The following is a 111283-nucleotide window of genomic DNA, read 5'->3' as shown; positions in this document are numbered from 1 at the left end:
ACGCCGAGCAGGTTGCCGTGCCGCCCGTCGCCCGCGCAGAAGACCCTGAGCACATCTAGATCGTTCACGCGGGAATTGAAACACGGTTCAGATCTGGACGGCGCGCCGCCTGCGTGCGAGGAAGACCGCGCCGGCGCCGGCCGCGACGGCCGCGCCGGAGGTGGCGAGCAGGGCTCCGGCCGGGAGTTCGGCACCGGTGCTGGCGAGGTTCCCGCCGACGCTGCCGGCTGCGGCCCCGGTACCGCCCGTGCCGCCGGTGTTCGGGGTGGGGCCGCCCGTCGGGAGGGTGACGCCCTTGTCCACCGCCACGGAGAGGGTGAGCGGGTCGACCGCGTCTCCGGCCTTGTACAGGGAGCCGGTGGTGTCGTTGGCGAAGGAGGCGGCGCCCTCGGCGGTGAACGCTGCCGGAACCGCGTTCAGCGCCAGTACGCCGTCCTTGGTCTTGTGGTCCGTCTTCGACAGGTCGAGCGTGGCGAACGGGACGTCCGTCTTGCTGCCGGAGGCGTTCTTGACGTCCACGTAGAGGGTGCCGGTCTTGCCGGCCGCGGCGACGCGCGGGTTGGCGAAGGTCATGTCGATGCCGTGGGCCGCGTACCGGAAGCGGAGGCTCCCCTCGAAGGAGGCGTTCAGGGTCTGCTTCTTCGCGTCGAGTTCGCCCTTGCCGAGGGCGAAGTCGAAGAGGTCGCCGTTCTTGGCGGCGCCGCCGGCCGGGGTGATCGAGCCCGCGCCCAGGACGTACTTGCGGAAGGACTCCTTCACGCCCCACGTCAGCTTGGCACCGAGGATCTTCCGCGGGCCGTCGGCCGGGGCCGTGGGCGTTGCGGAGGGCGTCGCCGGCTTCGTCGGGGTCGGGGAGGGGGCCGCCGGCTTCGTGGGCGTCGGGGAGGGGCTGGGCGGGGCGGGCTTCTCGAACTCCAGCTTCGCGGTGAGCGGGTCGCCGGCCTTGTTCTCGTACGAGGCCGAACCGAGCGCGTCCGCGGCCTCCTTGGTGAGGGTGGTCGCGAGGCCGTCCATCGACCGGCCGGCGAAGGCCACCGCGGCCAGCGGCACGTCCTGGGCCGTGGCGCCGCCCTTGGTGACGTCCGCGGTGAGCTTCTTGGTGCCGATGTCGATGCGGAAGTCCGAGAGCCTGACCTCGAAGCCGTGACCGGCCGGCGGGGCGGGCGAGGAGAAGGTGACGCTGCCCTTGAAGGCGGCCTTCACGACGTGTCCGGCGGCCGGCTCGTACTGGCCGGTCGGCTCGCCGAAGCGCAGGCTGCCGTCCTCGTTCTGCCGGGCGCCGTCCGCCACGGTGATGGTGCCCTTGGCCATGCCGGTCACGTAGGCGCGGTAGCCGGCGAGCACACCCCAGTCGAGGGTGCCGCCGACGATCTTCACAGGGCCGGTCGGGGGTCCGTCCGCCGCGGTGGCGGGCAGGACGAAGGCGGTGGAGCCGAGCGCGGCGGCGGTGGCGACGGCGGCCGCGAGGGCGAGCGGACGGCGGTGGGACGAGGACATTGCGGGGGCCTCCTGAAAGGCGACGGGGGGTGGCTGGGGGGGGTGAGGCGTGAGGGCTGTCGGGGCGGGCGCGCGGTCAGGGCTTGGGCTGCTGCGCGGCCACGGACTCGGCGGGACCGTCCGGATCGGCCTGGGCGGGCGCGTCGGGCGCGTCTGCCTCCGTACGGCGGTTGCGGCGCAGCACGAGGTGGCCCGCGCCGCCGGCCAGGACCAGGACGGCCACCCCGAGGGCGGCGTACAACCCGGCGTTCGAGGACTCCTCCTCCTGCGCGGCGGGAGCAGCGGACGTGCCGGGGGCCGCAGGCGCGCCGGGCGAGGCCGTGGAGCCCAGGTCGGGCAGGGCCGGCAGCTTCGCGGTGGCGTCGAGCGCGACGGCGAGCGAGACGGGGTCCATCTCGGTGCCCGCCGCATACAGGGAAGAAGGGGTCATGGATGTGAAGGCCTGCGAGCCGCCTTCGGTGAGGGTGGCCGGGGCTTCGGTGAGAGTGGCCAGTGCGCCGTCGGTCTTCAGTCCCTTGGCGTCGAACTCGACGAGCGCGACGGCGTTCTTCGTCTCGCTGCCGGTGGTGACGTCGGCGGACAGGACGCCCTTTCCGTTCTCCACCGTGACGCTCAGCTTGCCGAGCTTCAGGTCCAGATGGGCGCCGGTGAAGTGGACCGTGCCCGCGAAGGCGGCGTCGAGGGTCCCCTTCCGGCCGTCGTACGCGCCCTTGCCCTGGGGGAAGCGGAACAGCGCGCCGCCGTCCTGGGCCCCCTCGGCGAGGGTCCACTTGCCCTGCCCGACGGCCCCCGTGACGTACTCGCGGAACGTGCGCCGGACGCCCCAGTCAACGGCGGCGTCGGCGAACGCGCCCTGGGCGGCCTGCGGATCCTGCGAGGGCTGCGCCGACGGGCTCGCGGCCGGTGAGGTCTCGGCGGCGGGGGCGGCCTTGACGTCGGCGGAGAGCGAGACGGGATCGAGCTGCGCGCCCGCCGGGTAGTAGCCCGCGAAGGCCTTGGCGCCCTGGTCGGTGAGGGTGGCCGGGATGCCGGTCAGGGCGATCGGGCTGCCGCCGCCCCTCATGTTGACGCCGCCGAGGCCGAGGGTGGCGAAGGGCACCTGGGTCTGTGTGGTGACCGCGCCGGTGTCCTTGGCCTTGCTGGAGACGTCCGCGTAGAGGGTGCCGCTGCCGCCGTTGATCTTGACGGTCGGGCGGCTGACGGCCAGGTCCAGTTCGTACGAGCCGTCCGGCTTCTGGTGGCCCTGGAAGACGACGCCACCGCTGAAGGCGGCCTCGAAGGCGCCGGTTTCCGGATCGTAGGAGCCGGTGGCCGAGTGGAAGCGGAACAGGCTGCCGCCGACCGTGGCGGCGCCGTTCTTCAGCTTGAAAGAGCCTTTTGCGACCGGGCCGGTGACATAACTCTGGAAAGACGACTTGATGCCCCAGTCGAGCCGGCCCCCCTGCACGGTACGGCCGGCCGCATGGGCGGCAGTGGCCGGGAGCAGGGCGCACAACAGGGCCGCCAGGGCCGACACCAGGGCGACTGCGGATGCGCGGGCGGGTCGCGAGGGCATGAATGCCCCTTCCGGGTCTGGTTAATAAGGTTAGGCTAACCTAAGCTACCTCCAGTCGGAGGGGAACCCCCGGCTCCCCGGAACCTCAGCCCGACCTCCAGCCGGACGATCAGGACGGTGCCTTCGTGCCTACGCCCGCCGCGCCAACCCCCGCCCCCCGCCGCGCCCTTGCCCTTGCGCTCACCTTCACCGCGATGGCACTGGCCGCCCTGACGGGCTGCGCGGGCACGTCCGCCACCGGACCCGGCGCCGCCGCCCGGCCGGCCGCCGCGCCGGACCGGGTGGAGCCGCTCTCCCCGGCTCCGCTGCCGGCGCTCCCGGTGACCGTGCCGTCGGCGGACGGCCGCCAGGTGACGGTCACCTCGGCGGAGCGGGTGGTCCCGCTGACGGGCAGCCTCAACGAGATCGTCCAGACCCTGGGCCTCGGCCCCCAGGTCGTCGCCCGCGACATCACGGCCACCTTCGAACAGGCCGCGCAGCTGCCGGTGGTGACACGGGGTCATGACGTCTCGGCGGAGAGCGTGCTGTCGCTGCGCCCGACGCTCGTGCTGGCCGAGACCACCTCCGGCCCGGCCGAGGCGATCCGCCAGATCCGCGACGCCGGCATCCCGTTGCTGGTCGTGGCCCCGGCCAAGTCGCTGGAGGACGTACCGGAGCGGATCGGGGCGGTGGCCGGTGCGCTGGGCGTCAAGGACGCCGGAGTGCAGCTGAACCAGCGCACCGCGGAGCGCATCGCCGCGGCCCGCAAGGGCGTCCCCGCCGATGCGGCCAGCGGGAAGAAGCCGCGGGTGGCGTTCCTGTACCTGCGCGGCACCGCCTCCGTGTACCTGATGGGCGGCGCCGACTCGGGCGCGGCCTCGCTGCTCGAAGCGGCCGGCGCCGTGGACACGGGCAAGGAGTCGGGGCTCGGCAAGGACTTCACGCCGGTCACGAGCGAGGCGCTGGCGGCCGCCGCGCCGGACGCGATCCTGGTGATGTCCAAGGGACTGGAGTCCGTGGGCGGTACGGACGGCCTGGTGAAGATCCCGGGCGTCGCGCAGACCCCGGCGGGGATGGACCGGCGGGTCGTCACCGTCGACGACGGCGTGCTTCTCAATTACGGCCCGCGCACGGACCAAGTGCTGAGATCGCTGATCTCCCAGCTGTACGGCAAGGCCTGACGTGGCCGGGCAGAAGGCGAGTGCCGCGCCGCTGTCGGGAGCCGGCCCCCTGACCCCCGCGCCTCCCACGCCGGCGGGGCTGGATCTGCCCCGGGCTGGAACGACGCCCCGTCGGACCGGTGCCTTGCTGGCCGTTGGGCTCGTCGTCCTGCTCATCGGGCTCGCCCTGGTGTCCGCCGGAGCCGGGGCGTACGGGATTCCCGTCGGGGACGTGCTCGGCTCCGTGCAGCACCGGCTGGGGCTCGGCGGAGCCGCGCTCGACCGGGTCGGCGAGAGCGTGCTGTGGAACGTACGGCTCCCCCGGGTCGTGCTCGCGCTGCTCGTCGGCGCGAGCCTGGGCTGCGCGGGGGCCCTGATGCAGGGGGTGTTCGGGAATCCGCTCGCCGAACCCGGCGTCATCGGGATCTCCGCGGGCGCCGCCGTGGGCGCGGTCGCCGCCATCGGGCTCGGGCTCGGCTTCCTCGGCAACTGGACCGTCGCAACCTGCGCGTTCGTCGCCGGGCTGGTGACCGTCGGCTCCGTCTATCTCCTCTCCCGCAACGGCGGCAGGACCGAGGTCGTCACCCTCATCCTCACGGGCATCGCCGTCAACGCCTTCGCGGGCGCCCTGATCGGCCTGTTCGTCTTCTTCGCGGACAGCGGCCAGGTCAACCAGATCACCTTCTGGCAGCTCGGCTCCCTCGCCCAGGCCACCTGGCCCAAGGTGCTCGCCGTCCTGCCCTGCGCGCTCGCCGGTCTGCTGGTCGCCCCCTGCTACGCCCGCAAGCTGGACCTGCTCTCGCTCGGCGAGCGGCCCGCCCGCCATCTCGGCGTGGACGTGGAGCGGCTGCGCCTCGCGCTCATCCTCGTCGTCGCGCTGCTCACCGCGGCGGCCGTCGCCGTGGCCGGCGTCATCACCTTCGTCGGGCTGCTCGTCCCGCACCTGCTGCGCATGGCGAACGGCCCCGGCCACCGCTTCCTGGTCCCGGGCAGCGCCCTCGCCGGCGCCGTGGTCCTGCTCGGAGGCGACCTGGCCGCCCGGACCATCGCCCGGCCCGCCGAGCTTCCGCTCGGGGTGCTGACCGCCCTGATCGGCAGCCCGTTCTTCTTCTGGCTGCTGCGTCGCACCCGCCGCAAGCAGGGGGGCTGGGCATGAGCATCCCGTTCCGGCGGCGCAGGGGACGCAGCATCCCCGCCCGGCCGTCCCCCGGCGCCGCCTTCGCCGAGGCCGTCGGCCTCGGTGTCCGGCTCGGCGAGCGCGCGGTGCTGGCCGGGATCGACCTGACCGCGCGGGCCGGCGAGGTGCTGGCACTGGTCGGCCCGAACGGCGCCGGCAAGTCCACCCTGCTGGCCGCCCTCGCGGCCGATCTGCCCGCCGCCGAGGGCCTCGTACGGATCGACGGGCGCCCGGTGGACGAGTGGGCGGCCCCGGATCTGGCCCTGCGCCGGTCCGTACTCCCCCAGTCGGCGGAGATGTCCTTCCCCTTCCCCGTCGGGGACGTCGTACGGATGGGCCGCGCGCCGTGGGCCGGCACCCCGCTCGCCGACGCCGACGAGGAGGCGGTGGCCGCCGCCATGGCCGCGACGGAGGTGGCCGGTTTCGCCGCCCGCCCGTTCTCCGCGCTCTCCGGCGGCGAACGGGCCCGGGTCGCGCTGGCCCGCGTACTGGCCCAGCAGGCCCCGCTGTTGCTGCTCGACGAGCCGACCGCGGCCCTGGACCTGCGCCACCAGGAGCTGGTGCTGCGGATCTGCCGGGAGCGGGCCGCGGCCGGGGACGCGGTGGTGGTCGTCCTGCACGACCTGGGCCTGGCCGCCGCGTACGCGGACCGGGCCGCCGTCCTGCACGAGGGGCGGATCGCGGTGGACGGGCCGCCGGCCGAGGTGTTCGGGGCCGGTCTGCTGAGCCGGGTCTACCGGCAGGCCGTCGAGGTCCTCCCGCATCCGCGTACCGGGGTTCCGCTTGTGATCCCCGTACGGAGCGCGGACCCTTCCGCCGTACGGAACGGTCACGTGGACTTGACTTCCGCTTGACCTTCCCATGGGCTGGCCCTGAAGGCGCCGTGACGGCCCCGTAGCCGGCGGTCGCAGGTGTGGCCTGAATCACTGGACGCACGGGTATGGGTCAGGTAAGCCTCGGTTAAGTTAGGTCCGCCTCACCGGCCGTCCCTCCTGATCGGGGCGGCCGTCTGCCGAACGCCAGACAGCCAGGAGCCCGCATGCGTCCCGCCCGCCTCACCGTCCTCACCGCGGTCGCCGCCGTGGCCGCGCTCACCGCAGTCACCGGCTGCGCCGAGAAGAGCGGCGCCGGCGACGGGGCCGTCAAGATCGCCGCCTCCGACAGTGCCTGCGAGGTCTCCAAGACGGAGTTCCCGGCCGGCAAGGTCACCCTCGAGGTCGAGAACAAGGGCTCCAAGGTCACCGAGGTCTACGTCCTCTTCCCGGACGACCGCATCGTCGCCGAGCGCGAGAACATCGGCCCCGGCACCAAGGCCTCCATCACCGCGGAGATCAAGGCCGGCGACTACGAGATCGCCTGCAAGCCCGGCATGAAGGGCGACGGCATCCGGCAGAAGGTCAAGGCCACGGGCAACGGCGCCGTCGAGAAGCGCAGCCCCGAGCTGGACGCCGCGGTCGCCGAGTACCGCAAGTACGTGCAGGAGCAGGCCGACCAGACCCTCCCGAAGGCGCAGGCCTTCGCGGACGCGGTCAAGGCCGGCGACGTCGAGGCCGCCAAGAAGGCGTACGCCGCGTCCCGCATCGGCTGGGAGCGCACCGAGCCGGTCGCCGAGTCCTTCGGCGACATCGACCCGAAGGTCGACGTCCGCGAGGACGGCCTGGAGGCCGGCCAGGACCCGGCGAAGGACTGGACCGGCTGGCACCGCCTGGAGAAGGCCCTGTGGGTCGACAACAAGATCGGCGACGACGAGAAGAAGCTCGCCGACACGCTGATCACCGACCTCACCGACTGGCAGAAGAAGGTCGGCCAGGCGGAGATCACCCCCACCTCGATGGCGAACGGTGCCAAGGAGCTGCTGGACGAGGTCGCCAGCGGCAAGGTCACCGGTGAGGAAGAGCGCTACAGCCACACCGACCTGGTCGACTTCAAGGCCAACGTCGAGGGCGCCCAGAAAGCGTACGAGCTGCTCAAGCCGGTCACCGCGAAGAACGACCCGGCCCTGTCCGCGGAGCTGGACAAGCAGTTCGCCGCGATGAACACGCTGCTCGACAAGTACCGCGCCGACAAGAACGGCTACGAGTTCACGTCGTACGAGACCGTCGGCCCGGACCAGCGCAAGGAGCTCTCGGACGCGGTCAGCGCCCTCGGGGAGCCGCTGTCCAAGCTTGCCGCCGCCGTCGCCAAGTAACGCGGATCAGGGGTAACGGACATGTCTGACGACACCAACACCACCGGCGCGGCCACCGGGGCCGCAGCCGGTGAGGCAACCGGCGGGCCGTCCCGCCGGGCCGTGCTCGGCTGGGGCGGTGCCGGGCTCGCGCTCGGCGCCGCGGCGGCGGGCGGTACGGTCGCCGCGCTCACCGACGCCACGGACGCCGTTCCGGCTGCGCTCAGCGGCTCCGCCGTGCCGTTCCACGGCAAGCACCAGGCCGGTATCGCCTCCGCCGTCCAGGACCGGCTGCACTTCGCCGCGTTCGACGTGAAGACGAAGGACCGTGCGGAGCTCGTCCAGCTCCTGAAGGACTGGACGCGGGCCGCCGAGCGGATGACCGCCGGACTCCCCGTCGGCGAGGGCGCGGTCGGCGGCCTGCCGCAGGCCCCGCCGGACGACACGGGCGAGGCGCTCGGCCTCAAGCCGTCCCGTCTCACCCTCACCGTCGGTTTCGGACCGGGCCTGTTCGCCAAGGACCGGTTCGGCCTGGAGGGCAGGCGCCCCGAGGCCCTGATCGACCTGGAGGCGTTCCCCGGCGACAACCTGGACCCGGCCAGGAGCGGCGGCGACCTGTGCGTGCAGGCCTGCGCCGACGACCCCCAGGTCGCCGTGCACGCCATCCGCCAGCTCGCCCGCATCGGCTTCGGCAAGACTGCGGTGCGCTGGTCCCAGCTCGGCTTCGGCAAGACCTCGTCCACCACCCCGGACGAGCAGACCCCGCGCAACATGATGGGCTTCAAGGACGGCACCCGGAACATCTCCGGCACCGACACCGCCGCCCTCGACAAGCACGTGTGGGTCGCGGACGAGGCCAAGGACGGCTCGGCGTGGATGGCCGGCGGCTCGTACCTGGTCGCCCGCCGGATCCGCATGAACATCGAGATCTGGGACCGCACTCCGCTCCAGGAGCAGGAGGACATCTTCGGCCGGGACAAGGCCGAGGGCGCGCCGGCCGGCAAGTCGAAGGAGCGCGACGAGCCGTTCCTGAAGGCGATGAAGCCGGAGGCGCACGTCCGCCTCGCGCACCCGGACACCAACAACGGCGCCACGATCCTGCGCCGCGGCTACTCGTTCACCGACGGCACGGACGGCCTGGGCCGGCTCGACGCGGGCCTGTTCTTCCTCGCCTACCAGCGGGACGTCCGCAAGGGCTTCGTCCCGATCCAGCGCAACCTGGCCAAGAGCGACGTGCTCAACGAGTACATCCAGCACGTGGGCTCGGCCGTCTTCGCCGTCCCGCCGGGCGTCCGCGACAAGGACGACTGGTGGGGCCGGGCGCTGTTCGCGTAGTTCCGGCGGCACGGAAAGGAACCGACGTGTTCAGCAACTATCTGATCGGCCTGCGCGAGGGGCTCGAGGCCAGTCTGGTCGTCTGCATCCTCATCGCGTACCTGGTGAAGACCAAGAACGAGGACAAGCTGGGGCCGCTGTGGCTCGGCGTCGGCCTCGCGGCCGCGCTCAGCCTGGCCTTCGGCGCGGGGCTCGAATTCGGCACCTCGGAGCTGACGTTCCAGGCGCAGGAGGCGATCGGCGGCAGCCTGTCGATCATCTCGGTGGGCCTCGTGACGTGGATGGTCTTCTGGATGAAGCGCACCGCGCGGCACATGAAGGCCGAGCTGCACGGCAAGCTCGACGCGGCCCTCGCGATGGGCACGGGCGCCCTGGTGACGACGGCGTTCCTGGCCGTCGGCCGGGAGGGCCTGGAGACCTCGCTGTTCGTGTGGCGGTCGGTCCACGCGGCCGGGAACGGCGCAGGTCCGCTGGTGGGCGTGCTGCTCGGGATCGGTTCGTCGATCCTGCTGGGCTGGCTGTTCTACCGCGGCGCACTGAAGATCAACCTGTCCAAGTTCTTCACCTGGACCGGCGGGATGCTGGTCGTGGTCGCCGCGGGCGTGCTCGCGTACGGGGTCCACGACCTCCAGGAGGCCGAGTTCCTGCCCGGCCTCATGAACAAGGCCTTCGACGTCACCTCGGCGGTCCCGCCGGACAGCTGGTACGGGACGCTGCTGAAGGGCACGTTCAACTTCCAGCCGGACCCGACCTGGCTCCAGGTCGCGGTGTGGGTGCTGTACCTGGTGCCGACGCTGCTCCTGTTCCTCGGGGTGCTCGGCCGTACGACGGCTGCGCCGGCTCCGGCGGAGGCGGTCTCCGCGGAGGCCGAGGCCAGCAGCTCGTGAGCATGCGGGAGGGGCCCGGATCGCGAGGATCCGGGCCCCTTCGGCATGTCGGCACCCTCGCCACGCGCGGGGCGGGGCTCAGGCGATGCGGACCCCGCTGCCGCCTACCCGGACCCGGGGGTCGCCGGCGCGGAGTTCCACCGTCAGGACTCCGGGGCGGCCCATGTCCTCGCCCTGGCGGAGGGTGAGCACCGCGTCCGCCGGGGCCAGGCCCAGCTCGCGCGCGTACGCCCCGAAGGCGGCCGCGGCGGCTCCGGTCGCCGGGTCCTCGACGACGCCGCCGACCGGGAAGGGGTCCCGTACGTCGAACAGGGCCGGGCCCGCCCGGTGCACCAGCTGGACGGTGGTCAGGTCCAGGCGGTGCATGAGCGCCTCGAGCCGGGGGAAGTCGTACGCGAGGTCCGCGAGCCGGGCCCGGGTGGCGGCGCCGAGCACGAGGTGGCGGTTTCCGGCGTAGGCGATCCGCGGCGGGAGGGCCGGGTCCAGGTCGGCCTCCGGCCAGTCCAGCGCGGCCAGCGCCTCGGCGAGGTCGGCCGGGCCGACGTCCTCGACGTGCGGTTCGACGCTGGTCAGTACGGCCCGCAGGCCGCCCTCCGCGTCCCGGGTCACCGACACCGGCACCGTGCCCGCAGGGGTCGCGAAGACCAGCTCGCCCGGCCCGATCCGCTCGCCCAGCGCGACGGCGGTGGCCACGGTGGCGTGCCCGCAGAACGGGACCTCCGCCTTCGGGCTGAAGTAGCGCACGGTGAAGGCCCGTCCGGCCTCCCCGCCGAGGCCCTCCGGCGGGGCGGTGAGGAAGGCCGTCTCGCTGTAGCCCAGCTCGGCGGCGATGGCGAGCATGTCGGCCTCGTCGAGCCCGGTCGCATCGAGCACGACGCCGGCGGGATTGCCGCCTGCCGGGTCGTCGGAGAAGGCGGTGTAACGCAGCACGTCAGTCATGATCACCCCAACTCCCGTCCCTGCGCCCGCATTCCCGTGGCTCCGGCAGGCCCGTCCGGCCGGCCGGCCCCGGCCGGCGGATCAGCCGCGCCCGATGTACGGCATCGTCGTCGCCATCACCGTCGCGAACTGCACGTTCGCCTCCAGCGGCAGCTCCGCCATGTGCAGCACCGTGCGCGCCACGTCGGCGGCGTCCATCACCGGCTCCACCGCCAGCTGCCCGTTCGCCTGGAGGATCCCGGTCTGCATCCGCTCGGTCATCTCGGTGGCCGCGTTGCCGATGTCGATCTGCCCGCAGGCGATCCGGTACGGCCGCCCGTCCAGCGAGAGCGACTTCGTCAGGCCCGTCATGGCGTGCTTGGTCGCGGTGTAGGCGACCGAGTTGGGCCGCGGCACGTGCGCGGAGATCGAGCCGTTGTTGATGATCCGGCCGCCCTGCGGGTCCTGCGCCTTCATCTGCCGGAAGGCCGCCTGCGCGCACAGGAAGGACCCGGTCAGGTTGACGTCGACCACCGAGCGCCAGGCCTCGTACGTGAGGTCCTCCAGCGGGACGCCGCCCGGGCCGAAGGTCCCGGCGTTGTTGAAGAGGAGGTCGAGGCGCCCGTAGTGCTCGCGGACCGCGGCGAACAGCGCGGCCACGTCCTCCGGATCGCTCACGTCCGCCCGTACGCACAGCACGTCCGCGCCGGCTCCGGCCGCCTTCGCCGTCTCCTCCAGCGGTTCGGTCCGGCGGCCGGCCACGGCCACCGACCAGCCGGCGGCGGCCAGGGTCAGGGCCACGGAGCGGCCGATGCCGGAGCCCGCTCCGGTGACCAGGGCGATCTTCTTCCCACTTGCGTCCATGGGGCCGCAGGGTACGTCACATGTCGCATCGCTCCACGGACGTTCCGACAGCTGAGAGCATAGGTCGGTCGGGGGTGTGAAAAGACGACGAAAAGACTGGAGTTCCGCATGCCGGAGAGAGGCCCCGCGACGGCCCCCTCGCACGAGCCGTCACCCGAGACGCCCTCCGCACCGCAGACCGCTTCCGCGCAGCAGACCGTTTCCGCACCGCAGACGATGTCCGCACCGCTCACGGCCGCCCGCCGTACCGGACTGCTCGTCACTTTCATACTCGGCGGGCTCAGCGCCCTCCCCCCGGTGTCCATGGACATGTACCTGCCGGCCCTGCCGGAGGTCACGGACGCCCTGGACAGCCCGGCCGCCACCATCCAGGTCACCCTCACCGCCTGCCTCGCCGGCATGGCGCTGGGCCAGCTCGTCATCGGCCCGATGAGCGACAAGTGGGGCCGCCGTCGGCCCCTGCTGACCGGCATGGTCGTCTACGTCCTCGCCACCGCGATCTGCGCCCTCGCCCCGACCGCCGAGCTGCTGATCGGCTTCCGGCTGCTCCAGGGCCTGGCCGGATCGGCCGCGGTCGTCATCGCCCGGGCCGTCGTACGCGACCTGTACGACGGGGTCGAGATGGCCCGGTTCTTCTCCACACTGATGCTCATATCCGGCGTGGCCCCGGTCGTCGCCCCGCTCATCGGCGGCCAGGTGCTCCGCTTCTCCGACTGGCGCGGGGTGTTCGTCGTCCTCACCGCCGTCGGCGCCCTGCTCACCCTCGTCGTCTGGCGCAGCCTCGGCGAGACCCTGCCGCCGGCACAGCGGCAGACCGGCGGCGTGGGCTCCGCACTGCGGACCATGCGCGGGCTGCTCGCCGACCGGGTCTTCGCCGGGTACACCCTGGCCGGCGGCTTCGCCTTCGCCACGCTCTTCTCGTACATCTCCGCCTCGCCCTTCGTGGTGCAGGAGATCTACGGGGCTTCGCCGCAGGCCTTCAGCCTGCTGTTCGGCCTCAACTCGGTCGGCCTGATCGCCGCCGGGCAGGTCAACGGGAAGCTGCTGGTCGGCCGGGTCCGCCTGGACAAGGTGCTGGCGGGCGGGATCGCCGTCATCACCGCCGCCTCGGTGGCGCTGCTGCTGATGGCGGCCGGGGTGTTCGGGGAGGTCGGGCTGGTCCCGATCGCCGCCGCGCTGTTCGTGCTGATGTCGGCGATGGGCGTGGTGCTGCCGAACACCAACGCGCTGGCGCTGATGCGCACCCCGCACGCGGCCGGATCGGCCTCGGCGCTGCTGGGCACCTCCTCCTTCCTGGTCGGGGCGATCGCCTCGCCGCTGGTCGGGATCGCGGGCGAGGGCACGGCGGTGCCGATGGCGGTGGTCCAGCTGGTGTGCTCGCTGCTGGCGGCCGCCTGCTTCGCCGGCATGTGCCGGCCCTGGCAGAACCGGGAGTCCGCGGTCTGAGCGCAGGGGCGGGGGCGGGAGCCCGGGCCCTCCCGACGGCGTCCGGGGTGTGCCGGGCGCCGTAAACTTCCCAGGTGAACGCCTCCGCTTCCGCCTCCGTCCCCACCACCGCCGCAACCCTCCGGTCCGCGCTGGGCGGGCTGCTCGACGGGCTCCCGCCGAAGCAGGCCACCGCCGCCGTCGAGCGGCTGATCGCCAGCTACCGCGGCCGGACCCCCACCGACGCGCCCGTCCTGCGCGACCGCTCCGACGTGGCGGCGTACGCGGCGTACCGGATGCCGGCCACCTTCGAGGCCGTACGGTCCGCCCTGGACGCGCTCGCCGAGGCCGCGCCGCAGTGGTCCCCGGCCTCCCACGTCGACGTGGGAGGCGGCACGGGCGCGGCGACCTGGGCGGTGGACGCCGTCTGGGACGGCCCGCGCGGCACCACGGTCCTGGACTGGGCGGAGCCGGCGCTGACCCTCGGCAAGGAGCTCGCGGCGTCCTCCGGCTCGGAGGTGCTGCGGGCCGCCGAGTGGCGGCGGGCCGTCATCGGATCCGGGCTGGTCCTGCCCGATGCGGACCTCGTGACGGTGTCGTACGTACTCGGCGAGCTCACGCCGGAGGCCCGCCGGGCCGTGGTCGCCGAGGCGGCCCGCGCCGGGCAGGCCGTGGTGCTGATCGAGCCGGGCACGCCCGAGGGGTACCTGCGCATCCGCGAGGCCCGCGACCAGCTGATCGGGGCCGGGCTGAAGGTCGCCGCCCCGTGCCCGCACGACGGCACCTGCCCGATCGAGGTCGGGCAGGACTGGTGCCACTTCTCGGCGCGGGTCAGCCGGTCCTCCCTGCACCGGCAGGTCAAGGGCGGGTCCCTCCCGTACGAGGACGAGAAGTTCAGCTACGTGGCCGCGACCCGCTTCCCGGTGGAGCCGGCCCCCTCCCGGATCACGCGGAGGCCGCAGATCCGGAAGGGGCTCGTCCTGCTGGACCTGTGCGGCCCGGAGAGCGAGGGCCTGACCCGGGTCAACGTGACCAAGCGCCACGGTGACCTGTACAAGGCGGCGCGGGACGCCGACTGGGGCCAGGAGTGGCCGCCGGCGGCCACCTCGTAACCAGTCCGCGGCGCTACATCCGCAGCTCCTGGGTGCAGCACTTCACGCTGCCGCCGCCCTTGAGCAGCTCGCCCAGGTCCATCGGGACCGGCTCGAAGCCCCGGTCCCGCAGGGGTGCGAACAGCCCGGTCGCCGCCTGCGGGAGCAGGACGTGCCGGCCGTCCGAGACGGCGTTCAGGCCGAGGGCCGCCGCGTCCTCGTCGCCGGCGATCAGCGCGTCCGGGAACAGCCGCCCGAGCACCGCCCGGCTGCCGGCCGAGAAGGCCGGCGGGTAGTACATGACCTCGTCGCCGTCGAGCACGCACAGCGCCGTGTCCAGGTGGTAGTACCGCGGGTCCACCAGGTCGAGGCCGATGACCGGCCGGCCGAAGAACTCCTGCGCCTCGTCGTGCGAGAGCGGGCTGGAGCGGAAGCCCCGGCCGGCCAGGATGTAGCTGGCGGTGACGGCGAAATCGCCCTCGCCCTCGTTGACATGGGCCGGCTCGTGGACGTGCTCGAAGCCGTGGGACCGGAACCAGTCCAGGTGGATCTCCGCCTCGGCGGCGCGCTCCGGGTAGGCGAACCGGGCGCCGAGCACCCGGCCGTCGACGACGAGGGCGCCGTTCGCGGCGAAGACCATGTCGGGCAGCTCGGGGTCCGGTACGAGCGTCTCGACGGTGTGGCCGAGGGAGCGGTAGCGGTCCCGGAGGTCTTCCCACTGGGCGTGTGCGAGGGGCAGGTCCACCGGTTTCGTGGGGTCCATCCACGGGTTGATGGAGTACGTGACCTTGAAGTGTGCGGGTGGGCACATCAAGTAGCGCCGGGGTGTGGCGACTCTGCGCAAAGAAGGCTCCTCACGGCTCACGAGAGATGTCGAGAGAATCGTCTCTCCTCAAGGGAAACCGCGCAGTGAACTGATTGGGTGGTTTACGGAATGACACAAAGACGAGACGTCCCGCGTTGATAATTTGTCCGAATGAACAGCAGAACGTCCGATGGCAGAGCCCCTGACCCCGCCCGCCGCAGCGACCGCTCCCGGCGGGCCATCCTCGACGCGGCGCTCGCCCTGGTCGGAGAGGTCGGCTACGACAAGCTGACCATCGAGGCCATCGCCGCCCGCGCGGGCGTCGGCAAGCAGACGATCTACCGGTGGTGGCCGTCGAAGGCGGCGGTCCTGCTGGACGCCTCGCTCGCCCTCTTCGGGGACGCGGAGACCGAGGCCGGCTGGACGGGCTTCCCGGACACCGGCGACCTCGCGGCGGACCTCAAGAAGGTGCTGCGGTTGACGGTGGACCAGTTCAACGACGAGAAGTACGACGCCCCCACCCGCGCCCTGACCGCCGCCGCCGCGACCGACCCCCGGCTGAGCGCCCGCTTCACCGAGCAGCTGCTGGAGCCGCAGCTCGCCCTGTACGAGGAACGGTTGCGCGCGGCCCGGGAGGCCGGGCAGCTCGCGGCGGACGTGGACCTGCGCCTGACGGTGGAGATGCTGGTCGGGCCGCTGACGTACCGCTGGCTGCTGCGGACGGCGCCGCTGACGCACGCTTATGCGGACGCACTGGTGGACCGGGTGCTGGGCGGGGTGGCGAAGGTCACCGAGGACTGACGGTCCGGTGTCCGGCCGGGGACAATTGGCCGAATTCCACGGCTATGTGACGGTATTCCGCCTACTCATCGGGGTACAGCCGGCACCTCTCCCCCACCCCCCGGTTGGGGAGAGCGGTCACCCGGACCGCAGGATGGTGGGACCATGTGAGGGTCTGCCGGGGAAACGGTGAGGTGAGGGGATAGATGGGGTCTGAGTCCGGCCGCGTCAAACGCGGCGAGCAGAGCAGGATTTCCCAGTGGCTGCGCCGGCGGCCCAAACCCTCCCCCGAAGATCCCGAGCGCGCACGCGAGGCCCTGCTGCTGGCCGTGGCCGCCGCGGGCCTGCCGCTCGCCCCCGCCGCCCACCCCGCCGGCTACCGGTGTTCGTGCGAGCGGATCGGCTGTCCCACGCCCGCGCGGCACCCCCTCTCCTTCGCCTGGCAGACGCAGTCGACGACCGACCGCGCGCAGATCGAACGCTGGGCGCGCAACCAGCCGCAGGCGAACTTCGTCACCGCGACGGGCATGGTCCACGACGTGCTGGACGTCCCGCTCGAGGCCGGCGCGAGCGCCCTGGCCCGCCTGCTGGCGGCGGGCGTCGAGGTCGGTCCGGTCGCGGAATCGGGCGGTACGGGCGACCAGGCCCGGATGCTCTTCTTCACGGCGACGCGCGGGACCCCCGAGGACGAGGACGAGTGGTGGCCGTGCGAGCTGGACTGCCACCCGGAGACGATGGACGAGCACCCGGGCCTGCGCTGGCACTGCCGCGGCAGCTACGTCCTGGTCCCCCCGGCCGCCCTCCCCGGTGACCTGGGGGTGACCTGGATCCGCGGCATGGAGCACCCGCTCCCGGACCCCCTGACCCTCCTGGAAACCCTGACGGACGCCTGCGCCACGTACGCGGTCGCGTCCGACCGGACCCCGTCGGCAGCCTGGCCCCTGAGCCGCTGACCCCGGCGGGCCGGACCCGGACCGGCGGGGGTCAGTGGATCTGGGTGACCACCACGTCCAGGGACCAGGCCTTGGACGGCTTGGCCGGGGGTTCGGCCTCCACCGTGTAACCCAGGTCGCGCAGCGCCGTGACCAGGTCCGCCGGGGTCGAGGGGACGGCCCCGGCCACGAGCAGCTCCCGCACCAGCCTGCCCTTCGTCGCCTTGTTGAAGTGGCTCACCACCGACCGCTTCTCCACCCCGTCCACCACCTGCGAGTGCAGTACCCGCACCGTCGCCGTCCGCCCCGCCACCTCGCCCTTGGGCTTCCACGCCGACCCGTACGCCGACGACCGCAGGTCCAGCACCAGCCCGTCCCCCGCCGCAGCCGGCATCACCGCCGCCATCGGTTCCCGCCAGTACGCCCCCAGCGCACCCAGCCCCGGCAGCTTCACGCCCATCGAGCAGCGGTACGAGGGGATCCGGTCCGTCACTCGCACCGCACCCCACAGCCCCGAGAACACCAGCAGCGACCGCTCCGCCAGCGCCCGCGCACCCGCCGGCAGGTCCGCCAGGCCCAGCGCGTCGTACAGCACGCCGGTGTAGATCTCCCCCGCCGGCCGGGCCACCGCCGACCGCAGCCCGGCGTTCTTCGCCACCTCGCCGCGCAGCCCCTCGCTCAGGCCGAGCACCTCGCGGGCCTTCAGCTCGTCCCCCGCGCACAATTCGACCAGTTCCGCCAGCACGGCCGCCCGCGCCCCGGCCAGTCCGGGCAGCGACAGCGTCTCCGGCGACAGGGGCGCGCCGGAGCCGCCGGCGGCCTTTCCCTCGGACGGCGGCAGCAGCACGAGCACGGTGGTTCTCCTTCAGTACGACACGGCGCAGGGGGTGCGGCCCCCGAGCCAGGGTAAGGCTCTCGCCGTGCCGCCCCGAGCCACCGGCCCTACGCTCGACCCATGCCACGCCGTCGTATGCACATGACCGGCCCGGACGGGGCTGCCCTGCGGGCCGCGCTGCGTGAGCTGCGGGCCGGCCTGGACGTGCCCGGGGAGTTTGCGGCCCCCGTGCTCGCCGAGGCCGAGCAGGCGGTCCGCAGTCCGCGGCTCCCGGGCCTCGACGCCACCGACGTCCCCCTGTTCACCATCGACCCGCCGGCCTCCCGCGACCTGGACCAGGCCATGCACCTGGCGAAGCGCCCGAACGGCGGCGGCTACCGCGTGCACTACGCCATCGCCGACGTCGCCGCGTTCGTCACCCCCGGCGGCGCCCTTGACGCCGAGGCCCACCGCCGCGTCACCACCCTCTACTTCCCCGACGGCAAGGTCCCCCTGCATCCGGCCGTGCTCTCCGAAGGCGCGGCCAGCCTGCTGCCCGGCCAGACCCGCCCGGCGCTGCTGTGGCGGTTCGATCTGGACTCCTCCGGCCGCGTGGAGAGCACCGAGGTCCGCCGCGCCCTGGTCCGCAGCCGGGCCAAGCTGGACTACGACGGCGTCCAGCAGGCCATCGACTCCGGGACCGCCGAGGAACCCGTCGCCCTCCTCGAGGACATCGGCCGGCTCCGCGAAACGCTGGAGCAGGAGCGCGGAGGCGTCTCGCTGAACGTGCCCGACCAGGAGATCGTCGCGCGGGACGGCTCGTACAGCCTCGCCTACCGGGCCCCGCTCCCGGCGGACGGCTGGAACGCGCAGATCTCCCTGATGACCGGCATGGCCGCCGCCGACCTCATGCTCGCCGCCGGCGCCGGCATCCTGCGCACCCTGCCCAGCGCCCCCGACGGGGCGGTCGGCCGGCTGCGGCGCACCGCCACCGCCCTGCGGATCGACTGGCCGCACCACATGCCGTACGCAGAACTCGTGCGCACCCTCGACCCGCACCTCCCCGCCCACGCCGCGTTCCTCCAGGAGTGCACGGCCCTGCTGCGCGGCGCGGGCTACACCGTCTTCACCGGCGGCGCGATCCCGGACCCCGTCCTGCACGCCGCGGTGGCGGCCCCGTACGCGCACTGCACCGCCCCGCTGCGCCGGCTCGTCGACCGGTACTCCGGCGAGCTGTGCGTGGCGGCGGTGGCGGGGGCCGAGCCCCCGCCGTGGGCGCTGTCCGCACTGGCCGCGCTCCCGCAGCGGATGGCCGACGGGAGCAAGCTGGCCAACACGGCCGAGCGGGAATGCGTGGACCTCGTCGAGGCGGCCCTGCTGAAGGACCACGTCGGCGAGACCTTCGAGGCGACCGTGATCGACGTCAAGGACCACGAACCGCAGGTGGGCACGGTCCACCTGGAGGAGCCGGCGGTGGTCGGCCGCGTCGAATCGCCGTCCGCGCACCTGCCGCTGGGCGACCGCATCCGGGTCCGGCTGACGCAGGCCGACCCGGGCCGGGCGAAGGTGCTGTTCGCCCCGGCGTGAGGGAACGCGGCGACCTGCCCGGCTCCGCCGCCGCGCTGCGCCCTCACATCGTCAACTACACCGGTTTCCGCACGGAGTTCACCGCGCCCCGGCGCCGGCTCGAGCTCCCCACCGGCCACGTGACGCTCGTCTTCCCCTTCGGCGAGGGCCTGTGGGCCGGCCGGGGCGGCCAGGAGCCGCCTGCGCGGCTGCGGCCCGCCTTCGGGGTCCTGGTCAGCGGCCCTCGTCGAGGCTCAGCCCGAGCTCGGTGAGCCGGCGCACGCGCGCCGGCAGGACGGCATCGCGCACGCCGTACGCGCGATACCCGTTGGACCTGCGTTCCGGCTCCGGAAGCAGGCCGACATGGTGGTAGTGCCGGATGGCCCGGGTGGTGACCCCGACCAGCGCGGCGATCTCTCCGGTCCGCATGCGCCCAGGAGAAACCCTGCCGCTGCGTCAAGGTCAAGCCGTGGGTGGGACAGCCGGTAACATGGTCGCCACGGCAGACGAGTCGGCCGGGCGGCCGCGTCGGGATCTCCGGATCCCGCCGAGGAACGTCCGGGCTCCACAGGGCAGGGTGGTGGCTAACGGCCACCCGGGGTGACCCGCGGGACAGTGCCACAGAAAACAGACCGCCGGGGGCTTCGGTCCTCGGTAAGGGTGAAACGGTGGTGTAAGAGACCACCAGCGCCTGGGGTGACCCAGGCGGCTAGGTAAACCCCACCCGGAGCAAGGTCAAGAGGATCCGTCCCCGGACGGGTCTGCGCGAACGCTCGAGGGCTGCTCGCCCGAGTTCGCGGGTAGACCGCACGAGGCCGGCGGCAACGCCGGTCCTAGATGGATGGCCGTCTCCCCGGCGACCGCGAGGTCACCGGGCGACAGAACCCGGCGTACAGGCCGGCTCGTCTGTCGTACCTCTCCGACCCGCGGATTCCCGGGGCCCGGGGAGGTTCTTTTTTGCCCTCACGCGTCACGCACCGGGGACTGGTACGGTAAAGCCGTACGACTCACGCATACCGGGAGGCCAGCCATGCCGATCTCGGCGAACGAAGCCCGCACACGCTTCTACCCACTGATCCGGCAGGTCAACGAGGATCACGAACCGATAGAGGTCACCTCCCGCGAGCACGGCGACGTCGTCATCATGTCCGCCGAGGACTTCCGGTCCTGGCAGGAGACGGTCTACCTCCTGCGCTCTCCTCGCAACGCGCAGATCCTCATGGAGTCCATCGCAGAACTCGACGCCGGCCACGGGCAGGCGCGTGAACTCATCGAAACGAGGGATGACGCGGAGTCCGCCGCATGAAGGTGATGTTCTCCAGGCGTGCTTGGGATCAGTACACCTCCTGGACCACGGCCGATCCGAAGATCCTCAAGAGGATCAATCGGCTGATCCAGGAGATTCAGCGAACACCGTTCGAAGGGGCCGGAAAGCCCGAACCGCTCAAGGAGAACCTCTCCGGGTGGTGGTCCCGGAGAATCACGGACGAGCACCGTCTCGTCTACCGGATCAAGGACGAGGCCGTGGAGATCGCCCAGGCCCGATACCACTACTGAGCGGCAGTGCGAAAGGCCCCCGCCCCTGGCGAATGCAAGGGGCGGGGGCCTTCCCCTCGGCTACCTCAGGTGCGAGGTGTCGTTCAGCAGGCGGACGGAGGCGTTGCCGTCGGCGTAGTAGGCCACCGCCGAGAGGGAGGCCGCGGAGAGCTCCATCCGGAACAGCGACTCCGGGGGCGCGCCCAGCGCCAGGCGGACCAGGATCTTGACCGGGGTCACGTGCGTGACCAGCAGGACCGTGCGGCCCGCGTGCGCGGCCAGCAGCCGGTCCCGGGTCGCCGAGATCCGGCGGGTGGCGGCCGTGAAGCTCTCGCCGCCGCCCGTCGGGGCCGCCTTCGGGGAGTCCAGCCAGGCCTGGAGGTCGTCCGGGAAGCGCTCCCGCACCTCGGCGAAGGTCAGGCCCTCCCAGGCGCCGAAGTCCACCTCGCGCAGGCCCTCCTCGACGGTGACCTCCAGCCCGAGGCGGTCCGCGACGGCCTGCGCGGTCTCCCGGCAGCGGCGCAGCGGGGAGCTGACGACCGTCTGGACGGTGCCGCGCGCGGCCAGCGCCCCGGCCACCGCCGAAGCCTGGCGGCGGCCGGCCGGGGACAGTTCCGGGTCGGCGCCGCCGCTGCCGGAGAAGCGCTTCTGCGGGGTGAGGGCCGTCTCGCCGTGACGCAGCAGGACGAAGGTCGCCGGGGTCCCCATGTCGGGGCCCCAGCCCGGCGTGGTGGCCGGGGCCTGGGCCGGGGGCGCCGCCGGGGCGGGAACGTGTCCCGGGGCAGGGGGGCCGGGCTCCGCGAACAGGGCGCCGGCTCCGGCCTCCTCGCGTGCCGGTGCGGTGGCCGGCGTACGGGACGCGGAGGCGAGGGCGGCCCGTACGGCCGCGGCCCCCTTCGCCGCATCCCCCGGAGGACCCGCCGGCGCGGCGGCCAGGGCGCGGGCCGCCGAGGTGTCCAGGGCCGCCGAGGACACCGACGGCTCCCACTGCTCGCCGCGCTTGCCGGCGTCCATCGCCTCGTTCGCGAGCCGGTCCGCGTGCCTGTTCCGCTCGCGCGGGATCCACTCGTACGTGACCTGCGCGCGCGGCAGGATCGTCGCCGCCTCCGCCGCGAGGGGCTTCATGTCCGGGTGCTTGATCTTCCAGCGGCCCGACATCTGCTCGACGACCAGCTTGGAGTCCATGCGCACCTGGACCACGGCGTCCGCGGCCAGTTCGCGGGCCGCCCGGAGGCCGGCGATCAGCCCCTTGTACTCGGCCACGTTGTTCGTCGCGACGCCGATGTACTCGGCGCGCTCGGCCAGGGTCTCGCCCGTCGCCGGGTCGAGGACGACCGCGCCGTAGCCGGCGGGCCCCGGGTTGCCCCGGGAACCGCCGTCCGCCTCGACGACGAACCGGACAGGCCTCGGCATCAGATGCCCGAGTCGGCCGTACGGACCAGGATGCGGCCGCAGTTCTCGTGGCGTACGACCTGGTCGCGGGCCGCGGCCTTGATCTCGTTGACCTCTGCCATGTCGAGCTCCAGGCGGCAGCCCTCGCAGCGGCGCTGGTACAGGCGGGCGGCGCCGACGCCACCCTGCTTGACGCGGATCTTCTCGTACAGGGCCATCAGGTCGGCCGGCATCGACGCCACGATGACCTCGCGGTCCTTGGTGACCTTCGCGGCCTCGGCGTCGAGGGCGCCGGTCGCCGCGTCCCGGCGGGCGGTGGCGTCCGTCAGCTTGGCCTCGAGGGCGGAGACCCGCTCGGTGAGCTCGGTGACCCGCTCCTGCGCGCCCTCCAGGCGCTCCATCACCTCGAGTACGACGTCCTCCAGGTCGGCCTGGCGCTTGGCGAGGGAGACGACCTCGCTCTGCAGGTTCGCCAGGTCGCGGGCCGAGATGCCGGCGCCGGAGTCGAGCCGCTGCTGGTCGCGGGACGCGCGCTGGCGCACCTGGTCGACGTCCTGTTCCGCCTTGGTCTGCTCGCGGGCGGCGTCGCTCGCCTGCGTCTGGGCCGCCACGAGCAGGTCGCGCTGCTGCGTCAGGTCCTTGGTCAGGGACTCGACCTCGGTGTGCTCCGGCAGCGACTTGCGCTTGTGGGCGAGCTGAGACAGCCGGACGTCCAGGGCCTGGACGTCGAGGAGTCGGATCTGGTCGGCGGGCTCGGCGTTCAGTTGGGGGCTCCAGAGATAGAAGGGGGTGTGACGGACGGCGCGTGCACCGTCCACGGGTCGGTGACCGTGCGCGAGACGTGGGTGCGCAGACCCCAGCCGTGGCGCTCGGAGATCGCGTCGAGCTGCGCGGCGGCCTGCTCGCACCAGGGCCACTCGGTGGCCCAGTGTGCGGCGTCGACGAGGGCGAGCGGGCTCTGCTCGCGGGCCTCGGACACGGGGTGGTGGCGCAGGTCGGCGGTGAGGTAGACGTCCACGCCGGCGGCGCGGACGGCCGCGAAGTTGCTGTCGCCGGAGCCGCCGCTGACGGCGACGGTGCGGACGAGCAGGTCGGGGTCGCCGGCGACGCGGATGCCCTGCGCGGTCTGCGGCAGCCGGGCGGCGGCGCGGGCGGCGAAGGCGCGCAGGGTCTCGGGGTGGTCCAGCTCGCAGATCCGGCCGAGGCCGCGGCGGCCCTCGGGGTCGCTCGGATCGGGGATCAGCGGGCCGGTGATCCGCAGGTCGAGGGCGCCGGCGAGGGCGTCGGAGACACCGGGGTCGGCGGTGTCCGCGTTGGTGTGGGCGACGTGCAGCGCGATGTCGTTCTTGATCAGCGTGTGCACGACGCGGCCCTTGAAGGTGCCGGCCTCGACGGTGGTGGTGCCGCGCAGGTAGAGGGGGTGGTGGGTGACGACCAGGTCGGCCCCCAGCTTCACCGCCTCGTCGACGATCTCCTGCACGGGGTCCACGGCGAACAGGACCCGGGAGACCTCGGCGTCGGGATCGCCGCAGACGGTTCCGACGGCGTCCCACTGCTCGGCCCGCGAAGGGGGCCAGAGAGCGTCCAGCGCGGCGATGACTTCAGAGAGACGGGGCACAGGCCAAGGCTACCGTCCGTAGGGGAGCGGCAGAGTCCCTGCGAGGTGCCGGCCGCCCGGGACTCCGTACGTCCGCTCCGTACGCGCCCGGCTCACTTGACGGGGAAGGTGCGCGGGTCGTCCAGGACCTTGTCGGCGGCGCTACGCCGGGGCCCGGGTACCAGGTCTCGTCCGGGTCCTTGAGGGTCCCTGTGCCCGCCCCCACCCCTCTGGGAGTTCCGTCATCCCAAACGCCCCGGTATCGCACAGCACAACCGCCCCCGCCATCACAGCCGAACCGCCGGGCGGCCACCCGTATGTGTGAAGCGGGGAAGGTCGTGCTGTTCGGGCCGAAGTGCGAAAACTAGCTTCCTCCCCGGAGGTGACGCACGGATGACTGTCTGTGCCATCGAGATCACGACGGCGGCCCCGTTCACCATCGCCGCGGACGGTTCGTACGCGGCCCGGCTGGCCGGGGACGGTGAGGCCCGCTACCCGGAGCGCTGGACGCTGGCCGGGCCCGAGCCGTACGCCGTGCCGCTGCCGCTCGCCCAGCCCGAGGAGGCCGACAGCCAGGTGCTGGCGCTGGCCGACGGGCGGGTGCTGATCCACCGCCGGGTCGCGCAGCGGCACGCCTTCGCCCTGCTCTACCCGACGGGCGGCGCCGCGGCCGGGCCGCGCACCGGGGAGCTCCCGCTGGGCTCGGTGGAGCCCGGGCACGAGGGCGTACGGGTGTCCCTGCTGCCCCCGTCCCCGGACGGACACGGCGCCTTCGCCCTGGCCGCCTCGGACGCGGGGACCACGGTCTGGCAGGTGGCCGGGGGCGCCTTCGGGCCGGTCGCCCGGATCCCGGGCCGGTGCTCCGGCGGCGTCTGGCTCGACCGGGGCGGCCGGATGCTGGCGCTGGACCGCGAGCTGGACGGCACCACCAAGGCCGTCGCGGTGGACCTGGGCCGCGGAGGCGAGGTGTCCCCGCTGCTCCAGATCACGGAGGGCAGCGACGACCGGCTGCTCCTGGCCGACCCCGACAGCGGGCTGCTGCTGATCCGCTCGGACGCCCCGGGCGAACCGCGCCTGGGCTGGGGGGTGCTGGGCAGCTCCCTCCCGGTGCGCTTCCCGGAGTGCCTGCGCGGGGAGCCGGGGACCCCGTTCGCGGTGCAGCCGGGCCAGGCCCTGATGCCGGAGACCTGCGGGGTCGCGCTCCGGCTGGAGGACGGCGGGATCGGCCTGTGGCGGCCCGCCGACCGGCACGTCTTCCGGCTCGGCGCGCCCGACGGCTGGCTCGGCACCGGGCTGTGGAGCCGGGAGGGCCGTCTGCACCTCCCGTACGCCACCCCCGAGGTGCCGTGCGGGATCACGAGCCTGACCCTGCCGGTGTCCCCGCCGCCTCCGGTCCGGCTGGACCCGCCGCCGACAGTGGCGCCGCGGCCCGTGCCGCTGCAGCAGGCCCCGCTGTAGCAGAGCGCCCCGGCCGGCGGCCAGGCTCGGATTCCCCGCCGCTCAGCGGCCTTCGAAAGCCAGGTCGCGGGCTGCGTCGAGCGCCGTGGCCACCGCGCCCAGCAGCACCGCGTCCTCCCCCAGGCTGCTGGGCGCCACCTTCGGCCGCAGCGGGGTGAGCGTGCGCAGCGTCTGGCGGACCGTGTGCAGCAGCAGGTCGGCGTTGCGGCCGACGCCGCCGCCGAGGACGACGAGGTCGGGGTCGAGGACGGCGGAGACCGCCGCGACGGTGTGGGCGAGGCGTTCCCCCTCGAGTTCCACCGCCCGGGCGGCGGCCGCGTCTCCCGTCCGGGCGGCGTCGAAGACGTCCTTGGCGGTGAGGGGCCCGGTCATCCCGTGGGCGCGGGCCGTCTGGACCACGGCCCCGGCCGAGACGGCGTCCTCCATGCTGTCCGCCGTGCCGTCGGCCGTGCTGTCGGCCGTGCTGTCGGCCGTGCCGTCGGTTGCGCGCTCCGGCTCGCGACGGCCCGGCCACGGCAGGAAGCCGATCTCGCCGGCCCCGCCGTGCGCCCCGGTGAACAGCCGGCCCTCGTTGACGATGCCCATGCCGAGGCCGGTTCCGATCATGATGTAGACGAAGAGCCGGCTGCCCGCACCGACGCCGTACGTGTACTCGCCGAGCGCCGCGAGGTTGGCGTCGTTCTGGACGGCGACGGGCAGGCCGAGCCCGTCGCGGATCCGGTCGAGCAGCCCCGGGCGGCTCCACCCCGGCAGTTGCCGGGCGTACCGGACCCGGCGCTCGTCTTCGTCGAAGACGCCGGGCGTGCCGACGACGGCCTGGGTGACCTTGTCCGGGTCCAGCCCGGAGTCGGCGACGAGCCCGCGGGCGGCGGACACGGCGAGGTCGGCCATGCCGTTCGCGGTGCGGGCCTGGTTGCGGACGTCGGAGCGGGCGACGACGGTGCCGTCGAGGTCGGCCAGCGCCACGCGCAGCCAGCTCCGGCCGATGTCGAGCCCGAGGGCGTGACCGGCCGTCGGATCGGGGGCGTACAGCACGGCGATCCGGCCCCGCTCGGGCGCGTGCGTACCGGCCTCCCGGACCAGGCCGGCCTGTTCGAGGGCGGCGAGCGCGCTGGAGACGGTGGGCTTGGACAGTCCCGTCTCGCGCGCGAGCTGCGCCCGCGAGGCGGCCCCGCCGGAGCGCAGCCGGTCCCACAGCAGCCGCTCGTTGGCGCTGCGCTGCCGTCGGGGGTTCCAGGGCTGCTCGGCGCCCTCGTCGCTGCTGGTCATCCGGCCATTCTCGTCCAGCCGGTTGCGCTGCGGCCGCCCTCCGGGACACGGCCGGGCGCCATCTGCCGTGCAGTTCAAGGGCGGTGACGGCTTCCCGGAATCCGCGCGCCCATGAGCCGGCGACGGTGTTCGCCGGGGCACCGTCCTGCACCGACGGGGAGGCCGTAGCGCTCCTGTCCGTCGACGACCGGCCGGAGGGGTGTCAAGGAATTCTTGACAACGCGGCGGCGTCAAGGTTTCCTTGACGCATGTCGATCTTGAACTCGAAGGCCCGGCACCGGGTCGCCTTCCCCGCCACCCCGTCCATGGCCGCCGCGCTGCCGCTCGCCGTGAGCCTGCCGGCCCTGACGGCGATGTTCGGCGACCGGCTCGGCACCGCCGCCACTGCCGCCCTGATCGTCGCGGGCCTCGCACTCATCGCCTGCACCGCCGGCCTGGCCGCCCGAGCGGCGGCCGCCGACGCCGAACGGACGCGCCGCGACGAGGAAGTCCTCGACGCCCTCGAACCCCTCGCCGGACTGCGCCGATGAACGACGAACCGCTGCTCCACCCTGCGGAGACGGACAGGATCCGGGAAGGGATCGCCGCAGCCGTTCTCGGCGCCCCCGAGGGGCTGGCCGACTCGCTGGAACACGACCCCCACGGGTACCTGCGCCTGGTGGACGCCTCGCGCGTCGGAGCAGAGGAGGCGAGCCGGCTGCTGCGCGAGGCCGTCCAGGGCGCCAGGGCCGCCGGCCACAGCTGGGACACGGTGGGCCGCGTCCTGGGGGTGAGCCGGCAGGCCGCCCAGCAGCGCTTCGCCGGCAAGGCCGTGGGCTCGGCGCCGCCGCCCGCCGAGGGACCGGACGCCCCGAAGCGCCGCACCCTCGGCGGGTTGACCGCGTTCAACGAGATGGCCGCCCTGGACGAGGCCGGCCGCGACGGCTGGCACATGGTCGGCTACGGCCCCTTCTTCCACGAGGTGGAGGCGTCCGGCCACCCCTGGGAGCACTGCCGGGTGACGCTCCCCTCCCTCGCGCGGCACCGGCGGATGGAATCGGAAGGCTGGATCCCGGTCGGCGCCGGCTGGTTCCCGTGGCGGTACTACAAGCGCCCCCTCCGCCCCTCCGCCCCGCCGGCTAGTCGCGCCTGAGGCCGAGGACCTCCACCGCGGCGAACGTCTCGTTCGCCGGGCGGGAATCGTAGTGCGGGGTGAGCAGCTCGTCCAGCTCCTCGTAGGAGAAGGCCTCCTTGCCCGTGTCGAACTTGGCGGCCACCTTCGGGCGTTCCATCACCACCACGATCCCGCCGTGCACGACGAACAGCTGCCCGTTGGCCTTCGCGGAGGCCGGCGAGGCCAGGTAGCCGACGAGCGGCGAGACGTGTTCGGGAGCCAGCGGGTCGAGCTTGCCCTCCTCCGGGACCTGGAAGCCCGCGAACACGTCCTCCGTCATCCGGGTCCGGGCGCGCGGACAGATCGCGTTGGCCGTCACCCCGTACTTGGCGAGGGCCAGGGCGGTCGAGGTCGTGAGGCCCACGATGCCGCCCTTGGCCGCCGCGTAGTTCGGCTGGCCGGCCGAGCCGCCGAGGAAGGCCTCGGAGGAGGTGTTGATGATCCGGCCGTAGACCGGTCCGCCCGCCGCCTTCGAGCGTGCGCGCCAGTGCACGGAGGCGAAGTGGGTGGTGTTGAAGTGACCCTTGAGGTGGACGCGGATGACCGAGTCCCACTCCTCCTCCGACATGGAGAAGACCATCCGGTCGCGGAGGATGCCCGCGTTGTTGACCAGGATGTCGAGCTTCCCGAAGCTGTTCACCGCCAGCTCGACCAGCTCGCGCGCCTGCCCGAAGTCGGCCACGTCGCCGAGGTGCGCCACCGCCTGCCCGCCCGCGGCGCGGATCTCGGCGGCCACCTCTTGCGCCGGGGCGGCGGAGGCCTCCCCGGAGCCGTCGCGTCCGCCCTGGCCGAAGTCGTTGACGACCACGCTCGCGCCGAGCCGTGCGAGCTCGATCGCCTCGGCCCGGCCGAGCCCGCGGCCGGCGCCGGTGACGATGGCGGACAGTCCCTCAAGTGGGAGTGACATCTGCCGGATTCCTCTCAGAGTTCGATGCAGGTGCGCAGGGCGACACCCGTACGCATCTGGTCGAGGGCGTCGTTGATCTCGGCGAGGTGCACCCGGTGGGTGATCAGGCCCGCCAGGTCCACCCGGCCGGCCCGCCACAGCGCGATGGTGCGCTCGTACGAGCGGAGCACGTCCCCGCCCCCGTACATCGACGGCAGGATCTTCTTTTCGTCGAAGAACAGCGAGAACATGTTGATCGAGTAGTTGTCGTCGAGCGCGCCCGCGCCGACCACGACGACGGAGCCGCCGCGCCGGGTCATCTCGTACGCGGTCTGCGTGGTCGCGGACTTGCCGACGACCTCGAAGACGTAGTCGAAGCCCTCGCCGCCCGTGATCCGGTTCTTGGCGTCGGCGAAGGCCTCCGGCGCGACCCCCTCCGTCGCACCGAAGCGCAGCGCCGCCTCGCGCCGCGAGGCCACCGGGTCCACGGCGATGATCTGCGCCGCGCCCTGCACCTTGGCGCCCTGGATGACGGAGATGCCGACGCCGCCGCAGCCGATGACGGCGACCGAGGACCCGGCCTCCACCTTGGCCGTGTTGACGGCCGCGCCGAGGCCGGTGGTCACGCCGCAGCCGATCAGCGCGGCGATGTCGTACGGAAGGTCGTCGGGGATCGGTACGGCGCAGGCGGCGGGCACCACCACCTCCTCGGCGAAGGTGCCGGTGCCGGCGAAGCCGAAGATGTCCCCGCCGCCCGTGCGGCGGAAGTTGGGCGTGGCCACGTTCGCGAAGGACTCCAGGCACAGGTGCCCCTGGCCGCGCTTGCAGGCGGGGCAGTGCCCGCACGGCGGCAGCCAGCAGACGAGGACCCGGTCGCCGATGGCGTGTGTGGTGACCCCGTCGCCGACGTCGACGATCTCGCCCGAGCCCTCGTGGCCGGGTATGAAGGGGGCGGGCTGCGGCAGCACGCCGCTCATCGCGGAGAGGTCCGAGTGGCACAGGCCGGTGGCCTTGATGCGGATCCTGACCTTGCCGGGGCCGAAGCCCGCGGTCTCCATGTCGTCGACGACCTCGAGCTTGTCCTGGCCTATCTCGCTCTGCAGTGCTGCGCGCACGGTGCGGCTCCTTTGTGGTCGGGCGTCGGGCGTTACGCGTGTTCGACGACGGTGTCGGCGAGGACCGGCGCGTCGTCCCGTTCGACGGCGGTCACCGAGACCCGGACCTGGCCCGGCTCCTCCCACATCCGGATCCGCAGGGTCTCGCCCGGGAAGACGATCCCGGCGAAGCGCGTGCGGTAGGCGCGGACCCGCGAGACGTCCCCGCCCAGCGCCGTGTCGACGACGGCCTTGAGGGTCATCCCGTACGAGCACAGGCCGTGCAGGATGGGCCGGTCGAAGCCGGCCAGCTTGGCGAACTCCGGGTCGGCGTGCAGGGGGTTCCAGTCGCCGGAGAGCCGGTACAGGAGCGCCTGTTCCTCGCGGATGTGCCGCTCCTCGACCCGGTCGGGCGCCCGCTCGGGCATGTCGGTCCTGACGGAGGGCCCGCGGTCGCCGCCGAACCCGCCTTCGCCCCGTACGAAGATCTGCGCGTCGCTCGTCCACAGCGGCCCGTCGGCGTCCGCGACTTCGGTGCGCAGCACGATCACGGCGGCCTTGCCCTTGTCGTAGAGGGCGGCGACCTTGGCGGAGGAGGTGGCGCTGCCCTTGACGGGGATGGGCCGGTGCAGCTCGATGGACTGGCCGCCGTGCAGGACGTTGGCGAGGTTGACCTCGATCCCGGGGGCGGCGAGGCCGCCCATCATGGCCATGCCGGCCCCGGCGACGGTGGCGAAGCTGGGGAGTACGTGGAGTCTGGACTCCAGCGTGTAGCGCAGCTCGTCCGGGTCGGTGGCAGGGATGCCTGCGCCGAGGCCGAGGTGGTAGAGCTGGATGTCCTTGTGGTCCCAGGTGAGGTTCCCCCGGCGGGGGTCTGCGGCGAGGGCCCTGGCGGCATCGATCGGCATTGAGGATGCTGCTCCTTGTTTCGGTTCCCGTTTGCTTCTGCTTGGAAGACCTCGGTGCGGTCGTCCGCACCGTCGGCCGCACCGAGGTCGTTTGCGGGACCGGCCGCCTTCTAGAACGCGTTCTAGGCCGGACCGGTGAAGGAATGTATAACGCACGCCCCAGCAGTTGGGAAGACTCCTGACTCCACGTCAGGATGACGTTCACCGGGGCGTGTTGCCGGGCCGCCGGAGGCCGGGGCCCTAGGGTGGCGGGGTGGACGAGATGCTCCGGAATTTCCGTACGGCGAGGTCGCTGCGGGTCCTGCTGGCGGAGGGTCCGGGGACGCCGGCCGGCGCGCTGGCGGTCCTGCTCGAGCTGGAGCCGGACCTCGACGTGGTCGCCCGGGTCGCGCCCGGTGCGGACGTGGGCGCGGCGGCGCTGACGGCCTGTCCGGCCGTGGCGCTGGTGGACGCGGACCGGCCGGAGGTGCTCGCGGAGGTGGCGGCGGTGTGCCGCGAGGCCCCGGAGTGCCGGGTGCTGCTGCTGGCCGGGTCGGCCCGGCCGGGCCTGGTCGAAGGGGCGCTCGCCGCGGGAGCGGCGGGGGTGGTGCTGCGGGACGACCCTCCCGGGGCGCTGGCCGACGCCGTCCGCCGCGCCGTGACGGGCGAGGCGGTCACGGACCCGACGCTGGAACCGTAGAGCGGCGGGCGGGACGGCCGTTCCCGGCCGCTGGGCGCTAAGAGCCGTCGCCTGCGCGCGAGCGGCCGAGGGCGGCGAGGAGGTCGCTCTCGCCCGGCGTGGTGAACAGCCGCTTCGGCAGCACCACGAGACACGTCCGGCGGCGCGAACGGCCCACGAACACGTGCAGCCGGGGCGTCTCGTGGTACCAGCGCACCTCGTCCCACACGATCCGCTGCGACTCCCCGCCGCGGAACACCTCGATGCCCGTACCGTCCACGACGGCCCGCTTCTGCTCGGCGGCCCGGCCCGAGCGGAAGCCCAGGGCCACCGCCAGCCGCGGCAGGACGAGCAGCACGACGAGGCCGTAGGCCACCGCCATGCCGAGGGAGACGGGGTGTACGGTCAGGCCGTCCGGGGACGGCGACACGCTCGCCGCGCCCAGGAAGACCGTGCCGAGAGCGGCCACCGCCCGCCCCCTGCGCAGCAGCCCGGCGGCCCTGGCCGCCTCGGTGTACTCGTCCCGGGTCACCTTGCCGGTGACGCTGAAGGAAGTCTCGCGCATGTCGCTCACGGGGGCGGAGCCTATCCCCGTGCCCCCCGGAGCCGCGGAACGGGTCAGCCCCGCCGCAGGAGCGTCACGACGGCCGCGCCGCCGAGGCCGATGTTGTGGGCCAGGCCGACGCGGGCTCCCGGGACCTGCCGGGGGCCGGCTTCGGCACGGAGCTGCCAGACCAGTTCCGCTGCCTGCGCGAGCCCGGTGGCGCCCAGGGGGTGGCCCTTCGAGATCAGGCCGCCCGAGGGGTTCACCACCCACCGCCCGCCGTACGTCGTCGCGCCGGACTCCACCAGCTTCCCCGCGGCGCCCTCCTCGCACATGCCCAGCGCCTCGTACGTCAGCAGCTCGTTGATCGAGAAGCAGTCGTGCAGCTCGATGACGTCCACGTCCTCGATGCCGAGTCCGCAGGACGAGAAGACCGCCCGCCCGGCCGCCGCCGTCATCGGCTTGCCCACCACGTCGATGCACGAGCCGGAGGCGAACGACTCCTCCGTGTCCGTCGTCATCGCCTGCGCGACGATCTCCACCGCCTTGTCGTGCAGGCCGTGCCGGACGACGAACCGCTCCGAGACGACCACCGCGGCCGCCGCCCCGTCCGAGGTCGGCGAGCACTGCAGTTTCGTCAGCGGCTCGTGGATCGGCTTCGCAGCGAGGATCTCCTCGACCGTGTACACGTCCTGGAACTGCGCGTTCGGGTTGTTCGCCGAGTGCCGGTGGTTCTTCGCCGCCACCGCCGCCAGCTGCGCGGCCGTGGTCCCGTACCGCTCCATGTGCTCGCGCGCCGCGTTCCCGAAGATCTGCGCGGTCGGCGGTGACATCTCGAAGCCGTGCGCCGCGGCCATGATCCCGTAGTGCCGGGCCACCGGCGAGGTCTTGAAGTCACCCCCGTCGGCCCCGCCCCCCAGCGCGCCCCGCTTCATCTTCTCGAAGCCCAGCGCCAGCACGCAGTCGCTGATCCCGCCCTCCACGAACTGCCTCGCCATCATCAGCGCCGTCGACCCCGTCGCGCAGTTGTTGTTCACGTTGTAGACCGGGACCCCGCTCAGCCCCAGCTCGTACGCGGCCCGCTGCCCGGCAGTGGAGGCCTGGAAGCAGTACCCCACCGGCACCTGCTCGACCTCCTCGTACGGGATCCCGGCGTCCGCCAGCGCCGCGGTCCCGGCCTCCTTCGCCATGTCCCAGTACTGCCAGTCCCTCGACTCCGGCTTCTCGAACTTCGTCATGCCGACGCCCACGATGTACGACTTCATGCCCGACAACTCCTAATCCCTGGGGAGGCCGAGGATGCGCTCGGCGACGACGTTGAGCTGGACCTGCGTGGTGCCCCCGGCGATGGTCAGGCAGCGGGACATGAGCATCCCGTGCACCGCCCGCTCCCCCGCCCCCTCCCGAACCGCGCCCGCCGGGCCCAGCAGTTCGAGCGCGAGTTCGGCGGTCCGCTGCTGGTGCGGGGTCTGGACGAGCTTGCGCACGGACGCACCCGCGCCCGGCTCCAGCCCCGACACCTGCTGGAGCGTGGTGCGCAGCCCGATGCAGGCCAGGGCGTGCGCCTCGGCGGCGAGCGCCCCGATCCGCGCCCGGTACGCGCCGTCGAGTTCCGCCGAGCGGGCGATCAGCGCCTCGATCCCGGTGTCGAAGGTCATCTGGTCGGCCATGTGGACCCGCTCGGTGCCGAGGGTGTTGCGGGCGACTTTCCAGCCGTCGCCGGGGGCTCCGACGAGGGCGTCCGCGGGCAGCAGGACCTCGTCGAACCAGACCTCGTTGAAGAGGGCCTCGCCGGTGATCTCCTTGAGCGGGCGCACGTCGATCCCCGGGGTGTTCTTCATGTCGACCACGAAGTAGCCGAGCCCCTTGTGCTTGGGGGCGGCCGGGTCGGTCCGGGCCAGCAGGATCCCGAAGTCGGCGCTGTGCGCGGAACTCGTCCACACCTTCTGTCCGTTGACCTTCCAGGAGCCGTCCGCCGTCCGCTCCGCCCTGGTCCGCAGCGAGGCCAGGTCCGAGCCCGCCCCCGGCTCGGAGAACAGCTGGCACCAGGTGACGTCCCCGCGCAGGGTCGCCGGCAGGTACCGCTCCCGCTGCGCGTCGGTCCCGTAGGCGAGCAGTGACGGCACGACCCAGGTGGCGATCCCGAGGTCGGCGAGCCTGACCCCGGCCGCGCGCAGTTCCTGCTGGACGACGAGCTGCTCGACGGGCCCTGCGCCGAGCCCGTGGGGCGGCGGCAGGTACGGGGCCGCGTACCCGGTGGCGGCCAGGACCCGCCGGGCGGCCGCCGGGTCGAGCCCGCGCGCGTCCTCGATGGCGGTACGGGCCTTCGCGCGGTGGGTCTCCGCCTCCGCGGGCAGTTCCAGGCGCAGCTCGCGCCGGGCTCCGGCCGCCGCGAGGCGGACGGCCCGCAGGCGGTGCCCGTCGCCGGGTCCGAGGAGCTGGCGGGCGACGACGGCCCGGCGCAGGTGCACGTGCGCGTCGTGCTCCCAGGTGAAGCCGATCCCGCCGAGGACCTGGATGCAGTCCTTGGCACAGGAGTAGGCGGCGTCGAGCGCGGTCCCGGCGGCCAGCGCGGCCACGAGCGAGCGCACCGGGGCCGGCGCGTCCATCACCTGGGCGGCGTCCCAGGCCAGGGCGCGGGCCTGTTCGAGGCGCACCAGCATGTCGGCGCACAGGTGCTTGACGCCCTGGAACTGCCCGATGGGCCGGCCGAACTGCTCGCGCACCTTGGCGTACTCGGCGGCCGTGTGCAGCGCCCAGGCGGCGGTGCCGCAGGCGTCGGCGGCGAACAGGGTGCAGGCCAGGTCCCGGACCAGGGCCGCGTCCAGGTCGAGCAGGCGCCCGGGCGGCACGCTTGCGGCGCGGGCCCGCACCTCGGCGGTGGGCCGGGTCGGGTCGGCGCTGTCGTGCGTACGGATGTCCAGTGCGGCGGCGTCCACGGCGAACCAGCACGTTCCGTGCGCGGCCTCGGCGGCGAGCAGCACGAGGTCGGCCTCCCCGGCGCCGAGCACCGGGGGTGCGTCGCCGTCGAGCAGGTACCCGCCGCCCCGGGCGGCGACGGCGGTCAGGGTCCCCGGGCCGAGGGCGACCGCGCCGACCCGTCCGTCGAGGGGTCCGGCCCCGGCCCGGTCGAGCAGTACGGACGTCAGCGCGCTCGGCAGGAACGGCCCGGGCAGCGCCGCCCGGGCGGCCTCCTCGACGACGACGGCCAGGTCGAGCAGGGTGCCGCCCTCCAGGTGCGGCTCGAGCAGTCCCTGCGCGGCCATCGCGTCCCAGTAGGCGGGCCGCGCCCCGGTCTGCGGCGGGGTGTCGAGCAGTTTGCGCACCTCCTCGGGTGGCACGGCCCGCGCCACCCAGCCCCGTACGGCCCCGGCCAGATCCCGCTGTTCCCCAGTGATTCCGATGCCCATGCGCGGCAGGCTAGAACACGTTCCATTCTGACGGAAGGTCAGAACGAGAACGTGTTCTCCCCGACGGAACCGCCCGGCTCAGCGCGGGACGGCCGCCAGCGCGGCCCGGGCGATCTCCTTCGCCTCGGCCTCGCAGGTCGCGGCGGGATGCTCCGGACCGCCGAGGGCCACCCGCACCAGGAGGTTGCCGTCGCTCACGCCCAGCGAACAGGTCTGCGCGGTCATCGGAGTCGACCAGCGCGCGCCGTCCCCCGCCCCGAGACCGGTCTCGGCCCGCCCGCTGCCCAGGTTGAACCGCGTGCGCTCCGCCCCGCTGCCCGGGACGCGGCCGCTGCGCTCCACGGACCAGCTGACGTACGCGTGCGGCGGCGGCTTCTCACCGGCGGACTCGTCGAAGGCCACCACCCAGTCACAGGCCACGTACGACTTCACGGGTGAGTCGTTGTCGCCGGCCCGGCGCATTTCCTGCTGCGGCAGCGGCAGCTTCCCGGCCGCCTCCGAGCACAACGGCACGCTCAGGTACCGGTCCGCCTCGGCCGGCGGCGGCTCCTCCAGCGCGCGCAACCCGTACGTCACCCCGGCCCCGGCCGCCACGAGGACGCCCGCGGCCAGCAGCAGGTTCCGCGGGCGCAGGCGCAGCCGCCGGCCGCGCGGCGCGTGGGCCCGCTCCGGGCGGACCGCCGCCGCGGTGGCGGTCGCGGCGTCCGGGTCCACGTCCGGGCCCCCGAGCGCGCGGGCCGCGCCGTCCGGGTCCCGGAGCAGGGCCTCGACCTCCTCCTGCTGGGCGGCGGCCATCCGCTCGACCGCGGGCGGCCACTGCGCGGCGCCGGCCGCGCCGGTCAGGCCCAGGATCTCGGCGGGGGACGGCCGGGCCGCCGGGTCCTTGGCCAGGCACCGGGTGACAAGCTCACGCAGACCCGGCGGGAGGCCGAGGAGGTCCGGTTCAGCGTGCACGACGTTGTACAAGGTCAGCACCACCGTCGCCGCCGCGAAGGGGCTGCGGCCCGTCGCGGCCAGCGCCAGGACTGACCCGAGGGAGAACACGTCGCTCGCGGGGGTCAGTTCACCGCCCTCGGCCTGCTCGGGCGACATGAACGCGGGTGAGCCGATGACCGTCCCGGCCTGGGTCAGCTCGGTGACCTCGCCGGGCCGGGCCACCCGCGCGATCCCGAAGTCGATCACCCGCACCCCGTCCCGGGCGAGCAGCACGTTGTCGGGCTTGAGGTCCCGGTGCACCAGCCCCGCCCGGTGGATCTCGGCGAGGGCCGTCGCCAGCCCGGCGGCGAGCCTGCGTACGGTCTCCTCGGGCAGCGCTCCGGCCCTCTCCACCGCGGCCCCCAGCGAGGGCCCGGTCACGAACACCGAGGCCAGCCAAGGCGCCTCCGCGTCCGCGTCGGCATCCAGGACCGCGGCCGTGAAGGCGCCGGACACCCTCCGCGAGGCGGCGACCTCCCGCCGGAACCGGACCCGGAAGCCGTCGTCGTCGGCGAGCCGGGCGTGCACCTGCTTGACGGCGACGAGCCGCCCGTCCGGTGCGGCGCCGAGCAGCACGCGGCCCATGCCGCCCCGGCCGAGCTCGGCGAGCAGCCGGTACGGTCCCGCCGTGGCCGGATCGGACTCCTTGAGCGGTCTCATCACTTCCCCACCCGTTCCACGACCGAGGCGGCGAGCTCCCGCGTGACGGCCTCACATCTGCCGGTCGGGTAGCGGGGGCCCGTCACCGAGACGTGGAGCACCATGTTGACGTCCCGTACGTACAGACGGCAGTTCGGAAACCTGTCGTCCTTGGGAGGCGGCTGCCACAGACCCTCGTCGGCGAACCCGAGGTCGATGTCACGCCGGGTCTTGCCGGGTTCGTAGAAGACCTCGAGGCGCTTCTTCGCCCGCTGGGCCCCGGTGCGCTCACCCTTCTCGGTCGAGAAGAACGTCCACTCCGCTTCGATCTCGTCACCGGTCCGGTTGGTCCAGGTGCAGCGGGCATAGCCCGAGCCGGACTCATCGACCGGCCCGAACCCGTCCGGTTGGTCGAAACCGGTCGGCACGCGCAACGTGTCCCGGACCTGTTCGCAGGACGGGGGCCTCGCCGGGTACTTGTCCTTCTTCTGCGCCAGCCCTGCCGACCGGATGTCCGATATGAAGTCGCGGTACGTCTCCCCGAGGTACGACCGCCCCACGGTCAGCCCGGCCACGGCCACGACACCCGCCACGGCAACCGCCACGATCAGCGGCCGGGGCCAGCGGCGGCGCCACAAGGGGACCGTCTCGGCAGCCGTGGCCCCGCTCACCAGCTCGGCCGTCACGGCCAGCTGCTCGTCGATCAGCCCGTTCACCGCGTCCGGCCACGGCCGCGCCGAGGGCGTCAGCTCACCGACCGCGGTCAGCAGCTCGCCCGGCGTCGGCCGCTCGGCCGGATGCTTGGCCAGGCACCGGGCGATCACGTCACGCAGCCCGGCCGGTACGTCACCCAGGTCCGGTTCGGCGTGCACGACCTCGTGCAGGATCCGCGGCACCGAGCTCCCGGCGAACGGCGCCTTGCCCGTACAGGCCATGACGAGGGTCGCACCGAGCGAGAACACGTCGGCGGCCGGGGTGAGTTCCTGCCCCAGCACCTGCTCCGGTGACATGTACGCGGGCGAGCCGATGAGCGCGCCCGCGTGCGTGATCCGGGTCTGGTCCCCCACCGCCCGCACGATGCCGAAGTCGATGACCCGTACGCCGTCCTCCGCGAGCAGCACGTTGGACGGCTTGAGGTCCCGGTGGATCAGCCCCGCGCGGTGTACGTCGGCCAGGGCGTGCGCGAGCCCTGCGGCCAGTCGGCGCACCGCCTCCTCGGGCAGCGGCCCGGCGGTCTCCACGGCCTGGCTCAGCGAGGGCCCCGGCACGAACTGCGAGGCCAGCCACGGCATCTCCGCCTCGGGATCGGCGTCGATCACGGCCGCGGTGTAGCCGCCGGCCACCCGCCGCGAGGCATCGACCTCGCGGCGGAACCGCGCTCGGAACCCCTCGTCCCCGGCCAGCTCGGCATGCACCTGCTTGACCGCGACGAACCGCCCGTCCGGCCCCACCCCCAGCACCACCCGGCCCATCCCGCCCTGGCCGAGCACAGCGACCGTCCGGAACGGCCCTATGTGCTGCTTCACTCCTAGAGGGCGCCGATGAACGCAGCGAAGGCGGCGGGGCTCACGGTGAAGGCGGGGCCTTCGGGGTTCTTGGAGTCCCGGACGGCGATCAGGCAGGGCTGCGAGGCGACCTCGATGCAATCACCGCCGGTGTCACCGCTGTACGAAGCCTTGCGCCAGGCGGCGGCGCCGAGGGGCGCACACTCGACGCACTCGCCACCCGTGTCAGCGCTATACGAGGACTTACGCCACCGCGCGCCCGTCAGCTCCTGGATGGTGTCCATAACGCTCCTCCATTACGCGGGCGATCCGTGCCGCCGAGTCCTCCACGGAGAGAGCGGCGGCCTGCAAATGATCGTAACGGAGCGAACCCTCCCTGAGAGCCCGCGGATTGGCCGTCATATGGCCCTGTACGAAGTCCTCGGTGTAGACGAGGTCCGGGTCGTCCTCGAACCGTAGAAGCGTGAACGACCCCGGCAGCCCCGCATGTGCGCCCGTCTCGAACGGCAGGATCTGCACCTGCACCCACTCCCGCCTCCGTAGGGCCAACAAGTGGGCGAGTTGGTTCCACATGACCTCCCGGCCGCCGATCTCCTGGTGCAGTACGGCCTCGCTCATGACCACCCACATCAGTGGCGGGTTCTCGCGGTCGAGTATCCGCTGCCGCTCCATCCGGGCGGCCACCTTCGCGTCGAGGTCCCCCTCGGTCCGCACGCCCAGCACGGCCCGCGCGTACTCCTCTGTCTGCAGCAGCCCGTAGACCAACTGCGCCTGGAAGGTGGAGATGTATGCAGCCCTCGCCTCCATCTCGGCGTACGCCTGGAACCAGGTCGGAAGCTGGCTCCGCAACACCAGCCCCACCAGCCGGGAGAGCGCCCCGTCCGTACCGAGCGCCACGTCCACCCTTTCCGAGAAGTCCCGGGTCGGCACCTTCCGCGCCGTCTCGATCTGCCCGATCAGCGAGGCCGTACAGAACACGATGTCCCCGAGCTGCCCCTGTTTGAGCTTGGCCTCCTCCCTCAGGCGGCGCAGCTCCGCCCCGTAGTAATCCAGCGGGGACGCGCTGGGATCGAGATCGCGGATGTTGACCATGAGGCGGTCACCCCCAAGCACACGCCTTGCGGCGTTCGTTTCAGTCCGTAGCCGAGCGTAACCACACCATCGCACTCTGGTGACGTGAATCGCGCAACTGAGCATTCAGCCACCGGACTTGGCGAGAGCTACCGCATGGGCTTCACCGTGAGTGAGCATTCCGCCCGGCACATGCGGCGCATCCTGCGGATCTACCTGGCCAGTTGGGGCCTGGCCGGGCTGACCCACGCCGCCGAGCTGGCGCTGACCGAGCTCGTCTCCAATGTCGTCCGGCACGTCCCGGGCCGGGCGTGCTCGGTGCTCATCCTGTGCGGGCCCGGCGGGGTGCGGGTCGAGGTGGCGGACGACTGCCCGAGCCCGGTGCGCGTGGCGCGCGGCGACGACGGGGGGATCGCCGACGGCGGGCGGGGGCTGCGGCTGGTCGAGGCCGTGACCGACCGCTGGGGTGCGGAGCCGACGGCCTCCGGGAAAACGGTGTGGTTCGAATGCGACGGACCCCGTACCGAACCGGCACGGGCCACATTCGGCCAAGTCCGAGAATCGCTCTAGATCCCCCCAGTACCAAATGATCCAATCTGGGGCGTTAACGCCGACCCCATTTCACTCAGGAAGGAAAGCGCCTGTGAATTGTGTGACGTACGTGGACCTGCACCGGCAAGTCTCGTTGGACATCGAGGCGGAATTGGCGACCGCCCTCTTACGCCTCGCCCCGAACTCGGGTACGGGCGCCGCCAAGAGCGCGGTGAGCAGACTCCTCCGGCATCAGAAACTGAGGCATCCCCTGTCGGTGCTCCCGATGATGGTGCACGCCATCGAGACGGGGGACCCCGAGCCGGCCGTCCCGCTGGCCGCGGTGCACGTGCTGTGGTGGACCTCGGCCTGCTACCTCGACGACCTGGCAGACGGGCACGGCACGGCCGCTTCCGACAGCCTGGGCCAGAACGAGGCGCTGCTGGCCTCGGTGCTCAGCGGGGCGGTGCTCCCGCTCCAGATCGTCCGGTCCCTCCCGGTGCCGGCGGCGGTCCAGGGGGCACTGACGGAGGAGCTCGCGACCGGCTGGGTGGTGGGCACCGGGGGGCAGCTGAGCGACATCGACGGAGATGCCGACCGTGCCACCCGGAAATCGGTGATCGAGGTCTACCGCGGGAAATCCGGCGGGCCGTTCTCGATGATCACGGCGATGGCGGCGATATTGTCGGGCGCGAGTGACGAAAGAGTAGAACTGTGGCGGGAGTTCGGCTACATATTCGGCATCCTGTGGCAGTTGTTCAACGACCAGGAAGACATCCTGTCCGGCCGCAATGAGGACCTCCTCAACGGGACGGTCACTTATCTGCTCACCTGCGCCCTCGACGACGCGCCCACACCGCGGGCCCGCGAGGACATCCTGGGCCGGAGCGCCGCCGCCCGCCGCTCGGAGCGCGCCCGCGCGGAGCTCGCCCGCATCCTGCTCGCACCGGACGTCCTCGACCGCTACGCCGCGGACCTGGACGCCTTCCGCACCGAGGCCCACGCCCTCCTCGCCACCCTCGGCGGCGACAAACGCCACCTGCCGACGATGCGGCACCTCGTGGAGTACGCGGCCGAGATGCTCCTCCAGCCGGACCTCGCCGCTCCGATGGCGGCCTCGGCGTAGGCCGCCATCCTCGGCGGATCAACGGCGCGTGGCCGCCAGCGCGGTCCGGGCAAGGTTCCTCGCGTCCTGCCTGCAGGACGGCCCGGGGTGGCGCTGGAGCGACAGCTTCACCGTGACCACCAGGTTGGCGTCGCGGACGGCGAGGGCACAGGTGGTGGTGGACCCCTCGTCCACCCAGCGGGCCTCGTCACCGAAACCGAGACCGGGCTCCCGGCTGCCGTAACTCCCTGCCGTGGCGAAGCGGCGCTGCTGCTCGTCGGCCGCGCCGTCGATCCCGGTCCCGCTGAAGAGCATCAGGTCCCACACGACCGCCTCGGACGGCGGCTCGGAGGCGCCGGTGGCGCGCCAGGTGCAGCTGGTCCGCATGGTGAAGGTGTCCCGCTCATGGTGGTCCTCGGCCACGTTCCGCCCTTCGGGCAACCGTCCCGCCATCTCGGCGCAGGTGCGGATCCCCGAGTAATAGGGCAGGGGCACGGCGTCGGCCACGGACTCGGAGGCGGAAGCGGAAGCGGAGGTGCTCGCGTTCCCCTTCCCGGCCGGCGAACCGCCCCCGCCCCCGCCCCCGCCCTCGGGCCACGCGGCCAGGGCGACGACGGCGGCCACCGTCACGGCGCCGGCCGCCCATGCCGCCCGACGCCACGGTCCCGTGCCCCCCGCCTCCGGCCGTGGACTTGTCCGTGGCCGTGGCTGATCGGGCCGCGGCCGGGCCTCCTCGGTGGCCGAACCGGACGGAACCGCAGGCCCCGGACGCCGCCCCACCTCCGCCTCCGGCAGGGGCCGTGGCTCCGGCCCCGGATGTGGGTCCGGCAACGGCAACGACTGTGGCTCCGGCGCCGGTTCCGGCTGCGGCTCGGGATCCGGCCCCAGCTTCGGCTTCGGCTTCGGCGGTTTCACGGTCGCGGGGGCCTCGCCGCCGAGCAGCCGGTCGATCTCGGCCCGCTGCGCGGTGATCAGCTCGTACACGGCGGGCGGCCACTGGCGGCCGGCCGGGGCGACGGGACCGAGCAGGCCGAGCAGCCCGGCGGCGGTCGGCCGGGCGGCCGGGTCCTTGGCCAGGCACCGCTCGACGACGGGGCGCAGCCCCGAGGGAACCCCGCTGAGGTCGGGTACGGCGTGCACCACGTCGTACAGCGTCTGGAGGGTCGAGCTCCCGGCAAAGGGACTGCTGCCCGTCGCGGCCATGACCAGCACCGACCCGAGGGAGAACACGTCGGCGGCCCGGGTCGGTTCCTTGCTCTCGGCCTGCTCCGGCGACATGAACGCGGGTGAGCCGATCACCCAGCCGGTCCGGGTCAGCCCGGTGCTGCCCTCGCCGTCCGCTGCCCGTGCGATGCCGAAGTCGACGACCCGTACGCCGTCCTCGGCGAGGAGCACGTTGTCCGGCTTGAGGTCCCGGTGGATCAGCCCGGCCCGGTGGATCTCCCCCAGCGCCGAGGCCAGCCCCGCCGCGAGACGGCGCAGGAACTGCTCGGACAGCACCCCGGCGGACTCCACCGCGGCCCCGAGCGAAGGCCCGGCGACGAACACGGAGGCGAGCCACGGTGTCGGGGCGTCCGGATCGGCGTCCATCACGGCCGCGGTGTAGGCACCGGACACCCGGCGCGAGGCGGCCACCTCGCGCCGGAACCGGGCGCGGAACCCGTCGTCGCGGGCGAAGCGGTCGTGCACCTGTTTGACGGCGACGAGCCGCCCGTCCGGCCCGGCGCCCAACAGGACGCGCCCCATCCCGCCCTCCCCGAGCACACCCAACACCCGGAACGGCCCCACGTACGCCGGATCCCCCGGCCCTGCCCGATCCATACCGACCTGCCCCTCCCCGATAGGGATGCGGATCCTACCGAGACGGCGCTCACGAAGGCAGCGCCGCACAAGGCGCCGACCCCCGCCGCCCACACGGGGACACATTGCTCCTGCCGAGCGGGGCCGGCAGCCCGGCCCTGCTCGACGCGCCGCCTCTTCGGCCTGTGGCAGACCCAGCCTTGCCGACCAACTCAGCCCCGCCGGCGCTCGAGGCGCGGGGGTCCGGGGGTCGCCCCCCGGGAAACGGAAAAAGGGCGGGCGGGGAGACGGCCCCGCGCAGCGGCCCGGCTCCCCCGGCACCGGCACCGACACCGGCACCGGCACCGGCACCGGCACCGGCACCGGCACCGGCACCACCGCGGAGGGCCCCGGCATGGTGCGCTACCAGCCGGTAGGGCACCATGGGCCGCCCAGCCCACCCGAGCAGACCCCCACCCCACCCCGGAGGAACACATGGCCACCCCCAAGCCGGAGACCCTCGCCGCCTTCGAGGCCGCCAAGGGGTTCATGCCCGTAGGCGAGGGCCTGGCCCTGTACGAGGCCGCCGCCGCAGCGGCGGCACTGGGGCTGCCCCTCCTGGAGGTCGGCACGTACTGCGGCCGCTCCACCATCCTGCTGGCCGATGCCGCCCGCGAGGCCGGGGTGGCCGCCATCACGGTCGACCACCACCGCGGCAGCGAGGAGCAGCAGCCCGGCTGGGAGTACCACGACCCGGCCGTGGTCGACCCGGAGGTCGGGCTGATGGACACCCTCCCGACCTTCCGCCGCACCCTCCACCGGGCGGGCCTCGAGGACCACGTCATCGCCGTCGTGGGCCGCTCCCCGCAGGTCGCCGCGGCCTGGGGCGGCGAGCTCGGCCTCGTCTTCATCGACGGCGGCCACACCGACGAGCACGCCACGGGCGACTACGAGGGCTGGGCCCCGCACGTCGCCGAGGGCGGCACGCTCGTCATCCACGACGTGTTCCCGGACCCGGCCGACGGCGGCCAGGCCCCGTACCGGATCTACCTGCGCGCCCTGGCCTCCGGCGCCTTCGAGGAGGTCTCGGTGACCGACTCCCTCCGCGTCCTGCGCCGCACCGCCCCGGGCATCTGAGGCCGGCCGCCGCTCGGGGCCAGATGGCAGATCCAGGCATATAAGGGGATAAGCGCACCACGCCCCCGGATGGCCCACGGTCCGCGCCGCCGGCCGGTGGCCGGTCTAGCATCGCGACGTGCCCTACGACGACAGTCCCCCATCCCCCGAGTCCGCCTCGTCGGTCAGCACGGAGCGGCGGTGGTTCGCACGCCGCTCCGGCCTCGCCGTCGGTGCCGCCGTGCTCGCCCCGACCGCCCTGGCGGGGTGGGTCCTCGTACAGGTGACGACCGGGGCGGGGGCGGACGACGCCCGCCCGCCCCGGATCGTGATGCCGGCCGCCTCCCCCACGGACGGCACGGCCGCGACCCCGAGCTCCGCCCCCGCCGAGGGCCCCGCCAAGAGCCCCGCCGCAGCCCCCGCCAAGGGCCCGCTCGCCGGCAAGACCGTGGTCATCGACCCCGGCCACAACACCGGCAACTTCAAGCACGCCTCCGAGATCGACAAGAAGGTCGACATCGGCACCAACCGCAAGGAGTGCGACACCACCGGCACCACCACCAACTCCGGCTACATGGAGGCGGAGTTCACCCTCGACGTGTCCCGCCGGCTGCGGACCGCCCTGGAGGCCAAGGGCCTGAAGGTGGTCCTCACCCACCAGGCCGACCGCCCCTTCGGCCCCTGCATCGACGAGCGCGCCCGCATCGGCAACGAGGCCGCCGCCGACGCCGTGGTCTCGGTCCACGCGGACGGGGTCTCCGAGGGCAACCGCGGTTACCACATCATCCTCCCGGCCAAGGTCAAGGGCGGTGCCGCGGACACCGCCAAGATCGTCGGCCCCTCGCGGGACCTCGGCGAGCGGATCGCCTCGAACTTCGCCCGGACCACCGGCTCCGCCCCCGCCAACTACCTGGGCGGCGGCACCGGATTGGTCGTCCGCGACGATCTCGGCGGACTCAATCTCTCGACGCAGCCCAAGGTGTTCATCGAATGCGGCAACATGCGTGACTCCAAGGACGCGGCGCTGCTGACGAGTCCGGAGTGGCGGCAGAAGGCGGCCCAGGGCATCGCGGACGGCATCGTCGGCTTCTTGGGCGGGTAGTCCCACCGGGACAGCCTGCCGCCCCGATCCTCTCGGCCGCGGGGAACCTCCGTACCATGGTCCCGCCCGCCCCGCTCCTGCACGTGCGACCGCGGCACCACGAGACGACCGAGACCGAGAAGGACACCTAAGACGTGAACATCCGCTCCCTCACTCGAGGCGACGGCGTGGTGATCGGAGCAGCGGTGCTGCTGTTCATCGCCTCGTTCCTCGATTTCTACTCCGCGACCGGCCTCGACCTGCCGAGCGTGTGGGACACCGACGTCTACCGTCTGGCGCTCCCCACCATCTTCCTGCTCGGCTTCATCGCGGCCGGCCTGATCATCGCGGCCCGCTTCCAGCCGGAGACCCGGAAGCTCGCGGGCCTGCCCCTGGCCGCGTGGGGGACGGTACTCGCGGTCGCGGCCGCCTGGTCCTCCCTCTGGTCCCTGATCACCAGCCCGAGCGGCGCCGACCTCGGCGCGGGCTGCATCATCGCCTTCCTGGCCACCCTCGCGCTGGCCGGTATGGCCGTCGCGGGCGGCAAGATCCCGGCGCTCGCCGGCCCGCTCGTGCCGGAGGCCAAGCCCGTCGCCCCCGCGCCGTACGGGGCGCAGCCCCAGCCCGGCACCGGGTACGGCTACCCGGGCGGCCAGCAGCCGCAGCCGTACGGCTCCACCCCGCAGCCGGTCCCGCCGTACGGCGGTACCCCGACCCCGACCCCGGCTCCGGCCCCGCAGGACCAGACGCCCGCCCCGGCGGGGGACTTCACCCCGTTCTGGTTCGCGGTCCCGGTGGCCCGCCCCCTCTTCCCCGAGGACGGCTCCCCCGCCCCGATCGCCGAACTCGCTCCGGGCACCTGGTACCTGGCGGTGGACCAGCGCGGCCCCGCCACGCTGATCGCCCAGACCCAGGACGGCCGCCGCGGCGTCCTGAACGACACCTCGGGCATCCAGCGCGGCTGACCCCGCACCGACGGCCGGTGCAGCGCCCCGACGGCCCCCCGCCCTTCCGGGCGGGGGGCCGTTGCCCTACAGTCACCTGACGCATCGTCAGATACAGCTGGGGCGCGGCACGCGCGGCGCCACCACGGCATCGCGGAGGGGACGCACATGCGCCTCGGACTCGCACTCGGCTACTGGGGCCGCGGCCCCGACCCGGCCCACCTCGACCTCGCCACCGAGGCCGAGAAGCTCGGCTACGACTCGGTGTGGACCGCCGAGGCCTGGGGCTCGGACGCCTTCACCCCGCTCACCTGGATCGCCGCGCACACCTCGCGGATCCGCCTCGGCACCGCCATCGCGCAGATGGCCGCCCGCTCCCCCACCGCCAGCGCCATGCACGCCCTGACCCTGGACCACCTCTCCGGCGGCCGGATGATGCTGGGCCTGGGCCTCTCCGGCCCCCAGGTGGTCGAGGGCTGGTACGGGCGCCCGTTCCCCTCGAGCCCGCTCACCGCGACCCGCGAGTACGTCGACGTCGTCCGCCAGGTGCTGCGCCGCGAGGCGCCCGTCGCCCTCGACGGCCGCTTCCACCGGCACCCGTACCGCGGGCAGGACGGCACCGGCATCGGCAAAGCGCTGAAGCCCATCACCCACCCGCTGCGCGCGGACCTGCCGCTCCTGCTGGGCGCGGAGGGGCCGAAGAACATCGCCCAGACGACCCGGATCGCGGACGGCTGGCTGCCCCTGTACTGGTCGCCGACCCGCACGGACGTGTACCGGTCCTCGCTCACCGACCTGCCCGAAGGGTTCATGATCGCCCCGATGGCCAGGGCCAAGGTCTGCGACGACGTCGCCGAGGGGCTGCTCCCGGTCAAGGCGATGCTCGGCTTCTACATCGGCGGGATGGGCCACGCGGCCCGCAACTTCCACGCCGACCTGATGGCGCGGATGGGCTACGAGGAGGAGGCCCGCCGCATCCAGGAACTGTTCCTCGCCGGGCGCCGGGAGGAGGCGGTCCTCGCCGTGCCGGACGCGTTCGCGGACGAGATCTCCCTGATCGGACCGCGCGAGCGGATCGCCGAACGCCTCGACCTGTGGCGGGCGGGCCCGGTCACCGACCTGCTCCTGACGGCCCCGGACCCGCACACCCTGCGCGTCCTGGCGGAGCTCAACGGCTAGGGGGTGTCTTTCGGTACAACTCCGATACGGAAATCGGATGTGACAGGGACTGACCGAAAGTAGATGATGATCGCCGCCGCCCGTCCTCTGCTTGAAGGAACTCCCTGTTGCGTCCCACTCGTGCGACCGCCCTGCTGACCGCGGGCCTGGTCACCTTCCTCGGGATGCCGGCCGCCGCCGCGGCCGACACCCCTTCCACGCTCTACGTGGACAACTCCTCCCTTGGCTGCTCCGATACCGGACCCGGTTCCGAGGGCACTCCGTTCTGCACGATCTCGGCGGCCACCAAGGTCGTGCAGCCCGGCCAGACCGTGCGGGTCCTCGCGTCCAAGGCGTACGACGAAGCGGTCACCGTCGACCGCTCCGGGGAGCCGGGCAAGCCGATTTCCATCGTCGCCGGACCGAACACCGGCAGCCTCGCCCGGGTCAAGGGCCTCAAGATCCAAGGCGCCTCCCATGTGGTGGTGCGCGGGCTGAGTTCCCCCGGAGGGGTCCAGGTCAGCCGTTCCACCGACATCGAGCTGGACCGGATCACCAGCTTCTCGACGACCGACCCCGCCTCCGTCGTCATCGGATGGGACAGTGCCGACGTGCGCGTGAGCAGGAGCTACCTGCTCTCCCCCGTCCGGATCGAGGGCGGCTCCCGGGGCACCGTGCTGAGCCGCAACCAGATCCGCGGCGGCATCACGGCGGCGGTCGACGCGGTCTGGGGCCCGGGCACCATCGTCACGAACAACACCCTCTACCTCAGCTGTGATGCGGCCGTCTCCTTCCGCAGCGCTTCCACCGGTTCCGGGGCCTTCAACAACCTGATCCACACCAGCACCCCCAAGTCGTGCATCAACTCCGGTCCCCGCAGCGGCATCCTGGTGGGGCAGGACTCCGTGACCGGCACCCGGGCCGACTACAACCTGCTGGCCGGCTTCCCGGCGGACGGGGTGGTCCCCTACAAGTGGGCCGAGGTCGTCCACACCACCTCGGCGGCGCTCCAGGCCGCGACCGGCCAGGGCGCGCACGACATTCTGACCCCGACGGGCTCGGACGTCGGCCCGTGGGAGCGTTCCCCCACCGTCGACTCCGGCGACCCGACGGCGCCGGGCGTCCTGCCCACCGACTACAGCGGCTATCCCACGACGGACGACCCGCGGGTGCCCAACACGGGCAAGGACGGCGGGTTCATCGACCGCGGCGCCCACGAGTCCCAGGACGAAGTACGCGGCGTCCAGCTGGAGATCGCCCAGAACTGGGCCCCGGTCGGCACCACCGTCCAGGTGAAGGCGGTGGCGGACAACAACTGGCCCGGAACGCTCACCTACCGCTACGACTTCGGGGACGGGACGGCTCCGGTCGTCACCAAGGCGGCCACCGCCGAGCACGTCTACCAGTCGCCCTGCGCGTGCACGGTCCAGGTGAAGGCGATCACCGCCGTGGGGAAGGAGGCCTTCCGCCAGCAGTCGATCAAGGTGACCCCGGCCTCGCCGCTGGCCACGGCCTTCACCGCGCAGCCGTACCTGCCGAGCGCGAGCGACCCGAACCGGCTCGTGACGCCGCTGTCCGTCGAGGTCGACCCGCAGAGCGCCACCGCCCCGTGGCCGATCGCGCGGATGGACGTGGACTACGGCGACGGCGCGAAGGACACCGGCATCACGCCGGACCCGGTCCAGCACGCCTACAAGCAGCCCGGCACGTACAAGGTGACCGTGACGCTCACGGACATCAAGGGCGCCACCTCCACCGCCGAGCGGACGGTGCAGGTCGCCTACACCCCGGCCGGCTACGTCGCGGTCCTCCCGGCCCGCGTCCTGGACACCCGTACGACCGGCGCCCCCGTCCAGGGCGGTACCGCCACCCCGATCGACGTTCCCGTCCACTACTACAGCTCCGGCCCGCACCACACGGCCGGCGCGTCCGCCGTGGTCCTGAACGTGACCGTCACCGGTGCCACCGAGGACACCCACCTCAGCGTCTGGCCCTCGGGCCAGCCCCGCCCGGTGACCTCGAACGTCAACGTCAAGGCGGGCGGCACCTCCTCCAACACCGTCACCGTGCCCGTCGGCGCCGACGGCAAGATCTCCGCGCAGCTCAACTCCGGCAAGGCCGCGCTCGTCGTGGACTACGTCGGCCACTACCAGCCGAACACCGGGCAGCGGTTCACCCCGCTCGCCCCGACCCGCGTCGTCGACACCCGCACCGCGGGCGGCGCCCTGGCCGGCGGACAGGCCCGTACGGTGAAGGTCGCGGGCGTGGGCGGGATCCCCGCCGACGCCACGGCCGTCGCCCTCAACCTCACCGGCACCGGCGCGACCGAGAACGCCCACGTCATCGCGTACGTGGACCCGACCAGGCGCCCGGCCACCTCGAACCTCAACCTCGAACCCGGCAAGGACAAGTCCAACCAGGCCATCGTGCCCGTCGGCCCGAACGGCACCATCACCCTCTACACCAACACCGGCTCCACCCACCTGGTGCTGGACGCGGTCGGCTACTACGCCCAGGACGGCAAGGCCCTCTTCACCCCCGTCGTCCCGCAGCGCCTCGCCGACACCCGCAGCACCGGGAAGCTGGCCCCCGGCGCGACGGCCACCGTCGCCGGGATACCGGCGAACGCGATCGGTGCGGCCCTGAACGTCACCGCCACCGACACCACCGGCCCCGGCTTCCTCACCGTGTACGGACACGGCGGCACGCGCCCCGAGGCCAGCAGCCTCAACACCCGTCCCGGGGAGACCGTGCCCAACCACGTCACCACCCCGGTGGCCGAAGGCCGCGTCACCGTCTGGAACAGCTACGGCGGCGGCAACCACGTGATCACCGACCTGTTCGGCTACTTCACCCAGGGCTGACCTCGCCCGCAGCGCCCGCAGCACACCGGAGCCCCGGCCACCGCGCACACCGCGGTGACCGGGGCTCCGGCGTGTCAGGAGGAGGGGGTGTCGACGTCCGGGGCGTCCTGCGGCACGGCATCCAGCAGTTCGCGCAGGTCCAGCGGCATGACGGCGATCTCGATGCTCCCGCCGCGCTCGCCGGTCCCGTACGTACAGGTCACGATCCGCGATCCGGGGTTGATGGACATGCCCTCCTTCACGGACGGCGCCCGCACCCCGGTGGCCCGGCCGGCGGACAGCGCTACGGGCTCACCGCGCCGGGGCACCCAACGGGCCCCGCCGGGGCCGGGGAACACCCGGCCCATCCGCCAGCGGCCCGCGCCGGCCGGGTGCCGGGCCATGCACGGGATCCCGTCCGGCAGCCCGGCGGCGACCCGCTGCCGGTGCCTGCGCCGGACGAGCCACCCGACGCCGGCGGCGGCGGCCGCGAGGGCCAGGAACTCGGTCATCCGCCCATTGAAGCAGGCAGCCGGAAGGGCAGAGCGGCAGGCCGGACGGGCGACGCTGCCCGTCCGGCCCGCCGCCGGGATCCGGAGGTCTATCCACCGCTGAGCTGGGAGGCGCTCGGGACCTGGTCGGTCACCGGGGCGCCCGCGCTCTTGCCGGCGTCCTTGACGCCGCCGATGACGCCCTCGAAGGAGCTGATGTCCGCATCGCCCGCATCGCCCTTGCGCAGCTTGGTGCCCAGGCCCTTGAGGGATTCGATGCCGGCCGTCAGCGGGGCCACGGCCTTCGACAGCAGCGGGTCGCCCTTGGCGTTGTTCGCCGCCGCCTTCAGCCGGTTGTACGCGAAGGCGCCCGCGAGGCCCGCCTTGATGAGCGCGAACGTACGGCCCTTGGCGCCCTTCTTGAACTTGCCCGCGCGGTACGGCTTGATGATCCACTGGTACGTCGCCCCGGCCGCGAGCCCCGCGTTGGCGACGAACCGGGTCTTGGCGAACTTCTGTTTCTCCGCGGTGGTGCTGGGCGTGGGCTCGGCGGCGAGTGCCTCGTCGGTGCCCTGCGCGGCAACCGCCTCTGCGGCGAGCACCTGCGCGGCGAGCGCCTCGTCGGCGACCGCCTGCTGCGCGGCCACGGACACGGGCACGGTCTCGCGCTGGCCCCTGCTGCCGCCGGCGTCGCTGCTGCTGCACGCGGTTCCTCCTGCGACCAGCGCCGTGGACACGAGCAGTGCCGTGACGGCGCGGCGCAGCCGGGAGGTCCTGGGCAGGGACACGCTGCGCAGGGAGCCGCCGGTTATGGACACGCCGGTTATGGACACGCTGGTTGTGGACACGCTGGGTTGGGACACGTTGGCCTCCGGGGAGTGAGGTGTCTCCCGCAGAGTCACCCGGGCCCCGGTGATCCGCCACTTGGGGGACCCGTTCGGGTTTGCTCCGCCCGGCCGGGGCAAGACGCGCAGCATGCGCACACACACCCGAGTACACGCACGCGGAGGCGTTCAGGCCGGCCGGGTCGTCGCCGCGGTGGCGGACGTGCTGGCCTTCGTGATCGCCTTGTGGATCCTGCTGTATTTCCTCGACGCCAACCGGGGCAACGGCCTCGTGGAGTTCGTCCACGACGCCGCCACCTGGCTGGCCGGCTGGTCCTACGACCTGTTCACCTTCGACCGGGAATGGGTCCAGGTGGTGGTGGGCTACGGCGTGGCGGCGGTGGCGTACCTCGTCATCGGCCACCTCGTCGCGGGCCGGCTCTACCGGCTGTGACCGCGAGTTCCCGTACGGGCAGGCCTCCGTCCGCGGTGGCCTGCCCCTTCCTTGCCCGCAGCGCGCAGTGCGGAGCGGGCAGCGCGGCCTACCGGCAGCAGTCCGGCTCGAGTCCGGACGGCAGCTCCAGCCCCCCGAACACCGCCCCGGTGGCCTCGTCGCCGCCCAGCGCGGCCACGGCCAGCAGCAGCGACCCGGCCGTCCAGGTCGTCTGCTCGACCGGCCACACCGCCTTGTCCTCGAAGACGTAGCCCGTCCAGTACATGCCGTTGTCGGCGCGCAGGTGCGTGATGGAGCGCAGGATGTCCAGCGCCCGGTCCGACTCGCCCGTCGCCCACAGGGCCAGGGCGAGCTCGCAGGACTCCCCGCCCGTCACCCACGGGTTCGGCAGGACGCAGCGCACCCCGAGGTCCGGGACGACGAACTCGTCCCAGCGCTCCTCGATCCGCGCCTTGGCGTCGGCGCCGGTGAGGGCGCCGCCCAGCACCGGGTAGTACCAGTCCATCGAGTAGCGGGACTTGTCCAGGAACCGCTCCGGGTGCCGCCGGATCGCGTGCCCGAGGGCCCCGGCCGCCAGTTCCCAGTCCGGCTGCGGCTCCTCGCGGTGTTCGGCGATCGCCAGTGCGCACCGCAGCGCCTGGTGGATCGAGGAGGAGCCGGTGAGCAGGGCGTCCTTGACGGCCGTGCCGTCGGCCTCCCGCTTCCAGCCGATCTCGCCGCCCGGCTGCTGGAGCCCGAGCACGAACTCGGTCGCCGCGTAGACGACGGGCCACATGCGGTCCAGGAACGGGTCGTCGCCGGTGGCCAGGTAGTGGTGCCAGACCCCGACGGCTATGTACGCGACGAAGTTGCTCTCCAGGCTCGCGTCCTGCGGCTCGGCGGTGTCCACCCCCTCCGGCCGGTCGGCGTACGCCGCGTACCAGGAGCCGTCGGCGTTCTGGTGCCGGGCCAGCCAGTCGTAGGCCCGCTCCGCCGCCTCGTGCTCGCCCGCCGCGTCCAGCGCCATCGCGGCCTCGGTGTGGTCCCACGGGTCGAGGTGGTGTCCGCGGAACCACGGGATGGCCCCGTCGGAACGCTGCGCGGCGAGGATGCCGGCCACCGTCCCGGCGGCCTCCTCGGCGGTCAGCACCCCGTCCAGGACCAGGCGTTCGGTGCGCCCCGGCGAGCTCACTTCGCTGCGCCGACGGGCAGGTGGGGCTTCGTCGCGTACGCCACGAAGCTCTTGCCGATGAGCGGGTTGAGCGCCTGCTCCGCGAGCCGTGTGGCCAGCGGCTTCTTCATGATGTCCCAGACCAGCAGCTTGTGGTACGCCTTCACCGGCAGCGCCTGGTCGTTGTCGACGCCGAAGGCGCACTTGAGCCACCAGTACGGGGAGTGCAGTCCGTGGGCGTGGTGCGTGCCGTAGGGCTTGAGGCCGGCGGCCTTCATCTTGCCGAGCAGCTCGTCGGCCTTGTAGATGCGGATGTGGCCGCCCTCGACCTCGTGGTACGCGTCGGAGAGCGCCCAGCAGATCTTCTCCGGGCCGTAGCGCGGCACGGTGATGGCGATGCGGCCGCCCGGCTTGAGGACGCGGACCATCTCGGCGAGCACGCCCTTGTCGTCGGGGATGTGCTCCATCACCTCGGAGATGATGACGACGTCGAAGGACTCGTCGGGGAAGGGCAGGGCCAGCGCGTCGCCCTCCATGGCGGTGGCGGTGGCGCCGGCCGGGGCTTCGCCGGCCTCCTTCATGGCGGCGAACCACTTGGCGACCTCGCGGATCTCCTCGCCGTTGCGGTCGACTGCGACCACCTGGGCGCCGCGCCGGTAGCACTCGAAGGCGTGCCGGCCGGCGCCGCAGCCCAGATCGAGCACACGGTCGCCTGCGGCGAGCGGGAACCGGGAGAAATCGACGGTCAGCACGGGGTCCTGCCTTCGCGGTCGCGGGGGTGATCGGGGGTGGTGTGGAAAAGGCGGAAGGTCACCGCGCGCGGCGGGCGCGGCCGGCTGCCTGCTCGATGGCGGCGCGGTAGTGCGCGGCGGTGCCCTCGGCGGCTCTGGCCCAGGTGAACCGGGCCAGCACCCGCTCGCGTCCGGCGGCGCCGAGGCGGGCCCGCAGCGGCGCATCGCCCAGCAGCCGGCCCAGCGCTGCGGCCAGCGCGCCCGCGTCGCCCGGCGGCACCGCGAGGCAGGTTTCGCCGTCGGGGCCCGCTACCTCGGGGATCGCGCCGCCGGTGGTGGCGACCAGCGGGGTGCCGGTGGCCATGGCCTCGGCGGCGGGCAGCGAGAAGCCCTCGTACAGCGACGGCACGCAGGCGACCTGTGCGCTGCGCACCAGGTCGACGAGCTCGGCGTCGGTGATGCCCTTGACGAAGCGGACCGCGTCCTGGAGCCCGTACGAGTCGATCGCGCGGGCGACCGGACCCTGCTCGGCGCGCTTGCCGACGACCACGAGGTGGGCGTCGGGCTGTTCGGTCCGCAGCTTGGCGAGCGCCTCGACGAGGTGGACGAGGCCCTTGAGCGGGACGTCGGCGCTGGAAGTGGTGACGATGCGCCCCGGCACCTCGGCGACGGACGCGTCGGGCGACCACAGGTCGGTGTCGGCGCCGATGTGGACGACGTGGACGCGCTCGTTGCGGACGCCCAGGTGCTCGGCGATCTCCTGCTTGGAGGATCCGGAGACGGTCAGCACGGAGGGCAGCCGGCGGGCGACGCGCCCCTGCATCCGCGTGAAGCCGTACCAGCGGCGGACGGAGAGCCGCTTCTTGCGGTCCTTGGCGGCATCGAGGTCGAGCTGCCGGTCCACGGTGATGGGGTGGTGGATGGTGGTGACCAGCGGCGCGCCGAGGTCGGCCAGCAGACCGTAGCCGAGCGTCTGGTTGTCGTGGATGACGTCGAACTCGCCCGCGCGGGCGGCGAGGTGGCGCCGGGCCCGCAGCGAGAAGGTCAGCGGCTCGGGGAATCCGCCGGTCCACATGGTGGCGACCTCGAGCGCGTCGATCCAGTCCCGGTACTCGTCGCGCTTCGGGGTGCGGAACGGGTCGGGGTGGCGGTACAGGTCGAGGCTCGGCAGCTCCGTGAGCGTGGCGCCGGTGTCGAGGACCGGGTACGGCTGCGCGCCGATGACCTCGACGGAGTGCCCCAGCCTCACGAGCTCCCGCGAGAGGTGCCGGACGTAGACGCCCTGGCCGCCGCAGAACGGGTTCCCCTTATAGGTGAGGAGTGCGATGCGCAACGGGCGGTCGCCGTCGGTGGCGGAACCCGCGAAAGGGCTCGTCACCATGGCCTCAGCGGTCACTCTCGGCCCCCTTCTCCCTGCACTTTCGCCGGAGCGTAACCGCTCGCATAATGTAGAACAAGTTTCAGACTTGATCCGTCGAAGACCATTGAATCTACCGGCCGGAAACCCCACCGTAAGAGGCGGAGCAGGTGATTCGCGCCACGGCTTCGGCGCCTGAGATGCTGGCTGTCGATCACGTGCAGATCGCGATCTGAACAGCCCGGAAGTCAGCACCGCAACGACACGGAACGCCATGGAACGGGACAGATGACAGCGGATGCGAAAGCCGTCGCCACGACGGCGTCCCCTCCCCTGACGGAGCGCCAGGAGGCGCGCCGCCGCCGGATCCTGCACGCCAGCGCCCAGCTGGCCAGCCGGGGCGGTTTCGACGCCGTCCAGATGCGGGAGGTCGCGGAGGCGGCCGGGGTCGCGCTGGGCACCCTGTACCGGTACTTCCCGTCCAAGGTGCACCTGCTCGTCGCGACGATGCAGGACCAGCTCCAGCACATGCACACGACGCTCCGCAAACGTCCCCCGGCGGGCGAGGACCCGGCGGCCCGGGTCGCGGAAACGCTGATGCGGGCCTTCCGCGCGCTGCAGCGGGAGCCGCAGCTCGCCGATGCGATGGTCCGCGCCCTGACGTTCGCGGACCGGAGCGTGAGCCCCGAGGTGGACACGGTGTCCCGGCTGACCACGGCGATCATCCTGGACGCGATGGACCTGGACGCCCCGCCGACGGCGGAGCAGCTCTCCGCCGTCCGGGTGATCGAGCACACCTGGCACTCGGCGCTGATCACCTGGCTCTCGGGCCGCGCCTCGATCGCCCAGGTCAAGATCGACATCGAGACGGTCTGCCGCCTGATCGACATGACGGCCCCGTCGGCGGCCGGCGGGGCCGCCGCGACCTCCGGTACCACCCGAAAGGCCTGATCCCGCCGTACGCATGCACGCACGCGCGCACGCACGCATGCACGCAGCGGCCCGGCGGCGGCCGGTCTCCGCCGCCTCCGGGGCCGCCGTCCGGCGCTCCTCCGGTTGTCATTCCTCCGGGGGGAACACCGCCTCGCCGGTGGCTGCCAGGGTGATCATGATGGCCTCCACCGGGCAGCCCTCCGCCGCCGTCAGGACCGGCTCGTTCGCGTCCGTCTCCGGGTCCCGGGGATGGGACTGGCGCGCCGAGTCCAGGGCGAAGCCCTCCGGCGCGTGGTTCACGCACATCCCCGAGCCGATGCAGACCCCCCGGTCCACCTCCACCGTCCAGCGGTCACCCATGGCGCTCACGCACCCGCCGCGTAGCCCGCCGGCAGGTGGATCATCTTGTGCTCCAGGTACTCTCCGAGCCCCTCGGGCCCGAACTCCCGCCCCACACCGCTGTTCTTGTAGCCGCCGAACGGCCCCAGCATGTCCAGGCTGAAGGTGTTCACGTTGAACGTGCCCGTCCGCACCTGCCGGGCGAAGCCGATGCCGTGCTCGACGTCCCCCGTCCAGACGCTGCCGCTCAGTCCGAACTCCGAATCGTTGGCGACCCGCACCGCCTCCGCCTCGTCCCCGTACGGGATCAGGCAGACGACCGGCCCGAAGATCTCCTCGCGGGCGATCCTCATCGAGTTGTCCACGTCCCCGAACAGCGTCGGCTCCACGTACCAGCCCTGCTCCAGCCCGGCCGGGCGGCCTCCGCCCGCCAGGACCTTCGCACCCTCCTCCTGGCCGATCCGGATGTAGTCCAGCGACCGCTGCTGCTGCCGCCTGGCCACCAGCGGCCCGAGCTGCGTCGCCGGGTCCAGCGGGTCGCCGACCACCAGCGCGCCCGCCGCGGCCGCGAGCGCCTCGGCGACCTCCTCGTACCGGCTGCGCGGCGCGAGCACGCGGGTCTGGGCCACGCAGGCCTGCCCGTTGTTCATCCAGGCCGCCGGGACGATCCCCGCGATGGTGGACTCGAGGTCGGCGTCCGGCAGGATCACGGCGGCGGACTTGCCGCCGAGTTCGAGCGTGACCCGGCTCAGGTTGCGGGCGGCGACCTCCATCACCCGCTTGCCGGCGGCGACCGAGCCGGTGAACGCCACCTTGTCGACGCCGGGGTGGCCGACCAGGTACTCGCTGACCTCCCGGCCGGCGGGCAGGATCGACAGCACACCCTCCGGCAGCCCGGCCTCCCGCGCGATGTCGGCGAGGATGTACGAGTCCAGCGGCGACTCGGGGGACGGCTTCAGGATCACCGTCGAGCCCGTCAGCAGCGCCGGCGCGAGCTTGGCGGCGGCCACGAACTGCGGCACGTTCCACGGTATGACGGCCGCGACCACGCCCACCGGCTCCCGGCGCACCAGGATCGGCCCGAGCACGCCCTGGCGGTGCTCCTCGTACGGGTAGGCGCGCGCGACCTGGATCGCGGCGTCGTAGACCATCATCGGGCCGAGCGCCTGAGCGAGGACGCTCCAGGAGTACGGCGAACCGTTCTGGGAGCTGATCGACCGGGCGATCTCCTCGTGCCGGACGGCGATCGCGTCCTTGATCCGGGTGACCACGGCGATCCGCTCGTCCAGGGACATGCGGGGCCAGGGGCCCTCGTCGAAGGCCCGGCGGGCGACGGCGACGGCACGGTCCACGTCCGCGCGGGAGGCGTGCGGGACACTGCCGATGACCTGCTCGGTGTGGGGGGAGACGATCTCGATCGTGTCGGTGCCCAGCGGATCCGTCCACTCCCCGCCGATGAACAGGTGTCCGTGTTCCACGAGCTCGGTCATGGCTGCTGCCTCCTGCGGCTTGGCTTTCCCGAACTGATACCAGTTCTAGTTCTAGGAGTCCACGGCCAGGACGGAACAGCCCGGAAGGTCCAGCGAAGGGTTACGGCTAGTCAGAACGGGCCGCAGATGGTCGACTTGGGCGACTACTGCAACACGTTCTCGTGAGAGTGAGCCGGGCGGCGCAGGCGCGGCCGGGCGCAGACAGGGAGCCCCCATGCCGCAGGACACCCCGCCGCAGGACACGCCGCTGACCGGACCCGGGGCCACGCCCCCCGTCACCCCGCACGTCACCGATCACGGCGGCGGCGTCCACGGCATCAAGGTGCCGATCCCCGACAACCCGCTCGGCCACACCCTCGTCCACGTCCTCGACACCGACCGCGGCCCCGTCCTCGTCGACACCGGCTGGGACGACCCCGCGTCCTGGGACACCCTCGTCTCCGGCCTCGGCGCCCTCGGCATCGCGATCGCCGACGTCCACGGCGTGGTCATCACCCACCACCACCCCGACCACCACGGCCTGTCCGGCCGGGTCCGCGAGGCCTCCGGCGCCTGGATCGCCATGCACGCCGCCGACACCGAGGTCGTCGTACGGACCCGCTCCGCCGAGCCCGCCGTCTGGTTCGACTACATGGGCGAGAAGCTGGCCACCGCCGGAGCCCCCGAGGAGCACATCGCCCCCCTGCGGGCCGCCCGTGCGAGCGGCCGCATCCGCACCCTGCCCGGCCTGTCGGCCGCCGTCCCCGACCGGGAGATCGTCCCCGGCGAGCTGCTCCCCCTCGCCGGGCGGCGGCTGCGCGCCATCTGGACCCCGGGGCACACCCCCGGCCACGTCTGCCTGCACCTGGAGGAACGACACCCGGCGAACCTCCCCGGCAACGGCCGCCTCTTCTCCGGGGACCACCTCCTGCCCGGGATCTCCCCGCACATCGGCCTCTACGAGGCCCCGGAGGACACCCGGGTCACCGACCCGCTCGGCGACTACCTCGACTCCCTCGAGCGGATCGGCCGCCTCGACCCCGCCGAGGTGCTCCCGGCCCACCAGCACGCCTTCACCGACGCCCCGGCCCGGGTCCGCGAGCTGCTGCGCCACCACGAGGAGCGGCTGACCGGGCTGTGGGAACTGCTGGCGGAGCCGCTGACCCCGTGGGGGCTGGCGGAGCGCATGGAGTGGAACAGGCCCTGGGCGCAGATCCCGTACGGCTCCCGCAACATCGCCGTCTCGGAGGCGGAGGCCCATCTGCGGCGGCTGGTGAAGCAGGGCAGGGCCGAGGCGGTCCCGGGCAGCGACCCGGTCACGTACCGCGCGCTGTGACGTCGGCCCCGCCGGCCCGCCTGCCCCGCCTGCCCCGGCAGTCCGTCGGTAAGGGGCGCTACGCCCCGACGCCACCCTTCCGGACTGCTACGGGCCGGTACAGTAACCCCGTCGTCCACCCTTCCGTACGGGAAGAAGCCGGTGCGATTCCGGCGCTGACCCGCAACCGTGACCCGCCCGGGCCCCGCCGGGCGGGAAGTCGGACCGCCCCGTACGCGAGGTGCGCGGCTCGAGCCGCCGGAGCCCCCGGCGGCCGGCACCGTCGAGGTAAACGGAGCCGGAGCCCGGTGCCTTGTGCGCGCCTGCCTCCTGCTCCCCAGCACGAGAGGCACCCGCCCCCATGAACGTCCGCCGCAGCGCCGCCGCGCTCGCCGCCTCCGCCGTGCTCTGCGTGGGCGCCGCCCCCGCAGCCCTCGCCGCGCCCTCCCCCTCCGCCCCGCCGGCCCCCGTGATCCCGTCCGGGCTGTACGGCAAGAACGACCCGACGTACGACGGCGTGTGGCGCCAGTCCTTCGCGCTGCTGGCCCAGCAGACGGTCGGCGTCAAGCCGGCCGAGGAGGCCGTTGCCTGGCTCGCCGGCCAGCAGTGCGCGAACGGCGGCTTCGCCTCCTTCCGCGCGGACGCGGGCGCCGCCTGCGACGACAAAACGATGTTCGACACGAACGCCACCGCGATGGCCGTGCAGGCGCTGAAGGCGCTGGGCGGCCAGGACGCGGCGGTGAAGAAGGGCGTGGACTGGCTGAAGTCCGTCCAGAACGAGGACGGCGGCTGGGCCTTCGTGCCCGGCACCCCCAGCGAGGGCAACTCCACCTCCCTCGTGATCAGCGCGCTGGCCGTGGCGGGAGAGAAGCCGGCCGAGGTGAAGTCGAAGGCGGGCAAGTCCGCGTACGAGGGCCTGCTCGCCTTCCAGCTGGGCTGCGCCGCCGAGCCGGCCGCCGACCGGGGCGCCTTCGGGTACCAGCCGGCCGACGGCAAGCTCCCGGCCAACGCCGACGCCACGGCCGCCGCGGTCCTGGCCGGCCTCGGCCAGGGGGCGGTCGTGGCACCTGCCGCGACGGACACCCCGGCCGTCCCGCTCGCCTGCCCGGCGGGCGCCACCGACCCGGCGGCCGCCGCCCAGGGCGCGGCCGGCCACCTGGCCGAGACGCTGAAGAAGGACGGCCACCTCACGGCCGTCACCCCCGGCGCCGACCAGCCGACCGCGGACACCGGCAACACCGCCGACGCGGTGATCGCCCTGGCCGCGGCCGGGCACAAGCAGTCGGCGGCGGGCGCGCTGGAGTGGCTGAAGGCCAACTCGGCGCAGTGGGCCCAGGGCAGCCCGGCGGCGCTCGGCACCCTGGTGCTGGCCGCACACGCGACGGGCACGGACCCGAAGTCCTTCGGCGGCACGGACCTGGTGACGGCCCTGAACGCAACGGGCCCGGCCCCGAAGACGGGCGAGTCGCCGGCGCCGAAGCCCAAGGAGGAGTCGAAGTCCTCCGACCAGAACGTGTGGTGGATCGTGGGCGCGGGCCTGGCGGCCGGCATGGGCATCGGCGTCCTCCTCAGCGGCCGCCGGAAGAAGAACCAGCTCTGATGCGCCGCCGCAGCCCGACCACCCCGCTGGCCCTCGCGTTCGGCATCGTCCTCACGCTGCTGGCGGCCTCCCCCGCGCCGGCGGCGGGCTACCGCTACTGGTCGTTCTGGGAGGGCACGGGAGGCCAGTGGCAGTACGCCACGCAGGGCCCCTCGACGGCCCGCCCGGCGGACGGATCGGCCCTGGGCTTCCGCTTCGCGGTGAGTCAGGACGCGGCGGCCGAGGCGGCGAAGCCGCGCGCTGCGGCCGACTTCGCGTCGGTCTGCGCAGCCGCTCCGGCCGTGGAGGGCCGCAAGCGGATCGCCGTGGTCGTCGACTTCGGTGTCCCGGCGGACGCCCCGGCGGGCGACGCCCCGCCGCAGGACACCCCGCGCACGGCCTGCGCCCAGGTCGCCCCGGACGCCACGGCGGCCGAGGCCCTGGCGGAGGTCTCCAAGCCGCTCCGCTACAACAGCGCGGCGCTGCTGTGCGCGGTGTCGGGCTACCCGAAGCAGGGCTGCGGTGAACAGATCGCCGACGCAGCACCCGAGCCGACGCACGCAGCGCCCAAGGACGGAGGCCCGTCGACGGGCCTCCTGGCCGGCCTGGCGGCGGTGGCCGCCCTTGCGGCGGCCGCAGTCTGGCAATCCCGCCGCCGCAACCGATGACCCCCACCCCCGCGGAGCTCCCCCACCCGGCACAGCCGCAACCCACCCCGGCCGCCACCCCGCGCCCCGCGGGGGACGACTCCACCCGAAGCCCCCACCCGGCACAGCCGGAGGCGACCGGGCGGGTGGCTCGGGCGGGGTCGCGGCCCCTGGAGGCCGGCCCTGCCGAGCATCCGCGGCCGACGGCTTCCGCCGGCGCCCGGCGCACGGCGCAGGACGGCCTCGCGGCCGCGGCCGCTGTCGGGGGTGCCCGCACGCGCAGTCCGCTCCGCTCGGGCGGTGCGGGGCGGACCCGCCGGCCCGCAGACGACGGCTCGATCCCGGCCGGGCCCGGACCCGCCGGGGCGGGCGACGCCGGGTCGTGGCCGACGTACGAGAAGAGCCGGGTCCGCCGCTTGGCCGCGCCGCAGGCCCGTCGGGGGAACGCCCTGCACGCGGGGGCGTGGTGGCTCTGGGCGCTCGGCCTCGCCACGGCCGCCTCCCGCACCACCAATCCCCTTCTCCTCGGCCTGATCGTCGGCGTGGCCGGCTACGTCGTGGCCGCGCGCCGGACCTCCGCCCCCTGGGCCCGTTCGTACACCGCCTTCCTCAAGCTCGGCGTCTTCGTCATAGGGATCCGTCTCCTGTTCTCCGTGCTGCTCGGCTCCCCGATCCCCGGCGCGCACGTCCTGCTCACCCTCCCCGAGGTGCCGCTGCCCGCGTGGGCGGCCCAGGGCATCCGCATCGGCGGCCGCGTCACCGCCGAGCAGCTCGTCTTCGCCTTCTACGACGGCGCCAAGCTGGCCGCCCTCCTCGTCTGCGTCGGCGCCGCGAACGCCCTCGCCAACCCGGCCCGGCTGCTGAAATCCCTCCCGGCCGCCCTCTACGAGGCCGGCGTCGCCGTCGTCGTCGCCATGACCTTCGCGCCGAACATGGTCGCCGACGTCGCCCGCCTGCGGACCGCCCGCCGCCTGCGCGGCCGCCCCACCGGCGGCGTCAAGGCGGTCCTCCAGATCGGCCTGCCCGTCCTGGAGGGCGCCCTCGAACGCTCCGTCGCCGTCGCCGCCTCGATGGACGCCCGCGGCTACGGCCGTACCGCGCAGGTCCCGCCCGCCGTCCGGCACACCACCAACGTCCTCACCCTCGGCGGTCTGCTCGGCATGTGCGCGGGCACGTACGGGCTGCTGGCCGCCGAGGGCGCCGGGTACGGGCTGCCGGTCCTGTTCATCGGCCTCGCCCTGGCGCTCGCGGGGCTGCGCCTCGGCGGCCGGCGCAGCATCCGGACCCGCTACCGGCCCGACCGCTGGGGGTGGCGCGCGTGGCTGGTCGCCGGGTCGGGCGCGGCCGTCGCGGCCGTCCTGATCCGCGCCGCGGCCGTCGACCCGGACGCCCTCCTCCCCGGCGTAGTCCCCTTGGTCACCCCCACGCTCCCGCTGTGGCCGGCAGCCGCGATCCTGATCGGCCTGCTCCCCGCCTTCGTGGCGCCCGTACCTCCGAAGGAGGCATCGCAGTGATCCGCTTCGAGCAGGTGTCGGTCACGTACGACGGCGCCGCGCAGCCCACCCTCCGCGATGCCGACCTGGTGATCCCGGAGGGCGAGCTCACGCTCCTGGTCGGCCCGTCGGGCGTCGGCAAGTCGACCCTCCTGGGTGCGGTCTCCGGCCTGGTCCCGCATTTCACCGGGGGCACGCTGCGGGGCCGCGTCACCGTCGCCGGCCGCGACACCCGCACCCACAGGCCGCGCGAACTCGCCGACGTCGTGGGCACGGTCGGCCAGGACCCGCTCGCGCACTTCGTGACGGACGTGGTCGAGGACGAGCTCGCCTACGGCATGGAGTCCCTGGGCCTGGCCCCGGCCGTCATGCGCCGACGGGTCGAGGAGACCCTGGACCTGCTGGGCCTGAACGAGCTGCGCGACCGCCCCATCGCCACCCTCTCCGGCGGCCAGCAGCAGCGGGTCGCGATCGGCTCGGTCCTGACCCCGCACCCGAAGGTCCTGGTCCTGGACGAGCCCACGTCGGCGCTGGACCCGGCGGCCGCCGAGGAGGTCCTGGCGGTCCTCCAGCGCCTGGTCCACGACCTGGGCACGACGGTCCTGATGGCGGAGCACCGCCTGGAGCGGGTGGTCCAGTACGCGGACCGGGTCCTCCTCCTCCCGGCCCCGGGCGCGGCGCCGGTCCTGGGCAGCCCGTCCGAGATCATGGCCGTCTCCCCGGTCCACCCTCCGGTGGTGGCCCTGGGCCGCCTGGCGAACTGGTCCCCCCTCCCCCTCTCGATCCGCGACGCCCGCCGCCGGTCCCCCTCTCTCCTCTCCCGCCTGGCCCTGGCAACCCCGGCCCCCCTGCCCCACCACTCGACCGCGGCCCAGCCGGTGTCCCCGCTCCCGCCGGGCACTCCGCCTCAACCGCCCACCTCGGCCCAGCCGGGATCCCCGGTCCCGGCGGGCACCCCGGCTCAATCGCCCACCTCGGCCCCGCAGGCACCCCCGGCTTCACCGCCCACCCCGACCCGCCCGGCATCGCCCACCCCGCACCCCTCCGCGGCCCAGCCGGGATCCCCGCTCCCGCCGGGCAACCCGGCTCCGCCGCACCATCCAGCCCCGCCGGCGTTTGAGGCGCGGGGGTCCGGGGGCGGAGCCCCCGTCACGCGGCGGAGCCGCATGACGCAGTGCAGCGGGAAGGGGCGGGGTGGGGAAGAAGCCCCGCGCAGCGGCCCCGTCCCCCGCCCCGGCCTCTTGGCGCGCCTGCTCCGCCGGAGTGAGCCTGCCCGCAGCCCCGCGACGGGGACCGGCCCCGCCACCGGTACCGGAACCGGAATCGGAACCGGCAGCGCGACCCCGACCGCGGCCGGAGCCGGCACTGGCACAGGCACAGGCACGCGAAGCGGCAGCGGCACCCCGGCGGAGCCAGTGGCCAAGGCAACCGCCCTCTCGCTCCGCCGCGGCCGCGCCGAAGTGCTCCACGGCATCGACTTCTCCGTGGCCCCCGGCGAGACCATCGCCCTCATGGGCCGCAACGGCGCCGGCAAGTCCACCCTCCTGGCCACCCTCATCGGCACGCTCGCCCCCACCACCGGCACCGTGACCGTCGCCGGCCGCACCCCCCACCGCACCGCCCCGCAGGAGATGGTCCGCCGCGTCGGCCTCGTCCCGCAGGAACCCCGCGACCTCCTCTACGCCGACACCGTGGCCGCCGAGTGCTCCGCCGCCGACGCCGACGCCGGCGCGGCCCCCGGCACCTGCCGGGACCTCGTCCGCGCCCTGCTCCCGGATGTCCCCGACGACACCCATCCCCGCGACCTCTCCGAGGGCCAGCGCCTGGCCCTGGCGCTGGCCCTCGTACTCACCGGCCGTCCCGCGCTGCTCCTGCTCGACGAGCCCACCCGCGGTCTGGACTACGCCGCCAAGGCCCGCCTGATCGAGATCCTCCGGGGCCTCGCCGCCGACGGGCACGCGATCGTCCTGGCCACCCACGACGTGGAGCTCGCCGCCGAGCTGGCCCACCGGGTGGTGATCGTGGCCGGCGGTGAGATCGTCGCGGACGGCCCGACCGCCGAGGTCGTCGTGTCGTCCCCGGCCTTCGCCCCCCAAGTGGCCAAAATCCTGGCCCCGGGCCACTGGCTCACGGTGACCCAGGTCGCGAAAGCCCTGGCCGCAGCCGAGGCCGCAGATAAGGCAGGGTCAACGGCAGCGACAGGGCCAGGGACAGAGACACAGACGCAGACACAGGCAGAGGCCGCCCCATGACCCACCCCGCCCGCCCCCTCCGCATCGGCCCCCGTGCCGCCGCCGCCCTGCTCCTCGTCACCCTCATCGGCATCGCGGCCTTCGCCTGGCCCCTCCTCGCCGACCGCCAGTCCGGCCTGGCCCACTCCCAGGACGCCCCCTGGCTCTTCGCGGCGCTGCTCCCCCTCCTCGTCGCCGTAGTCGTCGCGACCATCGCCGACCAGGGCATGGACGCCAAGGCGGTGGCCATGCTCGGCGTACTCGCCGCGGTCGGGGCCGCCCTGCGGCCGCTGGGCGCCGGCACGGCCGGCCTCGAGCCGATGTTCTTCCTGATGGTGCTCAGCGGCCGCGTCCTCGGCCCCGGCTTCGGCTTCGTCCTCGGCTCGGTCACGATGTTCGCCTCCGCCCTGCTCACGGGCGGGGTCGGGCCGTGGATGCCGTTCCAGATGCTGGCGATGGGCTGGTTCGCGCTGGGCGCCGGGCTGCTGCCCGGCGCGATGGGGGTCCCCCCTGATCGAGCGAAGCGGAGAGCCTGGGGGAGGCTCCGGGGCCGGGCGGAGCTGCTGATGCTGGCGGCGTACGGCTTCGTGGCCTCGTTCGCGTACGGCACGCTCATGAACCTGCAGGGCTGGGTGCTCCTGCAGGGCATGGGCCAGGGCATCTCGTTCCACCCGGGGGACCCGGTCGGCGCCAACCTGGCCCGCTTCCTCGCGTACTGCGCGGCGACCTCGCTCGGCTGGGACCTGGGCCGGGCCGCGCTGACCGTCGTACTGACCCTCGCGATCGGCGGCACGCTGCTGAAGGCGCTGCGGCGGGCGGTGCGGAAAGCGGCGTTCGAGGCACCCGTTTCCTTCGGTTCGGGTTGAAAGTGGCCCCGCGCACACCCCATTTCGCGTAACGAATGAACACATTCGGTGACATTCAGGCCGTTTCCCGGTGACCCGCCCCACAGGACCCACGTCACATACGGCGCGCATTAGTAGTCCCCGCAGGCCCTTCCCGCCCCCCGGAAACCGGCCCTCCACCTGCACGAACAAGGGCGAAGGCGCCCCACGCCCCGACGCCCCCGGCTGCGAGGGCGGCTAGTAATCGGGGTCGTTGCCAGAGCCTCCGGGACCTGGCTAACTGGTGTTGTCGCTACGGCGGCCGGGGCCTTCGCCCCCCGCCCGACGAACCCCTCTCCTCCGCGTGAGTGGCTCACGCATGTCCTCGGCATGCCCGCGACCGCCCTGTCCCCTTCGGAAGGTTCATCCGTGTCCAACGCTGTCATCCGCCGCATCGCCGCCTCCAAGAAGACCCTCGCCGGCTCCATCGTCGCCCTGGGCGTCGCCGGCTCCATGCTCGCCACGGTTCCCGCTCAGGCGGCCCCGACGAGCGCCAAGGCGATCGCACACCAGATGATCAAGGACCCGGCCCAGTTCGCCGCCTTCGACAAGATCATTTCCCATGAGAGCGGCTGGGACCACACCGCCACGAACGCCTCCTCGGGTGCGTACGGCCTGGCCCAGGCCCTGCCGGGCTCGAAGATGGCCTCCGCGGGTGCCGACTGGAAGACCAACCCGGCCACCCAGATCAAGTGGGGCCTGGACTACATGAACTCCCGCTACGGCAGCCCGGTCGGCGCGTGGAACTTCTGGCAGGCCAACCACTGGTACTAAGCCACCAGTGAGCGCTCGGCTGCACGAGCAGTGCGAAGGCCCCGGTGGCCGGACCTCCCCAGGTCCGGCCGCCGGGGCCTTCTGTTTCCCATCCCACAGGGTTCAGTGGACGCCGCGCCCGCTCACAGCCGCTGGATGATCGTCCCGGTCGCCAGCGCGCCGCCCGCGCACATGGTGATCAGCGCGAATTCCTTGTCGCGGCGCTCGAGCTCGTGCAGCGCGGTGGTGATCAGCCGGGCCCCGGTCGCGCCGACGGGGTGGCCGAGCGCGATGCCGCCGCCGTTGACGTTGACCTTCTCCAGGTCCTGTTCGAAGACCTGGGCCCAGCTGAGGACGACGGAGGCGAAGGCCTCGTTGATCTCGACCAGGTCGATGTCCTTGAGCGACATCCCGGCCTTGCCGAGCACGGCCCGCGTCGCGTCGATCGGCCCGTCGAGGTGGTAGTGCGGGTCGGCGCCGACCAGGGTCTGGGCGACGATCCGGGCGCGCGGCCTGAGCTTGAGCGCGCGGGCCATCTTCCGTGAGGCCCACATCACGGCGGCGGCCCCGTCGGATATCTGCGAGGAGTTCCCGGCGGTGTGCACGGCGGTCGGCATGACCGGCTTGAGCCGGGCCAGCGCCTCCATACTGGTGTCGCGCAGCCCCTCGTCGCGGTCGACCAGCCGCCACATGCCCTGCCCGGCGCGCTGCTCCTCCTCCGTCGTCGGGACCTGGACGGCGAAGGTCTCCCGCTTGAACCGCTCCTCGGCCCATGCGGTGGCGGCCCGCTCCTGGGAGAGCAGGCCGAGCCGGTCGACGTCCTCGCGGCTCAGGCCCCGGTGGCGGGCGATGCGCTCGGCGGCTTCGAACTGGTTCGGGAGGTCGACGTTCCACTCGTCCGGGAAGGGCTTGCCGGGGCCGTGCTTGGAGCCGGAGCCCAGCGGCACGCGGCTCATCGCCTCGACGCCGCAGGCGATGCCGATGTCCATGACACCGCCGGAGATCATGTTGGCGACCATGTGGTTGGCCTGCTGGGAGCTGCCGCACTGGCAGTCCACGGTGGTCGCGGCGGTCTCGTACGGCAGGCCCATGGCGAGCCAGGCGTTGCGCGCCGGGTTCATGGACTGCTCGCCGGCATGGGTCACGGTGCCGCCGACGATCTGCTCGACGCAGTCGGGCTGGATTCCGGTCCGGGCGAGGAGCTCGCGGTACGTCTCGCCGAGGAGGTAGGCGGGATGGAGGTTGGCGAGCGCGCCCCCGCGCTTGCCGATGGGGGTGCGTACGGCTTCGACGATGACGGGTTCCGCGGCCATGAGCTCGTCCTCTCCTGCACTGTGCCGACGCGGCGGGCCGTCCCGGCGCCCCGCCCGAACTAGTACGCGTTCTAGTTCTCCTCGCAGTCTTATGACCCGGAGGCCCGGCACGCAAGGGTCTTGCACGCGCCTTACACGGATTCCACACGCAACAGTTGGCGCGAGGACCCTTGTCACTTCTGGAACTCGTTACTACCTTCGAGCCAACTTCTGATGGGCCGTCAGACTTTGGAGTCGCCCGATGCCCTGTCCCGCGCTGCCCGAAGGCTTCGACGCCACCGACCCCGACCTCCTCCAGGACCGGGTCCCCTTCCCCGAGTTCGCACAGCTGCGGCAGACCGCCCCCGTGTGGTGGTGCCCCCAGCAGCGCGGCATCACCGGCTTCGACGACGAGGGCTACTGGGTCGTGACCCGGCACGCGGACGTCAAGTACGTATCCACGCACCCGGAGTTGTTCTCCTCCACCACCAATACGGCGATCATCCGCTTCAACGAGCACATCCAGCGCGAGCAGATAGATGCCCAGCGCCTGATCATGCTGAACATGGACCCGCCGGAACACACCCGCGTACGCCAGATCGTGCAGCGCGGTTTCACCCCGCGGGCCATCCGCGGCCTGGAGGGGGCCCTGCGCGACCGGGCCCGGAAGATCGTCGCGAAGGCGCTGGAGGCCTCGGCGGACGGCAGCTTCGACTTCGTCACGCAGGTCGCGTGCGAGCTCCCGCTGCAGGCGATCGCCGAACTGATCGGCGTACCGCAGGAGGACCGCCTGCGCATCTTCGACTGGTCGAACAAGATGATCGCGTACGACGACCCCGAGTACGCGATCACCGAGGAGGTCGGCTCCAACGCGGCGATGGAGCTCATCGGCTACGCCATGAACCTGTCCGCCGCCCGCAAGGAGTGCCCGGCCAAGGACATCGTCACGCAGCTGGTGGCGGCCGAGGGCCAGGGCAACCTCGGCTCCGACGAGTTCGGCTTCTTCGTACTGCTCCTGGCGGTCGCCGGCAACGAGACCACGCGCAACGCCATCAGCCACGGCATGCACGCCTTCCTGACCCACCCCGACCAGTGGGAGCTGTACAAGGCGACCCGGCCGGCGACGGCCGCCGAGGAGATCGTCCGCTGGGCCACCCCGGTGGTGTCCTTCCAGCGCACCGCCACCCAGGACACCGAGCTGGGCGGCCAGAAGATCGAGGCGGGCGACCGGGTGGGGCTGTTCTACTCCTCCGCCAACCACGACCCCGAGGTCTTCACCGACCCCGAGCGCTTCGACATCACCCGCGACCCGAACCCGCACCTCGGCTTCGGCGGCGGCGGCCCGCACTTCTGCCTCGGCAAGTCCCTGGCCATCATGGAGATCGACCTGATCTTCAACGCGCTCGCCGACACCCTGCCCGCCCTGCGGCTGACCGGCGAGGAACCGCGTCGGCTGCGCGCCGCCTGGCTCAACGGAATCAAGGAGCTCCGGGTCAGCCACGGTTGAGCGCGTGTCCGTGGCCGTACCGGTTACACGGCGGCAGGGGTCGCTCCTCCCACGTCCCCGGCCCCTGCCGTCCGCCGGAACGCCGCCGGGGAGCACACGCCAGGGAACGCACGCCGGGGGCGCGCCCAGCGTGCGAATGGGGCGCTTCAGGGGCGCACGTATGCCGGATTGTTGACTTCCGGACCATTGTCCTGAGACCGGCGGAGCGTCACACTGCGCGGATGAACCTTCACGCTGCCGATACAGACACCGCTCACCGGGTGGATGCCCGCTGGCAGCGGCTGCCCACGACGTGGCGGCTGATCCAGGAGCGCGGCGGGCCCGAGACGCTCTGCCGCGGTGTCATCGACCTCATCGAGGCCGCCGCCGCGCAGCCGCAGCTGCGTCGGCTGTACCCGTTCACCCGCCAGTGGACCCTGTGGTTCAGCTCCCGCGCCCGCCACCCCTTCGAGGTGGAGGCACCCGCCGTCGAGCCCACGCCCGACGGCCGCTTCCGGGTGCGCAGCCCCAGCCTGAACACCGTCATCGCCGAGGCCGACACCGCCGAGGCCGCCATCGCGCTCGTCGTGGAGGGGCTCTCCGCGGGCGGGGCGGCGGCCCGTTGATCGCCCCGGGTGGCGCAGGTGCCGCCGACGGCGGATCCTGACAGGACGCGGCGATCCACCGAAGGGGTGCCGGGGCGGGCACACGGCCTGCCCCGACACCCCTTCGCGTTGCGGAATCCGCCCCTCAGGCCCGGCCGCTCAGGCCCGGCCGCTCAGGCCCGGCCGCGGGTGGCGGCGCCCACGCGCTCCGGCTCGCGCGGCCGCGGCACGCTCAGCCCGGCCGGCAAGGCGGCGCCGCGCGGTCCCGACAGTACGTACACGAGCCCGAACCCGGCGCCGATGACGACCGCGCCGCCGACCGCGTCGAGCACCCAGTGGTTGGCGGTGGCGACGATCGCGCACACCGTGATCAGCGGGTGCAGCGCACCGAGGAGCTTCTGCCAGCCCTTCGGCGCGAGCGTGATGATCACGACCCCGCACCACAGCGACCAGCCGAAGTGCAACGAGGGCATCGCCGCGTACTGGTTGGAGATCGCGGTCATCGCCCCGTACTGCGGATTGGCCAGGTCCTGCGGCCCGTGCACGGTGTCGATGAAGCCGAGCGCGGGCATCAGCCGTGGCGGCGCCAGCGGGTACAGCCAGAAGCCGACGAGCGCGAGGACGGTGGCCAGGCCCAGGGAGGCGCGGGCCCAGCGGTAGTCGCCCGGCCTGCGCCAGTACAGGACCGCCAGGATCGTCAGCGGCACCACGAAGTGGAACGACGTGTAGTAGAAGTCGAAGAACTTCTCCAGCCAGGGCAGGTTCACGACGGCGTGGTTGACGGCGTGCTCGATGTCGATGCCCAGCGCCCGCTCGACGGCGTGGATCTGGCTCCCGTGCCCTTCGGCGACGCTTCGACTGCTCGGCGCGGCGGCCCGGATGTGCGAGTACAGCGAGTACCCCACCCGTATCAGCAGCAGCTCCAGCAACAGGTTGGGGCGCGACAGCACGCGCCGCCAGAACGGCAGCAGCGGCACCCGCGACCACCGGGCGGCGGCCGCCCGGCTGTACTCCGTGGCGACGGGCTCGCGCCAGTACGGCGAGGAGCGCGGCAGGAACGGCACCGCGCAGGCCGCCGCCAGCGCGGCGAGCAGCAGCACGTTGTCCCGTACGGGGGCCAGCGCGGCCAGGTTGGGCAGCAGCACGTCGGCGGGCAGCGTCATGGCGAGCACCACGGCCACCGGCCACACGGGCCGGTCCGCGGCCCGCTTGCCGACCTTGCCGGCCACCGCGAGCAGCACCCACAGCAGCTGGTGGCGCCAGCCGGTCGGCGCCACGGCGACGGCCACGCAGCCGGTGACGGCCACGGCGAGCAGCAGCTGGCCGTCACGGGCGTAGCGGGCCGCGCGGCGCAGCCCGGCCCAGACGATCCCGGCCGCGAGCACGGCGTACAGCAGGATCTCGAGGGGGCCGCTCAGGCCGAGCCGCAGCAGCGCGCCGTGCACGGACTGGTTGGCGAGGCTGTCCGGGGCGCCGCCGAGGCCGGTGCCGGCCAGATGGTGGACCCAGTACGTCCAGGAGTCGCGCGGCAGGGCCGCCCAGGACAGGGCGGTGGCCGCGGCGAACGTCACGGCGGCGGCCTTGGCGGTGGGGCGGCGGCCGGTGAGCCACAGCAGCGGCGCGAACAGCAGCAGGGCCGGCTGGAGCGCGGCGGCGAGCCCGACGAGGAACCCGGCCGGGCGCTCGCCGGGCACCCGGAACACGGCCAGCAGCACCAGCAGCACGGGCAGGACGGCGGTCTGGCCCGGCGAGGCCGCGGCGCGGACGGGCAGCGACACCATCATCAGGCCGACCAGCGCGGGCGCGGCGAGCAGCGCGGTGCGCCGCGGCACCGGGTCGGGCAGGCCGCGCGCGGCGACCAGCCCGACGGCGGCGACGAACAGCAGCGTCACGCAGGTCCAGGCCACTTCCAGGGAGGGCGCCGCAAGACCGAGGAACGGCCGCAGGACCAGCCCGGCGAAGGGGCTCCCGGTGAACTGGCCGCCGTCGTAGAGCGAGCCGGGAAAACTGCTGGTGAGCTGGAACTCGCTGAGCCACTCGCCGGGTGGCACGCGCAGCACTGCGGCGGCCTGTCTGACGGCGAGGACGCCGGCCAGCGCCCACAGGAGGAACCGCGCCGCCCCCAGCCTGCCGCTACCGCCTATGACCCCGGCATGTCCGTTCGCACCACTGTGCTCCGCCGCGTTAGCCACGCCTCGCCGGCCTCCCGCCCTGTTGACCGCAACCTTGACTTCGCCTGGCTGCCGCGTTTCATGCACCGCTTCATTACCTGGGAGGACGATATCCCGCACGGGATCCCTAGGATGGCGGGCATGAGCATCGTGAAGATCAACGCACTGACCGTGCCCGCCGAGCAGCGGGAAGTCCTGGAGCAGCGCTTCGCCTCGCGGGCGGGTGCCGTGGAGGGTTCGGACGGGTTCGAGTGGTTCGAGCTGCTGCGTCCCGTGGAGGGGACGGACCAGTACCTGGTCTACACGCGGTGGCGGTCGGAGGAGGACTTCCAGGCGTGGATGGAGGGGCCCATGAAGGCGGCGCACCAGGGCGGTGGCGCGGGCGGGGGCGCGGGCTCCGGCGAGCGCCCGAAGCCGGCGGCCTCGGGCTCGACGGTGTGGTCGTTCGAGGTCGTGCAGCAGGCGGCACCGAAGCCGCAGGGCTGAGGCGGGGCGGCCCTAGAGGCGGGACGAGGAGGCCGGGGAAGTCGGCCGCTGTTTCCAGGACGGGCGGATCAGCCCCAGAAACGGTCCTCCTCGTCGATGTCCTGCGTGCACTGGTCGATGTCGGTGATCTTCCCGCCGACGATCGTGAAGAAGAGGCCGCCCTGGATCTCGATCCCGTGGTCGCCGCGGTCGCCGCGCGCCGTGTGGAAGGTCATGCCGTGGCCGCGCCCGTCGACCAGCACCGAGTGCAGATCGACCTGGAAGGTGCCGTTCGTCTCCTCGCCGAACCGCCGGTAGAGGTCGAGGACGGCTTCACGGCCCTTGTGGTGCCCCGAGAGCGGGTTGCTGCCGGGCACGTGGTGGATGACGTCGGCCGTCATCAGCGTGCCCAGGGTCTGCATGTCGCCCTTTCCGAAGGCCTCGTAACCGCGGCGGATCAGGGCAGCGTCAGGGTGCTCGGACATGGCGTTTCACGCCCTCCATCTGAGTGATATGCGTCTTTTCCTATCATCGGTCCGTACCTGTGGATATTCCACGCGGCGAAACGGGCACGGACTCCACAATGGCGCCATGAACATCAACAACGCGAGCAACAGCTCCACCGCCGACGCTCCCCGCGGGGCGGGCAACCGGACCGCCGGCGACTGGACCGTGGTCGCCGAGCACTTCGCCACGGCCGACGCCGTCGCGCTGCGCCGCGCGTACTACGCGGAGGTCGCCGGCCGGTACTGGAAACGCTCCGTCACCGAGGCCGAGATCGACGAGGGCCTGCGAGACGACCCGGACGACGGCCTCGTCCCGCCGACGGGCCAGTTCGCGGTCGGCCGGCTGGACGGAAGGCCCCTGGCCTGCGGCGGCATACGGCTGCTCGACCCGGTGACCGCCGAGCTCACCAGGGTGTACGTGGACCCCCGCGCCCGCGGCACCGGCGGCGGGGCGGCACTGCTCGGAGTACTGGAGGACGAGGCCCGTGCGCTGGGCGCCGAGCGGGTCCGGCTCGACACCCGCTCGGACCTGGTGGAGGCACGAGCGTTGTACGCCCGGCACGGGTACGCGGAGATACCGGCGTACAACGCGGGCCCGTACGCGGAGCACTGGTTCGAGAAGCCCCTGGTCTGAGCCCGGCCGGCGCCCTGCCGCCTGCCTGCCCGTCGGGGTCAGTGCGCGGCGTGGTCCCGGCGCGGCGCGGAGTCGTAGGGCTCCTCGGCGTCGGATCCGCAGAGCTCCGCATTGATCTCCTTGACCAGCTTGACCAGGTCGGTCGGGCGGTCCGGGCCCCACCAGTCGCCGAGCAGCTCGGCGAGCGACTCCTCGCGCGCCTCGGCCAGCTTCTCGGCGGCCTCCCGCCCGCGCCCGGTCAGGACGAGCGGCAGTCCGTCCCGTACGGCGAGTCCGCGCTCCTCGATCTGGCGGGCCGCGTCCGTGATCACCTTCAGCGGCACGGTGGTCCGTTCCGCGAGCATCGCGGGTTCGGCCGACCCGTACTTCTTGATCCGCAGCAGTAGCCAGCTGGCCGCGGGCAGCAGGTCGAAGCCGGCCTTCTCGGTGATCTTCTCGTAGACGTGGCGACGGCCCTCGCGCGTCCCGAGGACGGTCAGCGCGCGGGCGACCTCGTCGCGGGAGGAGCGGTGGACGGGGTTGGAGGCGAGGGTCTCGGTGACATCGGGCGCGGTCACCGAGGCGCGGAGCACGTCCTCCTTGAGGAACCAGGCGACGACGAAGGCGAGGAGGACGACGGGCACCGCGTAGAGGAAGACGTCGGTGATGGACGAGGCGTACGCGTCGAGCACGCGGGGCTGCAGGTCGGCGGGCAGCCGTTGGATGGCCCGCGGATCGGCCTCCACCAGCGCGGCCGAACCGGGCGGCACCGGCAGCCCGGCGAAGGCGGTGGCGAGCTTGCCGTCGAGCCGGTTCGTGAACACCGTCCCGAAGATCGCGACACCGAAGGAGGCGCCGATGGAGCGGAAGAACGTGGCACCGGAGGTGGCGACGCCGAGATCGGCGTAGCTGACGGCGTTCTGCACGACCAGCACCAGCACCTGCATGACCAGACCCAGCCCGGTGCCGAAGACGAAGAAGCAGATGCTCATCTCCCAGGTGCCGCTGGTGCGCTGCAGCTGGTGCAGCAGGAGCAGCCCGATCGCGGTCACGGCCGTGCCCGCGATCGGGAAGACCTTCCACCGTCCGGTGCGGCTGACGATCTGGCCGGACGCGGTGGAGGAGATCAGCATGCCGAGCACCATCGGCAGCATGTGGACGCCGGACATCGTGGGCGAGACGCCCTGGACCACTTGGAGGAACGTCGGCAGGTAGACCATCGCCCCGAACATCGCGAACCCGACGACGAAGCTGATCACCGAGCACAGGGTGAACGTGCGGATCCTGAACAAGCCCAGCGGCAGGACGGGTTCGACGGCCCGCCGCTCGACGAGGAGGAAGGCGCCGAGCAGCACGGCGCCGACGACGGCCAGGCCGATGATCCGGGCCGAGCCCCAGCCCCAGGTGCCGCCGAGGGAAGCGATGAGCACGAGGCAGGTGGCCACACAGGCGATGAGGAAGGTGCCGAGATAGTCGATGGTGTGCTTCAACCGCCGCACGGGGATGTGCAGGACCGCGGCGATGACGACGAGCGCGACGAGACCGATGGGGAGGTTGATGTAGAAGACCCAGCGCCAGGACAGGTTGTCGACGAACAGACCGCCCAGCAGCGGTCCGAGGACGCTGGTCGCACCGAAGACGGCGCCGAAGAGGCCTTGGTACTTGCCGCGTTCACGGGGCGGGACGATGTCGCCGACGATCGCCATCGACAGCACGATCAGTCCGCCGCCGCCCAGGCCCTGCAGGGCGCGGAACCCGATGAGCTGCGGCATGTCCTGGGCGATCCCGCAGAGCGCCGATCCGATGAGGAAGAGCACGATGGCGCCCTGGAACAGCTTCTTGCGCCCGTACTGGTCGCCGAGCTTGCCCCACAGCGGCGTGGCGGCAGTGGCGGCCAGCATGTACGCGGTGACGACCCAGGACAGGTGCGCCATCCCGCCCAGCTCGCTGACGATCGTCGGCAGGGCCGTGGAGACGATGGTCTGGTCGAGTGCGGCGATGAGCAGGCCGAGCAGCAGGGCGCCGATGGAGACGAGGACCTCGCGGGAGGTGTGTTCGGCGGCCGGGCCGGAGTTCTGCGCGTGGGGAGCGGGGTCCGCGGCATCCGTGGTCACGTCCTGAGCCATCCGTTCCTCCTCGGGCCGGATCAACATGTCCATCCTGAGCGGTGTGGCCGGATATGGCCTCTCGGGCGGGTTGGGCAGGCCCCGGAGGATCTGCATAATCGCAGGCAATGGCCAGGGAGGGATTCCAGTGAGCGCTGAGCGCTGTCCAGAATGCGGCGCCGTGGGCGTCGACTGCGGGTGCGCGCCGGGGGCCGGTTTCGAGCCACTGCGCATCCGTCCGTACGTGACGCTTCCCGACCCCGGCCAGTCCGACGATCCGCCGCCCCCGCACCCGGTGCGGGGCGTGGTGGCCGGCCCCGCGGGCGGGTACGCCCGTCCCCCCGAGGCGCCGCCGGGGGACGACACCCCGGCGTACGGCACACCCGTGGCCTGGCCGGACACGCCGCCCAAGGCGCTGTGGCCGTCCGAGGCGGTCCAGCTCCGGGCTGCCACCGCGGCGACGGGCACGAGGGGCGGGGGGAGGGGAGGGGGAGGGGGCCCCGAGAAGCGGACCGGCCCGTCCCGCCGACGGCGGCTCCCGACGGTCCTGGCCGGCGCCGGGACCGTGGTCGCCGTCGGCACGGTGGCCCTGGCGCTGGGGATGCTCCCGCGCTCCGGTGACAGCGACACCGTCCTGCTGGACGCCAAGCCGTCCGCGCCCGCCGTGAGCCTGGCTCCGGCCGGCCCGACGCAGCCGGTCCCCACGAGCGCGTCCCGCTCGGCCTCACTGTCGCCGAGCGCCTCCAAGTCGGCGTCCCCCTCCGCTTCGCCCACGGCCTCTCGCAGCTCGGCGCCCTCGTCCCCGACCCGGCCGACGGGCACGAGCAGCAAGCCGCGCACCCAGGCACCACCGCCGCCGGCACAGACGCTGAGGTACGGGGATTCGGGCCCGGAGGTGGAGAAGATGCAGCGGCTCCTGGCGGGGCAGGGCTACTACCGCGGGCGGATCAACGGCAAGTTCGATGACCGTACGGAGAGGGCAGTCTCCGAGTTCCAGTGGCAGAACTACATCGACGAGGAATGGGGCGTGTACGGCCCGGAGACCCGTCGGGCACTGGAGGGCACGGGCTGATTCGTGGCGGAGTGGCGCGGACCGCCCCATGTTTTGTATCGTGTGGAAACAAAGTGGTTCCGCCCGCATTCCCTGACCGGTGGGCGGAACCGCTTGTTCTCTTTCCCGCCCCGTCTGGAGCACCGCCGATGTCGGCCAGCACCACCACCGCACCCGTCGCCCTCACCGCCAAGGCCCTGCTCCTGGACATGGACGGCACCATCGTCAACTCCGACGCGGTGGTCGAGCGCTGCTGGCGCGACTGGGCGGTGTCCCACGGGCTGGATCCGCAGGAGGCCCTCAAGGTGGTCCACGGCCGCCAGGGCTACGCCACGATGGCCATCCTCCTGCCGGAGCGCCCCATGGAGCTCAATTACGCCGAGAACACCGTGATGCTCGCCCGCGAGACCGCCGACACCGACGGTGTGGTCCCGGTCGGCGGAGCGGCGGAGTTCATGGCGGCGATCGACGGCCTGCCGCACGCCCTGGTCACCTCCGCCGACGCGGCCCTGGCCACGGCCCGGATGACCGCCGCCGCCCTGCCGATGCCCGAGGTACGGGTCACGGCCGAGTCGGTCCAGGCCAGCAAGCCCGACCCCGAGGGATTCCTCAAGGGCGCCGCCGAACTGGGCGTGGACCCCGCCGACTGCATCGTCTTCGAGGACTCCGCAGCAGGCATCGCCGCGGGCCGGGCTGCGGGTATGCGCGTGATCGGCATAGGCCCCCGCGCCGCGGCCCACGCCCCGACGGCCCACGTCCCCGACCTCACGTCGGTCCGCGTGACCACCACCCCGGACGGCTCGATCCACCTGGCGCTGACGCCGGCGGCCTGAGGCTGGCGCCGGCGGCCTGAGGCTCGCGCGGGGCGCCGGCTCGGCGACGGAAGAGCCGGCGGGGCTTCGGGGGCCGGTCCGCGTACGCCGCGCTCAAGGCGGGTCGGGACCTCGGGAGCTGGGTCCCCACATTCGGCGCGGGGACGGCGACCGGGGCCTGCGGGGCAGGGACTGCCCACCCGGCTTCGGAGAGGCTGGCCGGGAGGTCCGGGGCGCGGGCTGTGCTGCACTCCGCACCGGTGAGGCTGGCCGGGAGTTCGGGGGCGGGATCTGAGCTCCGCGCCGGAAGCGCCAGACGGAACCTCCGGGTCGGAGTTCGCGTACTCGGCGTCGGGAGAGTGTCCGGGGGCTTCCCGCCAGTCCACTGTCCTTCCGGTGCGGTCCGGGCCGTCAAGGGCGCTCCTTCGTCGCGTCGCTTCGCGATGTCGCTGCGCTCCACCCTTGACGGCCCGGCCCACCCCGGAATGCCAAAGACTGCCGGGAAGCCCCCGAAGGAATGGCCGGGAGGTTCATGTCCAGGCCATGGCGCATCAGCGATGCCGAGCAGGAGCCCCTGTCCATCCGCACCCCATTCCCCGGGGTCACCGAGTCTGGCCAGCGACGGGGCCGCGGGGAGAGGAACGCCCCGTGAAGGGCCCATAGGAAGCACTTTCCGGACCCAGGCAGGGTCAACCCGCACCAGACAGCGACCAGATGCGCATGTCGGTAGGAGTGGACCCGCAGGCGCCCCAGATCGCTACGCGCTCCCCATCTCTCGGCGTCCAACGGCCGTCTGGGCTGGACATACCGTAAGCCGCCCACGCACCACCAAATCGATCTTTTCGGGCGCCCGTCCCGCCGATCCTGGACGAGGGGCGCCTGCGAGCCGTCTGGGAGCGAAAGAGGGGCCAGACGGAGTCAGATGCCGGATTTCTCAACCTCTCACTCCGACAAGCACCCATTCACGTCTCGATCGGGCGCCAAAACGGCACAAACGACTCGCAGTCGCATCCCAGGCCGGCGTGTACCGGTCGTGGGCGGCCTATGCCCAACCCCAGACGGCCGCCGGACGCCAAGCCGGGCGGAGCGCGTAGCGAACTGGGGCGCCTGCGGGCCCACTCCTACCGGCCCGGTCATCTGGCCGCTGTTTGGTGCAGGTTGACCCTGCCCGGGCCCGGAAGGTGCTTCCTATGGGCCCTTCAGGGTGCCGTGGCCTCCCCCCGGCCCCATCCTGCTCCACCTCCGTGGTCCTGGGGACTGGCTCCGGATGACCAGGAGCCCCTGCTCGGCATCTCTGATCTGGGTAGGTCGGAATCCGAACCCCCCGGCCATCCTTCGGGGGCGTCCCGGCAGTCTGTTGGCATTCCGGGAAGGCCATCGCGAAGCGACGCGACGACGAAGGAGGAGCGCCCTTGACGGACCGGCACGACACGGAAGGACAGTGGACTGACGGGACGCCCCCGGACACACCTCCGACGCCGTGCGGACGGAGCCCGGTCCGCCGACATCCCGACCGCTCCGCTCCCGCCGAGCACGCAAACCCCGCCGCACCGCCCGCCACCCCCACCACACCGCTGCACCGCACCACCCCCTACTGCCCCACCCGCCCGTCGATCCGCTCCCGCAGGAAATCGGCATGGCCGTTGTGGCGGGGGGGGTTCTCGCTCCTGTGGACCATGACCTCGCGGAGCTCCATCGACTGACCGCCGCCGTCGCCCACGACGCCCAGGTCCGGGGCCGCGGCCACCAGCTGTTCCGCGAAGGCGACCTCGGCCCGCCACGTGGCCCACGCGTCCGCCACGACCGCCGGGTCGGCCACCGCCTCCGTGAAGTCCGCCGCCGGGTCCTCCGCCGAGCGGTAGTGCCGTCGCACGTCCTCGCCGGCCATCACCTGGCGGAACCAGTACTGCTCCACGCCCGCCAAGTGCCGTACGAGCCCCAGCAGGGAGAGGTTCGACGGCTCCACCGACCGGCGCGCCATCGCCTCGGCGTCGAGTCCGGCGCACTTCAGCTCCAGTGTCAGCCGCTGGTCGCGCAGGTAGCCGGCGAGGATGGCGCGTTCGCCTTGGAACCCGCCATCGGTGCGGGTGTCCTCGTCGGGGTGGACGAACATGTTGGACCAGCCGAAGCGTCGCCCGGGGCCGGGACCGGGTGCGGCGGTGGACGCGGAGTCAGTGCTGTCGATCACGCCCGCGAGCGTGCCCCGTACGTCCGCCTACCGCAACGGGATATCCCGCGCCCCGCCCGCAGCCCCGTCAGCCCGCGATGGCCTCGTACAGCGAGAACGCGGCCAGCGCTGCCATCACGCCCGCCGCGACCTTCGTGATCAGGCGCAGCGGCACGTACTTCATGAGGGTCTTCCCGCCCAGGATTCCGATGCCCGCGACCGCCCACAGGGCGAGGACGGCGCCGATGCCGACCGAGACGGGGTTGTCGTAGCGTGCGGCGAGGTTGGCGGTCATGATCTGGGTCAGGTCACCGAATTCGGCCACCAGGATCAGCATGAATCCGGCCCCGGAGACCTTCCAGAAGGACTGGTCGGCGGGTGCCTTGACCGCCTCGTCCCCGTCGCTCTTCTTCAGGAGCAGCATGGCCGCGCCCGCGAGGAAGAGGACTCCGACGACGGCCTGGACGAGCCGGTGCGGGAGCAGGGTGAGCACGCTGCCCGCGGCGATGGCGAGTGCGACATGTACGGCGAAGGCGGCGGCAACCCCGGCGAAGACGTACGAGGCGCGGTAGCGGGTGCCGAGCATCAGGCCTGCGAGGGCCGTCTTGTCGGGGAGTTCCGCGAGGAAGACGACTCCGAAGGCGATCGCCGTGACGGTGATGCTGAAGGTGCTGCTGAACACGGGGGCGGAACCTCAATCGGTCGGGCAGGACGCCATCGGTACCGAGAGACCTGGGGTGTTTCAGGGGTCGCTTCGGCTCGGCGGCGCCCTGACGGCGTCCACGCACCCGTGTGGACGGGTGCAGATGGACAGGTACAGGACACTGCGGCCGAAGGTCTCGCTGGCCGGCCGCTGCGTGCGGCCTGCCTCCGGGCGCCGGCTGGGTGACCCAGCAGTATGTCGACGGTCCGGCGAAGAGCTACTCCCCTTCTGCTCTCCAAAGGATACGCGACGGCTGCCGCCGCCCGAAATGGGCCGTTGGTCCCGCCCCTCGGGCTCCGCCCTGCTCGCCGCACCCGGGCCACTCACGCTGCAGCGCACCCGGCTAGACCCCCCACCACCCTCCCTCGGAAGTACAACTTCCGCTTATTTCCGTCGAGTTGCCTCCTCCCACACCTGACGTGCCCATGTCGCAAACCTGTAACCTTGCGCCCGCCGCCACGCAATCTGGCGCCGCCACCATGGCCGCGCCCCTCCGGGGCCGACCGGCCACACCCCCCATCCCAGGGAGCCCCCTCATGGCCCTCAAAACCCTCATATCAACTGTCTACGCGCGTCGAATCGGGGTGCTCGCGTCAGCAGCCACGCTCGCCGCCCTCACCTCCCTCGTGAACGCCCCCGCCGCCCAGGCCTCCCCGCCCACCCCCATCAGCGCGGCGGCCGCCCGCTCCTACCTCGCCACGGTCACGCCGAAGACCGAGGGCTCCCTCAGCGGTTACAGCCGCAGCCTCTTCCCGCACTGGAGCACCGTCTCCGGAACCTGCAACACCCGCGAGACGGTCCTCAAGCGCGACGGCGTCAACGTCGTCACCGACTCGGCCTGCGCCTCCGTGAGCGGCAGCTGGTACTCCGAGTACGACGGCGCCACCTGGACCGCCGCCGCCGACCTCGACATCGACCACGTCGTCCCGCTCGCCGAGGCCTGGCGCTCCGGGGCCGCCTCCTGGACCACCTCCCAGCGCCAGCAGTTCGCCAACGACCTCACCCGCCCGCAGCTCATCGCGGTCACCGACAACGTCAACCAGGCCAAGGGCGACCTCGACCCGGGCAAGTGGCTGCCGCCGCGGACCGCCTACCGCTGCACGTACGCCCGGATGTGGGTCCAGGTGAAGCAGTACTGGGCTCTGAGCATGGACTCCGGCGAGAAGACGGCCTTGGTGAACATCCTCAACGGCTGCTGAGACCCGACCGGCCCGGAGGCCGAACCGGAGGCTGAACCGGACGGCGAAACCCGAGGCCGGACCGCCCGTCGGCCATTCACCCGGCTTCTCCCCCGCCAGGGGGAGGCCACGCTCCCCCTCCCCGTCGTACCGTGATCGAAGGCGCTACGGAGGAGGGGGAGTTGCATGGCCGGATTGCGTCTGGGGCCGCTGCTTCGCTATGTCGACTGGGACACGGGCGGCTGCGCCACGATATGGGTCGAGGCCGACCGCCCGTGCACGGCCGAGGTGCGCTGCGCCGACGGGGCCGGCGGCAGCGTGCCTACTTTCCAGGTCGCCGGGCACCACTACGCCCTGGTGCCGGTGACCGGCCTGACCCCGGGGAGCACCACGGCGTACGAGGTGCGGCTCGACGGCGTGCAGGTCTGGCCGCCGGCGGGGACGGCCTTCCCGCCGAGCACGATCACGACGCCCGCGGTCACGGCGGCCGGGCGGCCGGCCCCGGGGCTGCGGGTGACGTTCGGGTCGTGCCGGCAGGCGGCGCCGCCGGCCGACCGGCACGGGCCGCACGGTCCGGATGCCTTGGACACCCTCGCGGCACGGCTGGCCGCCGATCCGGATGAGGTGCGGCCGGATGTGCTGCTCCTGCTGGGCGATCAGGTGTACGCGGATCAGCTGTCCCGGGAGACGAGGCGGTGGCTCGCGGCCCGGCGGGATCTGCGGGAGGCTCCCGGCGCTCAGGTCGCGGACTACGAGGAGTACACGCGGCTGTACTACGAGTCCTGGCTCGACCCGGAGATCCGCTGGTTGCTCTCCACCGTCTCCAGCCTGCAGATATTCGACGACCACGACGTCGTGGACGACTGGAACACGAGCGCTGCCTGGCTGGCGGAGATGCGGGCGACGCCGTGGTGGCAGGAGCGGGTGGTCAGCGGGCTGATGTCGTACTGGGTGTACCAGCACCTGGGGAATCTCTCGCCGGCCGAGCTCGCGGCCGACCCGCTGTACGAGGCCGTGCGCACGTCCCCTGACGGTACGGATGCGCTGCGGGCCTTCGCCGCCGCGGCGGATGCCGATCCGGGCTCGGTGCGCTGGAGCTATCGGCGCGACTTCGGCCGGTCGCGGCTGCTGATGGTGGATACGCGGGCGGCGCGGGTGCTGGCCGAAGACGGGCGGGCGATGCTCGATCCGGCGGAGCAGCAGTGGCTCCGCGACAACGCCCTCGCCGGGCACGGCGGTTACGACCACCTCCTCATCGGTTCGTCGCTGCCGTGGCTGATGCCGCCGCTGATACACGATGCGGAGGCGTGGAATGCCGCGCTGTGCCGGGGTGAGCGGGGGCCGCGGTGGGCGCGGATCGGGGAGGATCTGCGGCGGCGCAGCGATCTGGAGCACTGGGCGGCGTTCCCGGCCTCGTTCGCGGCGCTCAGCGATCTGATCGAGGAGGTCGGGACGGGGCCGCGGGCGCCGGCGACGGTGTGCGTGCTGTCCGGGGACGTGCATCATGCGTACGTGGCCGAGCCCCGAATACCCAGTACGGCGCGGTTGTTCCAGTTGACGTGCTCGCCGGTGCACAACTCGGTCCACACGGCGGTGAAGTGGGGTTTCCGGCTGGGCTGGTCGCGGACGGGGCGGTGGCTGGGTCGCGGGTTCTCGCGGCACGGGCGGACGGGTCGCCCGCCGCTGAGCTGGCGTCGTACGGGTGGACCGTGGTTCGGGAACCAGCTGATGACGCTGGCGCTGGCGGGCCGGTCGGCCCGACTGCGGCTGGACCAGGCGCACAAGGCGCGGAAGGGACAGCGGCGGGCCCGGTTGGTGACGGTGCTGGACCGCGGGCTGACGGCGGCTGACTGAGACGAACGGACGGGGCTGACACACTGCGGGCCCGGGAAGCCCCCGGGCGTACGGCGCGCGGACGCCAGGCGTACGCTGTATGGCTGTCAAGCCGCCCCTGCCGCTCCCCCGCGACGTCGCGGCGCTTCATGCCGAAGCACGTCAATCGGACTGGGGAGTCCCGCTTTGTTTGAGACTCTGGGGTCGCTGACCACGAGCCCATGGATCTACGCCGTGGTAGCGCTGTCCGTCGTGCTCGACGTCTTCCTGCCGGTACTGCCGAGCGGGGTTCTGGTGATCACCGCTGCGGCGGCGGCAGCAGCCGCTGGGGCGGCCGGGCCGGTGCCGGTTCCGGCTCAGGTGCCGGACCTCCTGGCGCTGCTGGTGATCGCCACGACCTCGTCGGTACTGGGTGACATGGCCGCGTTCCGGCTGGCCCGGCGCGGCGGGGCCCGGCTGGACCGCGTCCTCGCCCGGTCCCGCCGCCTCACCCGGGCCCAGGAACGCCTGGGCACGGCCCTGGCCCGTGGCGGCGGCGCCCTCGTGGTGATCGCCCGCTTCGCCCCGGCCGGCCGCTCCGTGGTGTCCCTGGGCGCGGGCAAGACCCACCGCAAGGTCATGGAGTTCCTGCCCTGGTCGGTGCTGGCCGGCATGGCCTGGGCCGGGTACAGCGTGGCCCTGGGCTATTTCGGCACCCAGTGGCTCGGCGCCGCCTGGCTCGGCACCGCGGTCTCCGTGATCGCTCTCTTCGCCGCGGGGGCCTTGGCGGCCTTCGTGGTCCGCCGCCCCGTCCCGACACCGGCGTAGCCCGCAGCCTCGCGCCCACCGATTCCCCCGGGCGGAGCAACGGCTCACCCGTTCACCCGGCCCCGATCGCCGCCCCGGGCCCGGGCTCCTAGCGTCCAGAGCACGGTGCGCAACCGAATCCGCGTCACATCCGTGGCGTGGCCGTGCTGTTTCGAGGAGCCCGAGGAGTTCTCTCCATGCCCGCCACGCCGCTCGCCCTGCTGCCGAACCGCCGCCTCCTGGCGAGGGTCGCGGCCGCGACCCTCGTCCTCGCCGCGTCCGCTCCCCTCACGGTCGCCTACGCCGCCTCCCCCACCGCCACCGTCTCCCCCACCGCCGTCGCCCCCGGCGGCCGGGTCAGCCTGAACGTCACCGGCTGCGGGACCAAGACCGGCCTGGCCTCGTCCAGCGCGTTCGGCGACGTACGGCTGACCCCGGGCAACCTCGAGGCCACGAACCTCTTCGGCAACGCCACCGTCTTCAGCAACGCCAACGCCGGAGCTCACTCCGTCACCTTCGAGTGCGGCGGCGCCGGCGGCCAGCGCGTCACCATCTCCCTCCAGGTCACCAGCGGCGCGGCCCGCGGCGGGCTGGGCGGCAGCATCGGCGCGATGAGCCCCGGTCGGATCGCTCTGGGCGGCACGATGGCGGCAGGCGCACTGGGCACCGGCATCTGGGTCCTGCGCCGCCGCTGCCGCATGTCGTAAGGCCGGAACGCCCCCTGACCGCCGGTCGCCCACCCGGATCCGCGGGGCCCGTCCATCAGCGCGGGTGGCAGCCCACAGCGGCCGTGCCCGGCGGTGTCCCGGTACACCAGACGGGGCAGCCTAGGCGGTGACGGTGGCGGTGGCCGGCGCGCCTCTGACCTGCAAGCCGTCCAGCAGGTCCCGCGTCGCCTCGGCAATCGCGTCCACGGCGGCCTCGAAGACCTCCTGATTGTGCGCGGCGGGCGCCCGGAACCCGGACACCTTCCGTACGTACTGCAGCGCGGCGGCGCGGATCTCCTCCTCGGTGGCCTTCTCGGGGATGACGGGCGGACGCAGGGTCTTAATGGAACGGCACATACCCCCACTATCCCGCTACCGGGGCAGCTCGGCCCCGGAAAGTTTCATGATCAAACCGGCTTGCAACCGCGCCCGCAGCACGGGATCCGAGACCTCGTCGAGCAACGCGACGGCCTGCTGCATGGCGGCGGCGGCCCTCCGGTCCTCGCGCAGGGAGGCGGTCTGCTGGGCCATGTGCTTGAGCGCGATGTCGGCCCGCCGGTGAAACAGCTGCCCGACGAGCGTGACGACGACGCCGACCGAGCTCATGACCACGCCGAGGTACAGATCCCCGCTGCTCTCGGCCTTCCACACGGCCAGCGCCACCCCGAGCAGCAGTATGGCGGCGCCGGCCCCGGCGAACCGCTGGCTGGTGGCGAAGCTGCTGCGCGCCTGCGTCAGCCCGTACGCGTAGTACTCCACGAGCACGGACGTGAACCCGGCGTCCCCGTGCCCCTCCCGCCCGGCCGGTATCCCCCCGACATCGGCGTACTTCGGATCCCCGACAACCGCCGCCGGCTCCGCAACCCCCGCCAACAACCGCGCCCGCTCGTCATCCCGCCGCCGCTCGAACCCTTCTCCGGCCATGCGGTCCAGTACGACGTACGCCACGCCGCCGGCCGCGATCGCCAGCAACACGACGCCCCCCACCACCCACTCGCCCATCCCCCGACGATCCCCGGGCGCTCAACAACCCGTCAAGGCTGCCGCAACAACGAACTACCCGGTCACGGCGGTCCGTTGCACCCGATCCGGCCACGTGCCGACGCGCCGCCCCGTGCGCCCCGGCTCCCTTGCAGGTCCCGCGCGGGCCCACACCGTGGGGAGAACACAGCTCGGCGTCCTGACCACGCAGAGGACGACGCTTCGCTCCACCCGGCGTTGGGTGTGGGATGTGAAGCAGCAGGTCGGGGGCTCATCCGCAGGGCGGGTCGAGTCCCTGAGCGGCCCTGGGGGCTGCCTGGGAAAATGGGAGAGAGGATCTCGGTCGGCGTCCCCCGCCCGGCGGGAGGCACGGAGCCCAGAAGGGCCGAACTGATGATCATATTTGGCACCAGGACTTACCTGTACCAGCTCACGATACTCATGCTGACGTGCCGTCACTGCGGCAACCCTGCCGCGCATACGGTCCGGAAGCACGTCACCAGGTTCACGCTGTTCTTCGTGCCGCTGTTCCCGGTCTCCACGAAGTATGCGACCCAGTGCACGTTCTGCGGCATGGAGCAGGAGGTGCCCAAGGAATGGGCCGAGCAGTCGCAGGCACAGGCCGCAGGGGCTCCCGGCGGTGAGGCGTACGGGTGGGCGCAGCAGCCGTACCAGCACCCCGGAGCCTGATCGATCGCCTACGCTTTCCCCCGCCGGGAGGTGCCTGCCAGGTCATCGCTTCCGGTCCGCCCCCGGGCGCGCGACGCCGCCTCGGCGACGGAAGCGCCCCGGAAGCGGTTCGCAGCGTTGATCGTGGCCGATGCCCGGCGGTCCCGGTCCAGTTGACGAAGGCCCCCAACCATGATCGGTTGGGGGCCTTTGTACTGGTGGGCGTGGACGGTTTCGAACCGCCGACATCTGCTTTGTAAGAGCAGCGCTCTACCCCTGAGCTACACACCCGTGGATGAGTGGACAGCCTACATGGCAGGCGCACCCCCCACGCAAACCTGCATCCGTGGGAGAGAATGGACCGGGGCATGGCGGAGGCGGTACGGGAGAGGGATTGTGACGACGGCATCCCGGCGGTGGTTCGGTGGGCGGGACGAGAGTCGGCGGGCGGATGCGCAGGCGGCGAAGGATGCCGCCGCGGCCGCGTTCTACGAGCTGGACACCGCGCAGCGGGATCTGCGGATCTCCATGGAGACCATCGCGGCCGCCGACGGGTCGCCCGCGGCGCGGCAGGCCGGGGAGGGGTTCGCCGCGCTCGGGCAGCGGATCGACCAGGTCAGCCACGTGTACATCGAGGCCGTCGACGCGCACGACCTCGACCGCGCCGACCTGGAGGGGTCCGTCGCCGCGCGGGCACGGGAGCAGTTGACCCGGGCGCGGGACGAGCTCGTACGGGTCAAGGGCGAGCTCGACCGGTTCGCGCAGGGGCTGCAGCCGCTGCTCGACAAGGCCGAGACGCAGCTGGCGCGGGTCGCGCCCGCCCGGGAGCGGGCCCGGGCGGCGCTGCTCGCGGCGAGCACGGCGCTGGACGACGTACGCGGCAAGGGGATGCGGGCCGACGAGTTCGCGGCGCGGCTGGCCGCGCTGGGGCCGGAGCTGACCCTGCTGAACCAGGGCGCCGCGCAGCACGGGGTGCAGGAGACCGTGCAGCGCGCGGACCGGATCCTGCGTGACGCGGAGGCGATACGGGCCGAGGTGGCGCGGCTCCCGGAGCGGGCGGCGGAGATCGACCGGCGACTGGTGAGCTTGCGGACCCGGGCGCAGGCGCTGCGCAATCGGGCGGACCGGGTGGATCCGGTGCTCAGTGAGCTGCGTCGGCGGTTCAGCGCGGCGTGCTGGCAGGACCTGCAGCATGTGCCGGACCAGGCCGTACGGGACGTCGCGCGGGCCGAGGAGCAGCTGAAGGAGGCCGCTCGGGCGCGGGAGGAGCAGCGCTGGGCGGACGTCGGGGCGCTGGTCGAGTCGGTCCGGGGTGCGCTGGATGCGACCGACGAGGCGGTGTCGGCCGCGCAGGACCGGCTGTCGCGGCTGGAGGCGGTGGCGCGGGACCCGCAGGCGGAGGTGCAGCGGACCCGGTTCGCGATCCGGGATGCGCAGCGGCTGGCGATGGAGGGCCGCAGTGTGCCCGATCCGCGGCATGCGCGGCCGCTGGACGAGGCGGTGGCCCGGATGGAACGGGCGCTCGCCGGGCTGGAGGAGCGGCATCCCGACTACTGGCATTTCCTTCAGGAGATGGAGCAGGTGCGGGGAGACGTGGGCCGGGTCGTCTCCGACCTCCGCGGGCGGCGCGGGAGCGGCTGAGGCCGCGCTTGTCGCGGAGGGGGCATCGGCGGATGCTGGAGGTGGCTGGAACAGAGCCCTAGGAGGGCGTGATGGCTGCCCATACCTCGCATACCTCTCGTGCCTCTCGTGCGCCGGACACGGGCCGCGCGAGCGCACCCCGCGCGAGCGCCTCCCCCGGGACCGCGCCGCCCGGGACCGCTTCGCACGCGACCGCTCCGCACGCGGCCTACGGGTGCCACGAGCCCCATGAGCATTACGCGCCGTACGTGGCCCACGCGCCGATCGAGCTCCCCGCACCGCACGTCCCCTACCTGGTGCGGCGCATCGCGCATCCCGTCAACGCCCGGCTCGACGAGCACCTGCCTTCCGACCACAAGCTCAGCAAGGTGTACCGGGTGGGCGCGGGCCTGACGGGTCTGCTGCTGGTCGCCTTCGGGATCCTCGGGCTCATCGACCAGATCGGGTTCTTCGACACCGGCGGCGACCGGGTGCTCACGCTGAACACCAACGGCGCGCTGAGCGTCCTGTCGATCTGCATCGGGCTGCTGCTCTTCGTCGGGATGGTGATCGGCGGGAACTTCGCCTCGACCCTCAACATCGTGCTGGGGCTGGCCTTCATCGCGAGCGGGTTCGTGAACCTGGCCCTGCTGGACACCGGCCTGAACTTCCTGGCCTTCAGGATCCAGAACGTGCTGTTCAGCTTCATCGTCGGGGTGATGCTGATGTGGTTCGGGATGTACGGGCGGGTGGGCAGCGCCCTCCCGCACGACAATCCGTACTGGCGCGCCCGCAATCCCCAGCAGGCCGCACGCGAGGACCGGGCCCGCGCGGCCGCCCTTCACGGGCTCTGAGGCTGTGGCGGGGCCGTCCCGCTCTGTAGCCTTGGGCCATGCCTCGTTACGAATTCCGCTGCCGGACCTGCGACGACACCTTTGAGGTAAGCCGTCCCATGGCCGAGTCGTCCGCTCCCGCCGACTGCCCGGCCGGGCACGCCGACACCGTCAGGCTGCTGTCCGCCGTCGCCGTGGGCGGGACCAGCAGTGCCCCCGCGCCCGCCGGCGGCGGGGGCTGCTGCGGTGGCGGGGGCTGCTGCTGACCCGGCCGTTCCCCGTCAGCGTCAGGGTCAGCGCTTGCGCGACAGGGTGATGCCGTCCGAGATCGCCAGCAACACCGACTCCATGCGGGAGTCGGCCGCGACGTGGTCGTTGTAGGCGCGCACCCCCGCAGCCGAGCCCTTGGCGGACTCGTCCAGGACCGTTCCGTGGAACAGCGTGTTGTCCGTGACGATCAGCCCGCCCGGGCGCAGCCGCGGCACGAGCTCCTCCCAGTACGCGATCTGGCTTTCCTTGTCCGCGTCCACGTAGGCCATGTCGATGTGCGGCTCCTGCGGCATGGCGCGCAGCGTGTCCAGCGCGGGGGCGATCCGCAGGTCGATCCGGTCGGCGACGCCCGCCGCCTTCCAGGCCTCGCGGCCGTACGCGGTCCACTCCTCCGAGACGTCGCAGGCGACGAGCGTGCCGTCCGCAGGCAGCGCCTGCGCCATCGACAGGGTCGAGAAACCGGTGAAGGTGCCGATCTCCACGATGTGGCGGGCGCCCGTCAGCCGGACCAGGAAGGCCAGCAGCGGGCCCTGCTCCTCGGCCGACTGCATCCCGGCCACGTCCGGGAACTTCTCGTACGTCGTCGCCACCAGCCCCCGCTGGATCTCGTCCAGCGGGGGGTTGTGGTCGAGCATGTAGCGGTACAGCTCGTCAGTGATCTTGGTGCTGTTGCCCTTGGTCATGCGCCCAGTGTGCCGACTTCACCGCCCGGCCGGACACCCTCCGCGGCGACCGCGTGGGCGAAAGCGCGCACGATTTCCTCGCCGGCCAGGACGCCGGCCATGGTCAGGGGCGTGACCGTCGGCGCGCTCCAGCCCGCGTCGGCCAGCTCGCCGTGGCCCGGGCGCCAGGCCGCGTCCGCCGCCAGCAGCAGGTCCGCGTCCAGCAGGGAGTCGCCGGCCGCGAGCGTCGTGGTCGCGCCGGTACGGCGGGCCACCTCGTGCATGGCCGCGCTCTTCGTCAGCGGGCGCGGCACGGCGTAGATCTTGCGGCCCTGGAGGGAGACCGTCCAGCCGCGGCCGTCGGCCCATTGCGTGAGCGCCTTGACCCACTCGTCCGGGACCAGGGCGCGTTCGACGACCAGGTACGCGAACAGGTCCTCCGCGACCCGCGCTTTGCGCAGCCACGCCGGGTCCGCCGTGGCCAGCAGGTGCCGGTGGACCTCCTCCAGCGGGGCGCACTCCTCGGCCAGCCGCGCCGCCACCCGGCGCCGCCAGTCCCGGTCCGGGACGCCGTCGACGAGCAGCTGCCCGCCGTTGGCGCAGATCGCGTACGGTGCCGGGCGCCCGGGGAAGCGGATGCGCTGGTACTGCTTGCGCGTACGGGTCGTGGTCGGGACGAAGACGACCGCGGGATCGGCGCTCAGCTCGGCCAGCAGCGCCGCGGCCGTCTCCGTCATGAACGACAGGGGCTTGCTCTCGTGCACCTCGACGCACAGCAGCCGCGGGGCCACCGGGTCGGGCATGGTCAGGCCGAGGGCGGCCGCCGAGTAGATGAGCGTGCGGTCGAGATCACTGGCTACCAGGACAGTCACTTGGAGGTCACGGCCTTTCCGTCGGCGCCCGTGGCGCCGCGCGTGAAGCGGGGGTGGATGAGTCCTACGCACGTGTAGGGGAGTCCGTCGACCTCTTCCACCGGCACGCCCCGCTGCTCGGCGAGCAGCCGTACGTGGTCCAGGTCGGCCCCGGCGCCGCGCTGCGCCAGGATCTTCCACGGCACGCGCCGCAGCAGCACCCGCGTCGTCTCGCCGACGCCGGGCTTGACCAGGTTCACGTCGTGGATGCCGTACTCCTCGCTGATCCGCTCGACCGCCGTCCAGCCCTCCCAGGTGGGGGTGCGGTCGGTGGCGAGGAGCTCCTTGACCTCGGCGTCGACGGCCTCGGCCACCTCGTCGAAGCGGGCGGCGACGGTGTCGATGAAGCCGGTGGAGACATCGGCTCCGGCGAGCTCGCGGTAGAACTTCGCGCCGTGGAAGTCGGCGGGCCCGACCAGGTCGGACCTCAGCACCGTACGCGAGATCAGTCCGGAGACGGTGGAATTGAGACAGGCGGAGGGGATCAGGAAGTCCTCGCGGGTGCCGTACGTGCGCACGCAGGAGCCGGGGTCGGCGAGGACCACGATCTCCGGATCGAAGCCCGGGCCCCCCGCCTCCTGACTGGCCCGAAGGGCCGCCGCCAGCTCGCGCGTGATGGCGCCCTTGCCCGTCCAGCCGTCCACGAAGACCACGTCGGCGGGGTCGTGGTGGGCGGCCAGCCAGCGCAGCGCGTTGGGGTCGATGCCGCGGCCGCGCACGATGGAGACGGCGTAGTGCGGCAGGTCCAGGCCGTGCCGGGCCTGGGCCCAGCGGCGCATGAGGACGCCGACGGGGGTGCCGGCGCGGGCGAGCGAGACGAGGACCGGGGAGGGGGACCGCTCGGCGAGGACCGTCTCGGTGACCGTGCCGACGGCCCGGGCCATGCGCGCGGCGGACGCGGCCAGCGCGCTGCGGTACAGCTCCTGGTACTGGGGGGACGGCTGGTACTCGACGGGCAGCGACTCGGCGTAGTGCGCGCCGCCCGCCTGGATGGCCTCCTCGCGCTCCTCGGTGGGGGCCTCGAGCGCCACGCCGGAGAGGTCCTGGAGCAGCCAGCCGCAGTCCTCCGGGGCGTACGAGGAGAAGGCGGGGCCGCGCAGGGGCTCGGGCAGGACCGGCTCGGGCATGATCGGCTCCCGCCGCTCGGAGGAAACGTCGGGGGACACGGAGGGGACGTACGAGGGGACCACCGCGAGCAGGACCCGGCCGGCGTGCGGGGCCAGGCAGGCGAGGAGCCCGTCGGGAGCGTCCAGCGCACCGGTGTCCCCGTGGCTGTCGACAACGGCGACGACGGTGTCGAACCCGGCGCCGGCGACGTTGTAGGCGTACCGGTCGCCGGGCCCGTCGGCCGGATCGTCGTGCGCGGGGAAGACGAGCCGGGTGCGGATGGCGTAGCCGGGGTCGTCGACGGCGAGCACGGGCGAGCGGGTGGTGGTCGAGAACCGGACCTCGGCCGCGGCGCCCGACTCCTCCAGGGCCCGCGCGAGGCGCAGCGGCGCGTACATCAGCTCTTCGTTGCCGAGCACGAGGACCCTTCCGGGCTCGGCTCCGAGCGCGTCGGCGAGCTGCCGGGCCATCGCGGGCAGGGCCGCCTCGAGCCGGACGCGGTGCTCGGGGGTGAACCCGTGCCGGCCGCCGTCGGGTACCCCGTCGGGCCAGTCCAGCACGACCCGCCCGGCGGGGGCCGCGGAAGCCGGGGCCGGGGCCACCGCCCTCGCGCCCTGCCGCTCGTACTCCTCGACCAGCGCCTGCCCCTTGGCCAGGACCCCCTCGGGGAGGTGCACCGTGCCGGAGGCCAGGGCGATCAGGTCGACGCGCGCGCCGAGCCCGGCGGCGAAGGCGGTGAGCCGGTCGCGGTCGGCCGGGGAGCGCATGTCGACGAGGGCGACGACCACGTAGTGCGCTCGGGGGTGGCGGGCGTGCAGGTCGCGGATGGTGTTCAGGACCGTGTTGCCGGTGGAGAATTCGTCGTCGACGAGGACCAGCGGCCCGGTGCCGGCCAGCAGCTTCGGGTCCTCCGGCAGCAGCAGGTGCGAGGTGGCGTGCGAGTGGGCCTCCTCGAACCCGCCGGCGGGCTCCACGCCCGGCACGGGGCGGCGGGTGGAGTGCAGGTACGGGGCGCCGCCGAGGCCGTCGGCCACGCAGTGGCCCAGCCCGGTCGCGGTCTCGGCGTACCCGAGGACCACCGCGGAGGCGGCCTCGTCGCCCAGCAGGGTGCGGACCCGCTCGCCGAGCCCGTGTCCGGCGGCGTAGACGGCCTCCGGGGACTGCGGGACGTGCTTGCCCAGCACCTGCGAGACCAGCAGGTGGGCGCGCTTCGGGTTGCGCCGCAGCGCCAGTCCGAGCAGCTCGTCCAGCCGTGGCGACCCCGGCGCGCCGGCCTCCTCCAGGCGTACGCCCAGCCGGTCCGCGACCCAGGTTCCCGACCACACCGCGTCGATCGTCTTGCCTCTCTCCGTGTCCGAGGGGTTCAAGGGCGGACTCACACCTGGAGCCCGGCCGTGAGCAGGTCGACGAAGCCGACCTCCTCCTTCGCCACACCGAAGACCTCGGCGCGCAGCATGGTGCGCTCGGCCCAGGCCCGGTGGGGCTTCACTTCGTTCATCTTGTTTGTGTAGGCGGAGCGCATGACTCCGCCGCCGCCGCGCTCGGGGCGCAGGATGTCCTGGGCGTCGCTGAACTCTTCGTGGGAGACCACCGACAGTGCGTGGACGGGCGTGACGTGGGCGGGGTGGATGCAGGTCTTGCCGAGGAGTCCGTTGGCCCGGTCGAGCTCGATCTCGCGCAGCAGCCCGTCGAGGTCGTGCTCGATGAGGGTGGTGCGCAGTTCCTCGGCCCCTTCCTCGAGGAAGGGGCTGCGGCGCAGCTGGGGCTTGAAGAGGCGCTGCTGGCTGCGGAAGTACTCCCAGACGGGTCCGGTCACGGTGAAGCCGGTGCCGTCGGCGCGGCTGAGCACGTTCACCACGTCGGCGATCACTCCGGCGACGATCTGGACGTCGTAGGCGGTCATGTCCGGGGTGCGGCGCAGTCCGTAGACCGAGCAGAAGTCGGTGACGCCGAGGCGCAGGGCCAGGACGCGCTCGCGGTACCGGTTGACGGTGCGGGAGATGCCCGCGAGGGCTTCGACGCGGGTTTCGAGGTGGAGGAGGTCGGGGGTCTCCAGGACGGGCATCGCGTACAGCGGGTGCTGTCCGTTGTCCGCCTCGGCCTGGGCCACGGCGTCGAGGAAGGCGGTTCCGCGGTTCTCGGTGAACTTGGGGAGTACGAATCCGGCCAGTCTTCGTGCGGAGCCGCCGAGGCGGCGCACGAGGTCGGGTATCTGCTCGGGGGTGCGGACCCGGATGAAGAGGAGCGGGAGCTCCCCGCCCTCGGCGTCGAGGGCGGCGAACTGCCGGACGAGGTTGTCCTCGGCGCCCGCGACCTCGGCGTCGCTGATGGAATCCTCCAGGCAGAGGACCATGGAGACGACTCCGCGGCCGGCCTGCTTGTGGACGTCCCCGGCGAGGTGGGGGCGGGTGGCGGGGCTGTAGAGGGTGGCTCCGAGGGCGGCGGCGAGAATGCGGGCGGGCGAGGCTGCGGTGAACTCGGCCGGCTCCTGGTGGAAGAGGTCCTTACGGACGGTGGGCGATACGTGCCCAAAGTGACGCATGTGCTTCCCCCGTACTGCCTCGGCGGCCCAACTGGCATGGCCGGTAATAGTACGTACGAATATGAGTCAAGAGTTCCTCAAGCACATGAAGTTCAGGTAACCCTCTTGCACCATGCCCAGGACTTTCGTCCGGGACAAGGCCCTGCGGGGGGCCGCGTTGTTCCGCGCCGCCCCGGGAGGGCAGGATGACGGGCATGACGCACGCGATGCAGAAGGGCTCGAACATCCCGGTGACCGCCGTGGCGGTCCGGGCGGTGCTGCGCTGGACCGGCGGCCCCGAGGTGCCGGACGTCGATGCCTCGGCGCTGCTCGTGGGCCCGGACGGGCGGGTGCGCTCGGACGAGGACTTCGTGTTCTACAACCAGCCCCGCCATCCCTCGGGGTCCGTCTGGCGGCTCGGCAAGAAGCAGCTCGGCGACGGGATCACCGATGCCGTGCAGGCGGACCTGCGCGCGGTGCCGCCGGTCGTGGACCGGGTCCTGGTGGTGGCCTCGGCCGAGGACGTGCCGTTCGAGCGGGTCCGGGACCTGCGGATCCTGCTGTACGACGCCACGGCGACCGGCGGCTCCGAGCCGCTGGCCCACTTCGATGTACGGCCCGAGACCGGCGCCGAGACGGCCCTGATCTGCGGGGAGCTGTACCGCCGGGGCGACGGGTGGAAGTTCCGCGCGCTGGGCGAGGGCTACTCGAACGGCCTCGTCGGACTGGCGACCGACCACGGGATCTCCGTGGACGAGAACGCCGCCGAGGGCTCGTCCGGGTCCGCGGCCGCCGCCGGGCCGACCGCCGAGCAGACGGCCGCGATGCGCCCGCCGACCCCGCCGGCGCCACTGACGCAGGCCCCGCCGGCCGCGCAGCCGGCGTACGGGTACCCACAGCCGGTGTCCCCGGCCCCGGTGCCGGTGCCGGGCGGCGACCCGACGTTCCGGCTGCCGGTGCAGGGCCCGCAGTTCATCCGCCGCTGACGCCCCGCCTGACCGGGGCCCGCGCGGGGCCCCGTCAGGGACGCCCCGCCAGGGGTCCCGGTCAGGGGTCCCGCGGGGCCCGGTCACGCCTCCCGCTCAGGCCTTGGTGCTCTTGTAGCCCCGCCCCCACTGCAGGCCCCACCCGTACAGCCGGTCCAGCTCGGCCTGGAACCCGTACACGAACTTCACCTCGCGCCGCACGATCAGCTCGCCCTTCACGTGCTCCAGGGTGAGCACCGCACAGGAGCGGGCCTGCGGCTGCCGCTCCTCCAGCGGGATCTCGATCCGCGGCCCGGTGATCGGGTACAGGGTGACCATGGCGTGCGTCCGGTCGAAGGCCGGGGTCTGGTCGTAGATGTAGACGAACACCAGCAGCCGCTTGATCTCGTCGGCGTGGTCGAGGTTGACGAAGACCGTCTCCCCGGAGGGCGCCCCGAACCGGTCGTCGCCGCTGAGCTTCACGTACGGCGGGCTGTTGATGTCGCCGTGGAGGTTGCCCAGGGGCTGCACGACGCCCCGGGTGCCGTCGGCCAGCTCGTAGAGGCAGCCGAGGTCCAGGTCGACGTTGACCATGCCCTGGGTGTGCGCCTGCACCATGTCGGGCTTGAACAGCTTGAACGGGTGGCGCAGGAGCCGGCCGCCCTCGCCTCCGCCGCGGCCGCCGATGTCCGAGCTGCGCATGCGCCAGGACAGGTTGACCCGGAGGTTGCCGTGGACCGCCCCCTGTTTGGTGAGCGACACCGTCGGATGCCGCTTGGTCAGCTCGATCGCCGCCGAGGCGCCGCCCGAGTCGAACTGCAGGGCCCGGCTGCCCCTGATCCCGTCGAAGAATCCCATTCCCCTACCCCCCTCGTGCTGTGCGGACAGCGCTTTTCGGACAGCGTGGCCTGTACGCGGACGGGGCGGCCGGGAAGGTCCGCAGACCAGCCCGGCCGCCCCGCAGATGGAGCGTTCCGCATTACCGCCGTGATCATGCCTCGGCGGCGGAACCCTCCAGTTCCAACCGCTTGTTGCGGCGCACCGAGGACCAGAAGGACCAGGCGATGAGCAGCACGCCGACGAGGCCGGTGATGACCTCGTGGATCTCGTACTGGATGGTGACGAGCAGGATCACGGCGAGCGCGCCGATGGCGTAGTGCGCGCCGTGCTCGAGGTAGACGTAGTCGTCGAGGGTGCCCTGGCGGACCAGGTAGACCGTGAGCGACCGGACGTACATGGCACCGATGCCGAGGCCGAGGGCCATCAGCACGATGTCGTTGGTGATGGCGAAGGCGCCGATGACCCCGTCGAAGGAGAAGGAGGCGTCGAGGACTTCGAGGTAGAGGAACATGAAGAAGGCGGCCTTGCCGGCCATGGCGACGGCCGAGACGGGCTTGCCGCTCTTCTTGGCCGCTTCCTCCGCTTCGTGCTCGGCCTCTTCCTCTTCTTCGAGGCGGTTCTCGAAGTAGCCCGAGAGCCCGCCGACGACCATGTAGGTGATCAGACCGGCGATGCCGGAGACCAGGACGGTCTGCGCCTTGTCCACGTGGGCCCCGCCGTGCTGGTGGGCGTGGGCGGCGAAGGTCATGGACGTGATCAGCAGGGCGATCAGCGCGATGCACGCCGACAGCATGTCGATCTTGCCGAGCTTGGCGAGCGGGCGTTCGAGCCACGCGAGCCACTTGATGTCCCGGTCCTCGAAGATGAAGTCGAGGAAGATCATCAGGAGGAACATGCCGCCGAAGGCCGCGATCGCCGGGTGGGCGTCCGTGACCAGCTGCTCGTACATGTCCTTGTCGTTCAGCGCCAGGTCGACGGCCTCGATGGGGCCGATGCCGGCGGTGACCGCGACGATCACGACGGGGAAGACCAGGCGCATGCCGAACACGGCGATGAGCACGCCGACCGTGAGGAAGATCTTCTGCCAGAAGGCATTCATCTTCTTCAGGATTCCGGCGTTGACCACCGCATTGTCGAAGGACAGCGAGATCTCAAGGATGGACAGGATCGCGACGATCCCGAATCCGGTCCACCCCCCGTAGAACACCGCTGCGACCAGACCGAGCGCAGTGACTGCGAACGACCAGCCGAAGGTTTTGAGAACCACTGGCACCCCATCGTCTTGTACGGCTTTACGAAACGTTGACCCCGAAGTCTAGAGCGATGCCCCGGAGCCCCGACGCGTACCCCTGCCCCACTGCGCGGAACTTCCATTCGCCGCCGTACCGGTAGACCTCGCCGAAGATCATTGCGGTCTCGCTCGAGGCGTCCTCGGTGAGGTCGTAGCGGGCCAGTTCCTGGCCGTCCGATTCGTTCACCACGCGAATGAAGGCGTTGCTGACCTGGCCGAAGCTCTGGCGGCGGGCCTCCGCCTCGTGGATCGAGACCGGAAAGACGATCTTGTCGACCTCGACCGGCACCTTGGTCAGGTCGATGAGGATCGACTCGTCGTCGCCCTCGCCCTCGCCGGTGAGGTTGTCCCCCGTGTGTTCGACGGAGCCCTCGGGGCTCTTCAGGTTGTTGTAGAAGACGAAGTACGCGTCCCCCAGGACCCGGCCGTCGCGGCACAGCAGCGCGCTGGCGTCGAGGTCGAAATCGGCCCCCGTGGTCGAGCGCGCGTCCCAACCGAGACCGACCAGGACCCGGGTGAGGTTCGGTGCGGCCTTGGAGAGGGAGACGTTGCCCCCCTTGGCGAGTGTGACGCCCATGTTGTGGTCCTCCCCGGACGACGTGGTGATCGCGGCGCGCCCGCATGGCGGGCCGGCGTTGAGTCCCGGCCGGTGAGCTCGGCCGGTGGATCGTTGCAAAGCACGTCCGGCGCCGTACACACAGTGCACGGCGCCGGACGGGTGACTGCTGGCAGGCTCAGACGTTGACGCCGAAGTCCTGGGCGATGCCGCGCAGGCCGGAGGCGTAGCCCTGGCCGATGGCGCGGAACTTCCACTCCGCACCGTTGCGGTACAGCTCGCCGAAGACCATGGCGGTCTCGGTCGAGGCGTCCTCGGAGAGGTCGTAGCGGGCGAGCTCGGAGTTGTCGGCCTGGTTCACCACGCGGATGTACGCGTTGCGGACCTGGCCGAAGCTCTGCTGGCGGCTCTCGGCCTCGTAGATCGAGACCGGGAAGACGATCTTGGCGACATCGGCCGGGACGCCGGCCAGGTTCACCTTGATGGCCTCGTCGTCGCCCTCGCCCTCACCGGTGGTGTTGTCACCGGTGTGCTCGACCGAGCCGTCCGGGCTCTTCAGGTTGTTGAAGAACACGAAGTTCGAGTCGTTGGCGACCTTGCCCTGGTCGTTGGTCAGGATCGCGCTGGCGTCGAGGTCGAAGTCGACGCCGGTGGTGGTGCGAGCGTCCCAGCCCAGACCGACGATGACCGCCGTCAGATTCGGCGCGGCCTTGGTCAGCGAGACGTTTCCGCCCTTGCTGAGGCTGACTCCCACGGGTCCTCCATTGGGTTCATGTGTGGGGCGGTGCCCCGTCGTGCGGTTTCTACCGGGATCAACGTTTCGATCCTAGTGACGGGTTCCCGCCTGCCGGCGTCTTTCCCGGTGAACAGTTCCCGGAACCCGCTGGAAGTGCACCAAGTGCCCGGGGTCCCCGACGGGGCCCCGAGCCCGGCCCGGGGCCGGCTCAGAGGCTGTCGAGGGCCTTGATGTACTCGTTCAGGTCACGCGCGTCGGGCAGGCCGTTGACGACGGTCCAGCGCACGATGCCGTCCTTGTCGATGATGAAGGTGCCGCGGACCGCGCAGCCCTTCTCCTCGTCGAAGACGCCGTACGCGCGGGAGGTCTCGCCGTGCGGCCAGAAGTCCGACAGCAGCGGGTAGTCCAGGTTCTCCTGCTCGCCGAAGACCCGCAGGGTCGGCACGGAGTCGTTGGAGACCGCGAGGAGCTGGACGTCATCGTTCTGGAACCGCGGCAGCTGGTCGCGCAGCTCGCACAGCTCGCCGGTGCAGACCCCCGTGAAGGCGAACGGGTAGAAGAGCAGCACCACGGCCTTCTCCCCCCGGAAGTCGGAGAGCCGCACGGTCGCGCCGTGGTTGTCCTTGAGCTCGAAGTCCGGGGCCTTGCTGCCGACCTCGATCGCCATCTCTCGCATCCCTTCGTTCCTGCATCCCTGCATTGGGCTGTTCGGGTGGGTCCAGCCTATGGGGATCAGGGGCCCGGAACGCACGCACCCCGCCGACCGGGTGGGAATCCGGCCGACGGGGTGCGTGTCCGCTTGGCTGCGGGGCGCGGCTCAGCGCTTGGACTTGGCGGCCTTCGGCGTCACCAGCTTGGTGGAGGTCCACTCCTTGCCGACGGGCAGACCCTTGGCAAGCGAAAGGCCGGCGGTCGTGGCGGCCTCGCTGATGTCGCTGGCCTCGACGAAGCCGTCACGGCCCGTCTTGGGGGTCAGCAGCAGGATCAGTGCGCCTTCCTCGACCAGCTCGGTCGCGTCGACCAGGGTGTCCGTCAGATCGCCGTCCTCGTCGCGGAACCACAGCAACACCGCGTCGGCGACGTCGTCGTAGTCCTCGTCGGCGAGCTCGCTGACGAGCTTCTCGACGGTGTCACGGAAATCCTGATCGACGTCCTCGTCGTAGCCGATCTCCTGGACCACCTGTTCGGACTGGAAACCCAGCCGGGCGGCCAGGCTCTCCGCGTGGTCCGCGGTCGCGCTCACGGGGTGCCTCCTGCTCATGTTCGGTGAATGTCTTCGGCGGCGCGCGTACGCGCAGCATTGGGCGTAGTCCACACGGGCGCGGCGGATCGCGCAAGTACCCTGCCGCCGAGACCGTCGAAACGGTGACGATTACGGCCGTCTCGCCGCAACTTTCAGCCTTCCCGTGCGCACGTCTGGTGATTCATCCCACACCATTCCAGGTCATTCGGCATCATCGGCGACTCCGGAGGGCTTTCCTACCTGTTTGAGGGACGAACGGGCTTCCGAACCAGCTGATCATCTTGAGCGTAAGGTTGCGATTCGGCCGGACCGGCCGCCGACGGCGCCCCGAATCGCCGCGACTCCGGTGATTACCCAGCGGTACAGGTGACGATTCCGACCGAGAGTAAGACGATGGGAGGCGGCGAAACCCCATGGCACGACTCCCCTGACAGCGAAGGAACAGCGTGGCTTCCGCATCCGATCGCAATCCGATCATCATTGGCGGCCTGCCGAGCCAGGTCCCGGACTTCGATCCGGAGGAGACGCAGGAGTGGCTCGACTCCCTGGACGCCGCCGTCGACGAGCGGGGCCGTGAGCGCGCCCGCTACCTGATGCTGCGGCTGATCGAGCGGGCCCGCGAGAAGCGCGTGGCCGTACCCGAGATGCGCAGCTCGGACTACGTCAACACGATCGCCACCAAGGACGAGCCCTTCTTCCCCGGCAACGAGGAGATCGAGCGCAAGGTCCTGAACGCCACCCGGTGGAACGCGGCCGTCATGGTCTCGCGCGCCCAGCGTCCCGGGATCGGCGTCGGCGGCCACATCGCCACGTTCGCCTCCTCCGCCTCCCTCTACGACGTGGGCTTCAACCACTTCTTCCGGGGCAAGGACGAGGGCGACGGCGGCGACCAGATCTTCTTCCAGGGCCACGCCTCGCCCGGCATCTACGCGCGCGCCTACCTCCTGGACCGGCTCTCCGAGCAGCAGCTCGACGCCTTCCGGCAGGAGAAGTCGAAGGCCCCGTACGGCCTGTCCAGCTACCCGCACCCGCGGCTGATGCCGGACTTCTGGGAGTTCCCGACCGTCTCGATGGGCCTCGGCCCGCTCGGCGCGATCTACCAGGCCCGGATGAACCGGTACATGGAGGCGCGCGGGATCGCCGACACCTCCAAGTCACACGTTTGGGCGTACCTCGGCGACGGCGAGATGGACGAGCCGGAGTCGCTCGGCCAGCTGTCGATCGCGGCGCGCGAGGGCCTGGACAACCTGACCTTCGTCGTGAACTGCAACCTGCAGCGGCTCGACGGCCCGGTGCGCGGCAACGGCAAGATCATCCAGGAGCTGGAGTCGCAGTTCCGCGGTGCCGGCTGGAACGTCATCAAGCTGATCTGGGACCGCTCCTGGGACCCGCTGCTCGCGCAGGACCGCGACGGCATCCTGGTCAACCGGATGAACTCGACGCCGGACGGCCAGTTCCAGACGTACGCCACCGAGACGGGCGCGTACATCCGCGAGCACTTCTTCGGCGACGACCAGCGGCTGCGGGCGATGGTCGAGAACATGAGCGACCAGCAGCTGCTGCACCTGGGCCGCGGCGGCCACGACCACAAGAAGATCTACGCGGCGTACGCGGCGGCCAAGGCCCACAAGGGCCAACCGACGGTGATCCTGGCGCAGACGGTCAAGGGCTGGACGCTCGGCCCGAACTTCGAGGGCCGCAACGCGACGCACCAGATGAAGAAGCTGACGGTCGACGACCTCAAGCGCTTCCGCGACCGTCTGCACATCCCGATCACGGACGCGCAGCTGGAGGGCGGCGCGCCGCCGTACTACCACCCGGGCCGCAATTCGCCGGAGATCCAGTACATGCACGACCGCCGCAGCTCGCTGGGCGGCTACGTGCCGACCCGTGTGGTGCGCGCGAAGCCGCTGCAGCTGCCGGACGACAAGGCGTACGCGGCGGCCAAGAAGGGCTCGGGCCAGCAGTCGATCGCCACGACCATGGCGTTCGTGCGCATCCTGAAGGACCTGATGCGGGACAAGGAGATCGGCAGGCGCTTCGTGCTGATCGCCCCGGACGAGTACCGCACGTTCGGCATGGACGCGTTCTTCCCGAGCGCCAAGATCTACAACCCGCTGGGCCAGCAGTACGAGGCGGTCGACCGCGACCTTCTGCTCGCGTACAAGGAGTCGCCGACCGGCCAGATGCTGCACGACGGCATCTCGGAGGCGGGCTGCACGGCCTCGCTGATCGCCGCGGGTTCGGCCTACGCGACGCACGGCGAGCCGCTGATCCCGGTCTACGTCTTCTACTCGATGTTCGGTTTCCAGCGCACGGGTGACCAGTTCTGGCAGATGGCCGACCAGCTGGCGCGCGGTTTCGTCCTGGGTGCGACCGCCGGCCGGACCACCCTGACGGGTGAGGGCCTGCAGCACGCCGACGGTCACTCCCAGCTGCTGGCGTCGACGAACCCGGGCTGCGTGGCTTACGACCCGGCGTACGGGTACGAGATCGCGCACATCGTCCAGGACGGCCTGCGCCGCATGTACGGGCCCGAGGCCGAGGACGTCTTCTACTACCTGACCGTCTACAACGAGCCGATCCAGCACCCGGCCGAGCCGGCCGGTGTCGACGTGGAGGGGATCCTCAAGGGCATCCACCGGGTGTCCACGGGCTCGGCGGGCTCCATCGGGGCGCAGATCATGGCCTCGGGCGTGGCGGTGCCGTGGGCGCTGGAGGCCCAGCGGATCCTGGCCGAGGAGTGGAACGTCCGGGCGGACGTCTGGTCGGCGACCTCCTGGAACGAGCTGCGCCGCGACGCCGTCGAGGTGGAGGAGCACAACCTGCTCCACCCGGAGGAGGAGCAGCGCGTCCCGTACGTGACGCGGAAGCTGTCGGGTGCGGAGGGGCCGTTCGTGGCGGTCTCGGACTGGATGCGGTCCGTCCCGGACCAGATCTCGCGGTGGGTGCCCGGCGCCTACACCTCGCTGGGTGCGGACGGCTTCGGCTTCGCGGACACGCGGGGCGCGGCCCGGCGCTTCTTCCACATCGACGGGCCGGGGCGCGGGAGTGCGCCCCGGCCCGCCGCCGTTGCCCCGGTCACTGCGGCCCTGCGCGGGTCCGTGCGGCCCGTCAGGCTTTACCTGTTCCTTACGATGCTCTGTATGAAGCAACCCTCCCGCCAGCTGCGGTGGGAGCGGCGGAGCCAGACCCCGCTGCTCGTGCTAGCCATCGCTTTCGCCGTCGCGTACGCCGTCCCGATCGTGGTCCCCGACGCGGACCACCGGGTGCACCGGGCGTGCACGCTCACCGAGTGGGTGGTGTGGGGGGCGTTCGCCGCCGACTACCTGATGCGGCTGGGCCTGTCGACGGCGAAGAAGGCGTTCGTCCGGACCCACTGGCTGGACCTGGTCGCGGTGCTGCTGCCGATGCTCCAGCCGCTGCGGCTGCTGCGGCTGGTGTCCACGCTGCTGCTGGTGGGCCGGCGGGCCCGGATGGCCCCGCAGATCCGGCTGACCACGTACGTGGCGGGGGCGGTGGTCGGGCTGCTGATGTTCGGCTCGCTCGCCGTGCTGAGCGTGGAGCGGGACGCGCCCGACGGCAACATCAAGAACCTGGGCGATGCCGTGTGGTGGAGCTTCACCACCATGACGACCGTCGGGTACGGGGACCACTCCCCCACCACCGGGCTCGGCCGGGTGCTCGCGGTGGGGCTGATGCTGTCGGGGATCGCCCTGCTCGGTGTGGTCACCGCCAACATCGCGGCCTGGTTCATCTCCCGCTTCGACCGCGACGACCGGGTGGAGCGGGCGCAGACCGCCGCGATCGCCGAACTGGCCGCGGAGGTACGGGCGCTGCGCGCCGAGATCGGTCGCCTCGGCGGAACGGTCGCCCCGGGCGCGGGGACCACTCCGGGCGCGGGGGCCACTCCGGGCGCGGGGGCCGACGTACCGGCCCATGTGCCCGAAGCGGCCCCGGCGGCGCACTAGCGTTCCCACACCTTGAAGGCCCGGACCAGGTAGAGCGATTGGGGCAGCTGGACCCCGTCGCCCGGGTAGGTCTGGAACTCGCCGGTCTCGGCACACACGGCCGACTGGTAGGTGGTCACCGGCCGTCCGGTGCGGTTGACCAGCGACTGGGCGCTGGTCCCGGCGGGCAGTGCCGTACAGCTGTTGATGTCCATGGTGCTCAGCTCGTGGGCATGGCGGGTGCCCTTGAACTCCGGCTTCGCCCACAGGCACAGCTGCCCGGTGGCGCAGGCGGGGGCCTTGCCCGGCGGCGGGCCGGCGGCGTGTGCGGTGCCTGCCGTGCTCGGGACGAACGCGGCGAGGGCCAGGAAGGCCGCGGCGAGGACGGTGGTGGACCGTGCGGGTGAACTCGTACGCATGACAGGTCAACTCCTTGTGGACCGGGGCTCCCCGGACCGGTTCCGGGGCGCCTCGGACCCCACGCTGACCTGCGAGGACGGCCGGGCGGAAGGGGCCGTGGGCGGGTCCACCCTGATAGGCGACGGCCCCGCCGCAGCCGTCCCGCGGGGCTCTCGTACGCACCTGGTTGACGCGGGTGCGGTGGCCTGCGGCGAGCGGGGCGGCTCTGCCCGCTCCCGGTTGTCCCCGATCGGGCTGCCGGCCGGGACGGCGGTGGCGGCCACGGCCCTCACCAACGGGTTAACGGACAGTGGCCGCCGGGTCCGTCACGGGTAACCTGACCGCTCACTCGGCGTCGGATTCGGCATGCGCAGCATGCGGGAAGGACACCTCCGGTGATGACCGACGAGCGGCCGGTCCCGGCGCGCGGGCTTCGCGAACGCAAGAAGCGGCGCACCCGGGACGCGCTGGTGCGCGCCGCCCTCCTCCTGTTCGTCGAGCAGGGGTACGAGCGCACCACCGTCGACGAGATCACCGACGTCGTGGACGTCTCCCAGCGGACCTTCTTCCGGTACTTCGCCAACAAGGAGGAGGTGGCCTTCGCCGTCCAGGACCTGGTCGAGTCGCACTTCGTCGCCGCGCTGCGCTCCCGGCCGCCCGCCGAGGGCCCCCTCGAGGCGCTGCGGGGCGCCGTGCTCGGCGCCTGGGACACCCTCGACGAGGCGCTCTGCGGCGTGGTCCCCGTCGACCTCTACATGCGGACGTACCGGCTCATCGAGTCGACCCCGGCGCTGCTCGCCGTCCACCTGCGCCGCTCGACCGGGCTGGAGGAACGCATCGCCCGGCTGATCGCCGAGCGCGAGGGCCTGGACGTGGACACCGACCCGCGGCCCCGGCTGGCGGTCGCCGCGTTCTACGGAGTGATGAGGGTCACCGGCCGCCTGTGGGGGCGGGGAGAGGACGCCAGCGTGGCCTCGATCCGGCGGATGACCGAGGCCTGCCTTGACCAGATCGGCCCGGCGCTTGCCGCCGACTGGCGCTGAACCTCCGTAGGGGGTCCCACGGTCGGCCGTGAACCCGGTCACCCCGGGCGCCGTGCCCGGATCCGGTCTCCTACGCTGGTCCCAGTGAACCTGCCCGGCCTCGCCCACTCCACCGCCTTCGCCGCCGACCCGCGCCCCGCCGCCCTGCGCACCCTGCTCGCGCTCGCGGTGGTCTTCATCATGCTGGCGACCACCGGCTGGACCGCCGTGCACCGGCCCGACGCCGGGACCTCCCTGCGCGCCGCCGCCCTCGCCTCCTGGTCCACGGCCCGCATCGACGGCCGGCCGGTGCCGGCCGCCGACGCCCCCGTACGGACGGTCGCCCGGTTCTTCGCCGAGCTCGACGGCTCCCAGCGGGCCCGGCTCGCCGAGGGGTACCCCCTGGTCGTCGGCAACCTCGACGGGGCGCCCGCCGCGCTGCGCTACCGGGCCAACCTGCGCGGCCTGGAGCAGGCCGCGCGCGTGGACGAGGCCCGCAGCCGGGACGTCCGCCTGACCCCGGCCGACCGCGCCACGGCCGGCCGCCGCTCCCACCGCTTCGCCTCCCTGGCCGAGCCGGGCCGGCAGATCCTCGCCTTCGACCCCACCGGCGGCGGCCGCGTCGCAGAGGTGTTCGGCGACCTCGACCGGGCCGGCCGGATCTCGGTGGTCGTCCCCGGAGTGGACACCGACGTGCTCACCTTCGAGCGCACGCAGCGCCGTCTCATCGCACCCGTCGGCATGGCGCAGTCGCTGTACGAGGCCCAGCGCGCGGCGGCTCCCGACAGCCGGACCGCGGTCATCGCCTGGGCCGGCTACACCGCGCCCACCGGGGTCGGCATGGACGCGGCGACCGGCCGGATGGCGGTGGACGGGGCCGTGCGGCTGGAGTCGCTGGCCGCTGCGCTGCCCGGCGATGCGAGCGTGGCGCTGTTCTGCCACAGCTACGGCTCGGTGGTGTGCGGGGTCGCCGCGCACGCCCTGCCGGAACGGGTGACGGACGTGGTGGTGGCGGGCAGTCCCGGGATGCGCGCGGGCTCGGTGGCCGAACTGCACACGTCGGCGCGGGTGTGGGCGACGCGGGACGCCGGGGACTGGATCGCGGACGTACCGCACCTGGAGGTCGGCGGGGTCGGCCACGGGGCGGACCCGGTGTCGCCGGACTTCGGATCGCGCCTGCTGTCGTCGGCCGGGGCGAAGCTCCACACCGGCTATTTCGAGCCAGGTACCGGATCCCTGGACAACTTCGCCAAAATCGGAACCGGTACGTTCACTTCCGTTGTGTGCGCGACCGGCGACGATGCGTGCCGCCGTGGAATTTCCGGGACAGACGGGGACTGACACGTGTAGAGCCTCGGAAAACGGGCTCTGCGCCGAGGGGGACGCGCAGGGGTACGTCCCCTTACGATGTGCCGCATGGGTGACGTACTGGCCGGAAACCATGCCGTCTGGGAGTTCGACTCGGACTCGGTGCTCATCCGCTTCGCACGGGGGATAAGAACGCCGAGGACTCCGAGACTCCTTCATGCCCTCGGGGCGCGGCGGATCCCCTTCGAGGCGTTGTCGGGGGTGACCGTGAACACGACCGGGTCCGGGGGGAAACGGGACGCGGTGGTCCTGCACGCCGTGCCGCGGACGGGCGCGGATCCGCTGATGGAGGCCGCCGCGGGGCAGTTGCGGGCGGCCTGCGACCCGTACCGGCTGGTGCTGCCGGCGGACCGGGCCGCGCAGGCGGCCGAGTTCGCGGACGCCGTACGGGCCCGGCTGGGTCCGGATGCGGCCGATCCGGCGGAACGTTTCCTTGTCCCGGTGCCGCAGCCGCCGCTGCAGCTGAAGGCGTACGACGCGCGGCTGGGCTTCGACGGCTCGGCCGTCACGTTCCACTGGTCGCGTACGGGCGCCACCAGCACCAAGTGGAAGGCGGGCGACCAGCGTTACCCGCTGTCCGCGCTGACCGGCGTCGAGTGGAGCTCGCCGGAGAAGCCGGGCGGCCACCTGCGGCTGCTCCTGCGGGACAGCACCGGAGAACCGAGGCCCGACCACGACCTGGCGGCCGCGGTGTTCGGCGTCGGATACGGGGCGGTGCACGAGTCGCTGCCGTTCGCGGCGGCCGTCCTCGCCGCCCTGCGCGGCCGCACCCCGGTGGCCTCGGTCCCGGCGGCCCGCACGGACGAACGCCTGCACCACCTGGGCGAGCTGTACAGCGCGGGCCTGCTGACGGACGCGGAGTACGCGGCCCTGCGCGACCGCTTCGCCGCCGACGCCTGACCTCCGCCGGGCCCGGCGCCGGTTGCCCCGGCGCGGGGCCCGGCGCGGTCGCGCCGACTAGTTCTCGCGGGCCGCCGAGGTCGAGCTCATGTCCGGATAGCGGTCGCCCGCGACCTGGGCGGCGATCGGCTCCAGCAGGGCCAGCTCCGCCGGCGTCAGGATGATCCGGGTCGCCGCGGTGTTCTCCGCGAGGCGGCCCGGCTTGCGGGTGCCGGGAATCGGGACCACCGTCAGCCCGTGCACCTGCGCCTGCTGGTGCACCCAGGCCAGCGCGATCTGCCCCGGGGTCGCCCCGTGCGCCTGCGCGATCCGGCGCACCGGCTCCAGCAGCGCCGCGTTGGCCTTGGCGTTGTCGCCGGTGAAGCGGGGCTGGGAGGCCCGGAAGTCGCCGGCCGACAGCTCCGCCGCGTCCGCGAACGCCCCGGTCAGGAAGCCGCGCCCGAGCGGCGAGTACGGCACGAAGGCCACGCCCAGCTCCGCCGCCGCACCCACCGCACTGCGCTCCACGTCCCGGCTGAACAGCGACCACTCCGACTGGAGCGCCGCGATCGGGTGCACCGCGTACGCCTCGCGCAGCTCGGCGCCGGTGACCTCGCTGAGCCCCAGGTGGCGCACCTTCCCCTCCTGTACCAGCTCGGCCATCGCGCCCACCGACTCGGCGAACGGCACGGCCGGGTCGCGCCGGTGCATGTAGTAGAGGTCGATCACCTCGGTCCGCAGCCGCCGCAGGCTGTCCTCCACGGCCCGGCGGATGTACGCGCGGTCGTTGCGGATGGCCCGGTACTGCGGGTCGTCGGTGCGCTCGACGGCGAACTTGGTGGCGAGGGTGATCCCGTCCCGGTGCGCGGCCACGAACGGCGCGAGGAACTCCTCGTTGCGGCCGCGCCCGTAGACGTCCGCGGTGTCGAAGAGGGTGACCCCGGCGGCCAGGGCCGCGTCCAGGGTCTCGCGGGCCGCCGCCTCGTCGGTGTCCCCGTAGAACTCGCTCATGCCCATGCAGCCGAGGCCCTGGACACCGACCCGCGGGCCGCCCTTGCCGAGTTCGGCCTGCTCGATGGTGTGGTCCTGCGTCATTGCTCGTTCGCCTTCCCCGCGGTCGTGACCGTGCCTGCGGCCGTGGAATACATGCCGATCTTGAAGTCCAGTACGGCGAGCGCGTCGGTCAGCTCCGTGATGCGCGTGCGCACCTCGCGCCGCGTCCGCTCCAGCAGTTCGCGGCGCCGGTCGACGGTGTGCTCGCCCTCGCGCACGAGTTCCGCGTAGCGGACCATGTCGGCCACCGACATCCCGGTGGCGCGCAGCTTGCCCACGAAGGCCAGCCAGTGGAGGTCCTTGTCGGTGAACCGGCGCTGTCCCGAGTGGGAGCGGTCCACGTGCGGCATCAGGCCGATCCGCTCGTACCAGCGCAGGGTGTGCTGGGTCAGACCGGTCCGGGCCTCTACCTCGCTGATCGTGTACCGCGTCTGCGTCAGGCTCATGGCGACCACGCTAAAACCTTGGAGTGCACTCCAAGCAAGTAGGCTCGGTCGCATGGAGAGCGTGGAAACCCTGCAGAGTCTGCGGATCATCGAGAACTGGCCGGTTCCGACCGCCGCGGCGGCCGTCGTACGCGCCGACGGGAGCCTGGCCGGCGCGCACGGGCCCGTCGATCACCGCTTCGCGCTGGCCTCGGTGACCAAGCCGCTCGCCGCGTACGCCGCACTCGTCGCGTACGAGGAGGGGGCGATCGAGCTGGACGAGCCTGCCGGACCCGAGGGCTCGACGGTCCGTCACCTGCTCGCGCACACCAGCGGGCTGGCCTTCGACGAGCACCGCGCGATGGCCGCGCCCGGCACGCGCCGGCTGTACTCGAACGCCGGTTTCGAGGTGCTCGGCGACCACATCACCAAGGCCACCGGAATCCCCTTCGCGCAGTACGTGCACCAGGCGGTGTTCGAGCCGCTCGGCATGGCGTCGACGACGCTGGAGGGCTCGCCCGCCAAGGACGGCGTCTCGACCGTCTCCGACCTGGTCCGCTTCGCCGCGGAGCTCCAGGCGCCCCGGCTGCTCGACGTCCGTACGGTCGCCGAGGCCACCTCCGTGGTCCACCCGGGCCTCAAGGGCGTGCTCCCGGGGTACGGGATCCAGTCCCCCAACGACTGGGGGCTCGGCCTGGAGATCCGGGACGGCAAGGCCCCGCACTGGACGGGCGCCTCGTCCTCGCCGCGCACCTTCGGCCACTTCGGGCAGGCCGGCACCTTCCTGTGGGTGGACCCCGACGCGCGCGCCGCGTGTGTGGCGCTGGCCGACCGCGCGTTCGGCCCGTGGGCCGTGGAGGCCTGGCCCCCGTTCACCGACGCGGTCCTCGCCGAGCTCGCCGGGAGGTGAGGCGGGACGCTGCTTTGACGGCACCCCCTAGGGCAGTTCCCAGATCAGCAGCTCGCCCGGGGACCCGGCGACGATCTCCAGGCCCTGTTCGCCGGTGATCCGCGCCGCGTCCCCGGGTCCGAGCTCTTCCCCGTCCAGGCGCAGGTCCCCGTGGACCACGTGCAGGTAGACCCGCTCCGCCGCCGGCAAGGTGACCCGCTCGCCCGCGCCGGGCCTGCGCACGTGCAGGACGGCGCCGGCCGCGGGGACCTCGTACGGGGTGCCGTCGGAGATCCCGCGGACGAGCGTGTACGAGGGCTCCCCGCCGGAGGCGAGGGGCGCGAGCCACATCTGCACGAAGCGCAGCGGCACCGCGCCGTCGTTGCGCTCGATGTGCCGGGCGCCGGTTCCGGCGCGGAGGTGCTGCACGTCGCCGGGCCGGACCAGGGTGCTCTCGCCGGTGCTGCCCTTGTGCGTGAGCTCACCCTGGACGACCCAGGTCACGATCTCGGTGTGACGGTGCGGGTGCTCGTCGAAGCCGGCCCCCGGGGCGAGGGTCTCCTCGTTGCAGGCCAGGACCGGTCCGAAGCGCACGTTGTCCGGGTCGTAGAACCGGCCGAAGGAGAAGGCGTGCAAGGTGGTGATCCCGCTGTCCGGATCCCCGCCTCCGTACCGGTCGGCCCCGCGGCGTACGTCAATCATGGGGTCACGGTAGCCCCCCGGCGGAACGCAGCCGTGGGACCGGACTCCGCGCCGCCGTCCCGATAAGGCAGTCTTGTCCCGTGCCCCAAGCCGAACGTGAGCATTCCCCCGCGCATCCCGCTCCCGCCCATCCGCACGCCGCGACGCTGCGTCGACTGGAGAAGTCCTCCGGCCGGCTCGCCGCCAACGCGATCGCCCGCATGGACGAGACCCTGCCGTGGTACCGGGCGATGCCCCCGGAGAACCGGTCCTGGATCGGCCTGGTCGCCCAGGCCGGCATTGCCGCGTTCACGGAGTGGTTCCGGCACCCGGAGACCCCGCAGGCGATCTCGACGGACGTCTTCGGGACGGCTCCGCGCGAGCTGACCCGGGCGATCACGCTGCGCCAGACCGTGGAGATGGTCCGTACGACGATCGAGGTCATGGAGGCCGCGATCGAGGAGGTCGCGGCCCCGGGCGACGAGTCGATCCTGCGCGAGGCGCTGCTGGTGTACGCCCGGGAGATCGCGTTCGCGACGGCCCAGGTGTACGCGCAGGCCGCCGAGGCGCGGGGGGCGTGGGACGCCCGCCTGGAGTCCCTCGTCGTGAACGCGGTGCTGTCCGGCGAGGCCGACGAGGGCGCGCTGTCGCGGGCCGCGGCGCTCGGCTGGAACTCGC

Annotated in this window: 107 protein-coding genes, 1 tRNA gene, 1 other RNA gene, 2 pseudogenes and 1 riboswitch (2 of these 112 only partly in view); of the genes and pseudogenes, 58 read left to right on the top strand and 53 right to left on the bottom strand. The window is 72.8% G+C overall.

Annotation, left to right across the window (positions count from 1 at the left end):
* From IF09_RS0102995 to IF09_RS0102985, 3 genes are all read right to left on the bottom strand, one after another.
* Positions 1–68 carry the 5' portion of a PhzF family phenazine biosynthesis protein gene (locus IF09_RS0102995; protein ID WP_030291549.1) on the bottom strand. 604 nt of this gene lie to the left of the window's left edge, so the window shows 68 of its 672 coding nt (coding positions 1–68); the start codon lies at positions 66–68; its stop codon lies off the left edge, out of view.
* Positions 69–87: 19 nt separating this feature from the next.
* On the bottom strand, positions 88–1497 hold the full coding sequence (locus IF09_RS0102990) for an HtaA domain-containing protein (RefSeq protein WP_030291546.1): 1410 nt from the start codon (positions 1495–1497) through the stop codon (positions 88–90).
* A 76-nt stretch (positions 1498–1573) separates the two neighbouring features.
* A complete protein-coding gene (locus tag IF09_RS0102985) occupies positions 1574–3052 on the bottom strand; it encodes an HtaA domain-containing protein (protein ID WP_051832048.1) in 1479 nt (492 codons plus the stop codon).
* Positions 3053–3177: 125 nt separating this feature from the next.
* Between IF09_RS0102985 and IF09_RS0102980 the strand changes: the two genes are divergently transcribed.
* The 6 genes from IF09_RS0102980 to efeU all read left to right on the top strand — a co-directional run bounded on the left by IF09_RS0102980 (position 3178) and on the right by efeU (position 9757).
* Complete coding sequence (locus IF09_RS0102980; RefSeq protein WP_030291542.1) at positions 3178–4212, top strand: ABC transporter substrate-binding protein; 1035 nt, start codon at positions 3178–3180, stop codon at positions 4210–4212.
* A gap of 1 nt (position 4213) precedes the next feature.
* A complete protein-coding gene (locus IF09_RS0102975; protein ID WP_418953014.1) occupies positions 4214–5347 on the top strand; it encodes a FecCD family ABC transporter permease in 1134 nt (377 codons plus the stop codon).
* Positions 5344–6222, top strand: coding sequence for a heme ABC transporter ATP-binding protein (locus IF09_RS0102970; protein WP_051832047.1), 879 nt, complete (start codon positions 5344–5346; stop codon positions 6220–6222). The genes IF09_RS0102975 and IF09_RS0102970 overlap by 4 nt, the downstream gene beginning before the upstream one ends.
* Positions 6223–6407: 185 nt before the next feature.
* Positions 6408–7556 (top strand): iron uptake system protein EfeO, encoded by a 1149-nt coding sequence (efeO, locus tag IF09_RS0102965; protein WP_030291536.1) that lies wholly within the window; start codon positions 6408–6410, stop codon positions 7554–7556.
* Between the two features lie 21 nt (positions 7557–7577).
* Complete coding sequence (gene efeB, locus IF09_RS0102960; RefSeq protein ID WP_030291535.1) at positions 7578–8870, top strand: iron uptake transporter deferrochelatase/peroxidase subunit; 1293 nt, start codon at positions 7578–7580, stop codon at positions 8868–8870.
* A gap of 26 nt (positions 8871–8896) precedes the next feature.
* Positions 8897–9757 carry an iron uptake transporter permease EfeU gene (gene efeU, locus IF09_RS0102955; RefSeq protein ID WP_030291533.1) on the top strand — a complete coding sequence of 287 codons (861 nt, stop codon included), beginning with the start codon at positions 8897–8899 and terminating at the stop codon, positions 9755–9757.
* Between the two features lie 78 nt (positions 9758–9835).
* On the opposite strand, the gene IF09_RS0102950 is transcribed toward efeU, so the two are convergent.
* Together IF09_RS0102950 and IF09_RS0102945 are read right to left on the bottom strand one after the other, a co-directional pair.
* On the bottom strand, positions 9836–10696 hold the full coding sequence (locus IF09_RS0102950; protein ID WP_030291531.1) for a PhzF family phenazine biosynthesis protein: 861 nt from the start codon (positions 10694–10696) through the stop codon (positions 9836–9838).
* A gap of 81 nt (positions 10697–10777) precedes the next feature.
* A complete protein-coding gene (locus IF09_RS0102945) occupies positions 10778–11539 on the bottom strand; it encodes an SDR family oxidoreductase (protein WP_030291529.1) in 762 nt (253 codons plus the stop codon).
* Between the two features lie 108 nt (positions 11540–11647).
* Between IF09_RS0102945 and IF09_RS0102940 the strand changes: the two genes are divergently transcribed.
* Both IF09_RS0102940 and IF09_RS0102935 read left to right on the top strand, forming a co-directional pair.
* Entirely contained in the window at positions 11648–12985 is a 1338-nt protein-coding gene (locus IF09_RS0102940) for a multidrug effflux MFS transporter (RefSeq protein ID WP_030291527.1), read from the top strand.
* A gap of 74 nt (positions 12986–13059) precedes the next feature.
* Entirely contained in the window at positions 13060–14076 is a 1017-nt protein-coding gene (locus tag IF09_RS0102935; protein ID WP_030291525.1) for a small ribosomal subunit Rsm22 family protein, read from the top strand.
* A 13-nt stretch (positions 14077–14089) separates the two neighbouring features.
* Here IF09_RS0102935 and ddaH read toward each other — a convergent pair whose 3' ends face one another.
* A complete protein-coding gene (gene ddaH, locus IF09_RS0102930) occupies positions 14090–14920 on the bottom strand; it encodes a dimethylargininase (RefSeq protein ID WP_418953013.1) in 831 nt (276 codons plus the stop codon).
* Between the two features lie 111 nt (positions 14921–15031).
* Here ddaH and IF09_RS0102925 point away from each other — a divergent pair, with 111 nt between their 5' ends.
* Both IF09_RS0102925 and IF09_RS0102920 read left to right on the top strand, forming a co-directional pair.
* On the top strand, positions 15032–15661 hold the full coding sequence (locus tag IF09_RS0102925) for a TetR/AcrR family transcriptional regulator (RefSeq protein ID WP_030291521.1): 630 nt from the start codon (positions 15032–15034) through the stop codon (positions 15659–15661).
* A gap of 185 nt (positions 15662–15846) precedes the next feature.
* Positions 15847–16593: a bifunctional DNA primase/polymerase gene (locus IF09_RS0102920; RefSeq protein WP_030291519.1), complete on the top strand. Its 747-nt coding sequence runs from the start codon at positions 15847–15849 to the stop codon at positions 16591–16593.
* A gap of 31 nt (positions 16594–16624) precedes the next feature.
* Here the strand turns inward: IF09_RS0102920 and yaaA are convergent, their stop codons facing one another.
* The gene (yaaA, locus tag IF09_RS0102915) at positions 16625–17425 is read right to left on the bottom strand and encodes a peroxide stress protein YaaA (protein WP_030291518.1); all 801 of its coding nucleotides are present in this window, start codon (positions 17423–17425) and stop codon (positions 16625–16627) included.
* Positions 17426–17527: 102 nt separating this feature from the next.
* On the opposite strand from yaaA, the gene IF09_RS0102910 reads away from it, so the two are divergent.
* On the top strand, positions 17528–18973 hold the full coding sequence (locus tag IF09_RS0102910) for an RNB domain-containing ribonuclease (protein ID WP_037633794.1): 1446 nt from the start codon (positions 17528–17530) through the stop codon (positions 18971–18973).
* Positions 18970–19224 carry a hypothetical protein gene (locus IF09_RS0102905; RefSeq protein WP_030291516.1) on the top strand — a complete coding sequence of 85 codons (255 nt, stop codon included), beginning with the start codon at positions 18970–18972 and terminating at the stop codon, positions 19222–19224. Before IF09_RS0102910 ends, IF09_RS0102905 begins: the two co-directional genes overlap by 4 nt.
* Here IF09_RS0102905 and IF09_RS0102900 read toward each other — a convergent pair.
* A pseudogene (locus IF09_RS0102900) lies at positions 19190–19381 on the bottom strand (MerR family transcriptional regulator); the annotation flags it as partial. The gene IF09_RS0102905 and the pseudogene IF09_RS0102900 overlap by 35 nt on opposite strands.
* 78 nt (positions 19382–19459) lie before the next feature.
* On the opposite strand from IF09_RS0102900, the gene rnpB reads away from it, so the two are divergent.
* The 3 genes from rnpB to IF09_RS0102890 all read left to right on the top strand — a co-directional run bounded on the left by rnpB (position 19460) and on the right by IF09_RS0102890 (position 20509).
* Positions 19460–19861: RNase P RNA component class A (rnpB, locus tag IF09_RS41570), an RNA gene on the top strand.
* Between the two features lie 121 nt (positions 19862–19982).
* Positions 19983–20258: a type II toxin-antitoxin system Phd/YefM family antitoxin gene (locus IF09_RS0102895; protein WP_030291513.1), complete on the top strand. Its 276-nt coding sequence runs from the start codon at positions 19983–19985 to the stop codon at positions 20256–20258.
* A 5-nt stretch (positions 20259–20263) separates the two neighbouring features.
* Complete coding sequence (locus IF09_RS0102890; protein ID WP_418953019.1) at positions 20264–20509, top strand: Txe/YoeB family addiction module toxin; 246 nt, start codon at positions 20264–20266, stop codon at positions 20507–20509.
* Between the two features lie 60 nt (positions 20510–20569).
* Here IF09_RS0102890 and IF09_RS0102885 read toward each other — a convergent pair whose 3' ends face one another.
* From IF09_RS0102885 to IF09_RS0102875, 3 genes are read right to left on the bottom strand one after another with little or no spacing between them, the layout of a single operon-like run.
* A complete protein-coding gene (locus IF09_RS0102885; protein ID WP_030291509.1) occupies positions 20570–21901 on the bottom strand; it encodes a bifunctional RNase H/acid phosphatase in 1332 nt (443 codons plus the stop codon).
* Positions 21901–22644, bottom strand: coding sequence for a zinc ribbon domain-containing protein (locus tag IF09_RS0102880; protein ID WP_199920394.1), 744 nt, complete (start codon positions 22642–22644; stop codon positions 21901–21903). The genes IF09_RS0102885 and IF09_RS0102880 overlap by 1 nt, the downstream gene beginning before the upstream one ends.
* The gene (locus IF09_RS0102875) at positions 22641–23498 is read right to left on the bottom strand and encodes a Nif3-like dinuclear metal center hexameric protein (RefSeq protein WP_030291506.1); all 858 of its coding nucleotides are present in this window, start codon (positions 23496–23498) and stop codon (positions 22641–22643) included. The genes IF09_RS0102880 and IF09_RS0102875 overlap by 4 nt, the downstream gene beginning before the upstream one ends.
* 372 nt (positions 23499–23870) lie before the next feature.
* Here IF09_RS0102875 and IF09_RS0102870 point away from each other — a divergent pair, with 372 nt between their 5' ends.
* Positions 23871–24935, top strand: a complete 1065-nt coding sequence (locus tag IF09_RS0102870; protein ID WP_030291505.1) for a hypothetical protein — start codon at positions 23871–23873, stop codon at positions 24933–24935.
* 42 nt (positions 24936–24977) lie between these two features.
* Here IF09_RS0102870 and IF09_RS0102865 read toward each other — a convergent pair whose 3' ends face one another.
* Positions 24978–26204: an ROK family transcriptional regulator gene (locus IF09_RS0102865; RefSeq protein ID WP_030291504.1), complete on the bottom strand. Its 1227-nt coding sequence runs from the start codon at positions 26202–26204 to the stop codon at positions 24978–24980.
* A 248-nt stretch (positions 26205–26452) separates the two neighbouring features.
* Here IF09_RS0102865 and IF09_RS0102860 point away from each other — a divergent pair, with 248 nt between their 5' ends.
* Together IF09_RS0102860 and IF09_RS0102855 are read left to right on the top strand one after the other, a co-directional pair.
* On the top strand, positions 26453–26734 hold the full coding sequence (locus tag IF09_RS0102860; protein WP_030291503.1) for a hypothetical protein: 282 nt from the start codon (positions 26453–26455) through the stop codon (positions 26732–26734).
* Complete coding sequence (locus IF09_RS0102855) at positions 26731–27336, top strand: hypothetical protein (protein ID WP_030291502.1); 606 nt, start codon at positions 26731–26733, stop codon at positions 27334–27336. Before IF09_RS0102860 ends, IF09_RS0102855 begins: the two co-directional genes overlap by 4 nt.
* Here the strand turns inward: IF09_RS0102855 and IF09_RS0102850 are convergent.
* From IF09_RS0102850 to IF09_RS0102840, 3 genes are read right to left on the bottom strand one after another with little or no spacing between them, the layout of a single operon-like run.
* Positions 27323–28264 carry a 3-oxoacyl-ACP reductase gene (locus IF09_RS0102850; RefSeq protein ID WP_030291501.1) on the bottom strand — a complete coding sequence of 314 codons (942 nt, stop codon included), beginning with the start codon at positions 28262–28264 and terminating at the stop codon, positions 27323–27325. The genes IF09_RS0102855 and IF09_RS0102850 overlap by 14 nt on opposite strands.
* Before the next feature lie 14 nt (positions 28265–28278).
* Positions 28279–29358: a Zn-dependent alcohol dehydrogenase gene (locus IF09_RS0102845; RefSeq protein WP_030291499.1), complete on the bottom strand. Its 1080-nt coding sequence runs from the start codon at positions 29356–29358 to the stop codon at positions 28279–28281.
* Between the two features lie 32 nt (positions 29359–29390).
* Positions 29391–30245 (bottom strand): MaoC/PaaZ C-terminal domain-containing protein, encoded by an 855-nt coding sequence (locus IF09_RS0102840; protein ID WP_030291497.1) that lies wholly within the window; start codon positions 30243–30245, stop codon positions 29391–29393.
* A 262-nt stretch (positions 30246–30507) separates the two neighbouring features.
* On the opposite strand from IF09_RS0102840, the gene IF09_RS0102835 reads away from it, so the two are divergent.
* Positions 30508–30924: a DNA-binding response regulator gene (locus tag IF09_RS0102835; RefSeq protein ID WP_234320885.1), complete on the top strand. Its 417-nt coding sequence runs from the start codon at positions 30508–30510 to the stop codon at positions 30922–30924.
* A 37-nt stretch (positions 30925–30961) separates the two neighbouring features.
* On the opposite strand, the gene IF09_RS0102830 is transcribed toward IF09_RS0102835, so the two are convergent.
* From IF09_RS0102830 to IF09_RS0102805, 7 genes are all read right to left on the bottom strand, one after another.
* Positions 30962–31477, bottom strand: a complete 516-nt coding sequence (locus IF09_RS0102830; protein WP_158709900.1) for a YcxB family protein — start codon at positions 31475–31477, stop codon at positions 30962–30964.
* 44 nt (positions 31478–31521) lie between these two features.
* A complete protein-coding gene (locus tag IF09_RS0102825) occupies positions 31522–32712 on the bottom strand; it encodes a lipid-transfer protein (RefSeq protein ID WP_030291494.1) in 1191 nt (396 codons plus the stop codon).
* 12 nt (positions 32713–32724) lie between these two features.
* Positions 32725–34857, bottom strand: coding sequence for an acyl-CoA dehydrogenase (locus IF09_RS0102820; RefSeq protein WP_030291493.1), 2133 nt, complete (start codon positions 34855–34857; stop codon positions 32725–32727).
* A 78-nt stretch (positions 34858–34935) separates the two neighbouring features.
* Positions 34936–36492 (bottom strand): serine/threonine-protein kinase, encoded by a 1557-nt coding sequence (locus tag IF09_RS39855; protein ID WP_030291491.1) that lies wholly within the window; start codon positions 36490–36492, stop codon positions 34936–34938.
* Positions 36492–37997 (bottom strand): serine/threonine-protein kinase, encoded by a 1506-nt coding sequence (locus IF09_RS39850; RefSeq protein WP_037633782.1) that lies wholly within the window; start codon positions 37995–37997, stop codon positions 36492–36494. The genes IF09_RS39855 and IF09_RS39850 overlap by 1 nt, the downstream gene beginning before the upstream one ends.
* Before the next feature lie 2 nt (positions 37998–37999).
* Positions 38000–38260 (bottom strand): DUF397 domain-containing protein, encoded by a 261-nt coding sequence (locus IF09_RS42535; protein ID WP_078613049.1) that lies wholly within the window; start codon positions 38258–38260, stop codon positions 38000–38002.
* Positions 38220–39068: a helix-turn-helix domain-containing protein gene (locus tag IF09_RS0102805; RefSeq protein WP_030291488.1), complete on the bottom strand. Its 849-nt coding sequence runs from the start codon at positions 39066–39068 to the stop codon at positions 38220–38222. Before IF09_RS0102805 ends, IF09_RS42535 begins: the two co-directional genes overlap by 41 nt.
* 135 nt (positions 39069–39203) lie before the next feature.
* Here IF09_RS0102805 and IF09_RS0102800 point away from each other — a divergent pair, with 135 nt between their 5' ends.
* Positions 39204–39617 (top strand): ATP-binding protein, encoded by a 414-nt coding sequence (locus tag IF09_RS0102800; protein ID WP_051832039.1) that lies wholly within the window; start codon positions 39204–39206, stop codon positions 39615–39617.
* Between the two features lie 73 nt (positions 39618–39690).
* Complete coding sequence (locus tag IF09_RS0102795; RefSeq protein WP_234320874.1) at positions 39691–40704, top strand: polyprenyl synthetase family protein; 1014 nt, start codon at positions 39691–39693, stop codon at positions 40702–40704.
* A gap of 18 nt (positions 40705–40722) precedes the next feature.
* Here the strand turns inward: IF09_RS0102795 and IF09_RS46715 are convergent, their stop codons facing one another.
* Complete coding sequence (locus IF09_RS46715; protein ID WP_030291485.1) at positions 40723–42504, bottom strand: serine/threonine-protein kinase; 1782 nt, start codon at positions 42502–42504, stop codon at positions 40723–40725.
* A gap of 453 nt (positions 42505–42957) precedes the next feature.
* On the opposite strand from IF09_RS46715, the gene IF09_RS0102785 reads away from it, so the two are divergent.
* The 5 genes from IF09_RS0102785 (at position 42958) to IF09_RS0102765 (ending at position 49625) form a co-directional block, all read left to right on the top strand.
* Positions 42958–43599, top strand: a complete 642-nt coding sequence (locus IF09_RS0102785; RefSeq protein WP_030291484.1) for a class I SAM-dependent methyltransferase — start codon at positions 42958–42960, stop codon at positions 43597–43599.
* Positions 43600–43717: 118 nt separating this feature from the next.
* A complete protein-coding gene (locus tag IF09_RS0102780; RefSeq protein WP_030291483.1) occupies positions 43718–44680 on the top strand; it encodes an N-acetylmuramoyl-L-alanine amidase in 963 nt (320 codons plus the stop codon).
* Positions 44681–44814: 134 nt separating this feature from the next.
* A complete protein-coding gene (locus IF09_RS0102775; protein ID WP_030291482.1) occupies positions 44815–45624 on the top strand; it encodes a DUF5336 domain-containing protein in 810 nt (269 codons plus the stop codon).
* 147 nt (positions 45625–45771) lie between these two features.
* Complete coding sequence (locus tag IF09_RS0102770; RefSeq protein WP_030291481.1) at positions 45772–46782, top strand: LLM class F420-dependent oxidoreductase; 1011 nt, start codon at positions 45772–45774, stop codon at positions 46780–46782.
* Between the two features lie 107 nt (positions 46783–46889).
* Complete coding sequence (locus IF09_RS0102765) at positions 46890–49625, top strand: PKD domain-containing protein (RefSeq protein ID WP_030291480.1); 2736 nt, start codon at positions 46890–46892, stop codon at positions 49623–49625.
* A 74-nt stretch (positions 49626–49699) separates the two neighbouring features.
* Here IF09_RS0102765 and IF09_RS0102760 read toward each other — a convergent pair whose 3' ends face one another.
* Together IF09_RS0102760 and IF09_RS0102755 are read right to left on the bottom strand one after the other, a co-directional pair.
* On the bottom strand, positions 49700–50116 hold the full coding sequence (locus tag IF09_RS0102760; RefSeq protein ID WP_030291479.1) for a hypothetical protein: 417 nt from the start codon (positions 50114–50116) through the stop codon (positions 49700–49702).
* A gap of 89 nt (positions 50117–50205) precedes the next feature.
* Positions 50206–50913 (bottom strand): hypothetical protein, encoded by a 708-nt coding sequence (locus IF09_RS0102755; protein WP_418953012.1) that lies wholly within the window; start codon positions 50911–50913, stop codon positions 50206–50208.
* A gap of 157 nt (positions 50914–51070) precedes the next feature.
* Here IF09_RS0102755 and IF09_RS0102745 point away from each other — a divergent pair, with 157 nt between their 5' ends.
* On the top strand, positions 51071–51373 hold the full coding sequence (locus IF09_RS0102745) for a hypothetical protein (RefSeq protein ID WP_078613024.1): 303 nt from the start codon (positions 51071–51073) through the stop codon (positions 51371–51373).
* Between the two features lie 88 nt (positions 51374–51461).
* Here IF09_RS0102745 and IF09_RS0102740 read toward each other — a convergent pair whose 3' ends face one another.
* From IF09_RS0102740 to IF09_RS0102730, 3 genes are read right to left on the bottom strand one after another with little or no spacing between them, the layout of a single operon-like run.
* Positions 51462–52544, bottom strand: a complete 1083-nt coding sequence (locus IF09_RS0102740; protein ID WP_030291476.1) for a prenyltransferase — start codon at positions 52542–52544, stop codon at positions 51462–51464.
* A complete protein-coding gene (locus IF09_RS0102735) occupies positions 52541–53275 on the bottom strand; it encodes a class I SAM-dependent methyltransferase (protein ID WP_030291475.1) in 735 nt (244 codons plus the stop codon). The genes IF09_RS0102740 and IF09_RS0102735 overlap by 4 nt, the downstream gene beginning before the upstream one ends.
* 58 nt (positions 53276–53333) lie before the next feature.
* Positions 53334–54650: a glycosyltransferase family 4 protein gene (locus tag IF09_RS0102730; RefSeq protein ID WP_030291474.1), complete on the bottom strand. Its 1317-nt coding sequence runs from the start codon at positions 54648–54650 to the stop codon at positions 53334–53336.
* 249 nt (positions 54651–54899) lie between these two features.
* On the opposite strand from IF09_RS0102730, the gene IF09_RS0102725 reads away from it, so the two are divergent.
* Positions 54900–55562, top strand: coding sequence for a TetR family transcriptional regulator (locus IF09_RS0102725; RefSeq protein WP_037633780.1), 663 nt, complete (start codon positions 54900–54902; stop codon positions 55560–55562).
* 108 nt (positions 55563–55670) lie between these two features.
* Here the strand turns inward: IF09_RS0102725 and IF09_RS0102720 are convergent, their stop codons facing one another.
* Entirely contained in the window at positions 55671–55904 is a 234-nt protein-coding gene (locus tag IF09_RS0102720) for a ferredoxin (protein ID WP_030291472.1), read from the bottom strand.
* A gap of 5 nt (positions 55905–55909) precedes the next feature.
* Positions 55910–57373 carry an aldehyde dehydrogenase gene (locus IF09_RS0102715; RefSeq protein ID WP_030291471.1) on the bottom strand — a complete coding sequence of 488 codons (1464 nt, stop codon included), beginning with the start codon at positions 57371–57373 and terminating at the stop codon, positions 55910–55912.
* A 214-nt stretch (positions 57374–57587) separates the two neighbouring features.
* Between IF09_RS0102715 and IF09_RS0102710 the strand changes: the two genes are divergently transcribed.
* The 7 genes from IF09_RS0102710 to IF09_RS0102680 all read left to right on the top strand — a co-directional run bounded on the left by IF09_RS0102710 (position 57588) and on the right by IF09_RS0102680 (position 66275).
* Complete coding sequence (locus tag IF09_RS0102710; protein ID WP_051832036.1) at positions 57588–58688, top strand: MBL fold metallo-hydrolase; 1101 nt, start codon at positions 57588–57590, stop codon at positions 58686–58688.
* 137 nt (positions 58689–58825) lie between these two features.
* Positions 58826–58892, top strand: a riboswitch (cobalamin riboswitch).
* A 136-nt stretch (positions 58893–59028) separates the two neighbouring features.
* Positions 59029–60267, top strand: a complete 1239-nt coding sequence (locus IF09_RS0102705) for a prenyltransferase/squalene oxidase repeat-containing protein (RefSeq protein WP_030291469.1) — start codon at positions 59029–59031, stop codon at positions 60265–60267.
* Positions 60267–60914, top strand: a complete 648-nt coding sequence (locus tag IF09_RS0102700; protein ID WP_030291468.1) for an SCO2322 family protein — start codon at positions 60267–60269, stop codon at positions 60912–60914. The genes IF09_RS0102705 and IF09_RS0102700 overlap by 1 nt, the downstream gene beginning before the upstream one ends.
* Before the next feature lie 317 nt (positions 60915–61231).
* Positions 61232–62407 carry a cobalt ABC transporter permease gene (locus IF09_RS0102695; protein WP_030291467.1) on the top strand — a complete coding sequence of 392 codons (1176 nt, stop codon included), beginning with the start codon at positions 61232–61234 and terminating at the stop codon, positions 62405–62407.
* Positions 62404–64638, top strand: coding sequence for an ATP-binding cassette domain-containing protein (locus IF09_RS42525; RefSeq protein ID WP_078613023.1), 2235 nt, complete (start codon positions 62404–62406; stop codon positions 64636–64638). The genes IF09_RS0102695 and IF09_RS42525 overlap by 4 nt, the downstream gene beginning before the upstream one ends.
* Positions 64635–65483: an ECF transporter S component gene (locus tag IF09_RS0102685; RefSeq protein WP_030291465.1), complete on the top strand. Its 849-nt coding sequence runs from the start codon at positions 64635–64637 to the stop codon at positions 65481–65483. The genes IF09_RS42525 and IF09_RS0102685 overlap by 4 nt, the downstream gene beginning before the upstream one ends.
* 387 nt (positions 65484–65870) lie before the next feature.
* Complete coding sequence (locus IF09_RS0102680; protein ID WP_030291464.1) at positions 65871–66275, top strand: transglycosylase SLT domain-containing protein; 405 nt, start codon at positions 65871–65873, stop codon at positions 66273–66275.
* A gap of 122 nt (positions 66276–66397) precedes the next feature.
* Here IF09_RS0102680 and IF09_RS0102675 read toward each other — a convergent pair whose 3' ends face one another.
* Entirely contained in the window at positions 66398–67567 is a 1170-nt protein-coding gene (locus tag IF09_RS0102675; protein ID WP_030291463.1) for a steroid 3-ketoacyl-CoA thiolase, read from the bottom strand.
* A gap of 241 nt (positions 67568–67808) precedes the next feature.
* Here IF09_RS0102675 and IF09_RS0102670 point away from each other — a divergent pair, with 241 nt between their 5' ends.
* Both IF09_RS0102670 and IF09_RS0102665 read left to right on the top strand, forming a co-directional pair.
* The gene (locus IF09_RS0102670) at positions 67809–69053 is read left to right on the top strand and encodes a cytochrome P450 (protein ID WP_030291462.1); all 1245 of its coding nucleotides are present in this window, start codon (positions 67809–67811) and stop codon (positions 69051–69053) included.
* A gap of 221 nt (positions 69054–69274) precedes the next feature.
* Positions 69275–69658, top strand: coding sequence for a DUF6193 family natural product biosynthesis protein (locus IF09_RS0102665; RefSeq protein WP_158709899.1), 384 nt, complete (start codon positions 69275–69277; stop codon positions 69656–69658).
* A 152-nt stretch (positions 69659–69810) separates the two neighbouring features.
* Here IF09_RS0102665 and IF09_RS0102660 read toward each other — a convergent pair whose 3' ends face one another.
* Positions 69811–71829: a bifunctional glycosyltransferase 87/phosphatase PAP2 family protein gene (locus tag IF09_RS0102660; protein WP_078613022.1), complete on the bottom strand. Its 2019-nt coding sequence runs from the start codon at positions 71827–71829 to the stop codon at positions 69811–69813.
* 120 nt (positions 71830–71949) lie between these two features.
* Between IF09_RS0102660 and IF09_RS0102655 the strand changes: the two genes are divergently transcribed.
* Positions 71950–72294: an antibiotic biosynthesis monooxygenase family protein gene (locus IF09_RS0102655; RefSeq protein WP_030291459.1), complete on the top strand. Its 345-nt coding sequence runs from the start codon at positions 71950–71952 to the stop codon at positions 72292–72294.
* Positions 72295–72362: 68 nt separating this feature from the next.
* Here IF09_RS0102655 and IF09_RS0102650 read toward each other — a convergent pair whose 3' ends face one another.
* Complete coding sequence (locus IF09_RS0102650) at positions 72363–72758, bottom strand: nuclear transport factor 2 family protein (protein ID WP_030291458.1); 396 nt, start codon at positions 72756–72758, stop codon at positions 72363–72365.
* A gap of 106 nt (positions 72759–72864) precedes the next feature.
* On the opposite strand from IF09_RS0102650, the gene IF09_RS0102645 reads away from it, so the two are divergent.
* Entirely contained in the window at positions 72865–73413 is a 549-nt protein-coding gene (locus IF09_RS0102645) for a GNAT family N-acetyltransferase (RefSeq protein WP_078613021.1), read from the top strand.
* Positions 73414–73451: 38 nt separating this feature from the next.
* Here the strand turns inward: IF09_RS0102645 and IF09_RS0102640 are convergent, their stop codons facing one another.
* A complete protein-coding gene (locus IF09_RS0102640) occupies positions 73452–75518 on the bottom strand; it encodes an MFS transporter (RefSeq protein WP_030291456.1) in 2067 nt (688 codons plus the stop codon).
* Between the two features lie 127 nt (positions 75519–75645).
* Between IF09_RS0102640 and IF09_RS41545 the strand changes: the two genes are divergently transcribed.
* Positions 75646–76569: a peptidoglycan-binding domain-containing protein gene (locus tag IF09_RS41545; protein ID WP_158709898.1), complete on the top strand. Its 924-nt coding sequence runs from the start codon at positions 75646–75648 to the stop codon at positions 76567–76569.
* A gap of 128 nt (positions 76570–76697) precedes the next feature.
* Complete coding sequence (locus IF09_RS0102630) at positions 76698–77381, top strand: HAD-IA family hydrolase (RefSeq protein ID WP_030291454.1); 684 nt, start codon at positions 76698–76700, stop codon at positions 77379–77381.
* Between the two features lie 1570 nt (positions 77382–78951).
* Here the strand turns inward: IF09_RS0102630 and IF09_RS0102620 are convergent.
* Positions 78952–79473 (bottom strand): DinB family protein, encoded by a 522-nt coding sequence (locus IF09_RS0102620; RefSeq protein WP_030291453.1) that lies wholly within the window; start codon positions 79471–79473, stop codon positions 78952–78954.
* A gap of 142 nt (positions 79474–79615) precedes the next feature.
* Positions 79616–80209 carry a TMEM165/GDT1 family protein gene (locus IF09_RS0102615; RefSeq protein ID WP_030291452.1) on the bottom strand — a complete coding sequence of 198 codons (594 nt, stop codon included), beginning with the start codon at positions 80207–80209 and terminating at the stop codon, positions 79616–79618.
* Positions 80210–80766: 557 nt separating this feature from the next.
* Between IF09_RS0102615 and IF09_RS0102610 the strand changes: the two genes are divergently transcribed.
* The 4 genes from IF09_RS0102610 to IF09_RS0102595 all read left to right on the top strand — a co-directional run bounded on the left by IF09_RS0102610 (position 80767) and on the right by IF09_RS0102595 (position 84734).
* Positions 80767–81429 (top strand): HNH endonuclease family protein, encoded by a 663-nt coding sequence (locus IF09_RS0102610; RefSeq protein ID WP_030291451.1) that lies wholly within the window; start codon positions 80767–80769, stop codon positions 81427–81429.
* 165 nt (positions 81430–81594) lie between these two features.
* On the top strand, positions 81595–83262 hold the full coding sequence (locus IF09_RS0102605) for an alkaline phosphatase D family protein (RefSeq protein WP_030291450.1): 1668 nt from the start codon (positions 81595–81597) through the stop codon (positions 83260–83262).
* 165 nt (positions 83263–83427) lie between these two features.
* The gene (locus IF09_RS0102600) at positions 83428–84048 is read left to right on the top strand and encodes a DedA family protein (RefSeq protein ID WP_078613018.1); all 621 of its coding nucleotides are present in this window, start codon (positions 83428–83430) and stop codon (positions 84046–84048) included.
* 176 nt (positions 84049–84224) lie between these two features.
* Positions 84225–84734 carry a hypothetical protein gene (locus IF09_RS0102595; protein WP_030291448.1) on the top strand — a complete coding sequence of 170 codons (510 nt, stop codon included), beginning with the start codon at positions 84225–84227 and terminating at the stop codon, positions 84732–84734.
* A 120-nt stretch (positions 84735–84854) separates the two neighbouring features.
* Here IF09_RS0102595 and IF09_RS0102590 read toward each other — a convergent pair whose 3' ends face one another.
* Both IF09_RS0102590 and IF09_RS0102585 read right to left on the bottom strand, forming a co-directional pair.
* Entirely contained in the window at positions 84855–85091 is a 237-nt protein-coding gene (locus IF09_RS0102590; RefSeq protein WP_030291447.1) for a DUF2277 domain-containing protein, read from the bottom strand.
* Positions 85092–85106: 15 nt separating this feature from the next.
* A complete protein-coding gene (locus IF09_RS0102585) occupies positions 85107–85736 on the bottom strand; it encodes a TRADD-N-associated membrane domain-containing protein (RefSeq protein WP_234320873.1) in 630 nt (209 codons plus the stop codon).
* 372 nt (positions 85737–86108) lie between these two features.
* On the opposite strand from IF09_RS0102585, the gene IF09_RS0102580 reads away from it, so the two are divergent.
* Entirely contained in the window at positions 86109–86405 is a 297-nt protein-coding gene (locus IF09_RS0102580) for a zinc-ribbon domain-containing protein (RefSeq protein ID WP_030291445.1), read from the top strand.
* Between the two features lie 195 nt (positions 86406–86600).
* Here IF09_RS0102580 and IF09_RS0102575 read toward each other — a convergent pair.
* Positions 86601–86675, bottom strand: a tRNA-Val gene (locus IF09_RS0102575).
* Positions 86676–86780: 105 nt separating this feature from the next.
* Here IF09_RS0102575 and IF09_RS0102570 point away from each other — a divergent pair.
* The 3 genes from IF09_RS0102570 (at position 86781) to IF09_RS0102560 (ending at position 89103) form a co-directional block, all read left to right on the top strand.
* Complete coding sequence (locus IF09_RS0102570; RefSeq protein ID WP_234320872.1) at positions 86781–88025, top strand: hypothetical protein; 1245 nt, start codon at positions 86781–86783, stop codon at positions 88023–88025.
* Positions 88026–88318: 293 nt separating this feature from the next.
* Positions 88319–88858: a DUF4383 domain-containing protein gene (locus tag IF09_RS0102565; RefSeq protein WP_051832101.1), complete on the top strand. Its 540-nt coding sequence runs from the start codon at positions 88319–88321 to the stop codon at positions 88856–88858.
* A 38-nt stretch (positions 88859–88896) separates the two neighbouring features.
* Positions 88897–89103 carry an FmdB family zinc ribbon protein gene (locus IF09_RS0102560; protein WP_030291442.1) on the top strand — a complete coding sequence of 69 codons (207 nt, stop codon included), beginning with the start codon at positions 88897–88899 and terminating at the stop codon, positions 89101–89103.
* Positions 89104–89130: 27 nt separating this feature from the next.
* Here IF09_RS0102560 and IF09_RS0102555 read toward each other — a convergent pair whose 3' ends face one another.
* Genes IF09_RS0102555 through IF09_RS0102540 form a run of 4 tightly spaced genes read right to left on the bottom strand, consistent with a single transcriptional unit; the run spans position 89131 to position 94329 of the window.
* A complete protein-coding gene (locus IF09_RS0102555; protein WP_030291441.1) occupies positions 89131–89790 on the bottom strand; it encodes an O-methyltransferase in 660 nt (219 codons plus the stop codon).
* Positions 89787–90641, bottom strand: a complete 855-nt coding sequence (locus IF09_RS0102550; protein WP_037633777.1) for a hypothetical protein — start codon at positions 90639–90641, stop codon at positions 89787–89789. The genes IF09_RS0102555 and IF09_RS0102550 overlap by 4 nt, the downstream gene beginning before the upstream one ends.
* Positions 90638–93154, bottom strand: coding sequence for a phosphoribosyltransferase (locus IF09_RS0102545; protein WP_234320871.1), 2517 nt, complete (start codon positions 93152–93154; stop codon positions 90638–90640). The genes IF09_RS0102550 and IF09_RS0102545 overlap by 4 nt, the downstream gene beginning before the upstream one ends.
* Positions 93155–93162: 8 nt before the next feature.
* The gene (locus tag IF09_RS0102540) at positions 93163–94329 is read right to left on the bottom strand and encodes an HpcH/HpaI aldolase/citrate lyase family protein (protein ID WP_030291438.1); all 1167 of its coding nucleotides are present in this window, start codon (positions 94327–94329) and stop codon (positions 93163–93165) included.
* A 194-nt stretch (positions 94330–94523) separates the two neighbouring features.
* On the opposite strand from IF09_RS0102540, the gene IF09_RS0102535 reads away from it, so the two are divergent.
* Positions 94524–95294: a TerD family protein gene (locus tag IF09_RS0102535; RefSeq protein WP_030291437.1), complete on the top strand. Its 771-nt coding sequence runs from the start codon at positions 94524–94526 to the stop codon at positions 95292–95294.
* Positions 95295–95390: 96 nt separating this feature from the next.
* On the opposite strand, the gene IF09_RS0102530 is transcribed toward IF09_RS0102535, so the two are convergent.
* From IF09_RS0102530 to IF09_RS0102505, 6 genes are all read right to left on the bottom strand, one after another.
* A complete protein-coding gene (locus IF09_RS0102530; RefSeq protein ID WP_030291436.1) occupies positions 95391–96131 on the bottom strand; it encodes a TerD family protein in 741 nt (246 codons plus the stop codon).
* Positions 96132–96264: 133 nt separating this feature from the next.
* On the bottom strand, positions 96265–97380 hold the full coding sequence (locus tag IF09_RS0102525; RefSeq protein WP_030291435.1) for a DUF475 domain-containing protein: 1116 nt from the start codon (positions 97378–97380) through the stop codon (positions 96265–96267).
* 25 nt (positions 97381–97405) lie between these two features.
* Complete coding sequence (locus tag IF09_RS0102520) at positions 97406–97981, bottom strand: TerD family protein (protein WP_030291434.1); 576 nt, start codon at positions 97979–97981, stop codon at positions 97406–97408.
* 157 nt (positions 97982–98138) lie between these two features.
* Positions 98139–98714, bottom strand: coding sequence for a TerD family protein (locus IF09_RS0102515; RefSeq protein WP_030160471.1), 576 nt, complete (start codon positions 98712–98714; stop codon positions 98139–98141).
* A 190-nt stretch (positions 98715–98904) separates the two neighbouring features.
* On the bottom strand, positions 98905–99363 hold the full coding sequence (locus tag IF09_RS0102510; RefSeq protein WP_030291433.1) for a peroxiredoxin: 459 nt from the start codon (positions 99361–99363) through the stop codon (positions 98905–98907).
* A 150-nt stretch (positions 99364–99513) separates the two neighbouring features.
* Positions 99514–99939 carry a DUF3052 domain-containing protein gene (locus tag IF09_RS0102505; RefSeq protein ID WP_030291432.1) on the bottom strand — a complete coding sequence of 142 codons (426 nt, stop codon included), beginning with the start codon at positions 99937–99939 and terminating at the stop codon, positions 99514–99516.
* 446 nt (positions 99940–100385) lie between these two features.
* Between IF09_RS0102505 and aceE the strand changes: the two are divergent.
* A pseudogene (gene aceE / locus IF09_RS0102500) lies at positions 100386–102974 on the top strand (pyruvate dehydrogenase (acetyl-transferring), homodimeric type); the annotation flags it as partial.
* 102 nt (positions 102975–103076) lie between these two features.
* Positions 103077–103910: a potassium channel family protein gene (locus tag IF09_RS46710; RefSeq protein ID WP_324606836.1), complete on the top strand. Its 834-nt coding sequence runs from the start codon at positions 103077–103079 to the stop codon at positions 103908–103910.
* Here IF09_RS46710 and IF09_RS0102495 read toward each other — a convergent pair.
* Complete coding sequence (locus IF09_RS0102495; protein ID WP_030291430.1) at positions 103907–104308, bottom strand: peptidase inhibitor family I36 protein; 402 nt, start codon at positions 104306–104308, stop codon at positions 103907–103909. The two genes, IF09_RS46710 and IF09_RS0102495, sit on opposite strands and share 4 nt — an antisense overlap.
* On the opposite strand from IF09_RS0102495, the gene IF09_RS0102490 reads away from it, so the two are divergent.
* From IF09_RS0102490 to IF09_RS0102475, 4 genes are all read left to right on the top strand, one after another.
* Entirely contained in the window at positions 104307–104624 is a 318-nt protein-coding gene (locus IF09_RS0102490; RefSeq protein WP_030291429.1) for a hypothetical protein, read from the top strand. The genes IF09_RS0102495 and IF09_RS0102490 overlap by 2 nt on opposite strands.
* A gap of 62 nt (positions 104625–104686) precedes the next feature.
* Positions 104687–105331: a TetR/AcrR family transcriptional regulator gene (locus tag IF09_RS0102485; protein WP_030291428.1), complete on the top strand. Its 645-nt coding sequence runs from the start codon at positions 104687–104689 to the stop codon at positions 105329–105331.
* A 168-nt stretch (positions 105332–105499) separates the two neighbouring features.
* The gene (locus IF09_RS0102480) at positions 105500–106651 is read left to right on the top strand and encodes an alpha/beta hydrolase (protein WP_037633905.1); all 1152 of its coding nucleotides are present in this window, start codon (positions 105500–105502) and stop codon (positions 106649–106651) included.
* A gap of 75 nt (positions 106652–106726) precedes the next feature.
* Positions 106727–107578, top strand: coding sequence for a DUF4429 domain-containing protein (locus tag IF09_RS0102475; protein ID WP_030291426.1), 852 nt, complete (start codon positions 106727–106729; stop codon positions 107576–107578).
* Between the two features lie 57 nt (positions 107579–107635).
* Here IF09_RS0102475 and IF09_RS0102470 read toward each other — a convergent pair whose 3' ends face one another.
* Positions 107636–108652 (bottom strand): aldo/keto reductase, encoded by a 1017-nt coding sequence (locus IF09_RS0102470; protein ID WP_030291425.1) that lies wholly within the window; start codon positions 108650–108652, stop codon positions 107636–107638.
* The gene (locus IF09_RS0102465; RefSeq protein WP_234320870.1) at positions 108649–109056 is read right to left on the bottom strand and encodes a MerR family transcriptional regulator; all 408 of its coding nucleotides are present in this window, start codon (positions 109054–109056) and stop codon (positions 108649–108651) included. The genes IF09_RS0102470 and IF09_RS0102465 overlap by 4 nt, the downstream gene beginning before the upstream one ends.
* A gap of 70 nt (positions 109057–109126) precedes the next feature.
* Here IF09_RS0102465 and IF09_RS0102460 point away from each other — a divergent pair, with 70 nt between their 5' ends.
* The gene (locus IF09_RS0102460) at positions 109127–109945 is read left to right on the top strand and encodes a serine hydrolase domain-containing protein (RefSeq protein WP_030291423.1); all 819 of its coding nucleotides are present in this window, start codon (positions 109127–109129) and stop codon (positions 109943–109945) included.
* 27 nt (positions 109946–109972) lie between these two features.
* Here the strand turns inward: IF09_RS0102460 and IF09_RS0102455 are convergent, their stop codons facing one another.
* The gene (locus IF09_RS0102455; RefSeq protein WP_030291422.1) at positions 109973–110626 is read right to left on the bottom strand and encodes a pirin family protein; all 654 of its coding nucleotides are present in this window, start codon (positions 110624–110626) and stop codon (positions 109973–109975) included.
* A gap of 80 nt (positions 110627–110706) precedes the next feature.
* Between IF09_RS0102455 and IF09_RS0102450 the strand changes: the two genes are divergently transcribed.
* Positions 110707–111283, top strand: the start of a protein-coding gene (locus IF09_RS0102450) for a PucR family transcriptional regulator (protein WP_030291420.1). Its footprint extends 629 nt past the window's final position; the window shows 577 of its 1206 coding nt (coding positions 1–577); it begins with the start codon at positions 110707–110709; the stop codon falls past the right edge of the window.

The organism is Streptomyces katrae, from assembly GCF_000717655.1.
In the GTDB taxonomy this organism is placed as follows: Bacteria; Actinomycetota; Actinomycetes; order Streptomycetales; family Streptomycetaceae; genus Streptomyces; species Streptomyces katrae_B.
This window is presented reverse-complemented; position numbering and strand designations above follow the sequence as displayed.

Coding starts and splice junctions, on each gene's coding strand:
- IF09_RS0102990 (WP_030291546.1), bottom strand. CDS start 1,497: ATGTCCTCGTCCCACCGCCGTCCGCTCGCCCTCGCGGCCGCCGTCGCC.
- IF09_RS0102985 (WP_051832048.1), bottom strand. CDS start 3,052: ATGCCCTCGCGACCCGCCCGCGCATCCGCAGTCGCCCTGGTGTCGGCC.
- IF09_RS0102970 (WP_051832047.1), top strand. CDS start 5,344: ATGAGCATCCCGTTCCGGCGGCGCAGGGGACGCAGCATCCCCGCCCGG.
- efeO (WP_030291536.1), top strand. CDS start 6,408: ATGCGTCCCGCCCGCCTCACCGTCCTCACCGCGGTCGCCGCCGTGGCC.
- efeB (WP_030291535.1), top strand. CDS start 7,578: ATGTCTGACGACACCAACACCACCGGCGCGGCCACCGGGGCCGCAGCC.
- IF09_RS0102950 (WP_030291531.1), bottom strand. CDS start 10,696: ATGACTGACGTGCTGCGTTACACCGCCTTCTCCGACGACCCGGCAGGC.
- IF09_RS0102945 (WP_030291529.1), bottom strand. CDS start 11,539: ATGGACGCAAGTGGGAAGAAGATCGCCCTGGTCACCGGAGCGGGCTCC.
- IF09_RS0102940 (WP_030291527.1), top strand. CDS start 11,648: ATGCCGGAGAGAGGCCCCGCGACGGCCCCCTCGCACGAGCCGTCACCC.
- IF09_RS0102925 (WP_030291521.1), top strand. CDS start 15,032: ATGAACAGCAGAACGTCCGATGGCAGAGCCCCTGACCCCGCCCGCCGC.
- IF09_RS0102920 (WP_030291519.1), top strand. CDS start 15,847: ATGGGGTCTGAGTCCGGCCGCGTCAAACGCGGCGAGCAGAGCAGGATT.
- IF09_RS0102910 (WP_037633794.1), top strand. CDS start 17,528: ATGCCACGCCGTCGTATGCACATGACCGGCCCGGACGGGGCTGCCCTG.
- IF09_RS0102895 (WP_030291513.1), top strand. CDS start 19,983: ATGCCGATCTCGGCGAACGAAGCCCGCACACGCTTCTACCCACTGATC.
- IF09_RS0102890 (WP_418953019.1), top strand. CDS start 20,264: ATGTTCTCCAGGCGTGCTTGGGATCAGTACACCTCCTGGACCACGGCC.
- IF09_RS0102885 (WP_030291509.1), bottom strand. CDS start 21,901: ATGCCGAGGCCTGTCCGGTTCGTCGTCGAGGCGGACGGCGGTTCCCGG.
- IF09_RS0102870 (WP_030291505.1), top strand. CDS start 23,871: ATGACTGTCTGTGCCATCGAGATCACGACGGCGGCCCCGTTCACCATC.
- IF09_RS0102865 (WP_030291504.1), bottom strand. CDS start 26,204: ATGACCAGCAGCGACGAGGGCGCCGAGCAGCCCTGGAACCCCCGACGG.
- IF09_RS0102860 (WP_030291503.1), top strand. CDS start 26,453: ATGTCGATCTTGAACTCGAAGGCCCGGCACCGGGTCGCCTTCCCCGCC.
- IF09_RS0102855 (WP_030291502.1), top strand. CDS start 26,731: ATGAACGACGAACCGCTGCTCCACCCTGCGGAGACGGACAGGATCCGG.
- IF09_RS0102850 (WP_030291501.1), bottom strand. CDS start 28,264: ATGTCACTCCCACTTGAGGGACTGTCCGCCATCGTCACCGGCGCCGGC.
- IF09_RS0102840 (WP_030291497.1), bottom strand. CDS start 30,245: ATGCCGATCGATGCCGCCAGGGCCCTCGCCGCAGACCCCCGCCGGGGG.
- IF09_RS0102835 (WP_234320885.1), top strand. CDS start 30,508: ATGCTCCGGAATTTCCGTACGGCGAGGTCGCTGCGGGTCCTGCTGGCG.
- IF09_RS0102825 (WP_030291494.1), bottom strand. CDS start 32,712: ATGAAGTCGTACATCGTGGGCGTCGGCATGACGAAGTTCGAGAAGCCG.
- IF09_RS0102820 (WP_030291493.1), bottom strand. CDS start 34,857: ATGGGCATCGGAATCACTGGGGAACAGCGGGATCTGGCCGGGGCCGTA.
- IF09_RS39855 (WP_030291491.1), bottom strand. CDS start 36,492: ATGAGACCGCTCAAGGAGTCCGATCCGGCCACGGCGGGACCGTACCGG.
- IF09_RS42535 (WP_078613049.1), bottom strand. CDS start 38,260: ATGGACACCATCCAGGAGCTGACGGGCGCGCGGTGGCGTAAGTCCTCG.
- IF09_RS0102805 (WP_030291488.1), bottom strand. CDS start 39,068: ATGGTCAACATCCGCGATCTCGATCCCAGCGCGTCCCCGCTGGATTAC.
- IF09_RS0102800 (WP_051832039.1), top strand. CDS start 39,204: ATGGGCTTCACCGTGAGTGAGCATTCCGCCCGGCACATGCGGCGCATC.
- IF09_RS46715 (WP_030291485.1), bottom strand. CDS start 42,504: ATGGATCGGGCAGGGCCGGGGGATCCGGCGTACGTGGGGCCGTTCCGG.
- IF09_RS0102785 (WP_030291484.1), top strand. CDS start 42,958: ATGGCCACCCCCAAGCCGGAGACCCTCGCCGCCTTCGAGGCCGCCAAG.
- IF09_RS0102770 (WP_030291481.1), top strand. CDS start 45,772: ATGCGCCTCGGACTCGCACTCGGCTACTGGGGCCGCGGCCCCGACCCG.
- IF09_RS0102760 (WP_030291479.1), bottom strand. CDS start 50,116: ATGACCGAGTTCCTGGCCCTCGCGGCCGCCGCCGCCGGCGTCGGGTGG.
- IF09_RS0102745 (WP_078613024.1), top strand. CDS start 51,071: ATGCGCACACACACCCGAGTACACGCACGCGGAGGCGTTCAGGCCGGC.
- IF09_RS0102725 (WP_037633780.1), top strand. CDS start 54,900: ATGACAGCGGATGCGAAAGCCGTCGCCACGACGGCGTCCCCTCCCCTG.
- IF09_RS0102720 (WP_030291472.1), bottom strand. CDS start 55,904: ATGGGTGACCGCTGGACGGTGGAGGTGGACCGGGGGGTCTGCATCGGC.
- IF09_RS0102715 (WP_030291471.1), bottom strand. CDS start 57,373: ATGACCGAGCTCGTGGAACACGGACACCTGTTCATCGGCGGGGAGTGG.
- IF09_RS0102710 (WP_051832036.1), top strand. CDS start 57,588: ATGCCGCAGGACACCCCGCCGCAGGACACGCCGCTGACCGGACCCGGG.
- IF09_RS0102705 (WP_030291469.1), top strand. CDS start 59,029: ATGAACGTCCGCCGCAGCGCCGCCGCGCTCGCCGCCTCCGCCGTGCTC.
- IF09_RS0102700 (WP_030291468.1), top strand. CDS start 60,267: ATGCGCCGCCGCAGCCCGACCACCCCGCTGGCCCTCGCGTTCGGCATC.
- IF09_RS0102685 (WP_030291465.1), top strand. CDS start 64,635: ATGACCCACCCCGCCCGCCCCCTCCGCATCGGCCCCCGTGCCGCCGCC.
- IF09_RS0102675 (WP_030291463.1), bottom strand. CDS start 67,567: ATGGCCGCGGAACCCGTCATCGTCGAAGCCGTACGCACCCCCATCGGC.
- IF09_RS0102670 (WP_030291462.1), top strand. CDS start 67,809: ATGCCCTGTCCCGCGCTGCCCGAAGGCTTCGACGCCACCGACCCCGAC.
- IF09_RS0102665 (WP_158709899.1), top strand. CDS start 69,275: ATGAACCTTCACGCTGCCGATACAGACACCGCTCACCGGGTGGATGCC.
- IF09_RS0102655 (WP_030291459.1), top strand. CDS start 71,950: ATGAGCATCGTGAAGATCAACGCACTGACCGTGCCCGCCGAGCAGCGG.
- IF09_RS0102650 (WP_030291458.1), bottom strand. CDS start 72,758: ATGTCCGAGCACCCTGACGCTGCCCTGATCCGCCGCGGTTACGAGGCC.
- IF09_RS0102645 (WP_078613021.1), top strand. CDS start 72,865: ATGAACATCAACAACGCGAGCAACAGCTCCACCGCCGACGCTCCCCGC.
- IF09_RS0102640 (WP_030291456.1), bottom strand. CDS start 75,518: ATGGCTCAGGACGTGACCACGGATGCCGCGGACCCCGCTCCCCACGCG.
- IF09_RS0102630 (WP_030291454.1), top strand. CDS start 76,698: ATGTCGGCCAGCACCACCACCGCACCCGTCGCCCTCACCGCCAAGGCC.
- IF09_RS0102620 (WP_030291453.1), bottom strand. CDS start 79,473: ATGTTCGTCCACCCCGACGAGGACACCCGCACCGATGGCGGGTTCCAA.
- IF09_RS0102610 (WP_030291451.1), top strand. CDS start 80,767: ATGGCCCTCAAAACCCTCATATCAACTGTCTACGCGCGTCGAATCGGG.
- IF09_RS0102605 (WP_030291450.1), top strand. CDS start 81,595: ATGGCCGGATTGCGTCTGGGGCCGCTGCTTCGCTATGTCGACTGGGAC.
- IF09_RS0102595 (WP_030291448.1), top strand. CDS start 84,225: ATGCCCGCCACGCCGCTCGCCCTGCTGCCGAACCGCCGCCTCCTGGCG.
- IF09_RS0102590 (WP_030291447.1), bottom strand. CDS start 85,091: ATGTGCCGTTCCATTAAGACCCTGCGTCCGCCCGTCATCCCCGAGAAG.
- IF09_RS0102585 (WP_234320873.1), bottom strand. CDS start 85,736: ATGGGCGAGTGGGTGGTGGGGGGCGTCGTGTTGCTGGCGATCGCGGCC.
- IF09_RS0102580 (WP_030291445.1), top strand. CDS start 86,109: ATGATCATATTTGGCACCAGGACTTACCTGTACCAGCTCACGATACTC.
- IF09_RS0102560 (WP_030291442.1), top strand. CDS start 88,897: ATGCCTCGTTACGAATTCCGCTGCCGGACCTGCGACGACACCTTTGAG.
- IF09_RS0102555 (WP_030291441.1), bottom strand. CDS start 89,790: ATGACCAAGGGCAACAGCACCAAGATCACTGACGAGCTGTACCGCTAC.
- IF09_RS0102540 (WP_030291438.1), bottom strand. CDS start 94,329: ATGCGTCACTTTGGGCACGTATCGCCCACCGTCCGTAAGGACCTCTTC.
- IF09_RS0102535 (WP_030291437.1), top strand. CDS start 94,524: ATGACGCACGCGATGCAGAAGGGCTCGAACATCCCGGTGACCGCCGTG.
- IF09_RS0102530 (WP_030291436.1), bottom strand. CDS start 96,131: ATGGGATTCTTCGACGGGATCAGGGGCAGCCGGGCCCTGCAGTTCGAC.
- IF09_RS0102520 (WP_030291434.1), bottom strand. CDS start 97,981: ATGGGCGTCACACTCGCCAAGGGGGGCAACGTCTCCCTCTCCAAGGCC.
- IF09_RS0102510 (WP_030291433.1), bottom strand. CDS start 99,363: ATGGCGATCGAGGTCGGCAGCAAGGCCCCGGACTTCGAGCTCAAGGAC.
- IF09_RS46710 (WP_324606836.1), top strand. CDS start 103,077: ATGCTCTGTATGAAGCAACCCTCCCGCCAGCTGCGGTGGGAGCGGCGG.
- IF09_RS0102490 (WP_030291429.1), top strand. CDS start 104,307: ATGACAGGTCAACTCCTTGTGGACCGGGGCTCCCCGGACCGGTTCCGG.
- IF09_RS0102495 (WP_030291430.1), bottom strand. CDS start 104,308: ATGCGTACGAGTTCACCCGCACGGTCCACCACCGTCCTCGCCGCGGCC.
- IF09_RS0102485 (WP_030291428.1), top strand. CDS start 104,687: ATGACCGACGAGCGGCCGGTCCCGGCGCGCGGGCTTCGCGAACGCAAG.
- IF09_RS0102475 (WP_030291426.1), top strand. CDS start 106,727: ATGGGTGACGTACTGGCCGGAAACCATGCCGTCTGGGAGTTCGACTCG.
- IF09_RS0102470 (WP_030291425.1), bottom strand. CDS start 108,652: ATGACGCAGGACCACACCATCGAGCAGGCCGAACTCGGCAAGGGCGGC.
- IF09_RS0102465 (WP_234320870.1), bottom strand. CDS start 109,056: ATGAGCCTGACGCAGACGCGGTACACGATCAGCGAGGTAGAGGCCCGG.
- IF09_RS0102455 (WP_030291422.1), bottom strand. CDS start 110,626: ATGATTGACGTACGCCGCGGGGCCGACCGGTACGGAGGCGGGGATCCG.